This window comes from Arthrobacter sp. UYP4 (assembly GCF_057291175.1).
In genome coordinates this window covers 1418155-1528978 of sequence record NZ_JBXAVU010000001.1, presented here as the reverse complement: position 1 = coordinate 1528978, position 110824 = coordinate 1418155, and the positions used below count along the sequence as shown (strand labels likewise).

Annotated in this window: 112 protein-coding genes and 4 tRNA genes (2 of these 116 running past the window's edge); 72 read left to right on the top strand and 44 right to left on the bottom strand. The window is 69.7% G+C overall.

Annotated elements, in window-relative coordinates; genetic code table 11:
- Positions 1-94, top strand: partial view of a 4-aminobutyrate--2-oxoglutarate transaminase gene (gene gabT / locus AC0Z9V_RS07185; RefSeq protein ID WP_133081075.1) — the 3' end only. It extends 1292 nt beyond the left edge of the window; 94 of the gene's 1386 nt are visible here — the last part of the coding sequence; its start codon lies off the left edge, out of view; its stop codon occupies positions 92-94.
- 70 nt (positions 95-164) lie between these two features.
- On the opposite strand, the gene AC0Z9V_RS07180 is transcribed toward gabT, so the two are convergent.
- Positions 165-767: a GNAT family N-acetyltransferase gene (locus AC0Z9V_RS07180; protein ID WP_133081074.1), complete on the bottom strand. Its 603-nt coding sequence runs from the start codon at positions 765-767 to the stop codon at positions 165-167.
- 254 nt (positions 768-1021) lie between these two features.
- Between AC0Z9V_RS07180 and AC0Z9V_RS07175 the strand changes: the two genes are divergently transcribed.
- Positions 1022-1600 (top strand): TetR/AcrR family transcriptional regulator, encoded by a 579-nt coding sequence (locus AC0Z9V_RS07175; protein ID WP_485141108.1) that lies wholly within the window; start codon positions 1022-1024, stop codon positions 1598-1600.
- On the opposite strand, the gene AC0Z9V_RS07170 is transcribed toward AC0Z9V_RS07175, so the two are convergent.
- Positions 1588-2259 (bottom strand): TetR/AcrR family transcriptional regulator, encoded by a 672-nt coding sequence (locus AC0Z9V_RS07170; protein WP_208739104.1) that lies wholly within the window; start codon positions 2257-2259, stop codon positions 1588-1590. The genes AC0Z9V_RS07175 and AC0Z9V_RS07170 overlap by 13 nt on opposite strands.
- Before the next feature lie 117 nt (positions 2260-2376).
- On the opposite strand from AC0Z9V_RS07170, the gene AC0Z9V_RS07165 reads away from it, so the two are divergent.
- The 5 genes from AC0Z9V_RS07165 to AC0Z9V_RS07145 all read left to right on the top strand — a co-directional run bounded on the left by AC0Z9V_RS07165 (position 2377) and on the right by AC0Z9V_RS07145 (position 7911).
- A complete protein-coding gene (locus AC0Z9V_RS07165) occupies positions 2377-3801 on the top strand; it encodes a flavin monoamine oxidase family protein (RefSeq protein ID WP_208741769.1) in 1425 nt (474 codons plus the stop codon).
- A 2-nt stretch (positions 3802-3803) separates the two neighbouring features.
- Positions 3804-4697, top strand: a complete 894-nt coding sequence (locus AC0Z9V_RS07160) for a universal stress protein (protein ID WP_208739103.1) — start codon at positions 3804-3806, stop codon at positions 4695-4697.
- Positions 4694-6214, top strand: a complete 1521-nt coding sequence (locus tag AC0Z9V_RS07155) for an APC family permease (protein WP_133081070.1) — start codon at positions 4694-4696, stop codon at positions 6212-6214. The genes AC0Z9V_RS07160 and AC0Z9V_RS07155 overlap by 4 nt, the downstream gene beginning before the upstream one ends.
- Before the next feature lie 94 nt (positions 6215-6308).
- Positions 6309-7151 carry a universal stress protein gene (locus AC0Z9V_RS07150; RefSeq protein WP_485141107.1) on the top strand — a complete coding sequence of 281 codons (843 nt, stop codon included), beginning with the start codon at positions 6309-6311 and terminating at the stop codon, positions 7149-7151.
- 130 nt (positions 7152-7281) lie between these two features.
- Positions 7282-7911, top strand: a complete 630-nt coding sequence (locus AC0Z9V_RS07145; RefSeq protein WP_485141106.1) for a MarR family winged helix-turn-helix transcriptional regulator — start codon at positions 7282-7284, stop codon at positions 7909-7911.
- On the opposite strand, the gene rarD is transcribed toward AC0Z9V_RS07145, so the two are convergent.
- The gene (rarD, locus tag AC0Z9V_RS07140; RefSeq protein ID WP_133081067.1) at positions 7832-8794 is read right to left on the bottom strand and encodes an EamA family transporter RarD; all 963 of its coding nucleotides are present in this window, start codon (positions 8792-8794) and stop codon (positions 7832-7834) included. The two genes, AC0Z9V_RS07145 and rarD, sit on opposite strands and share 80 nt — an antisense overlap.
- Positions 8795-8986: 192 nt before the next feature.
- Here rarD and AC0Z9V_RS07135 point away from each other — a divergent pair, with 192 nt between their 5' ends.
- The 6 genes from AC0Z9V_RS07135 to AC0Z9V_RS07110 all read left to right on the top strand — a co-directional run bounded on the left by AC0Z9V_RS07135 (position 8987) and on the right by AC0Z9V_RS07110 (position 16574).
- Positions 8987-10408 carry an FAD-dependent oxidoreductase gene (locus AC0Z9V_RS07135; protein WP_133081066.1) on the top strand — a complete coding sequence of 474 codons (1422 nt, stop codon included), beginning with the start codon at positions 8987-8989 and terminating at the stop codon, positions 10406-10408.
- Between the two features lie 62 nt (positions 10409-10470).
- Positions 10471-11823, top strand: a complete 1353-nt coding sequence (locus tag AC0Z9V_RS07130) for a GAF domain-containing protein (protein ID WP_485141105.1) — start codon at positions 10471-10473, stop codon at positions 11821-11823.
- A gap of 198 nt (positions 11824-12021) precedes the next feature.
- Positions 12022-13608 (top strand): M23 family metallopeptidase, encoded by a 1587-nt coding sequence (locus AC0Z9V_RS07125; protein ID WP_485141104.1) that lies wholly within the window; start codon positions 12022-12024, stop codon positions 13606-13608.
- A 130-nt stretch (positions 13609-13738) separates the two neighbouring features.
- Complete coding sequence (exaC, locus tag AC0Z9V_RS07120; protein WP_133081064.1) at positions 13739-15262, top strand: acetaldehyde dehydrogenase ExaC; 1524 nt, start codon at positions 13739-13741, stop codon at positions 15260-15262.
- An 8-nt stretch (positions 15263-15270) separates the two neighbouring features.
- A complete protein-coding gene (locus AC0Z9V_RS07115) occupies positions 15271-15669 on the top strand; it encodes a DUF779 domain-containing protein (RefSeq protein WP_485141103.1) in 399 nt (132 codons plus the stop codon).
- A gap of 158 nt (positions 15670-15827) precedes the next feature.
- Entirely contained in the window at positions 15828-16574 is a 747-nt protein-coding gene (locus AC0Z9V_RS07110) for a GAF and ANTAR domain-containing protein (RefSeq protein WP_133081062.1), read from the top strand.
- Positions 16575-16592: 18 nt separating this feature from the next.
- Here AC0Z9V_RS07110 and AC0Z9V_RS07105 read toward each other — a convergent pair whose 3' ends face one another.
- On the bottom strand, positions 16593-18377 hold the full coding sequence (locus AC0Z9V_RS07105; protein ID WP_485141102.1) for an N-acetylglutaminylglutamine amidotransferase: 1785 nt from the start codon (positions 18375-18377) through the stop codon (positions 16593-16595).
- A gap of 258 nt (positions 18378-18635) precedes the next feature.
- Positions 18636-19610 carry an aldo/keto reductase gene (locus AC0Z9V_RS07100; protein WP_208739096.1) on the bottom strand — a complete coding sequence of 325 codons (975 nt, stop codon included), beginning with the start codon at positions 19608-19610 and terminating at the stop codon, positions 18636-18638.
- 125 nt (positions 19611-19735) lie between these two features.
- Between AC0Z9V_RS07100 and AC0Z9V_RS07095 the strand changes: the two genes are divergently transcribed.
- Together AC0Z9V_RS07095 and AC0Z9V_RS07090 are read left to right on the top strand one after the other, a co-directional pair.
- Entirely contained in the window at positions 19736-20449 is a 714-nt protein-coding gene (locus AC0Z9V_RS07095; protein ID WP_485141101.1) for a TetR/AcrR family transcriptional regulator, read from the top strand.
- Between the two features lie 48 nt (positions 20450-20497).
- Positions 20498-23050 (top strand): MMPL family transporter, encoded by a 2553-nt coding sequence (locus AC0Z9V_RS07090; protein WP_459287223.1) that lies wholly within the window; start codon positions 20498-20500, stop codon positions 23048-23050.
- 69 nt (positions 23051-23119) lie between these two features.
- Here AC0Z9V_RS07090 and AC0Z9V_RS07085 read toward each other — a convergent pair whose 3' ends face one another.
- The 5 genes from AC0Z9V_RS07085 to AC0Z9V_RS07065 form a co-directional block, all read right to left on the bottom strand.
- On the bottom strand, positions 23120-23758 hold the full coding sequence (locus tag AC0Z9V_RS07085; RefSeq protein WP_459287221.1) for a YitT family protein: 639 nt from the start codon (positions 23756-23758) through the stop codon (positions 23120-23122).
- A gap of 103 nt (positions 23759-23861) precedes the next feature.
- Positions 23862-24245: a DUF7793 family protein gene (locus AC0Z9V_RS07080; RefSeq protein WP_485141100.1), complete on the bottom strand. Its 384-nt coding sequence runs from the start codon at positions 24243-24245 to the stop codon at positions 23862-23864.
- Positions 24246-24340: 95 nt separating this feature from the next.
- The gene (locus tag AC0Z9V_RS07075) at positions 24341-25351 is read right to left on the bottom strand and encodes an adenosine deaminase (RefSeq protein WP_485141099.1); all 1011 of its coding nucleotides are present in this window, start codon (positions 25349-25351) and stop codon (positions 24341-24343) included.
- 112 nt (positions 25352-25463) lie between these two features.
- Positions 25464-26951 (bottom strand): catalase, encoded by a 1488-nt coding sequence (locus AC0Z9V_RS07070; RefSeq protein WP_485141098.1) that lies wholly within the window; start codon positions 26949-26951, stop codon positions 25464-25466.
- Positions 26952-26978: 27 nt separating this feature from the next.
- Positions 26979-27449, bottom strand: a complete 471-nt coding sequence (locus tag AC0Z9V_RS07065; protein WP_432206091.1) for a Fur family transcriptional regulator — start codon at positions 27447-27449, stop codon at positions 26979-26981.
- 92 nt (positions 27450-27541) lie between these two features.
- Between AC0Z9V_RS07065 and AC0Z9V_RS07060 the strand changes: the two genes are divergently transcribed.
- The 3 genes from AC0Z9V_RS07060 (at position 27542) to htpX (ending at position 30583) form a co-directional block, all read left to right on the top strand.
- Positions 27542-28246 (top strand): esterase/lipase family protein, encoded by a 705-nt coding sequence (locus AC0Z9V_RS07060; RefSeq protein ID WP_485141097.1) that lies wholly within the window; start codon positions 27542-27544, stop codon positions 28244-28246.
- A 52-nt stretch (positions 28247-28298) separates the two neighbouring features.
- Positions 28299-29585, top strand: a complete 1287-nt coding sequence (locus AC0Z9V_RS07055; RefSeq protein WP_459287211.1) for an MFS transporter — start codon at positions 28299-28301, stop codon at positions 29583-29585.
- A 119-nt stretch (positions 29586-29704) separates the two neighbouring features.
- Complete coding sequence (htpX, locus tag AC0Z9V_RS07050) at positions 29705-30583, top strand: zinc metalloprotease HtpX (protein ID WP_133082308.1); 879 nt, start codon at positions 29705-29707, stop codon at positions 30581-30583.
- Positions 30584-30655: 72 nt separating this feature from the next.
- On the opposite strand, the gene AC0Z9V_RS07045 is transcribed toward htpX, so the two are convergent.
- Entirely contained in the window at positions 30656-31144 is a 489-nt protein-coding gene (locus AC0Z9V_RS07045; protein WP_104051037.1) for a YajQ family cyclic di-GMP-binding protein, read from the bottom strand.
- Between the two features lie 168 nt (positions 31145-31312).
- Between AC0Z9V_RS07045 and AC0Z9V_RS07040 the strand changes: the two genes are divergently transcribed.
- Both AC0Z9V_RS07040 and AC0Z9V_RS07035 read left to right on the top strand, forming a co-directional pair.
- Positions 31313-31690, top strand: coding sequence for a hypothetical protein (locus AC0Z9V_RS07040; RefSeq protein WP_459287209.1), 378 nt, complete (start codon positions 31313-31315; stop codon positions 31688-31690).
- 88 nt (positions 31691-31778) lie between these two features.
- A tRNA-Tyr gene (locus tag AC0Z9V_RS07035) sits at positions 31779-31860 on the top strand.
- A 130-nt stretch (positions 31861-31990) separates the two neighbouring features.
- Here AC0Z9V_RS07035 and AC0Z9V_RS07030 read toward each other — a convergent pair.
- On the bottom strand, positions 31991-34096 hold the full coding sequence (locus AC0Z9V_RS07030; protein ID WP_485141096.1) for an acyltransferase family protein: 2106 nt from the start codon (positions 34094-34096) through the stop codon (positions 31991-31993).
- A 182-nt stretch (positions 34097-34278) separates the two neighbouring features.
- Here AC0Z9V_RS07030 and AC0Z9V_RS07025 point away from each other — a divergent pair, with 182 nt between their 5' ends.
- On the top strand, positions 34279-35334 hold the full coding sequence (locus tag AC0Z9V_RS07025) for an acyltransferase family protein (protein WP_485141095.1): 1056 nt from the start codon (positions 34279-34281) through the stop codon (positions 35332-35334).
- On the opposite strand, the gene AC0Z9V_RS07020 is transcribed toward AC0Z9V_RS07025, so the two are convergent.
- Positions 35321-35836, bottom strand: a complete 516-nt coding sequence (locus AC0Z9V_RS07020; protein WP_485141094.1) for a DUF6314 family protein — start codon at positions 35834-35836, stop codon at positions 35321-35323. The genes AC0Z9V_RS07025 and AC0Z9V_RS07020 overlap by 14 nt on opposite strands.
- A gap of 93 nt (positions 35837-35929) precedes the next feature.
- Between AC0Z9V_RS07020 and AC0Z9V_RS07015 the strand changes: the two genes are divergently transcribed.
- Together AC0Z9V_RS07015 and AC0Z9V_RS07010 are read left to right on the top strand one after the other, a co-directional pair.
- Positions 35930-36370 (top strand): MarR family winged helix-turn-helix transcriptional regulator, encoded by a 441-nt coding sequence (locus AC0Z9V_RS07015; protein ID WP_459267226.1) that lies wholly within the window; start codon positions 35930-35932, stop codon positions 36368-36370.
- 10 nt (positions 36371-36380) lie between these two features.
- On the top strand, positions 36381-37601 hold the full coding sequence (locus tag AC0Z9V_RS07010; RefSeq protein WP_459287201.1) for an MFS transporter: 1221 nt from the start codon (positions 36381-36383) through the stop codon (positions 37599-37601).
- A gap of 30 nt (positions 37602-37631) precedes the next feature.
- Here the strand turns inward: AC0Z9V_RS07010 and AC0Z9V_RS07005 are convergent, their stop codons facing one another.
- Positions 37632-38063 carry a DUF1810 domain-containing protein gene (locus AC0Z9V_RS07005; protein ID WP_459287199.1) on the bottom strand — a complete coding sequence of 144 codons (432 nt, stop codon included), beginning with the start codon at positions 38061-38063 and terminating at the stop codon, positions 37632-37634.
- Positions 38064-38154: 91 nt separating this feature from the next.
- Here AC0Z9V_RS07005 and trxA point away from each other — a divergent pair, with 91 nt between their 5' ends.
- Complete coding sequence (gene trxA, locus AC0Z9V_RS07000; RefSeq protein WP_133082339.1) at positions 38155-38544, top strand: thioredoxin; 390 nt, start codon at positions 38155-38157, stop codon at positions 38542-38544.
- A gap of 59 nt (positions 38545-38603) precedes the next feature.
- On the opposite strand, the gene AC0Z9V_RS06995 is transcribed toward trxA, so the two are convergent.
- Together AC0Z9V_RS06995 and AC0Z9V_RS06990 are read right to left on the bottom strand one after the other, a co-directional pair.
- Entirely contained in the window at positions 38604-38894 is a 291-nt protein-coding gene (locus AC0Z9V_RS06995; RefSeq protein WP_485141093.1) for a putative quinol monooxygenase, read from the bottom strand.
- Between the two features lie 60 nt (positions 38895-38954).
- On the bottom strand, positions 38955-39929 hold the full coding sequence (locus AC0Z9V_RS06990) for a DNA-3-methyladenine glycosylase family protein (RefSeq protein ID WP_485141092.1): 975 nt from the start codon (positions 39927-39929) through the stop codon (positions 38955-38957).
- A gap of 111 nt (positions 39930-40040) precedes the next feature.
- Here AC0Z9V_RS06990 and AC0Z9V_RS06985 point away from each other — a divergent pair, with 111 nt between their 5' ends.
- Positions 40041-41282, top strand: a complete 1242-nt coding sequence (locus AC0Z9V_RS06985; protein ID WP_485141091.1) for a CapA family protein — start codon at positions 40041-40043, stop codon at positions 41280-41282.
- A 9-nt stretch (positions 41283-41291) separates the two neighbouring features.
- Here AC0Z9V_RS06985 and AC0Z9V_RS06980 read toward each other — a convergent pair whose 3' ends face one another.
- Positions 41292-42368, bottom strand: coding sequence for a tartrate dehydrogenase (locus AC0Z9V_RS06980; protein ID WP_133082343.1), 1077 nt, complete (start codon positions 42366-42368; stop codon positions 41292-41294).
- Between the two features lie 58 nt (positions 42369-42426).
- Complete coding sequence (locus tag AC0Z9V_RS06975; RefSeq protein WP_485141090.1) at positions 42427-43584, bottom strand: ArsB/NhaD family transporter; 1158 nt, start codon at positions 43582-43584, stop codon at positions 42427-42429.
- Positions 43585-43681: 97 nt separating this feature from the next.
- Here AC0Z9V_RS06975 and AC0Z9V_RS06970 point away from each other — a divergent pair, with 97 nt between their 5' ends.
- Positions 43682-45058, top strand: coding sequence for a cystathionine beta-synthase (locus tag AC0Z9V_RS06970; protein WP_459267220.1), 1377 nt, complete (start codon positions 43682-43684; stop codon positions 45056-45058).
- 30 nt (positions 45059-45088) lie between these two features.
- Positions 45089-46258, top strand: coding sequence for a cystathionine gamma-synthase (locus AC0Z9V_RS06965; RefSeq protein ID WP_485141089.1), 1170 nt, complete (start codon positions 45089-45091; stop codon positions 46256-46258).
- A 171-nt stretch (positions 46259-46429) separates the two neighbouring features.
- Here AC0Z9V_RS06965 and AC0Z9V_RS06960 read toward each other — a convergent pair whose 3' ends face one another.
- Both AC0Z9V_RS06960 and AC0Z9V_RS06955 read right to left on the bottom strand, forming a co-directional pair.
- Positions 46430-46855 carry a hypothetical protein gene (locus tag AC0Z9V_RS06960; RefSeq protein ID WP_485141088.1) on the bottom strand — a complete coding sequence of 142 codons (426 nt, stop codon included), beginning with the start codon at positions 46853-46855 and terminating at the stop codon, positions 46430-46432.
- A gap of 6 nt (positions 46856-46861) precedes the next feature.
- On the bottom strand, positions 46862-48067 hold the full coding sequence (locus AC0Z9V_RS06955) for an amidohydrolase (RefSeq protein ID WP_485141087.1): 1206 nt from the start codon (positions 48065-48067) through the stop codon (positions 46862-46864).
- Between the two features lie 146 nt (positions 48068-48213).
- Here AC0Z9V_RS06955 and AC0Z9V_RS06950 point away from each other — a divergent pair, with 146 nt between their 5' ends.
- The 16 genes from AC0Z9V_RS06950 to AC0Z9V_RS06875 all read left to right on the top strand — a co-directional run bounded on the left by AC0Z9V_RS06950 (position 48214) and on the right by AC0Z9V_RS06875 (position 61428).
- On the top strand, positions 48214-49560 hold the full coding sequence (locus AC0Z9V_RS06950) for a glycosyltransferase 87 family protein (RefSeq protein ID WP_485141086.1): 1347 nt from the start codon (positions 48214-48216) through the stop codon (positions 49558-49560).
- Positions 49560-51203: a sensor histidine kinase gene (locus AC0Z9V_RS06945; RefSeq protein WP_485141085.1), complete on the top strand. Its 1644-nt coding sequence runs from the start codon at positions 49560-49562 to the stop codon at positions 51201-51203. Before AC0Z9V_RS06950 ends, AC0Z9V_RS06945 begins: the two co-directional genes overlap by 1 nt.
- Complete coding sequence (locus AC0Z9V_RS06940) at positions 51200-51874, top strand: response regulator (RefSeq protein ID WP_485141084.1); 675 nt, start codon at positions 51200-51202, stop codon at positions 51872-51874. The genes AC0Z9V_RS06945 and AC0Z9V_RS06940 overlap by 4 nt, the downstream gene beginning before the upstream one ends.
- 39 nt (positions 51875-51913) lie before the next feature.
- The gene (locus AC0Z9V_RS06935) at positions 51914-52570 is read left to right on the top strand and encodes an MOSC domain-containing protein (protein ID WP_485141083.1); all 657 of its coding nucleotides are present in this window, start codon (positions 51914-51916) and stop codon (positions 52568-52570) included.
- A gap of 333 nt (positions 52571-52903) precedes the next feature.
- Positions 52904-54823 (top strand): DEAD/DEAH box helicase, encoded by a 1920-nt coding sequence (locus AC0Z9V_RS06930; protein WP_244185846.1) that lies wholly within the window; start codon positions 52904-52906, stop codon positions 54821-54823.
- A 128-nt stretch (positions 54824-54951) separates the two neighbouring features.
- A tRNA-Thr gene (locus AC0Z9V_RS06925) sits at positions 54952-55023 on the top strand.
- Between the two features lie 54 nt (positions 55024-55077).
- Positions 55078-55151, top strand: a tRNA-Met gene (locus AC0Z9V_RS06920).
- Between the two features lie 328 nt (positions 55152-55479).
- The gene (locus tag AC0Z9V_RS06915; protein WP_485141082.1) at positions 55480-55671 is read left to right on the top strand and encodes a hypothetical protein; all 192 of its coding nucleotides are present in this window, start codon (positions 55480-55482) and stop codon (positions 55669-55671) included.
- 59 nt (positions 55672-55730) lie between these two features.
- A complete protein-coding gene (locus AC0Z9V_RS06910; protein WP_485141081.1) occupies positions 55731-56291 on the top strand; it encodes a hypothetical protein in 561 nt (186 codons plus the stop codon).
- Positions 56292-56579: 288 nt separating this feature from the next.
- On the top strand, positions 56580-56774 hold the full coding sequence (locus tag AC0Z9V_RS06905; protein ID WP_133082355.1) for an excisionase family DNA-binding protein: 195 nt from the start codon (positions 56580-56582) through the stop codon (positions 56772-56774).
- 36 nt (positions 56775-56810) lie between these two features.
- Positions 56811-57182 (top strand): hypothetical protein, encoded by a 372-nt coding sequence (locus AC0Z9V_RS06900; RefSeq protein WP_485141080.1) that lies wholly within the window; start codon positions 56811-56813, stop codon positions 57180-57182.
- Positions 57183-57367: 185 nt separating this feature from the next.
- Positions 57368-57718 (top strand): VOC family protein, encoded by a 351-nt coding sequence (locus AC0Z9V_RS06895; RefSeq protein ID WP_133082357.1) that lies wholly within the window; start codon positions 57368-57370, stop codon positions 57716-57718.
- A gap of 315 nt (positions 57719-58033) precedes the next feature.
- Positions 58034-58375 carry a hypothetical protein gene (locus tag AC0Z9V_RS06890; protein WP_485141079.1) on the top strand — a complete coding sequence of 114 codons (342 nt, stop codon included), beginning with the start codon at positions 58034-58036 and terminating at the stop codon, positions 58373-58375.
- Between the two features lie 403 nt (positions 58376-58778).
- Positions 58779-59354 (top strand): dihydrofolate reductase family protein, encoded by a 576-nt coding sequence (locus AC0Z9V_RS06885; protein WP_133082359.1) that lies wholly within the window; start codon positions 58779-58781, stop codon positions 59352-59354.
- Positions 59355-59468: 114 nt separating this feature from the next.
- Complete coding sequence (locus AC0Z9V_RS06880; protein ID WP_485141078.1) at positions 59469-60308, top strand: helix-turn-helix transcriptional regulator; 840 nt, start codon at positions 59469-59471, stop codon at positions 60306-60308.
- Between the two features lie 178 nt (positions 60309-60486).
- Positions 60487-61428 (top strand): SDR family oxidoreductase, encoded by a 942-nt coding sequence (locus AC0Z9V_RS06875; RefSeq protein WP_485141077.1) that lies wholly within the window; start codon positions 60487-60489, stop codon positions 61426-61428.
- Between the two features lie 81 nt (positions 61429-61509).
- On the opposite strand, the gene AC0Z9V_RS06870 is transcribed toward AC0Z9V_RS06875, so the two are convergent.
- From AC0Z9V_RS06870 to AC0Z9V_RS06850, 5 genes are all read right to left on the bottom strand, one after another.
- Entirely contained in the window at positions 61510-61683 is a 174-nt protein-coding gene (locus tag AC0Z9V_RS06870; protein ID WP_459267206.1) for a hypothetical protein, read from the bottom strand.
- A 23-nt stretch (positions 61684-61706) separates the two neighbouring features.
- Positions 61707-62138 (bottom strand): hypothetical protein, encoded by a 432-nt coding sequence (locus AC0Z9V_RS06865; RefSeq protein ID WP_485141076.1) that lies wholly within the window; start codon positions 62136-62138, stop codon positions 61707-61709.
- Positions 62139-62188: 50 nt separating this feature from the next.
- The gene (locus AC0Z9V_RS06860) at positions 62189-63358 is read right to left on the bottom strand and encodes an RtcB family protein (RefSeq protein WP_485141075.1); all 1170 of its coding nucleotides are present in this window, start codon (positions 63356-63358) and stop codon (positions 62189-62191) included.
- 70 nt (positions 63359-63428) lie between these two features.
- On the bottom strand, positions 63429-64058 hold the full coding sequence (locus AC0Z9V_RS06855) for a methyltransferase domain-containing protein (RefSeq protein ID WP_133082363.1): 630 nt from the start codon (positions 64056-64058) through the stop codon (positions 63429-63431).
- A complete protein-coding gene (locus AC0Z9V_RS06850) occupies positions 64048-65157 on the bottom strand; it encodes an NAD(P)/FAD-dependent oxidoreductase (RefSeq protein WP_485141074.1) in 1110 nt (369 codons plus the stop codon). The genes AC0Z9V_RS06855 and AC0Z9V_RS06850 overlap by 11 nt, the downstream gene beginning before the upstream one ends.
- 92 nt (positions 65158-65249) lie before the next feature.
- On the opposite strand from AC0Z9V_RS06850, the gene AC0Z9V_RS06845 reads away from it, so the two are divergent.
- The 8 genes from AC0Z9V_RS06845 to AC0Z9V_RS06810 all read left to right on the top strand — a co-directional run bounded on the left by AC0Z9V_RS06845 (position 65250) and on the right by AC0Z9V_RS06810 (position 70957).
- Entirely contained in the window at positions 65250-65834 is a 585-nt protein-coding gene (locus tag AC0Z9V_RS06845) for a helix-turn-helix domain-containing protein (protein ID WP_133082365.1), read from the top strand.
- Between the two features lie 98 nt (positions 65835-65932).
- Entirely contained in the window at positions 65933-66499 is a 567-nt protein-coding gene (locus AC0Z9V_RS06840) for a type 1 glutamine amidotransferase domain-containing protein (RefSeq protein WP_485141073.1), read from the top strand.
- A 73-nt stretch (positions 66500-66572) separates the two neighbouring features.
- The gene (locus AC0Z9V_RS06835; RefSeq protein ID WP_485141072.1) at positions 66573-67622 is read left to right on the top strand and encodes an ATP-dependent DNA ligase; all 1050 of its coding nucleotides are present in this window, start codon (positions 66573-66575) and stop codon (positions 67620-67622) included.
- Between the two features lie 43 nt (positions 67623-67665).
- Positions 67666-68640, top strand: a complete 975-nt coding sequence (locus tag AC0Z9V_RS06830; RefSeq protein ID WP_485141071.1) for a DUF2797 domain-containing protein — start codon at positions 67666-67668, stop codon at positions 68638-68640.
- Between the two features lie 35 nt (positions 68641-68675).
- Entirely contained in the window at positions 68676-68906 is a 231-nt protein-coding gene (locus AC0Z9V_RS06825; RefSeq protein WP_133082369.1) for a hypothetical protein, read from the top strand.
- A gap of 70 nt (positions 68907-68976) precedes the next feature.
- Complete coding sequence (locus tag AC0Z9V_RS06820) at positions 68977-69426, top strand: FAS1-like dehydratase domain-containing protein (RefSeq protein WP_133082370.1); 450 nt, start codon at positions 68977-68979, stop codon at positions 69424-69426.
- A gap of 2 nt (positions 69427-69428) precedes the next feature.
- Positions 69429-69869: a MaoC family dehydratase gene (locus tag AC0Z9V_RS06815; RefSeq protein WP_485141070.1), complete on the top strand. Its 441-nt coding sequence runs from the start codon at positions 69429-69431 to the stop codon at positions 69867-69869.
- An 8-nt stretch (positions 69870-69877) separates the two neighbouring features.
- The gene (locus AC0Z9V_RS06810; RefSeq protein WP_133082571.1) at positions 69878-70957 is read left to right on the top strand and encodes a UDP-N-acetylmuramate dehydrogenase; all 1080 of its coding nucleotides are present in this window, start codon (positions 69878-69880) and stop codon (positions 70955-70957) included.
- Between the two features lie 37 nt (positions 70958-70994).
- Here AC0Z9V_RS06810 and AC0Z9V_RS06805 read toward each other — a convergent pair whose 3' ends face one another.
- Positions 70995-71423: a hypothetical protein gene (locus AC0Z9V_RS06805; RefSeq protein ID WP_133082372.1), complete on the bottom strand. Its 429-nt coding sequence runs from the start codon at positions 71421-71423 to the stop codon at positions 70995-70997.
- Between the two features lie 167 nt (positions 71424-71590).
- Here AC0Z9V_RS06805 and AC0Z9V_RS06800 point away from each other — a divergent pair, with 167 nt between their 5' ends.
- Positions 71591-72388, top strand: coding sequence for an ANTAR domain-containing protein (locus AC0Z9V_RS06800; RefSeq protein WP_133082373.1), 798 nt, complete (start codon positions 71591-71593; stop codon positions 72386-72388).
- Here the strand turns inward: AC0Z9V_RS06800 and asd are convergent.
- The 3 genes from asd to AC0Z9V_RS06785 form a co-directional block, all read right to left on the bottom strand.
- Positions 72385-73524 carry an aspartate-semialdehyde dehydrogenase gene (gene asd / locus AC0Z9V_RS06795; RefSeq protein WP_208739046.1) on the bottom strand — a complete coding sequence of 380 codons (1140 nt, stop codon included), beginning with the start codon at positions 73522-73524 and terminating at the stop codon, positions 72385-72387. The genes AC0Z9V_RS06800 and asd overlap by 4 nt on opposite strands.
- Positions 73525-73603: 79 nt before the next feature.
- The gene (locus AC0Z9V_RS06790; RefSeq protein WP_133082375.1) at positions 73604-74167 is read right to left on the bottom strand and encodes a dihydrofolate reductase; all 564 of its coding nucleotides are present in this window, start codon (positions 74165-74167) and stop codon (positions 73604-73606) included.
- Positions 74164-74943 (bottom strand): thymidylate synthase, encoded by a 780-nt coding sequence (locus AC0Z9V_RS06785; protein WP_244186319.1) that lies wholly within the window; start codon positions 74941-74943, stop codon positions 74164-74166. The genes AC0Z9V_RS06790 and AC0Z9V_RS06785 overlap by 4 nt, the downstream gene beginning before the upstream one ends.
- A 143-nt stretch (positions 74944-75086) precedes the next feature.
- Between AC0Z9V_RS06785 and AC0Z9V_RS06780 the strand changes: the two genes are divergently transcribed.
- Both AC0Z9V_RS06780 and AC0Z9V_RS06775 read left to right on the top strand, forming a co-directional pair.
- Entirely contained in the window at positions 75087-79019 is a 3933-nt protein-coding gene (locus AC0Z9V_RS06780; RefSeq protein ID WP_485141069.1) for a Pls/PosA family non-ribosomal peptide synthetase, read from the top strand.
- Complete coding sequence (locus AC0Z9V_RS06775) at positions 79016-80383, top strand: M1 family metallopeptidase (RefSeq protein WP_485141068.1); 1368 nt, start codon at positions 79016-79018, stop codon at positions 80381-80383. The genes AC0Z9V_RS06780 and AC0Z9V_RS06775 overlap by 4 nt, the downstream gene beginning before the upstream one ends.
- 80 nt (positions 80384-80463) lie before the next feature.
- Here AC0Z9V_RS06775 and AC0Z9V_RS06770 read toward each other — a convergent pair whose 3' ends face one another.
- From AC0Z9V_RS06770 to AC0Z9V_RS06745, 6 genes are all read right to left on the bottom strand, one after another.
- Entirely contained in the window at positions 80464-81252 is a 789-nt protein-coding gene (locus AC0Z9V_RS06770) for a 4'-phosphopantetheinyl transferase family protein (protein WP_485141067.1), read from the bottom strand.
- 69 nt (positions 81253-81321) lie between these two features.
- Positions 81322-81561, bottom strand: a complete 240-nt coding sequence (locus AC0Z9V_RS06765) for a hypothetical protein (RefSeq protein ID WP_133082380.1) — start codon at positions 81559-81561, stop codon at positions 81322-81324.
- Positions 81562-81753: 192 nt separating this feature from the next.
- A complete protein-coding gene (locus tag AC0Z9V_RS06760) occupies positions 81754-82722 on the bottom strand; it encodes an NUDIX hydrolase (RefSeq protein ID WP_459267190.1) in 969 nt (322 codons plus the stop codon).
- On the bottom strand, positions 82722-84944 hold the full coding sequence (locus tag AC0Z9V_RS06755) for an RNA degradosome polyphosphate kinase (protein WP_208739754.1): 2223 nt from the start codon (positions 84942-84944) through the stop codon (positions 82722-82724). Before AC0Z9V_RS06755 ends, AC0Z9V_RS06760 begins: the two co-directional genes overlap by 1 nt.
- Before the next feature lie 79 nt (positions 84945-85023).
- The gene (mshD, locus tag AC0Z9V_RS06750) at positions 85024-85995 is read right to left on the bottom strand and encodes a mycothiol synthase (RefSeq protein WP_485141066.1); all 972 of its coding nucleotides are present in this window, start codon (positions 85993-85995) and stop codon (positions 85024-85026) included.
- Between the two features lie 210 nt (positions 85996-86205).
- On the bottom strand, positions 86206-86913 hold the full coding sequence (locus AC0Z9V_RS06745; protein WP_485141065.1) for a winged helix-turn-helix transcriptional regulator: 708 nt from the start codon (positions 86911-86913) through the stop codon (positions 86206-86208).
- A 185-nt stretch (positions 86914-87098) separates the two neighbouring features.
- Here AC0Z9V_RS06745 and AC0Z9V_RS06740 point away from each other — a divergent pair, with 185 nt between their 5' ends.
- From AC0Z9V_RS06740 to AC0Z9V_RS06725, 4 genes are all read left to right on the top strand, one after another.
- Positions 87099-87851: a hypothetical protein gene (locus tag AC0Z9V_RS06740; protein ID WP_485141064.1), complete on the top strand. Its 753-nt coding sequence runs from the start codon at positions 87099-87101 to the stop codon at positions 87849-87851.
- Positions 87852-88047: 196 nt separating this feature from the next.
- On the top strand, positions 88048-88647 hold the full coding sequence (locus AC0Z9V_RS06735) for a heme-binding beta-barrel domain-containing protein (protein ID WP_087076961.1): 600 nt from the start codon (positions 88048-88050) through the stop codon (positions 88645-88647).
- A 91-nt stretch (positions 88648-88738) separates the two neighbouring features.
- A complete protein-coding gene (ygfZ, locus tag AC0Z9V_RS06730; RefSeq protein WP_459267188.1) occupies positions 88739-89827 on the top strand; it encodes a CAF17-like 4Fe-4S cluster assembly/insertion protein YgfZ in 1089 nt (362 codons plus the stop codon).
- The gene (locus AC0Z9V_RS06725; protein ID WP_133082386.1) at positions 89824-90252 is read left to right on the top strand and encodes an ankyrin repeat domain-containing protein; all 429 of its coding nucleotides are present in this window, start codon (positions 89824-89826) and stop codon (positions 90250-90252) included. Before ygfZ ends, AC0Z9V_RS06725 begins: the two co-directional genes overlap by 4 nt.
- 59 nt (positions 90253-90311) lie before the next feature.
- On the opposite strand, the gene AC0Z9V_RS06720 is transcribed toward AC0Z9V_RS06725, so the two are convergent.
- The gene (locus AC0Z9V_RS06720) at positions 90312-91034 is read right to left on the bottom strand and encodes a GNAT family N-acetyltransferase (RefSeq protein WP_485141063.1); all 723 of its coding nucleotides are present in this window, start codon (positions 91032-91034) and stop codon (positions 90312-90314) included.
- Between the two features lie 4 nt (positions 91035-91038).
- The gene (locus AC0Z9V_RS06715) at positions 91039-92064 is read right to left on the bottom strand and encodes a 6-phosphofructokinase (RefSeq protein ID WP_133082388.1); all 1026 of its coding nucleotides are present in this window, start codon (positions 92062-92064) and stop codon (positions 91039-91041) included.
- 228 nt (positions 92065-92292) lie between these two features.
- On the opposite strand from AC0Z9V_RS06715, the gene AC0Z9V_RS06710 reads away from it, so the two are divergent.
- Positions 92293-93159 (top strand): UbiA family prenyltransferase, encoded by an 867-nt coding sequence (locus AC0Z9V_RS06710; RefSeq protein ID WP_244185841.1) that lies wholly within the window; start codon positions 92293-92295, stop codon positions 93157-93159.
- Positions 93156-94583, top strand: a complete 1428-nt coding sequence (locus AC0Z9V_RS06705; protein ID WP_485141062.1) for a phytoene desaturase family protein — start codon at positions 93156-93158, stop codon at positions 94581-94583. The genes AC0Z9V_RS06710 and AC0Z9V_RS06705 overlap by 4 nt, the downstream gene beginning before the upstream one ends.
- A gap of 32 nt (positions 94584-94615) precedes the next feature.
- Here the strand turns inward: AC0Z9V_RS06705 and AC0Z9V_RS06700 are convergent, their stop codons facing one another.
- From AC0Z9V_RS06700 to AC0Z9V_RS06685, 4 genes are all read right to left on the bottom strand, one after another.
- Complete coding sequence (locus AC0Z9V_RS06700) at positions 94616-95410, bottom strand: carotenoid biosynthesis protein (RefSeq protein ID WP_459267185.1); 795 nt, start codon at positions 95408-95410, stop codon at positions 94616-94618.
- 80 nt (positions 95411-95490) lie between these two features.
- A complete protein-coding gene (locus AC0Z9V_RS06695) occupies positions 95491-95733 on the bottom strand; it encodes a PspC domain-containing protein (protein WP_133082391.1) in 243 nt (80 codons plus the stop codon).
- Positions 95734-95776: 43 nt separating this feature from the next.
- Entirely contained in the window at positions 95777-96025 is a 249-nt protein-coding gene (locus tag AC0Z9V_RS06690; RefSeq protein WP_133082392.1) for a hypothetical protein, read from the bottom strand.
- Positions 96022-97716, bottom strand: a complete 1695-nt coding sequence (locus tag AC0Z9V_RS06685; protein ID WP_485141061.1) for a PspC domain-containing protein — start codon at positions 97714-97716, stop codon at positions 96022-96024. The genes AC0Z9V_RS06690 and AC0Z9V_RS06685 overlap by 4 nt, the downstream gene beginning before the upstream one ends.
- A gap of 124 nt (positions 97717-97840) precedes the next feature.
- Between AC0Z9V_RS06685 and AC0Z9V_RS06680 the strand changes: the two genes are divergently transcribed.
- Positions 97841-99172 (top strand): ATP-binding protein, encoded by a 1332-nt coding sequence (locus tag AC0Z9V_RS06680; RefSeq protein WP_208739027.1) that lies wholly within the window; start codon positions 97841-97843, stop codon positions 99170-99172.
- 164 nt (positions 99173-99336) lie between these two features.
- Positions 99337-100017 (top strand): LuxR C-terminal-related transcriptional regulator, encoded by a 681-nt coding sequence (locus AC0Z9V_RS06675; RefSeq protein WP_133082395.1) that lies wholly within the window; start codon positions 99337-99339, stop codon positions 100015-100017.
- A 25-nt stretch (positions 100018-100042) separates the two neighbouring features.
- Here AC0Z9V_RS06675 and AC0Z9V_RS06670 read toward each other — a convergent pair whose 3' ends face one another.
- Positions 100043-101278, bottom strand: coding sequence for a pyridoxal phosphate-dependent aminotransferase (locus tag AC0Z9V_RS06670; protein ID WP_485141060.1), 1236 nt, complete (start codon positions 101276-101278; stop codon positions 100043-100045).
- A 257-nt stretch (positions 101279-101535) separates the two neighbouring features.
- Between AC0Z9V_RS06670 and AC0Z9V_RS06665 the strand changes: the two genes are divergently transcribed.
- The 8 genes from AC0Z9V_RS06665 to rplL all read left to right on the top strand — a co-directional run bounded on the left by AC0Z9V_RS06665 (position 101536) and on the right by rplL (position 106921).
- Positions 101536-101608, top strand: a tRNA-Trp gene (locus AC0Z9V_RS06665).
- A gap of 153 nt (positions 101609-101761) precedes the next feature.
- Positions 101762-102019 (top strand): preprotein translocase subunit SecE, encoded by a 258-nt coding sequence (gene secE / locus AC0Z9V_RS06660; protein ID WP_244185840.1) that lies wholly within the window; start codon positions 101762-101764, stop codon positions 102017-102019.
- A 107-nt stretch (positions 102020-102126) separates the two neighbouring features.
- Positions 102127-103023 (top strand): transcription termination/antitermination protein NusG, encoded by an 897-nt coding sequence (gene nusG / locus AC0Z9V_RS06655; RefSeq protein ID WP_208739024.1) that lies wholly within the window; start codon positions 102127-102129, stop codon positions 103021-103023.
- Positions 103024-103145: 122 nt separating this feature from the next.
- Entirely contained in the window at positions 103146-103577 is a 432-nt protein-coding gene (gene rplK, locus AC0Z9V_RS06650; protein WP_087030133.1) for a 50S ribosomal protein L11, read from the top strand.
- A 147-nt stretch (positions 103578-103724) separates the two neighbouring features.
- The gene (gene rplA / locus AC0Z9V_RS06645; protein ID WP_133082398.1) at positions 103725-104429 is read left to right on the top strand and encodes a 50S ribosomal protein L1; all 705 of its coding nucleotides are present in this window, start codon (positions 103725-103727) and stop codon (positions 104427-104429) included.
- A gap of 102 nt (positions 104430-104531) precedes the next feature.
- Entirely contained in the window at positions 104532-105617 is a 1086-nt protein-coding gene (locus tag AC0Z9V_RS06640) for a GNAT family N-acetyltransferase (RefSeq protein WP_485141059.1), read from the top strand.
- 266 nt (positions 105618-105883) lie between these two features.
- Entirely contained in the window at positions 105884-106483 is a 600-nt protein-coding gene (rplJ, locus tag AC0Z9V_RS06635) for a 50S ribosomal protein L10 (RefSeq protein ID WP_133082400.1), read from the top strand.
- Between the two features lie 57 nt (positions 106484-106540).
- Positions 106541-106921: a 50S ribosomal protein L7/L12 gene (rplL, locus tag AC0Z9V_RS06630; RefSeq protein ID WP_133082401.1), complete on the top strand. Its 381-nt coding sequence runs from the start codon at positions 106541-106543 to the stop codon at positions 106919-106921.
- Positions 106922-107035: 114 nt separating this feature from the next.
- Here rplL and AC0Z9V_RS06625 read toward each other — a convergent pair whose 3' ends face one another.
- On the bottom strand, positions 107036-108235 hold the full coding sequence (locus AC0Z9V_RS06625; protein WP_485141058.1) for an acetyl-CoA C-acetyltransferase: 1200 nt from the start codon (positions 108233-108235) through the stop codon (positions 107036-107038).
- Positions 108236-108314: 79 nt separating this feature from the next.
- Positions 108315-108911, bottom strand: a complete 597-nt coding sequence (idi, locus tag AC0Z9V_RS06620; protein WP_244185839.1) for an isopentenyl-diphosphate Delta-isomerase — start codon at positions 108909-108911, stop codon at positions 108315-108317.
- 121 nt (positions 108912-109032) lie between these two features.
- Here idi and AC0Z9V_RS06615 point away from each other — a divergent pair, with 121 nt between their 5' ends.
- Both AC0Z9V_RS06615 and AC0Z9V_RS06610 read left to right on the top strand, forming a co-directional pair.
- Positions 109033-110100, top strand: a complete 1068-nt coding sequence (locus tag AC0Z9V_RS06615; protein WP_133082403.1) for a polyprenyl synthetase family protein — start codon at positions 109033-109035, stop codon at positions 110098-110100.
- A protein-coding gene (locus AC0Z9V_RS06610) for a phytoene/squalene synthase family protein (protein ID WP_485141057.1) crosses the window boundary here: on the top strand, positions 110101-110824 show its 5' portion. The gene runs 176 nt beyond the window's last position; the window shows 724 of its 900 coding nt (coding positions 1-724); the start codon lies at positions 110101-110103; the stop codon falls past the right edge of the window.

Sequence of the window (110824 nt, the reverse complement as noted above, 5' to 3'; positions counted from 1 at the left end):
CCGCCTCCTGCCGCCGCTCGTCATGCCGGACGAGCTGCTCGCGGACGGCCTAGACGTGCTGGAGAACGCCATCCGCACGGCGAACGCCGGCTGATCACCGACGCACCACGAGAAGGGCCCCGCAGCACGAGCTGCGGGGCCCTTCTCGTGGAACGGGTGGAGCGTCAGCCGACGGGGATGAGTGCCCGGAACTGCGGGTTCTCGGCGAGGAACGTCTGCGCGTGCCGGCAGTAGGGGATGGGGGCGAGGCGACGGCGGTGTGCCTCGAGCAGTGCCTGGCGCACGAGGACCGGTTCCAGGCCCGCCTGGCGGTATGCGGGGCCGACCACCGTCTCCAGCAGGCGGATGCGCCCGGCCCGCATGTCGTACTTCACGTAGCCGACCATCGTGCCGTCGTGGAAGAGCTCGAAGCGCGAGCTCACGGGGTTGTCGCGGAACTTCTCGCGCAGCTTCTGGCTCTCCGTACGCTCGGCTGCCCGCGCCACGCGATCCGTGAGGGCTTCCACCACTGCCTCGTAGTCCTCCTGCGCGCCGAACGGCGGGTAGTCCGAGTCCAGTACGCGGTACAGCTGGTTGCAGAGGATGCGGAGTTCACGCGTGGAGACCGTCGACAGGTCGTGGGGCACATCCGGCGCTGCCGGGCCCAGCGCCGCAGCGGAGTCCGGGACTGCGGCGAAGTCGAGCGCGGCCAGATCCGGCCACGTGCTCCGGGAGTCGTTGTCGTCCTGGCGGACGGAGTGGGCCGGGGACAAAGGGGCAACAGACATGACGAACCTCGGGTGATCAGAAGAAGGGTGGGCCGTTGCTTGACCGTCCTCAGAACCTAACAGCTAACTCACGATCCGTAAAGCTAGTCCGTCTAACAATCAGCAGGCTCATCGGCGATCCGCTCACCAGGGGCGCCGGCACTCCGTACAGGCGCTGATGCTGACGCCCATGGCCCAGGAGTATCGCCTGATGTCATGCGGTGTCATCGGCTCTCTTTCACGACATTGTGTGTCATCAGCGGTACGATAGGCGCATGGGTCGATGGGCACCGGACGCAGCGCTGAGGCTCGAGCGCGCGGCGCTCGAACTCTTCGCCGAGCAGGGCTTTGCGGCCACCGCAGTACCCGAGATCGCCGCTCGAGCGGGTCTCACCACCCGTACGTTCTTCCGCCACTTCCCGGACAAGCGCGAGGTGCTCTTCCTGCATGAACGGGAGCTCCCCGCCGTCGTGGCGTCCCTCGTGGCCGGGGCTCCGGCGTTCCTGTCACCGCTGGGGCTCGTGATGCACGGGTTCGAGGCAATGGCCGCCGGTCCGTTCGAGGGCCGGAGGGCCGAGCTGCAGGCTCGACGCGCCATCATCGGCTCCGACGAGGGGCTGCGCGAGCGCGAACTGCTGAAGAACGTCCTCCTCGCGGGGGGCATCACCGAGGCGCTTTCCGGGCAGGGCGTGGGCAAGGAAGAAGCACGCCTCGTGGCACGGTACGGGGTCCTGGTGTTCGAGATCGCCCTGAACGACTGGCTCGACGGCGACAGCGACACGTTCTCGGACGTGCTGCACTCCACCGCGTACCGGATGGGACAGCTCGTCCGGCCCGCGCGTCAGGAGGAGTAGGCCGCCAGCTGGAGGCGGAGACCCGCGATCATGCCGTCCAGTCCTGCCCGGAACGCGGCATCGGCCGCCTGCTCCGCTCCCGTCGCATCGGTGGCACTCCTCACCGCGGAGGTGAAGACGGGGAACTGGTGCGCCAGCGTGCCGGAGTCGAAGATGTCCCCGGGGGCGGCGACGTCGAGCGCGGATCCGTAGATGAAGGACTCCAGCGCCACGATCGCGGGCACGATCCGGTCCTCCGGCCAGCCGGCCCGCAGGAAGCCGCGCGCCACCGCCTCGTACATGCGCAGCGTCTCCGCGGCATCGGTCACGGGCATCACGGCGATCACGGGTACGAGAGGAGCGTGTCGCGCGAAGACCTCGCGGTAGGACCACGCCCACCGCCGGACGGCCTCGTCCCACGGCTCCTCGTCGAAGGCGCTGAAGTCCACCATCGTCATGACGTGGTCCTGCACCCAGCTGAGCACTTCATGCTTCGACGCGGCGTGGTTGTACAGCGCGGACGGCGCCACCCGGAGCCGCCGGGCGAGGGCGGACATGGTCAGGCCCTCGTAGCCGTCCGAGGCGATCAGGTCCAGGGCGGCCCTGGTGATGCCGTCCCGGGACAGGACGCTGCGCGGGGGGCGGCCCGCACGCCGGGGTGCAGGTGTTGCTGCGGTCATCGATCCTGCTCCTGGGTTGCGGTGGCGTTAACTCTACGGGCGTTCCCTTCCCTCGAGGGGCGCCCATGGCTATAGTAGGGCGAAATAATGAATGCCGTTCATTTTGTGGCCCGCGTCATGCGGGTCCGGGAGGATCACGTGAATACCATCGAGCGCGACGTCGTCATCATCGGAGCAGGTCCTTCGGGCCTCACCGCCGCACGGGAACTGGCCAGGGCGGGACATTCCGTCGCGGTCGTCGAGGCACGGGACCGCGTCGGCGGGCGGACCCACACCGACGTCGTCGACGGCGCGGTGTACGAGGTCGGGGGCCAGTGGGTGTCGCCGGACCAGACCGCCCTCATCGGGCTCCTCGACGAACTGGGCCTGCAGACCTTCTCCCGGTACCGCGAGGGCGACTCGGTCTACATCGGCCCCGACGGAAGGCCCGTCCGCTACACGGGAGAGATGTTCCCCGTGAATGACTACACGCGCGAGGAGATGGAGCGGCTCATCGCCCTGCTCGACCGGCTGGTGGCGGAGGCGGGGCCGGAGGCGCCCTGGAACCACCCCGACGCCCGCGCCCTCGATACCGTCTCCTTCCACCACTGGCTGCGGCAGCAGTCCGACGACGAGGAGGCCTGCGACAACATCGGCCTCTTCATCGCCGGCGGGATGCTGACCAAGCCGGCCCATTCCTTCTCCGCCCTCCAGGCCATCCTCATGGCCGCGACCGCCGGTTCCTTCTCGAACCTCGTGGACGAGGACTTCATCCTCGACAAGCGCGTGGTCGGCGGCATGCAGTCGGTCTCGGAGCGCATGGCGGCGGAGCTCGGGGAGGACGTGATCCTCTCGAGTCCCGTGCGCACGCTGCGCTGGAGCGGGATGGACGGGCGCGACGGCGTGACGGTCGTCTCCGACACGACCACCGTGCACGCACGCTACGCCGTCGTCGCCGTCCCGCCGAACCTCTACTCGCGCATCAGCTACGAGCCGCCCCTGCCACGCCGCCAGCACCAGATGCACCAGCACCAGTCGCTGGGCCTGGTCATCAAGGTGCACGCCACGTACTCCACACCGTTCTGGCGGGAGGAGGGCCTCTCCGGGACGGGCTTCGGCGCGGACTCGATCGTGCAGGAGGTCTACGACAACACCAACCACGAGGACCCGCGGGGCACGCTGGTCGGTTTCGTCTCCGACGAGAAGGCCGATGCGATGTTCGAGCTCCCGCCGCACGAACGCCGCGAGCGGATCCTCGCCTCGATCGCGGGGTTCCTCGGCCCGCTGGCGCTCGAGCCGGAGGTGTACTACGAATCGGACTGGGCCTCGGAGGAGTGGACCCGCGGCGCGTACGCGTCCAGCTACGACCTCGGCGGACTGCACCGGTACGGTCGCGACCAGCGCACGCCGGTGGGGCCCATCTACTGGTCCTGCTCGGACATCGCGGCCGAGGGCTACCAGCACGTCGACGGCGCCATCCGGATGGGGCAGCGAACCGCCGCCGCGATCCATCGCGCCCTGGCGTCGGGGCTGCAGTCCGCCGGCACGACCGCGGGGGCCTGACCGTGCGCTACATCGTCGGTTACACCGCGGACGAGCGCGGGCACGACGCCGTCTGCCTCGCCGTCGCGCTCGCGCGGCGCCAGGATGCCTCCCTCGACCTCGTCCTCGTCACCCCCGAGCACTCGCTCTATGCGGGCACCTATCCGCCGGACAAGGGCTTCGACACCCTCCTCTCCGAGCAGATGCGGGAATGGATGGACCAGGGCCTCGCACTCGTGCCCGACGACGTCGCCGCGCGCGGCGTGGTGGTCCGGGCCGAGTCCAACGCAGAGGGCCTCATCCAGGCGGCCGAGGACACGGAGGCCTCGCTGATCGTCATCGGGGCCAGCTCCCGGGGCCTCGCCAACAGGTTCAACGTCGGCAACGTGGCCCGCAGCCTCCTCCACGCCTCGCCCGTCCCGGTGGCACTCGCGCCCAAGTCCTACCGGCGCACCGAACCCGTCACGCGCCTCACCTGCGCGGTCGGCCGGCGTGCCGGGGCCGACGACGTCATCTCCGTCGCGGTGTCGTCGGCGCAGCGTCGCGGCCTGCCCCTGCGGCTCGTGTCCCTCGTCGCGCTCGACGGCGGCCGGACCGACCCGGATGGAGCGGAGGACGAGGCGAACCGGCGACTCGCGGAAGCGGCGTCGTCGCTCGCCGCGGGAGGACGCGTGAGCGTCGAGACCGCGCGTGGCAGCTCCATCGAGGAGGCCATCGACACCATGGCCTGGGACGAGGGGGAGGTGCTGCTGGTCGGCTCCAGCCGCCTCGCGCAGCACATGCGCATCTTCCTCGGATCCACGGCCAACAAGATCCTGCGTACGCTGACCATCCCCATGGTCGTCGTCCCGCGTACGTACGCAACGCCCGGCACCACTTCCGGCCCGGGCGCCTTACCCACAGAGGCGGACGCATGAGTATCGACGAGACAACACAAAGGGGATCAGGGCTGAGCAGGAAGGGCCTGGACGCCGGGACGGTGGGCCTGCTCGGCGCCGTCGTGATCGGGGTGTCCTCCGTGGCACCCGCCTACACCCTGACAGCGGCCCTCGGGCCCACGGTCGCGGAGGTCGGAGTGAACCTGCCGGCCATCTTCCTCGTGGGCTTCGTCCCCATGCTGCTCGTGGCCCTCGGCTACCGCGAGCTGAACAACGCGATGCCGGACTCCGGGACGTCCTTCACCTGGGCCACGCGGGCCTTCGGGCCCTGGGTCGGCTGGATGGGCGGGTGGGGGCTGATCGCCGCCACCGTGATCGTGCTGTCCAACCTCGCCGCCGTGGCCGTGGACTTCTTCTACCTGATGCTCTCGCAACTGCTGAACGATCCCGCCATCGCGGACCTGACGCTGAACCTGCCGGTGAACATCGCCACGACGCTCGTCTTCATCACGCTCGCCTGCTACGTGTCCTACCGCGGCATGGAGGCGACCAAGACCGTCCAGTACGTGCTGGTCTCCTTCCAGCTCGTGGTCCTCGCCTGGTTCGCGATCGCGGCCTTCATCCACGTCGCGAACGGCACCGCCTTCGACGCGACGAGCATCAGCGCGGAGTGGTTCAACCCGTTCGCCGTCGGCTCCTTCTCCGCCTTCGCCGCCGGCGTCTCGCTCTCCATCTTCATCTACTGGGGCTGGGACGTGACCCTCACCATGAGCGAGGAGGCCGTCAACCCGAAGAAGACGCCGGGCCGTGCGGGCATGCTGACCGTCGTCGTCATCGTGGTCATCTACCTCACGGTCGCGCTCGCGACCCTCGCCTTTTCGGGCGTGGGCGACGGTGAACTCGGTGCCGGCAACCCCGACAACCAGGAGAGCATCTTCGCGACGCTCGCCGGCCCTGTCATGGGACCCTTCGCCATCCTGATGTCCATGGCCGTCCTCAGCTCCTCGGCCGCATCCCTGCAGTCCACCTTCGTCTCCCCGGCCCGCACGCTTCTCGCCATGGGCCACTACAAGGCGCTGCCCAAGGGCTACGGCCGCATCAGCCCGCAGCACAAGTCGCCGAGCTACGCGACGGTCGCAGCGGCGGTCGCGGCCGCAGGCTTCTACGTGTTCATGCGGCTGGTCTCGGAGAACGCCCTCTGGGACACCATCACGGCGCTCGGCCTGATGATCTGCTTCTACTACGGCATCACCGCGCTGGCCTGTGTCTGGTACTTCCGCGCACAGGCCTTCTCGTCCGCCCGGAACATGTTCTTCCGGTTCCTGGCGCCCCTGCTCGGCGGGGTCATCCTGCTGGTCATGTTCGTCAAGACGGCCGTCGATTCGATGGATCCCGAGTACGGCTCCGGCTCGGAGCTGTTCGGCGTCGGCATGGTCTTCATCCTGGGGATCGGGGTGATCCTGCTGGGGGCCGTGCTGATGCTGGTGTGGTCGCGCATCAACCCGGCGTTCTTCCGGCAGGAAGTGCTCACGCAGGGGTCGGCTCCGCAGGAGTAGCACGCGGGCACGGCCGGAAGCGCTGCGTTAGAGTGGACCGACTCCGCGGCGCTTCCGTCCGCGCCGCCCCGCATCCCACCGAGGAGGAGCCCCCGTGCGCTACGTCGTCGGCTACACCGAGAACGACCGTGGGCAGGACGCCCTCGAACTCGCCACCTCGCTCGCGCTCACGCAGTCGGCGGGGATCGACCTGGTCACCGTTCTCGACTGGCCCCAGGACGGCAGTGCGGCCCCCGGGAGCCGGCGTGCCCAGGAGGCACTCGACCGTGCGAGGGACAGTGTGCCCGACGGCGTCGAGGTCACCACGCACGTCCGCCTCGCGGACTCCTTCGCGCAGGGCCTGCTGGAGACGGCGCACGACGTCGATGCCGGCCTGATCGTGATCGGCGCCTCGACCAACGGCCTGCTGCGCCGCTACACCGTGGGCAGCGTCGCCAACGGCGTCCTGCACAGTTCGCACGTCCCCGTCGCGCTCGCGCCGCGTGGCTACCGGCACCGCGCCGAATTCACCCGGATGACCTGCGCCGTCGGGACGAGGGCAGGTGCCGAGGGCGTGCTCGACGTCGCCGTCGAGTCCGCTGCCCGGCGTGGCCTGCCCCTGCGCCTCGTGTCACTCGTCGCACTGGACGTGCACGAGCCCTCCGATTCGGGGGAGGCGATCAACAAGGCGCATCAGCATGCGCATTCGGTGCTGGCGCGCGCCGTCGAGCGGTTGCCGGGAGGCTCCGAGGCATCGATCATCGTGGCGCACGGCCGGACGATCGAAGAGGCCATCGACGACATCGAATGGGACGCGGGCGAGCTCGTCATCGTGGGGTCGAGCCGCCTCGCGCAGCACCGCCAGATCTTCCTCGGCGCGACGGCGAACAAGATGCTCCGCGCGCTGCCGGTGCCCATGGTCGTGGTGCCCCGCGACTGGGTCCGTACCCCGAGCTGACCCGCGCGATCCCTCCGTCCCGTGGAGGGCGCGACAGGCGCGTGCACGGCGGAGCGATCGCGCGGAGTAATGATGGGTAATGCTGCGGGATTCCTGTCCCGGCGCTGCTCCGCGTGCCTAGGATTCGGCCATGGACGGACATCGCACGCCCGCAGGAAGCGCTGCGCGCCGCGCCGCGCTCGACGTCGTCGAGGAGAAGGCCGCGGCGATGTGCCGCAGCGAGCAGCAGGTGTGCTGGGCGCTGGCTCGTGGCATCGATGCCGCGATGGAGCCGGCCGCCTACAGCGTGCTGGCCGCGGTGCGCATGCTCGGCCCCTGCCGGGTGACCGACCTGGCGGCATCCCTGGGCATGGGGAAGCCGGCGGTCAGCGGACACGTGGCGGCGCTGCACAGGCTCGGCCTCCTCGAGCGCAGGATGACGGACGACGACGAACGATCCCGACCGGTGGTGCTGACGGACGAGGGACTCCGGCGCGTGGACGCTGCACGTGCGCGCCGACGGCGCGACTTCCGGCGGCAGCTCGAGGGCTGGGAGCAGGCCGACGTCGTCGACCTGGTGGCCCTGCTGTCCCGCTTCAACGCGGCCTATCTCGCTGCGGAAATCCCGGAGCGGCTCGACCGACCGGCCTCCGGATCCGCCGATGCCGGTTCCCGGGGTGGAATCCGGGAGCAGGGCGCCGTCAGGCCACCGTCACCGCCGGTTCGGGTGCTCCCGCCCGCCGCGGCTGGCGGCGCACGGTCCTCAGCATGTCCACGGTGAGGAGGACGAGGCCCACCCAGACGAGGCCGAAGCCGATCCATCGTTCGAAGGGCATGTCCTCACCGAGGACCAGCAGTGCGAGCAGGAACTGGAGCACGGGGGCGAGGTACTGCAGGAGCCCGATCGTGGTCAGCGGCAGGCGGCGGGCAGCGGCGCCGAAGAAGATCAGAGGCACCGCGGTGATGACGCCCGAGGCGACCATGATCCAGAAGTGGGCGGTGCCCTCGGTCGTGAGGGTAGCCGCGCCCGTCACGTCGAGCCAGATCATGACACCCGCGGCGATCGGCGCGAGGACCACCGTCTCGATGCTGAGGCTGGTCACGGCGTCGACGCGCGAGCCGACCTTCTTCTTGACGAATCCGTACAGGCCGAACGAGAAGGCCAGGGTGAGGGCGATCCACGGGACGGCGCCGTACCCGACGGCCAGGACGATCACGGCGAGGATGCCCATGCCGATCGCGGTCCACTGCAGGGGCCGGAGCTTCTCGCGGAGCACGATCACGCCCAGCAGGACGGAGACGATGGGATTGATGAAGTAGCCGAGGGAGGCCTCGATGGCCTGTCCCGTGGTGACCCCGTAGGTGTAGACCAGCCAGTTGACGGCGATGAGCAGCGCTGCGACGGCCAGTGTGCCGACGATGCGCGGCGTGCGAAGGGCCGTGAGCACCGGCCGCCAGGACCGCAGGGCCGTCAGCAGGAGCGCACAGAAGATCAGGGACCAGACCACGCGGTTGGCCACGATCTCGACCGGGCCCGCCGGCGCCAGGACGAGGAAGTACAGCGGAAGCAGACCCCACAAACCGTAGGCGCCGATGCCGAAGAGCACGCCCACGGAGTTCTCGCTCCTCGCCGGACGTCTGGTCTGTACACCTGTTCCGCTCACGAGGTCGTGAACCGGCCGGTTCCGGGCTTTATTCCCACCCACCGACAGCGGGGAGGGGACGACGGCGGCCGGACGAGATCCCGGCCACGAAGTTAGTCCGCGCCGTGGTGCGGCATTTAGAATAGGGAAGTGTGCGCTTATTCGCGCCACGCTGTCCACCAGGAGCTTTTCCACCGGGAAGAAGGCAAATCAGTGTCTACCTCAGCTGCGGCGCGACCGCTGCGGGTCGCGATCATCGGCGCCGGTCCGGCAGGCGTCTACGCCGCCGACATCCTGACGAAGTCGAACGAGGTCCAGGGCGGCGATTTCGCCGTCAGCATCGACCTCTTCGACCAGTACCCGGCACCCTACGGCCTGATCCGCTACGGGGTTGCTCCTGACCACCCACGCATCAAGGGGATCGTGAACGCCCTCCACAAGGTGCTGGACCGCGGCGACATCCGCTTCCTCGGCAACATCAACTACGGGCGTGACCTGACCCTGTCGGACTTCCGCCGTTTCTACGACGCCGTGATCTTCGCGACCGGTGCCATCCGCGACGCGGACCTGGACATCCCGGGGATCGACCTCGAGGGCTCCTTCGGCGGAGCGGACTTCGTGTCCTGGTACGACGGACACCCGGACGTCAGCCGCGACTGGCCGCTGGACGCGAAGGAGATCGCCGTGATCGGCAACGGCAACGTCGCCCTCGACGTCGCCCGTATCCTGTCCAAGCACGCCGACGACCTCCTCTCCACCGAGATCCCGGAGAACGTCTACCAGGGCCTGAAGGCCTCACCCGTGACCGATGTCCACGTCTTCGGCCGTCGCGGGCCCGCCCAGGTGAAATTCACGCCGCTGGAACTGCGGGAGCTCTCCCACTCGCGCGACGTCGACATCGTCCTCTACCCCGAGGACTTCGACTTCGACGCGGGCTCCGAGGAGCAGATCGCCTCGAACAACCAGACCAAGACGATGGTCAAGACCCTCACCAACTGGCTGGTGGAGGACGAGCCGACGGGCGCGTCGCGGCGCCTGCACCTGCACTTCCTGCACTCGCCCGTCGAGGTCTACGACGCACCGGAGACGCCCGGCAAGGTCGCGGGCATGAAGTTCGAGCGCACGGAGCTGACCGGGGACGGCAACGTCCGCGGAACCGGTGAGTTCCTCGATTACCCCGTACAGGCCGTCTACCGCGCCATCGGCTACTTCGGTTCCGAACTGCCCGAGGTCGGCTTCGACGACAAGCGCGGGGTCATCCCCAACGAGGGCGGCCGCGTCATCGACGAGGACGGCCACCCCGTGCCGGGCATCTACGCCACCGGCTGGATCAAGCGCGGGCCCGTGGGCCTGATCGGCCACACGAAGGGCGACGCCCTGGAGACCATCGGGTTCCTCCTCGAGGACCGGCTCAACCTGCCCCCGGCGGAGGACCCGTCCGAGGACGCCATCATCAACCTGCTCGAGGAACGCGGCGTCCACTACACCACCTGGGACGGCTGGCTGAAGCTGGACGCGCACGAGATGAAGCTGGGGGCGAATTTCGTCAACACCTCGGGCAACGCCGAGCTCGTGCGCGAGCGGGTGAAGCTCGTCCCCCGCGAGGACATGGTGGCCATTTCCCGCGGTCAGTAGGCCCGCTACACTGTGACCTGTCCTGCGCTGCCCCGCAGGACAGGTCACGAAGCGGAGTGCCGATGTCGCCGTCCCGTTCGATCTCCTCAGCGGAGCTACCTGCCGACGTCGTGCAGCGGAACGCCGTCGCGGCGCACGAAGCCCTCGGACGGGGTGCGGGTGTCGAGGACAACCTCCGCGGCATCGTGCACGACTCCTGGCTGAGGTCCCTCACCTTCCTGCCGAACCCCGCCACGGCAGGTGCCCGGCTGTTCTGCTCCGAGGAGGAGCTCGAGGCGTACCGCCAGGCCCATCCGCTCGCCGCGGTCATGCCCGTTCTCGACCGCCTCCTGGTACGGCCGAGCCTCGACGCGGGGATGCTCGTCGCGGTCGGGGACGAGAACGGCAGGCTCCTCTGGGTCGACGGCGACCGCGAACTCCGGCGCCGCGCCGAAGGCATGCTGTTCATGGCGGGCGCCGACTGGTCCGAGGCGGCGGTCGGCACGAGTGCGCCCGGGACCGCCCTGGCCCTGGAGCGGAGCGTGCAGATCGCGGGAGCCGAACATTTCAACGTCCAGGCCCACCCCTGGAGCTGCACGGCGGTGCCCCTGCACGACCCCGACTCCGGGACCGTCCTGGGCGTCATCGACATCACCGGCACGGCCGAGGCGGTCGCCGCGCACACCCTGTCCCTCGTGGAGGCCGCGGTCGCCGCGGCCGAGGCCCACCTGAGCATCCACCGGCTGCAGAGCCGGCTGACCGGGACGAAGCGGCACCGGCCGGCCCGGACGCCGGCGGCCCTGTACCGCAACAGCCTCCAGATCCTGGGCACTGACCACGGCATCGTCCACGCCGGTGGGGCCCCGCTGGACCTCAGTCTGCGCCACGCCGAACTGCTGACGCTGCTCGCGTTGCATCCGGAGGGCCTCACGGCGGACCAGATCGCGACGATGGCCTATCCGGAGGATGCGTCCGGCACCACGGTTCGCGCCGAGATGCTGCGACTGCGCCGGGTGCTGGCGAATCACGGTGGTGCGATCGTGCCGCAGTCCAGGCCCTACCGGCTGGCCGCGGAACTGGTGGTGGATGCCGTGCAGGTGCTGAACTACCTGCACCGGGGAGCGCACCGCATGGCACTCGGGATCTACCGCGGAGCCGTCCTTCCGCGGTCGCAGGCGCCGGCGGTCATGCGCCTGCGCGGCGAGGTGTCGACGCTCCTGCGGGACGCCGTCCTCAACGACGGCGCCCCCGACACCGTGCTGCAGTACCTGGCGCTCGCCGAGGCCGAGTACGACATCGAGGCGTGGCAATGCGCGCTGCGCGTCCTGCCCCGGCGTTCGCCGAGGCGGGCAGCGGTCGTCGCGCACGTGGAGTGGCTCGAGGCGGAGTTGTCCGCCCCGCTGTCCGTTGGCTCAAGTTCTCCCAAATTTTGTTAGCGAATCGCAACGAATCGTCGCGGACCCGGGACCGTCCGGCTACCGTTGTCCTTGGTGGTCGGGACTGCGGGCAGTGACGCCCGACGGATCCGCCACCGGAAGGACCGCTTCTACCAGAGGATTCTCGTGACGCAGGCTGGAAAGCACCGTGGGACACCGCGTGTGCCGGGGCGGATTACTCGCTCCTCCCGGACGAAGATGAAGGCAAGCCTGGCCATGGTCGTGTGCTTCGTCGGATTCCAGGGCGTCGTCCCGCAGTCCTGGGAAGCGGCGTCGGCCGTGTCCGCCACGGCGGCCCACCGGTCCAGCGCTGCGCTGCACGATGATGCACTACCGACGGGAGTCGTCGGGCCCTACCTGTTGTCGCCCTTCGGCGGCCTCGACGCCCTCGATCCGGCCATGCCCCTCCCCGAGGCCGCGGACGGCGCCGAGGTCAGCGCGGACGAGGAGGTCGTCGTCTCGACGACCTCCAGTGCGAAGCGCCCGATGGTCGGTGCCCTCTTCTCGCCCCTCGACGCGCTGACCCCGAGCTCCTCCTTCGGCTTCCGCACGAGCCCCATCACCGGGGAGCACGGAGAGTTCCACACCGGCCAGGACTTCTCCGCGCCGTGCGGCACGCCGGTCTACGCAGCCGATGCCGGCACGGTCCGGGCCGTCGGCTGGCACCAGTGGGGAGGCGGCAACCGGGTCGAGGTCGACCACGGCAACGGCCTCATCACCACCTACAACCACCTGCAGGGCATCTCGGTCGCCCTGGGCGACGCCGTCGACGGCGGTGACCCGATCGCCGCGATCGGGACGACGGGATCCTCGACCGGCTGCCACCTGCACTTCGAGACGATCCTGGACGGCGAGCATGTGGACCCCGTGCGGTGGCAGCTCGTCCCCATCGGGCACGGAGCACCCCGAGGTGAACTGACGGACTACACGCCGGGCACCAGCGCTGCCGCCCCGATGCCGGCATGGGCGCAATCCTTCACCCGCTCCGGCGAGCCCGTGCCGACGGCCGGCGCCTACCCGCGACCAGCGGCATCCGCCCCGTCGGGAGGGACCGACGGCCTGGAGCCGGGTACCCCGACGGGCTCCGGTGCGCCGGCGGATCCGTCCGGCACGGCGCCCTCCACTCCCGGGAACGGAGTCTCCAGGCCCGGCACCACGCCGAAGCCGGTGCCCACTCCCGGTTCCACCGCGCCCCAGAAGCCCGCGCCCGGATCGACGCCGGGGGCCACGCCGTCTCCGGGCGGGACGTCCACGCCGTCGCCCAGTGCCACGCCCTCTCCCAGCGCGACGCCGTCACCGAGTGCTACGCCGTCCCCGGGTCCGAGCGGGAAGCCGAACCCGGGTGCCACGCCGAGCCCGACACCCGATCCGACGCCGAGTGCGACCCCGAGTGCGACTCCGACACCTGTTTCGACGCCGAGTGCGACCCCGAGTGCGACTCCGACGCCTGTCCCGACGCCGAGTGCGACCCCGAGTGCGACTCCGACGCCTGTCCCGACGCCGAGTGCGACTCCGACGCCGACCCCGACACCGACGCCGGACCCTTCGTGCGACACCGATCCGACGGAACCGGGTGAGCCTGCGCCCGGCTCGGACCCCGCTCCCGTGACGGAACCCACCGGCACCGCGCCCGCGCTGCTGCCGTCCGTCCCCGCCCAGGGAACCGACGCCGACGCTCAACCCGAGGCGACGACGTGCGAGGACACCGATCCGGTGACGCCTGCCGATCCGGCGCATGGACCCGTGCCTGGGATCGCGGCGGTACCGACGCGCGAACAGGGCTAGGCGGACGGGCCACCCGGACGCTGCCCGGGCGACCCCGGGGGATATGCAACGTTGATGCAACCACCGGGCTCCTAGTGTGTGCAGCAGGGACGACGACGTCCTGCACACACGGAGTTCAAGGAGTTGGACAATGACTGTTTACGCCCAGCCTGGCCAGGACGGATCGAAGGTCAGTTTCAAGCCGAGGTACGAGAACTGGATCGGCGGCGAGTGGGCTCCACCCATCAAGGGCCAGTACTTCGAGAACATCTCGCCGGTCACCGGCAAGGCCTTCTGCGAGGTGGCACGCGGCACGGCGGAAGACATCGAACTGGCCCTCGACGCAGCGCACAAGGCCGCTCCCGCCTGGGGCAAGACCTCCGTCGCCGAGCGTGCCTCGGTCCTCAACCGCATCGCGGACCGCATGGAGGAGAACCTCGAGATGCTCGCGGTGGCAGAGACGTGGGACAACGGCAAGCCCGTCCGTGAGACGCTCGCTGCTGACATGCCCCTCGCCATCGACCACTTCCGCTACTTCGCCAGCGCCATCCGCGCGCAGGAAGGCCACCTGTCCCAGCTGGACGAGGACATGACGGCGTACCACTACCACGAGCCGCTCGGCGTCGTCGGGCAGATCATCCCCTGGAACTTCCCGATCCTCATGGCGACCTGGAAGCTCGCACCCGCGATCGCCGCCGGCAACGCCGTCGTGCTCAAGCCTGCCGAGCAGACGCCGTCGTCCATCCTCGTCCTGATGGAGCTGATCAGCGACATCCTCCCCGCGGGCGTCGTGAACGTGGTCAACGGATTCGGCGTCGAGGCCGGGAAGCCGCTCGCCTCGAGCAAGCGCATCCGCAAGATCGCGTTCACCGGCGAGACGACGACGGGCCGGCTGATCAGCCAGTACGCGAGCCAGAACCTGATCCCGGTCACACTGGAACTCGGGGGCAAGAGCCCCAACATCTTCTTCTCGGACGTCGCGGACAGCAACGACTCGTTCTACGACAAGGCGCTCGAGGGCTTCGCGCTCTTCGCGCTGAACCAGGGCGAGGTCTGCACGTGCCCGTCCCGCGCGCTCGTGCAGGGCTCCATCTACGACTCGTTCATGGCCGACGCGATCGCCCGCGTGGAGAAGATGGTCCAGGGCAATCCGCTCGACACCGACACGCAGGTCGGCGCGCAGGCCTCCAACGACCAGCTCGAGAAGATCCTGTCCTACATGGACATCGGCACGCAGGAGGGCGCGAAGGTCCTGATCGGCGGCGAGCGGAACATCCTCGACGGCGACCTCGCCGAGGGCTACTACGTGAAGCCCACCGTGTTCGAGGGCACCAACAGCATGCGGGTGTTCCAGGAGGAGATCTTCGGCCCCGTGGTGTCGGTGACGCGCTTCGAGGACTACGCGGAGGCCATGGAGATCGCCAACGACACCCTGTACGGACTCGGCGCCGGCGTGTGGTCCCGGAACGGGAATGTCGCCTACCGTGCCGGGAGGGAGATCCAGGCGGGTCGCGTGTGGGTGAACAACTACCACGCCTATCCGGCAGGAGCTGCGTTCGGCGGCTACAAGTCCTCGGGCATCGGACGTGAGAACCACGCCATGATGCTCGATCACTACCAGCAGACCAAGAACCTGCTGGTAAGCTACTCGGAATCCAAGCTCGGCTTCTTCTAGGAGATGCGATGACCGTCGAAGCCTCGGTGACCCTCCCGGGGGAGACCTCCTCCCGGGTGGCGCTGACGGACAGCGCCGTCAAGCTGCTGGAGAAGCTGTGGCTCATCCACGGGCCGTTGATGTTCCACCAGTCCGGCGGGTGCTGCGACGGCTCGTCGCCGATGTGCTACCCGGCCGGGGAGTTCATCACGGCGGAGGCGGACGTGCTGCTCGGCGTCCTGGACATCTCGACCGTCGGCGACGAGCCTCGCCTCATCGAGTTCTGGATGTCCCGTGAGCAGTTCGAGTACTGGCGCCACACGCACCTGACGGTCGACGTGGTGCCCGGACGGGGGAGCGGCTTCTCGGTCGAGGCACCGGAGGGCAAACGGTTCCTCATCCGCTCGAGGCTGATGGCCCAGCCGTGACGGACAGGGGCCCGGGAACCCGGGCCCCTGTCCGTACCCCTCAGGCATCGACACCCGCTGCCACGACGCAGGTCACTGGTACGGTGGGGTTCCGCGGGCCACCGCCGGGCAGCCCGTCCGGCCCGGACGCGGTCCCGCTGCAGGCAGGGGAGACTTCCATGATCACGGACGACGGGCAAGGGGAGCATCGCGGGCCCTGGGTCGCCCCGCACGACGACGTCGCCGGTCGGCTGAGCGACCTGGCGCGGTCCCTGCAGCAGGAGGACTCCGAGGATGCCGTGCTCGAGCACCTGGTGCGCGCCGCGATCAGCCTCGTACCCGGCGCCGACGAAGGATCGATCACGCTCGTCATGGCGCGCCGCCGGGTCGAGTCCCGCGCACCGTCGGGAGACCTCGCGCGGGCGATCGATGAACTCCAGGAACGGACCGGCGAAGGACCGTGCATGAGCGCGGTGTACGACGAGCAGACCGTCCGGGTGCCCGACCTGCGCACCGAGAGCCGGTGGCCGGAGTTCTCCACGAAGGCGGTCCGGGCGGGCGCGGGCAGCATGCTGTCCTTCCAGCTCTTCGTCGAGGGCGACAACCTCGGGGCGCTCAACCTCATCGGCCGCGCCCCGCACGCCTTCACGGAGGAATCGGACTACGTGGGCCGGCTGGTGGCGTCCCATGCCGCGGTCGCCTTCGCCGACGCGCAGAAGCTCCACCAGTTCAAGGACGCCATCGCCACCCGTGACCTGATCGGCCAGGCCAAGGGCATCCTCATGGAGAGGTACGGCATCACCGCGGGGCAGGCGTTCATCATGCTGGTGAGGGTGTCCACCGAGATGAACCTCAAACTGCTGTCCGTGGCCGACGAGCTGGCGAACACGGGCAATTTCCCGGCACGCCGGAAGGGCAGGAGCTGACGGGCCGCCTCCGCGCCGTCACCCCGTGATGCGGTGCCGCTGGAGCCAGAGCTCCAGCACGCCGAGCTGCCACAGCATGTTGTTGCCGCCCGGGCTGTAGTGTCCGTTCGGCTCGTCCAGCAGGAGGTCGACGTAGTCGGCGCGGAAGAGCCCGCGGTCCTTCGCCTCGGGGGCCCGGAGGGCCTCGCGCACGGTCGTGAGGAGCGGTTCGGCCAGATACTTGACGGGTGGGACGGGGAAGTAGCCCTTGGGCCTGTCGATCACCTCGGGTGGGATGACCTTCCGGGCGATGTCCTTGAGGATGCCCTTCCCGCCCTGCGTGGCCTTGAACTCGGGCGGGCATTGCGCGGCGAGGGTGACGAGGTCCTGGTCGAGGAAGGGGACGCGGGCCTCGAGCCCCCACGCCATCGTCATGCTGTCCACGCGCTTCACGGGGTCGTCGACCAGCAACAGGTGGGTGTCGAGCCGCAGGACGGCGTCGAGTGCGGTGTCGGCGCCGGGAGCGTCGAGGTGTGCCTCCAGCAGCGCACGGCTCACGTCGGTGTCCGTGTACCACTCAGGTTCGACGACGTCGGCGATCTGTTCGTGCGTGCGGTCGAGGAATGCGCCGCGGAAGGCATCGAGCGCCTCCCTGCGGGATGCCGTCCCGGCGGGCTGGTGGTAGGCGTACCCGGCGAACACCTCGTCCGCGCCCTGCCCGGACTGCACCACCTTGATGTGCTCCGAGACCGTCTTCGAGAGGAGATAGAACCCCGTCACGTCCTGGGTGCCCATGGGCTCGGTCATCGCGCCGATCGTGTCCTCGATGGCCGGCACGAGCTCCGAGCCTGCGATGGAGATGCGGTGGTGACGCGTCCCGTACTTCTCGGCGATGAGGTCCGAGTACCGGAACTCGTCGCCCTCCTCCCCGCCCGCGCCGTCGAAGCCGATGCTGAAGGTACTCAGGCCCTTCTGCCCGAGTTCGGCGAGCAGCGCCACGATGAGGCTCGAGTCGACGCCGCCGGACAGCAGCACGCCCACGGGCACGTCCGAGACGAGCCGGCGCCGGACGGCGGTGGTCAGGGACTCGTGCAGCGCGTCCTGCCAGTCGTCGACGCTCCAGTCCGCCTTGCCGGGGTCACGCACGTAGTCGGGCTTCCAGTACACGCGGTCGCGGCGGCCGCCATCGGCGTCGATCACCCGGACGGTCGCGGGGGGCAGCTTGCGGACACCCCGCAGGATGGTCCGCGGGGCGGGGACGATGGAGTGCCAGCTCAGGTAGTGGTGGAGCGCCACCTCGTCGATGGAGGTGTCCACACCGCCGCCGGCCACGAGGGCTGGGAGGGTGGAGGCGAAGCGCAGCCGTCCCGGCAGTTCCGCGATGTAGAGGGGTTTGATGCCGAGGCGGTCCCGCGCCATCACGACGCGCTCGCGGCGCTCGTCCACGACGGCGACGGCGAACATCCCCACGAGGTGGTCCACGAAGTCCTCGTCCCAGCGCTGGTACGCGCGCAGGATGACTTCGGTGTCGCTCGTGGAGGAGAAGACAGTGTCGCCGCCGAGTTCGGCCCTGAGCTCCGGGTAGTTGTAGATGCAGCCGTTGAAGACGATGGTCAGGCCCGAGCCGGGGTCGTGCATGGGCTGGGCACCCGCCTCGGAGAGGTCGATGACGGTGAGGCGCCGGTGTCCCAGGGCGACCCGGCCGTTGGTCCAGCTCCCGTGCCCGTCCGGGCCCCGCGACGCCATCGCGGCCGTCATGCGCGCCACGGGTTCCTGCTCCGCACGAGCACCCCGGAAGGCTATCTCACCGGCGATCCCACACATTCGTCCTCCACGTCTTCCGCGTCCTGTACTCGGGCTCCACGGGGTGCGGAGCTGATCCGGGAACCGGTCATCGTCGGAAGCGCGGTGCTCACCCTCCGGCTCGTCGGAGGGTGGCGGCTCCCGCTGCGCCGCCGCCTCCCGCAGAGGGTTGCCGCGCGCCTCGACCGGATTGCGAAGCATGCCTACGGTCTACCATCCGGGGGATGGTGGACGGTCGGAAAGATTGCGGTTGCCAACCGCCCGTCGTGCCGACCGCGGCTAGCGGTCGACGCCGGACATGTCCTCGTAGCGGTCGCCGACGGGTGCGGCGACGGCGTCCAGTTGCTCCAGCTGGCCGGCCGTGAGGGTGAGGCCGTCCGCGGCGACGTTCTCCTCGAGGTAGTGCACCTGCTTGGTCCCGGGGATGGGAGCGATGTCGTCCCCCTGCGCGAGGAGCCAGGCCAGGGCCACCTGGCCCGGCGTGGCTCCGACCTGCTGGGCGACGTCGTCCACCTGTTCGACGATCCGGATGTTCGCCTGCAGGTTCTCTCCTGCGAAGCGGGGATTCCGGCGGCGGAAGTCCGACTCGTCGAGCGCGTCCACCGAGCGGATGGTGCCGGTCAGGAATCCCCTGCCCAGCGGCGAATAGGGTACGAACCCGATACCGAGTTCGCGGACCAGGGGGAGGAGCTCGCGTTCTGGATCCCTGCTCCACAGGGAGTACTCGGTCTGCAGCGCCGTCACAGGATGGACGGCGTGCGCCCGGCGGATCGTCTCCGGTGCCGCTTCCGAGAGCCCGATGTGCAGGATCTTGCCCTCCCGGACGAGGTCCGCCAGGGCGCCCATGGTCTCCTCCACGGGGACCGAGGGGTCCATCCGGTGCTGGTAGTAGAGGTCGACGTGGTCGGTGCCGAGCCGCCGGAGCGATCCGTCGATCGAGAGGCGCACGTTCTCCGGGCTCCCATCGATGCCTCCGGCGTCTCCCGCGGTATGGCGGATGGTGCCGAACTTCGTGGCGATCACGACGTCGTCCCGCCGGTCCTTCAGGGCCCGGCCGAGCAGTTCCTCGTTCGTGTACGGGCCGTACATCTCGGCGGTGTCGAAGAAGGTGACACCGAGATCGAGGGCGCGGTGGAGGGTCCTCGTCGCACCCGCGTCGTCGGTGCCGCTGCCGGTGTAGAACGCGGACATCCCCATGCAGCCGAGGCCGAGCCGGGAGACGTCGAGGCTGGAACCGAGTCGGATGGTCTTCATGGAGCCGCCTTGTGTCGAGGGAAGGGGTGCCCGGCCAGCGTACGCCCGGGGGGCGGAACGCGTGCGGTGAGATTCGGCTGTCCCGTTGTTTGCACGGTGTGCAACTTTGCCCCTACGCTTGACCCGTGCTGAGTACTACCGAGAACGCCGGCCCCCTGGGCCGCCGTGAACAGAACAAGGTCGACACGCGCCGCGCGATCGCGGACGCGGCCTTCGACCTCGCCCGCTCCGTCGGTCCGGGAGCCTTCACCGTGGACCAGATCGCCGCGCGGGCCGGAGTGTCGCGCCGGACGTTCTTCAACTACTTCCACAGTGCGGAGGACGCCCTGACCGTGCGGACGGACGGGTTCCTCGAACTCGCGCTCGCCGTGTTCGGGCAGCTACCTCAGGACGAGCCGTTGTTCGACTCCATCGTCCGGGCGTTCTCCGAGACCACACGGATGGAGGGGCTGTCCCAGCACGGCGAGCTCTTCCGGATGGCGGACTCGAATCCCGATCTCCTGCGCGCACAGCTGCACTCGTGGGAGCGGGCGGAGGCCCTGATCGTCGAGGCCCTGCGTCGGCGCCTCGGACCTGCCGCATCCACCCTCTACCTCACCGCGCTGGTGGGGTGCGTGCTGTCCTGCACGAAGGCGGCCATGCGGGACTGGGCCGCCAGCACGCCCGAGTCCGGCGACGACTCGGGCACACAGCTCGAGGCGCGCATCCTCGCATCGCTGACCATGCTGCGGAACGGTTTCGCCGATCCCACGACCGATTCCGCGGCGGACATCGCCGCGGACACGACGGCGACGGCGCAGGGCACGAGCCCTGTGCCGTCCGTAACTGCCGGTCCCTGACACCACCCCTTCCCCGGCCTCCGCCCCTCACCCCGCAAGGACCACTCCATGGCTTTTCTGCTCTACCGGCTCGGCTCGTTCGCGTTCCGGAGGAGGTGGTGGGTCATCTCCGCATGGCTGGCGATCATGCTCGCGGTGGCGGGGGCCGCCGTCGCCTTCTCGGGAACCCTCACGAACAACTTCACGATCCCCGGGACGGAGTCGCAGCGCATCTCCGACCGGTTGCGGGAGGAACTGCCCGAGGCCGTCGGCGGGACCGGCACCGTGGTCTTCACCACCGAGGACGGGACCGCCTTCTCGCCCGAGCAACGCGACGGGGTCGAGTCCGCTCTGGCAGCGATCGCGGACCTGGACGGTGTGCGCGGTGTCGTCGACCCGTTCGACGTCGCGGACCAGGTCGCCGCCGGTGGTCAGGAGATCGAAGCGGGCCGCGCCGAGCTCACGGCGAGCGAGCAGCAGCTGAGCGCGGGCGAGGCGCAGCTCGTGCAGGGCCAGGCCCAGCTCGACCAGCAGCGTGCGCAGCTCGAACAGGCCCGCGGAACGCTCCCGCCGGCGCAGGTGACCACCACCGAACAGCAGCTCGCGCAGGGACAGGCGCAGCTCGACGCGAGCCGGACCGAGCTTGCATCCGGCCGCGAGCAGCTCGAGTCCGGCAGGGCCGAGCTGGAGCTCGCCCAGCGTCAGCTCGAGGCGACGTCCGGCGTGAGCCTCGTCTCCGAGGACGGCACGACGGCGGTCGCCAGCGTGCAGTTCGAGCAGCAGATCAACGGCGTGTCGCCCGAACTGCGGGAAGCGGTCCAGGAGACGGCCGCCGACGCCGAGACAGCCGGCGTGGCCGTCGACTACAGCAAGGAGATCGTCGAGGACGTATCGGGGATCGTCGGTGCCACGGAGGCCGTCGGCCTGGCCGTCGCCGCCGTCGTGCTGATCGTGATGCTGGGCACGCTGATCGCCGCGGGGCTCCCGCTCCTGATGGCCATCGTCGGCGTCGGGGTGGGCGTGGGCATCACGTTCGCGCTCTCCGGCGTGATCGAGATGAACAGCATCTCTCCCGTCCTCGCCCTGATGCTCGGGCTCGCCGTCGGCATCGACTATTCGCTGTTCATCGTGAACAGGCACCGCACGCAGCTGCTGCACGGGATGGACCTGCAGGAGTCGCTCGCCCGGGCCACGGGCACGGCGGGTAACGCGGTCCTCTTCGCCGGTATCACCGTGATCGTGGCCCTCGCCGCGCTGGCAGTACCGGGATTGCCGTTCCTGACGGTGATGGGACTGTCGGCCGCCGGGACCGTCGCGGTGTCCGTGCTCGTGGCCCTGACCCTCACGCCGGCCCTGCTCGCGGTGATCGGACGGCGGGTCGTCTCGAAGCGCCGCTGGGCCCGGACCCACGGTGGTAGGCACTCGGCCGCCGCACCGCTCGATACGGACAGCGGAACGTCCCTCGCCGACCAACGCGCGGCGCGGGGTGCGGGATGGGGTGGCATCGTCACGCGGCGGCCCGTCCTGACGGTCCTCGCCGGGATCCTCCTCCTCGGCGTCATCGCGATCCCTGCGGCACAGCTCCGCGTGGGCCTGCCCGACGGCGGCACCGAACCCGCCGACTCGACGGCGTTCCAGGCCTACAGCACGATCGGGGACAAGTTCGGCGCGGGCACCAACGGCCCGCTGATCGTCGTGGGGTCCCTGCCCGAGACCGCCGACGACGCCGAGCTGACCGCGTTGCGGCTGGACGTCAACGACCGCCTGCTCGAGGTGCCGGACGTCGCCGCATCCGTGCCCGCGGCGGTCAGCGAGGACGGTCGTACCGCGATCTTCCAGGTCCTCCCGGAGGAGGGCCCGGCGAGCGAGACCACCGAGAACCTCGTCCGGGATCTCCGCGCTCTGACCGACGACTTCGAGGAGGAGACGGGTGTCCCGATCGCCGTGACCGGGCAGACCGCTGCGAATATCGACGTGTCCGCGAAGCTGATGGAGGCGCTGCCGGTCTACCTGGGCATCGTGGTCGGCCTGTCACTGATCCTGCTCCTGCTGGTCTTCCGCTCGATCCTCGTGCCGGTCATCGCGACGGCCGGATTCCTGCTGTCCCTCCTGGCGAGTTTCGGCGCGACGGTTGCCATCTACCAGTGGGGTTGGCTCGGGGACTTCTTCGGGGTCACCAATCCGGGGCCCATCCTGAGCTTCCTGCCGATCATCCTGATCGGCGTCCTGTTCGGCCTCGCGATGGACTACCAGATGTTCCTGGTGTCGGGCATGCGTGAGGCGTACGTCCACGGTGACGACCCGAAGGCCGCGGTGCGCATCGGCTTCAGCCACGGCGCGCGCGTGGTCACCGCGGCGGCGATCATCATGGTGTCGGTGTTCGCGGGCTTCGTCTTCTCGCACCTCGCCATGGTGCGCCCGATCGGGTTCGGACTCGCCTTCGGCGTGCTGCTGGACGCGTTCGTGGTCCGCATGACGCTGGTTCCGGCCGCGATGTACCTGCTGGGACGGCACGCGTGGTGGCTTCCCGCCTGGCTCGAGCGGATCCTGCCGGACGTCGACGTCGAGGGTGCGAAGCTGCTCCGCGAGGAGAATGAGGAGCGCGTACCGGTCTCCGTCTAGTCCTGCTCGTGCCGGGCGGCGCCGTCGTCGGGGCGCCGTCCGGCCGGTGCGTCCGGCCGGCGGGAGCCGCTATGTGCCGAGGTAGCGGCCGGGCCTGTGGTTGAGGGCCAGGACCAGGTTGAGCAGAACGGCCCCGACGGCGGACAGCAGGACGCCGGCCGGCTCGACCACGGTGAGGGCCGTGAGGATGACGGCTGTGTCCAGACCCATCTGGACGTACCCGGCCCGCCAGCCCAGGCGTTCCTGGAGGATCAGCGCGAGGATGTTGAACCCGCCGAGGCTCGCCTTGTGGCGGAAGAGGATCAGGAGCCCCACGCCTGCCAGCAGGTTCCCACCGAGGGCTGCATAGAGCGGATCCAGCATCACGTTCCCGAGCGCGAGGGGATGCAGGTAGGACAGGGCGGAGACCAGTGCGACCGCCGCCATGGTGCGCAGGGTGAAATCCCATCCCTTCTTCCACACGGCCAGTGCGAAGAACGGCACGTTCACGGTGAAGAACAGGACGCTGAAGGGGAGTCCGCCCAGATAGCTCAGGAGCAGTGCCAGACCGGCGGTGCCACCGGTCACGGCGCCACTCGTCTTGAGGAGGAACAGGCCGAGCGACACCGTGAAGGTTCCCGTGACGATCCCGAGGACGTCCTCGAAGGCCGAATGCCGGACGATCAGGTCCGGTTCGTCGGTCTCGGGTGGGGGTGCCGTGGTGTCCATGGCCGCAACGTACCATCGGGCGTTTCCGCGGATCCAACGGATCGGCATGGATGTGAAGGAGAGCACAGGGACAGGGCCCGGTGGTGGGTCCGCCGACGGTGGTTCAGTGCAGCGGGACGCGGAGGTCCACCGGCGACGGCAGGTCCCGCCGGACGGCGGTCAACCAGTCCCGCGCGTCGTCCGCTTCCGCGAAGTACCGTGTCCGGCTGCGGGACTGGGCGATGAAGGCGGCGAGGACCCTGTCCACGGGGTCGCTCCCGATCAGCGCGATGGGCCCGAGGTGGCGGTAGGCCACGAGCATCTGGCGTGCAGGCGGCGTGATGTGCCTGACCAGGGTCAGGTGCACCAGCATCGGGGCGGAGTGCCAGTGCGGGAAATGCGTGATCGTGTTCGCGAGCACGTCGAGCTCGGCGGGCCCGATCACGGCTCCGGGCCGCCACATGACCTCGAGGATCCCGGCCGCATGCAGGATCCTGAAGTCGTCCACGGTCGGTCCTCCTCCGTCGGTGCGCCGATGTGCAGCCGTTGCCTGCAGTCTCGCACCGCGGCGCCCGGGAGCCTAAACGGTCTCGGCCGGGAAGCCTAGACGACGCCGGCCGCGCCCGGCGCGGACCTCCAGGCCTCGACCTCGGCCAGGAGGGCGGCGCGCCGTTCCCCGCTGATGAACGCGGAGCGGAACGAGTTGGCGGCGAGGGTCGCGAGGTCGTCCACGCCCAGTCCGAAGGATTGCCGCAGCGCGGAGAAGTTGTCGTCGACGTACCCGCCGAAGTAGGCGGGATCGTCCGAGTTCACGGATACGTTCAGCCCGCGGGCCAGCATCGCCGGCAGTGGGTGGTCCCGGAGGGTGGCGACGGCGCGGAGCCGGACGTTCGAGAGCGGACAGACCGTCAGCGGCACCTGGTCGGCGACGAGCCGCTGCACGAGCGCCTCGTCCTCGAGGCACCGGATGCCGTGGTCCAGCCGGTCCACCCGGAGGATGTCGAGCGCCTCCCGGACGTAGCCGGGCGGGCCCTCCTCGCCCGCGTGCGCGATGCACTTCAGGCCGGCGGCGCGTGCGACGTCGTACACCTCGGCGAAGAGCGACGGCGGATAGCCCACCTCGGCGGAGTCGAGGCCGATCCCGATGATCGGGGCCTCCATGGCGAGGAGGTCCCGCAGGACCGCGAGCGCCTCCGCGGCGGGGCGGTCGCGCAGGAAGGCGGCGATCAGCGAGGTGCTGATGCCGTAGTCGGCCTCGCTCGTGGACAGTGCTGCAGCCACTCCGCCGACACAGGTCTCGAGGGCGATGCCGCGGGCGAGGTGCGCCTGCGGGTCCATCATGATCTCCGCGTGCCGCACTCCGGCCGCGGCTGCGCGGCGGAGGTAGGCCCGGGTCATGTCGGTGAAGTCCGCCTCGGTGCGCAGCACGTCCATGTTGGCGTAGTACAGGTCGAGGAACGACTGCAGGTCGGTGAACGCGTAACGATCCGCCAGGTCGGCCGTGTCGGCGTAGGGCAGGCGGATCCCGTTGCGGGCGGCCAGGGTGAAGATGAGCTCCGGCTCCAGGGTCCCCTCGATGTGCAGGTGCAGTTCGGCGCAGGGCAGGGAAGGCATGGTTCCAGCCTAGGGGCCCGCGCCGCTCCGCCGGAGCGCCGCACCTCGGACGGGCGGCGCGGGACACGGGAAAGGGCGGACCCGACCGGGCCCGCCCTTGTCCGTGCATCCCCTAGTAGAGGGCGGCCTCCGACTCGGTGGCCGGCGTGATGCCGTGGCCGAGGTTCGCGGCCAGCTTCGCCCCGAGCTCGGCGTCCACGTTCGCCCAGTACTGGACGGCGCGGGCGCGGATGTCGTCACTCTTCACGCCGCCGACCGCGCCGGTGATCGTCTCCAGGAAGCGCGCACGCTGCGCGTCGTCGAACACCTCGCGGTACAGCGTGCTGGCCTGGCCGAAGTCGTCGTCCTCCGCGTGCAGCGAGTGCGCTGCCCGGACGAGGTCGCCGTCGTTCTCCCAGCCGCCGTGCGCACCGTACTGCGCCGGATCCGCGGCGGGCCCGCCGACGGAGTTCGGCGCGTACACCGGGGTGGAGGAGGAGTTGAAGTAGTAGCGCGCCGCGCCGTCCTTCGAGTAGTTCCGCACCTCGTTCTTCGGCATGTTCACGGGCAGCTGCGCGTGGTTGGTGCCCACGCGGTAGCGGTGCGCGTCCGCGTAGGAGAAGATGCGGGCCTGCAGCATGCGGTCGGGGCTCGCGGCGATACCGGGCACGAAGTTCGACGGCGCGAACGTCGCCTGCTCGATCTGCGCGAAGTAGTTCTCCGGGTTGCGGTTCAGCGTGAGCCTGCCGACCGGGATGAGGGGGTAGTCGCCCTGCGGCCAGACCTTCGTGAGATCGAACGGGTTGAAGCGGTACGTCTTCGCATCGTCGTAGGGCATGATCTGGACCTTGAGGTCCCAGCTCGGGTGGTTGCCCTTCGCGATGTTCTCCGAGAGGTCGCGCAGGTGGTGGTCGGCGTCCGAGCCGGCCAGCGCCTCGGCCTCGTCGACCGTCAGCACCTCGTGGCCCTGGTTGGACTTGAAGTGGTACTTGACCCAGAACTTCTCGTTGGACTCGTTGATCCACATGTAGGTGTGCGAGCCGTAGCCGTTCATGGTGCGCCACGAGTTCGGCAGGCCGCGGTCACCCATCAGCCAGGTCACCTGGTGCGCCGACTCGGGGCTGAGCGTCCAGAAGTCCCACTGCATGTCGGCGTCGCGCAGGTTGGTGCCGGGAAGGCGCTTCTGCGAGTGGATGAAGTCGGGGAACTTGATGCCGTCGCGGATGAAGAACACCGGGGTGTTGTTGCCCACGAGGTCGTAGTTGCCCTCGGAGGTGTAGAACTTCAGGGCAAAGCCTCGGGGGTCGCGCCACGTATCCGGTGAACCCTGCTCGCCGGCCACGGAGGAGAAGCGGAGGAGGGTCTCCGTCGTCGTGCCCTTCTGGAAGAGCGCCGCGCGGGTGTACATGCTGACGTCCTCGGTGGTCTCGAAGACACCGAACGCTCCGCCGCCCTTGGCGTGGACCACGCGCTCGGGGACGCGCTCGCGGTTGAACTGGGCCAGCTTCTCGATGAGGTAGTGGTCGGTCAGCGGGATGGCGCCGTCGCGGCCGAGGACGGACGAGTTGCTGTCATCGATGACGGGGGCGCCGGACTGCGTGGTGCTGAAGTTCGCGGACATAGTGCTCCTGTTCCTAGGGGTTGGGGATCAGTGGTGGCTGGGGGCTGCCGAGCGGCAGTCGTCGCAGAGGCCCTGGTAGAGGACCTCCGCGATCTGGATGGTCATGCGGCGTGCACCGGGCGACCACTCGGGGGTCAGGCAGGGCGCGTGTCCCACGGCGCAGTCGACGTCCTCGATCCGGCCGCAGCCGGTGCAGATCGCGTGGTGGTGGTTGTCGCCCACGCGGGTCTCGTAGCGGGCGGGGGAGTGCGGCGTGTCGATGCGGCGCAGCAGGCCGATGTCGGTGAGGTCGGCCAGGATCACGTAGACGGACTGCACCGTGATGTGCGGCAGGTCCGCGCGGACCGCGGTCGCGGCGTCGTCGGCCGTGGCGTGGGGGTACTGCTCGACGGCGGCGAGGACCGCGAGGCGCTGGCGCGTCACGCGGCGGCCATGGACGTGCAGGGCTGCGGACCAGCGGGCCTCGCGGGCCTCCGGTGTCATCGCTGCCTGCATCATGGCTTCAGTGAACCAGTAAATCTGAGTTAGTCATAATAAGGTCCGACTAACTTGCGCACCACGGGTGGCTCGCGATGGGTACCGTGGAAAGGGTGAACCTTCTCAAGCGTGGCCGGGCCTGGCTGCTGGACTACGCCTACGTGGGCTTCTGGCAGGTTCAGGGTTTCCTCTTCCGGGCCGATCCCGCCCAGTACCTCACTCCCGCCGCCGATGCTCCCCGAGGCAAGGCACCGGTGCTCCTCATCCCGGGCATCTACGAGACCTGGCAGTTCCTGCGGCCCGTCGCCGACCACCTGCACCGGGCAGGTCATCCCGTGCATGTCGTGCAGAAACTCGGGTACAACCGCGGCACCGTGGAGGCGATGGCCCAGCTCGCCGCCGGCTACCTCGAGGAGCACGACCTCACCGACGTCGTGATCGTGGCGCACAGCAAGGGTGGGCTGATCGGCAAGTTCCTCATGACCATGTCCAGCGTGGCACCGCGGATCACCCGCCTCGTCGCCGTCAACACGCCGTTCTCCGGTTCCGTCTACGCCGAATTCTTCTTCCTGCCGAGCATCCGCGCGTTCTCGCCGCGCAACCCGACGCTCCGGACGCTCCTGGCCAATCTCGCGCTCAACAGCCGCATCACCTCGATCTACGGGCGGTTCGATCCCCACATCCCGGGCGGGAGCTTCGTGGAGGGGGCACGGAACGTCCAACTGGACACCATGGGCCATTTCCGGCCCATCGCGGACAGGCGGGTCCTGCAGGAGATCGACCGCGCCATCGGGGCAGGGGAACGCGACTCCGCCTGAGGCGTGCCAGGTTCGTTGCTGCAGCGAATCAATGCCCGGCTAGACTTTCCCCGTGCCACGACTCCTCGCCGACATCACCCCGCTGAAGGAATCGCCGGCATTCCGGCGGCTCTACATCGGGTCGGCACTCTCGGCCATCGGCACGCAGCTCACCATCGTCGCCGTCAGCCTCCAGATCTACTCGCTCACCCAGTCCACGTTCAGCGTGGGCCTGCTCAGCCTGTTCGCACTCGTGCCCCTGGTCGTCGCAGGCCTCTACGGCGGGGCGATCGCCGACGCGCAGGACCGGCGGACCGTCGCCCTCTACTCCGGCTTCGCTCTGTGGGGCACCACCATGGCCGTCGCCGCGCAGGCCTGGATCGGCGTCGACAGCGTCTGGCTGCTGTATCTCCTGGTCGCCATCCAGTCGGGCGCCGCGGGCATCAACCAGCCCACCAGGAGCTCCATCATCCCGCGCCTCGTCCGCCCGGAACTGCTGCCGGCCGCCAATGCGCTGAGCATGATCACCTTCGGCCTCGCCTTCACCGTCGGGCCGCTGCTCGCCGGCCTCCTGGTGGCGCAGGTCGGCTACGCCTGGACGTACACGGTCGACGTCGTCACCTTCACCTTCGCGCTGTGGGCCGTCTTCCGGCTCCCGTCCCTGCCCCCTGAGGGTCCCACCCGACGCGCCGGGCTCGCGACGGTCCTCGAGGGCTTCCGCTTCCTCGGTACACGGCCGAACATCCGCATGACGTTCATCCTCGACCTGATCGCCATGATCACCTCCCAGCCGCGGGCGCTGCTGCCCGCCGTCGGGGCTGTGCTCATCGGCGGAGGTGAACAGACCGTCGGCATCCTGCTCGCCTCGGCCGCGTTCGGTTCGGTGCTGGCCGGCCTGTTCTCCGGACCCCTCGGCCGGATCCACAAGCACGGCCGGGCCGTGATCTGGTCGATCGTCGGGTGGGGTGCGTCCGTGGCGGGCTTCGGGCTCGTGGTCGTCATGGCGGGTTCGTCGGCCCTGCCGGTTCCCGGTGAGGGGGAACTGTCGGTGTGGGTGCTTCCTGCAGCAGCCTGCCTGGTGCTGGCAGGCATCGCCGATTCGGTCAGCAGCGTGTTCCGCAACACCATCCTGCAGTCCGCCACGCCGGACGCCATGCGCGGGCGCCTGCAGGGCGTGTTCATCGTCGTCGTCGCCGGTGGTCCCCGCCTCGGGGACATGGTGGCCGGCGGCCAGGCCGCCTGGCTGGGGGAGGGCTGGACCGCCGTCGTCGGGGGTGTCGCCTGTATCGTGCTGGTACTCGCCGTGGCCCGTTGGCAGCCCCGGTTCGCGCGGTACGACTCCCGCCGGCCGGAGGCCTGACCGCCGCCCCGGCCCGTCCTCGGTGACGCCCCTCGCCGTACGATGAATGGAACACCGCGCTCCGACCCGCCGTTGTACCGGTGGGCGGCGCCCGGCCGTCGTCGTCGCAAGGAGTGACAGTGCACAACCATTTCAACGGTGCCAAGACGGCGTTGTTGTTCGGCGCCCTCATGGGGATCTTCCTCGTCTTCGGCGCGGTCGTCGCCGGAGCCACGCGCAGCTCGGCGTTCCTCTGGATCTTCGCACTGCTCGGCGTCGGATCGATCGCCTACAGCTACTGGAACAGCGACAAGATCGCCATCCGCAGCATGCGCGCCGTCGAGGTCACCGAGCAGCAGGCGCCCGCCATGTACCGGATCGTCCGGGAGCTGAGCGCGCGCGCCGGCAAGCCCATGCCCCGGCTCTACGTCTCGCCGACCCCGGCCCCGAACGCCTTCGCCACGGGCCGCAACCCGGAGAACGCCGCCGTGTGCTGCACGCAGGGGATCCTGCAGCTGCTGAACGAGCGCGAGCTCCGCGGCGTACTCGGGCACGAACTCATGCACGTCTACAACCGTGACATCCTGACGGGCTCCATCGCGGCGGCCGTCGCCGGCGTGATCACGTCCGTGGCCCAGATGTTCGCGTTCGCCGGCATGATGGGAGGCAACCGCAACCAGGGCGGCAACCCGATCGGAGCACTGCTGCTCGCCTTTCTCGCGCCCCTCGCCGCAGGCCTCATCCAGACCGCCATCGGCCGCACCCGGGAATTCGACGCCGACGAGGACGGTGCGGCACTGACGGACGACCCGCTGGCGCTCGCATCGGCGCTCCGCAAGCTCGAAATCGGGACGCAGCGCGCACCGCTCCCTCAGGACCAGCGCCTCGTGAACACCTCACACCTCATGATCGCCAATCCGTTCAAGGGCGCCGGCATGAGCCGCCTGTTCGCCACGCATCCGCCGATGGACCAGCGCATCGCACGCCTCGAGGGCATGGCCGGCCGACCGCTCGGCTGATCAGCCCGGAACGACGACGGCGGCCCCACCTCCTGCAGGTGGGGCCGCCGTCGTCTGTGCCTCATGCCCGGGTCAGCGCATGTTCACGAACTGCAGGTCCGCTTCGTCGAAGTTCTTGAGCAGGGCCATCGTGGCCTGCAGATCATCGCGCGACTTGGAGCTGACGCGCAGCTCGTCGCCCTGGATCTGCGACTTGACGCCCTTGGGTCCCTCGTCGCGGATCAGCTTGTTGATCTTCTTCGCGATGTCCTGGGCGATGCCCTCCTTGATGGAGGTCTCCAAGCGGAACTCCTTGCCCGAGGGAAAGGGTTCCCCGGTGTCGAGGGACTTCAGGGAGATGCCCCGCTTGATCATCTTGGACTGCAGCACGTCGAGGACGGCCAGCACACGCTCCTCCGAGTTGGCCTTCATGAGGATCTTCTCGCCGCTGAAGTCCACCTCCGCACCGACCCCCTTGAAGTCGTACCGCTGCGCGATCTCCTTCTGCGCCTGGTTGAGCGCGTTGGCGACCTCCTGCTTGTCCACTTTGCTGACGACGTCGAACGTGGATTCGCTTGCCACGATTCCTCCTCGGGGTGATGGGATTTCCTGCCCTCAAGACTATCCGCAACCCTCCCGGCCCGCTGCGGCCCCGTTCACAGGCAACGGTCAGGAGTCGTAGGGGGCAGACACCGGGTCCGGTGGCACGGTGGGATCACCCGTACCGCTTCCGCCACAGAGAGAACCGAGATGCCTGAACCACGACGCCGGCGCTACCAGATCCGCCTCCGCAAGGCGGTGGCGGGATCGTTCCTCGCCGCCGCGACGGCGGCGTCGCTGACGGGCTTCACGGCGGTACCGGCACTCGCCGTCCCGCCGAGGGCGGTGGCCGCGAGCTCCGAGTCCGTGGACGACGCCGCGAGCGACATCATCCTCGGACTCGATACCGCCTCGCAGGTGAGCGTCGCGTCGCCCGTCACTGCGACGGACGGTGCCACGACCCCGGGGGAGCGCCTCGCGGGTGTCCGGGCCGACCTCGACCAGGCCGTCCTGTTCCGCCTGGTGACGCCCCGGCAGGCAGACGCCTTCTACGCCCAGATCGAGCGCAGGGTGGCCGCAGGCCTGTGACGATCCACCCGATTCGTCACCGGGGCCGTTTGTCTGTAAAGTTGTCTTGCCCGCGCTTGCTGCGGGCGGTCTTCCTGTGAAGACGTTCGGCAGATTACCCGAGCGGCCAAAGGGGGCTGACTGTAAATCAGCTGGCAACGCCTACGGGGGTTCGAATCCCTCATCTGCCACAGCAAGGAGAGGCCGGTACTTCCGCTAGGAATAGTGGGAGTACCGGCCTTTCGCGTTGAAGCCCCCGGGCTCATGCCGGAGCGTCGCGACGAGGGCGTCCTTCCCCTCGGCGCCACCCTACGAGCCCTGCTACGGGACGTCGAGCAGCGCGTCGAGCGGTGGCGCGAGGCGGGAGGAGAGGGACCGGACATACGTGGCGGTCAGGTGGTCGCCGTCCCGGTACACGAGGACGTCACCGATGACGGGCGGGCACTCGTCGGCAGGGCAGATGAAGTCGTTCAGGTCGATCAGGGTGGCTCCGGGGAGGCCCCGCACCCCCGCCACCTGCGCCAGCCCCTTGTCGTCAGCTGCTTCGCCCCGGGGCGCGGAGCATTCGCCCAGTGCGGCGGTATTGGCCGCGACGCACTCCGGGACGTCGAACCCGGGCGCGGGGGTGTCCCTGATGACGGCCACCGGGATGTCGTTCCGAGTGAAGGTGCTCCAGGACCTCCGGAACGCCTCCGACATGGCAGCGACGTCGTCGGTCGCTCCGGAGATCCCGGCGCTGACGGTGTAGCTGCTGGTGATGACCATGCTGAGGAGGGGGTCCTCCTGCAGCAGGTCCTGCATCCGGCCGTTCCAGTCCATGCAGGTCGTGTACACCCTGCCCTTCCGCTCGAGCTCGCCCGTCGCGAAGGGGCAGGCGTCATGGATGTATGCCGTGAGCCTCCAGCCTCGCTCCTGGGCGATCTTCTCGAGGGCGGGGATCCATTGCTTCGCGTGCGAGTCACCCACGAGGGCCACGTGGATGTCCGATGCCCTCTCCCCGTACTCGCAGGAGACGATCTCGGTCTCACTGATCTTGGCCGAGTCGCAGGTGGGGAAGTCCTTCGCTGCGACGACAGGCATCGGCGCGATGTCCTCCGCCGTCGCCTGCGGTTCGAACCCGGCTGATCGCGGGTTCGCCGGGAGAGTTCTGGCGCCGTGGAGGACCGTCTGCACCTGCACACGAACGGCTTCCGCCCTGTCCACTTCCGTGCGGACCGCTGTGACGAGGAGCCCGCCGGCGATGCCGCCGACCACCATGAGGACGAGTCCGGTACAGACGCCGCGGAGGGAGGCGTCCCTGAACGCACTCCACCCGCTGACGGGTTTCTCGACGACGGTGTACGTGAGGTACGCGAGGCCGATCGAGAGCCCGGCGATGACGGTCCCCGTCACGGCGTCGGGTTCTCCGACCACCGCCGTCGCCAGGACGATGAGCGGCCAGTGCCAGAGGTACAGGGAGTAGGAGATGTCCCCCAGGAAGGTCATGGGTCGGGTGCCGAGGACGAGGCCGGGCCCGAGCGGAGCCCGGCCGACGCCCGCGGCGATGACCAGGGCGGAGGACACCGTAGGGATCAGCGCAGCGCTTCCCGGGTACGGGACCGAGCCGTCGATCAGGACCGCGGAGGCGATGATGCCGCCCATTCCGGCCCACCCTGCAATCGTCGCGACAGCGTGGGGGAGCCTCTCGAGCTGCGCGACGGCCACGGCGAGAAGGGCGCCGAGCGCAAGCTGCCAGAACCGCGTCGTCGAGGCGAAGTAGGCGGGCCCGGGAGCTGTCGCGGTGTAGTGGATGGACCAGGCCAGCGACGGCAGAAGCACCAGGGTGAGGGCGACGAGGAGCAGCGGGCGCAGACGTTCCATCGGGATCGGCCCGCGCCGGCGCCTCTTCCCCGTCAGGAGCCCCCCGGCGGCGATGAGGAGCAGGGGCCAGACCAGGTAGAACTGCTCCTCCACGGCAAGGGACCAGTAATGCTGGAGGGGCCCGGGGGCCGCGTCACTCGTGAGGTAGTCCACGGAGTCGGCGGCAAGCCGCCAGTTCTGGACGTAGGACGCCGAGGCGATGAGGTCCCACCCGATCGAGGCCCAGCGCGTGACGGGCAGGAGCACAGCGGTCAGCGCGGCCGTGACGACGAGGACGAGCGTCGCCGCCGGCAGCAGCCGGCTGGCCCTTCGCGCGTAGAACCCGACCAGCGAGACCCGTCCGTCCTCGACGAGCTGCCGGAGGAGGAGCCCGGTGATCAGGAAACCGGAGATGACGAAGAAGACATCGACTCCCACGAATCCGCCCGGCACGAACGGCACCCCGAGGTGATACAGCAGCACCGCGATCACCGCCACACTGCGCAGGCCCTGGATGTCCGGCCGGAAAGCCGACCTCCCCGCGGTGGGTGCTGCGCGCTCGGCCGCGCCGAGCAGACTGACTGCCAACAGGAAACCTCCAGAGAAACCGTGCGACCCCCGAGCGCTGTCGATCCCAGCGTAGCGCCGGGGCTTTCCCGCCCCGCCGTGCCGCCATCGGCTCGACCTGCCCGGGGAAAGCTGATAGGTCCGCTACCACAGGGACGTCCGAGCCATCCGCGGGTGGCCTGCCCTACGAAGAGTACCTAGGCATGCATACAGTGGAATTCGACGGCAGGGGAGGCGTGATCAGCGATATTCCGGGCGCTCGGATCGCCTGGCTCGACAGCCTGCGCGGTACGGCCATCCTCCTCGTCGTCCTGCTGCACGCAGCGGAGTCCCTCCGGCTGGCCGCCGGGCCGACGCCGGGCGTCGATACCCTGAACCTCTTCCTCGAGCCCTTCCGCATGCCCGTGCTGATGTTCCTCTCGGGGCTCCTGCTGCCACAGTCACTGGCCAAGCCCGGACGGAAGTACGTCGCCGGCAAGGTCTCCCGGGTGGCGTGGCCGTACGTCCTCTGGTCGCTGATCATCCTGGCGGCGAGTGGGGACCTCAGCCCGGGTGGAGTCGCCGAGATCCTCTACCGCTCGCCGACCTACCTCTGGTATCTCTGGTTCATCCTCGTCTTCTATGCGCTCGCCTATCCGCTGCGCCGCATCCCGCAACTCGTCCCCGCAGGTGCAGCGCTCCTGGTCTCGTTCGTGCTGCCGCACGGCAGCCGCCCCGAGACCATGGCCTTCCTGGCGGCCTTCTTCTTCCTCGGGGCGTGGTGTGCCCGGCACGCCCCGCTCCTGGTGAGGATCACCAGCCGGCCCTGGCTGCTGGCACCGGCCCTGGCCGCAGCCGTCACCGTGGGTGTCCTCAACGTGATCGGCCGGGACGTCCTGTACCGGGGGGAGTTCGCCTGGGGAATAGCAGGAGCCCTGGGCGTCGTGTGCTGGCTGTTCCCGCGGCTCGGTACCAACCGGGCCACCGCGTTCCTCGCATTCGTGGGCCGCTACTCGATCGTGTTCTACGTCGCGCACCTGGGGCCGATCATGGTCACGCTCGCCCTGGCCGACGCCGTCGGCCTCGCCGGCGGATGGTTCCTGCTGCCACTGCTGCTCCTGCTGGGGATCGGGCTGCCGCTCGGTCTCGCCTGGGTGTACTCGACGAGGGAGCATGCGTCGGTGAACCTCCTCTTCGAGCTGCCGGCACCGGGGCGGCGCCTCCGCGACCTCGGGTCCCGGCTCCGGTGGGCGAGGATCCGGGGCTCTACTCCCGCGTGAGGACGGTCGTCAGCAGGAGATCCTTCGCGGGCCCCGTGACGTCCCACGAGTACTCGACCGTGGTGGCCGAGGTGGCGGTGAAACGGACCCGGTAGGTGTCGGGCGCACATGCGTGCTCGTCGTAGGCCCGGCCCGAGGTGAGGTCGAGCCGGCACAGGAGCCGGCCATCGGGGAAGTGCACGAGTGCTGATCCGTCCCGGCCCCTCCGTACCAGATAGGTGCGGACCGCCGGACCCTGGAACTGCGGCCAGGCGACGATCCCCTCCTCCTCCCAGCGGAGGCCGTCGTCGTCGGGCGTGAAGGTGGTGGTCCCCATGAAGGTGCCCGTCAGACCACCGGCCCTGTCGAGGAGACGGCGCTCGGTGTGCCAGGAGCCCGCCAAAAAGGCCAGCGGGTCGCCGACCGCAGAGGGGGTGGAGTCGTGCCGGTGTGCTACCGCAGCATCCCCGCCATCGGGCAGGGCCCGCGCCGGGTGGACAGCCGGTGCTGTCTCGTCCTGCATCGTCCCTCCTGGTGTCGGCTGCGTCCCACGCTAGCGGGGCTCGGCACCGCCGTCGATTGAGAACACCGCCCGAAAATGTTAGGCTACCTAACTATGAGCCTTCCTCCGACGGATACGCAGCTGCTGGCCCTCGCGCAGTCCTTCCGCACCACCCTGCGCCACGCCGTCTACCTCAGCCGGTCCATGGACAGCGACGGGGAACTGACCACCATGCAGATGAGCACCCTGAGCATGGCCGCGGACGAACCGCTCCGCGTGAGCCGGGTCGCCGCGAACCTCGGCATCCGCGTCCCGTCGGCGACCGAGCAGATCATCAAGCTGGAGCAGGCGGGGCTCGTCCTCCGGCAGCCCGATCCGACCGATTCCCGTGCCGTCCTCGTCCAGCTGACGGAGACCGGCCGCGAGGCCTGGGAGGCGGCCGGCAGGCGCCGCAACGAACGCGTCGCGGCACTGCTGGAACAACTCGACGATGACGACCGCGCGACACTGGCCGCCGCCCTGCCGATCATCGAAAAACTGAACCACACAGCCTAGGAGTACCCGAGTGACCACCCACGCACAGGCCGCGCAGCCCGCAACGGTCCTTGCCGAGGAGAAGCGGTCCTTCTTCCGGCAGCCCAGAGCCGTCTGGGCCACAGCCCTGGCGGCCGTCTTCGCCTTCATGGGAATCGGCCTCGTCGACCCGATCCTCCCGGCCATCGCCGAGAACCTCCAGGCCTCACCGAGCCAGGTGTCCCTGCTGTTCACGAGCTACTTCCTCGTGACGGCCGTCGCGATGCTCGTGACCGGCGTCATCTCCTCACGCATCGGTGGCAAGCGGACACTCCTGCTCGGGCTGGGCCTGATCGTGGTGTTCGCCTCGCTCGCCGGCCTGTCCGGCGACGTCGCCACCCTGGTCGGCTTCCGCGCCGGCTGGGGCCTCGGCAACGCGCTCTTCGTGGCCACCGCGCTCGCCGTGATCGTCGGCGTGGCCAGTGGCGGTACCGCGACGGCGATCATCCTCTACGAGGCCGCCCTCGGCCTCGGGATCTCCCTCGGCCCGTTGCTCGGTGCGCTCCTCGGCGGCTGGCAGTGGCGCGCGCCCTTCTTCGGCACCGCCGTCCTCATGGCCGCGGCATTTCTCGCCCTGATCATCCTGCTGCCCGCCACGCCCCGGCCCGCGACCACGACGTCGCTCACGGCACCGCTCGTCGCGCTCGGACACAAGGGCCTGCGCACCACCGCATCCAGCGCCCTGTTCTACAACTACGGGTTTTTCACGATCCTGGCGTTCACTCCCTTCGTCCTCGGCATGGACGCGTACGGGATCGGTGCGGTGTTCTTCGGCTGGGGCCTCATGGTGGCCATCTTCTCGGTCCTCGTGGCACCCGTGCTGCAGCGCGTGCTCGGCACCACCCGCGTGCTGCTCCTGACCCTCGCGGCCCTGGCCCTCGTGCTCGTCGGCCTCACCCTGGCCGCCGAGCGTTCGGTGACCGCCGTCGTCGTCTTGGTGGTCGTCTCCGGCGCTCTGCTGGGCATCAACAACACCCTGTACACGGAACTCGCCATGGGTGTCTCGACCGCGCCGCGGCCCGTCGCCTCGGCCGGCTACAACTTCGTCCGGTGGATGGGCGGGGCGCTCGCACCCTTCGCCGCGACGAAGCTGGCCGAGGTCTTCGATCCCCGCGCCACCTACGCCGTCGCCGCGGTCATGGTGCTCGTCGCGGCGGGCGTGATCCTCGCCGGTCGCGCCTCGCTCACGCACGCGACCGGGACGGGCGAATAGGGCCGGAGCGACAGGGCCGGAGCGACGGCGTCAGCCGTCGAGGATCGACGTCGTCGCCTCGTCCTCCGCCCCCGCGTAGTACCGGTCCAGCAGCGCCCTGAACCACGGCTCCTGCGGCCCGGCCCGGTCGAAGAGCGTCATGGAGGACTGCAGCTTGCGCGCATCGATCCCGCCGAGCACCGCCACCGGATCGCTGCCCTGCAGATTGAGGAGGGCGTGGACACTCTCCATGAGGCGGGGGCCCAGGACCCGATGCGCGAGGTAGGCACGTGCCTCCTCGAGGGTGCCGATGGCGTACCGGACCGACGTCGGGCTGCTGCCGAGTCCTGCCACCTGCGGGAAGACGAACCACATCCAATGCCCCGTCTTCCGGCCGTTCCGCAGCTCGGCGAGGGCCTGGTCGTAGGTGCCGTGGGCGTCCTGCGCGTCGACGAATCGTGCGAGGTCGTAGGGGTCGGTCATGCTGGCCTCCGGAGAAAAGGGTGGGTGGGCGGGCACTTCATCGGTAGCGAACAGGCCTGACAAGGGTCCAGGGGGTCGCTAGCGTTGAAGGATGTCGACAATCAATATCACTGAGGCAAGCTTCCCCGAGACCATCGAGGGCAACGACATCGTGTTCGTTGACTTCTGGGCCGACTGGTGCGGGCCGTGCAAGCAGTTCGCACCGGTGTACGACGCCGTCTCGCAGCAGCACGAGGACGTCACCTTCGCGAAGGTCGACACCGAGGCCGAGCAGTCGCTCGCCGCAGCCGCGGGGATCACCTCCATCCCTACGCTGATGGCGTTCCGCGAGAAGGTCCTCGTCTTCTCCCAGCCCGGCGCGCTCAACGCGACGCAGTTCGGTGAGCTGGTCGACGCCGTCAAGGGCCTGGACATGAAGGCCGTGCACGAGCAGATCGCGCAGCAACAGGCGCAGGGCGACACCGCCGGCGACGCGCAGTAGCCGTCCTTCCGAACGGAAGCCCCGCACTCCTCGAGTGCGGGGCTTCTCTCATTCCGGTGCTAGGCGGCCTGGTCCGACCGCACCATCTCCACGGGCCTGGCCAGCAGGGCGCTCAGCGATTCGCCGAGGTCCTGGACGGCGGGGCCGCGCAGGTGCGTGTCCAGCAGGTCGGTGGACTCCCACTGCTCGGTGAGGACGATGCGGTCCTCCTGCGCTTCGGTGATCTCGTACCGGATGCAGCCGGGCTCCTGCACCACCTGTTCGATGGCGATGTCCAGGGCGAGCTTCACGCGGAAGAACTCGCCGTCGAGCGGGGTGAATACTGCGGTGACGTCTACGGGTTGGCTCATGCCTCCACCCTAGCGGCGCCCGGATCGGCGGCCGCATCGTGTCACGCGCATAAGGCGGGCCTAGCGCCGGCGGTGGTCCTCGGGGGAGAGGCGGGGACCGAAGGTGGGCTTGCGGAAGCCGCTCGAGTACAGGGACCGCACCACGCGCTGGCGCTGCCCCTGCCACGGCGCGAGCAGCTCGATCATCCCGGCGTCGTCGGTCCGCCGCCCGGTGAGCGCAGCACCGACATAGGCCGCGAGGTGGTAGTCGCCGACGGAGATCGAGTCGGGACAGCCGTGCGTCCGCTGCACCACCTCGGCCGCCGTCCACACGCCGATGCCGGGCACCGACCGCAGGCCGGCACGGACCGCGTCACCGCCCGGCAGGGACGCGAGCCGTTCCAGCCCGGTCGCCACGAGGGCCGCCTTGAGGATGGTGGCCGAGCGTTTCGCGTCCACGCCGGCCTTGTGCCAGTCCCAGGACGGGACGCGGCGCCACTGCTCGGCGGTCGGGGGAAGGCGGAGTGCCGCGGGAGCGACGCCACCGGCACCCGGGGCGGGGTCGCCGTAGCGGACGAGCAGGTAGCGCCAGGCGCGCTTGGCCTCGATGCCGGTGACCTTCTGTTCGAGGATCGCCCGGGCCACCGTGTCGAGCATCCGCCCCGACGACGGAAGGCGCAGGCCGGGATTGAGGTACCTGCCCTTGCGGGCGAGGTCGGGCAGCGTGGCCCGGAACTCGGCGCAGTCGAAGGCGGTCCAGTCGTCGTCCGCTCCCAGCAGGCGGGGAAGGGATGCCAGCGCCCGGGCAGCCCCCGGCCCCCAGGCGTTCGCCTGGATGCGGCTGCTGGTCAGGGAGCCCCGCTGCCGCAGGGAGAGCGTGACGGGGCCGTCGACGGTACGGAAGGCGAGCCAGGAGTCGGGTCCCTGCACGAGAAAGGAGGGGTCGTGGGTGCCGCACTGCAGCGTGCCGATCGTCGCGGCGAGATTGTAGGGTCCGTCGGGGATCCACTCCGCGGCTTCCGCACCCGGGGGCACGACGGCGGGGGCGATGCTCATGCCTCAATCGTCCCACGGAGGCCGTGCTGTCCCGATGTCCGACGGCGTGTCACGCGGGGTCGCGCGGGAGTAGCATCAGGCATCCGGTGGAATCGTCCTGAGGAACAGCCGATGGTGGAGGCCCAGAGGAATCGGGGGTGGCGGTCCGTCGCGCCCGGGCTCCTCGTCCTCCTCGTCGTGATGGCCCTGCTGTGCGCAGGGTGCACGGTGGACGGTTCCGGGCGGGCGTCGCAGGATCCCGCACCGCAGGCAGCATCCCCTCGCACCTCGCCGAGCAGGTCGCCGCAACCGTCACCGTCCCCGCCGGCATGCGAGGACTGCGTGGGCATCATCCTCACGGGAGACCTCCTGGTGCACCCGCAGCTGTGGGAGCAGGCCGCGGCGGACGCGGCGGTGACGGGCCGACTTCCGCTGGACTTCGGGCCGTTGCTCGCGGGCCAGCGCCCCTATCTCGCGGCGGGCACGCTCGGCGTCTGCCACCTCGAGACACCCGTGGCCGACGCGGAAGGACCGTTCAGCGGCTATCCGCAGTTCAACGTCCCGCCGCAGATCCTCGCCGCGGCGAAGGACGTCGGATACGACGCGTGCACCACCGCGAGCAACCACACCATCGACTGGGGCACGCAGGGGGTGGAACGCACCCTCGCGGCGCTGGACGCGGTGGGCCTCGACCACACGGGGTCCTATGCGAGCGCCGCCGATGCGGAGGAGGTCCTGATCCTCGATCAGCCGCAGGCGAGGGTGGCGGTCATCGAGGCGACGTACGGGCTGAACGGACTGGTGCCCGACGAGCCGTGGCGCGTGGACCTGATCGATGCGCAGGACATGATCGCGAAGGCGACGGCGGCCCGGGGCCAGGGGGCGGACATCGTGATCGCTGCACTGCACGCCGGCGACGAATACGCCTCCGTCCCGAACGCCCAGCAGGTGGAGGTCGCCCACGCACTCGCGGACAGCGGCGAGATCGACGTCGTCTACGGCCACCACACCCACTCGGTCCTGCCGGTCGAGCGCTACAACGGCACGTGGATCGCGTACGGGCTGGGCAACGGGGTGACCGAGCTGTCACCCGTCCACGAGGTCAACAACGAAGGCCTGATGATCCGGGTCCGGCTGAGCCGGGCTGCCGGCGGCGGCTGGTCCGTCTCCGACTTCGACTGGGTGCCGTCCCTGATCGTCGCGGCACCCTACCGCTGGTGTTCCCTCGCCCCCGATCGGCCGGTCGGGGCCTGCTCGTCCCCGGAGCACGAGGCAGCGGTGCGCGAGCGGACCCGGCGCGTGGTCGAGTCGCGCGGCGCGGCCGGCGCGGGTGCCCGCCAGTGGGAGGTCTCCGCCGACGGGGCGGGGCGCTAGGGCCGCGGATCACCCACGGATCGTCGACGCGATCGCCTCGCCGAGCGACGCCGTCGTCCCGGTACCGCCGAGGTCCCGGGTGAGGGTGTCACCGCCGGCGGCCAGCACCGACTCGATGGCGCCGAGGATCGCGGCGGCCGCCTCCGGCTCGCCGAGGTGCTCCAGCATCATCGAGGCGCTCCAGATCTGGCCGACCGGATTGGCGATCCCCTTGCCCGCGATGTCCGGCGCCGACCCGTGCACCGGCTCGAAGAGGCTGGGGAAGGTCCGGTCGGGGTTGATGTTGCCGCTCGGTGCGACCCCGATCGTGCCCGTGCATGCCGGCCCGAGATCGGACAGGATGTCGCCGAAGAGGTTGCTGGCCACGACGACGTCGAACCAGTCGGGGTGGAGGACGAAGTTCGCGCAGAGGATGTCGATGTGGAACTTGTCCGTGCGCACGTCCTCGTAGCCGGCCGCCATCGCCTCCACGCGCTCGTCCCAGTACGGCATGGTGATCGAGATGCCGTTGCTCTTCGTGGCCGACGTCAGGTGCTTCTTCTCCCGCTTCCGGGCGAGCTCGAAGGCGTATTTCAGGATGCGGTCCACGCCGGTACGGGTCATGACGGTGTCCTGGATGACCGTCTCGCGGTCCGTGCCCTCGAACATCCTGCCGCCGACGCTCGAGTACTCGCCCTCGGTGTTCTCGCGGACCACGTAGAAGTCGACGTCGCCCGGCTTCCTGCCGGCCAGAGGACTGGTGATCCCCGGCAGCAACCGCACCGGACGCAGGTTCACGTACTGGTCGAAGTGGCGCCGGAACTGCAGCAGGCTGCCCCAGAGGGACACGTGGTCCGGCACGACGTCGGGCCAGCCGACGGCCCCGAAGAAGATCGCGTCGAAGCCGCGCAGTTCCTCGAACCAGCCGTCCGGCAGCATCTGCCCGTGCTCGAGGTAGTAGTCGGCGCTGGCGTAGTCGAACTCCGTGACCTCGACCCCGAAGCCGTACCTGTCCGCGGCCGTCCGGAGCGCGCGCAACCCCTCCGGCATGACCTCCTTGCCGATGCCGTCGCCGGCGATCGCAGCGATCCGGTAGGTGTTCGTCATGGTCTCCGTCATGGTCGGTTCCCTTCATCGGCAGGCTGCTTACCCACCCAGCCTAGGCTCAGGACCCCGTCCACCACAGCACGACGACGGCCGCGGGCAGCGTCAGCGCCGTCACCAGCAGTCCCGCCAGCGCGAACGGCACCCATCGGATGGACAGGCCGAGGGACTGCAGCCGTTCGGCCCACAGCAGGGTCGCGAGCGATCCCCAGGGGGTGACGAGTGGCCCGAGGTTCGCACCGATGAGCAGTGCTGCGAGGCGGAGGGGGGAGCCGGCCAGCGGTTCCAGGGCCAGGTAGGCGGGCAGGTTGTTGACGGCATTGGCGCCGGCGGCACCGACGGCCGCGAGCTGCAGGAGGTCCGCGAGTCCCGCCCCGGTCCCGGCCACGGGAGCGATCCCGGTGTCGAGGCCCTGCGCCTGGGCCGCGGTGACGAGCACGAAGAGGCTGAGGGCGAGGACGAGCGGATTCACCGGGATCAGCCGGAAGGTCAGCGTGCTGCGTCGCCGGACCGCGAAGAGGACCAGGAGGACGCCGGCGGCCACGCTCGCACTCGCCGCCACCGGGATCCCGCTGACCAGGGCGGGCACCAGGAGTGCGAGGACCGCGTAACCGCACAGCAGCAGGACGCGGTCCTCCGCTACGCGGGGTGCGGCGGGTGAGAAGCGGCCGGACAGCTGCCGGCGGAAGATCAGGAGCAGGACGGCGCACGGCACGACGATGCCCACCACCGCCGGGCCGTAGACGAGCCCCGCGAAGGCCGCCGGAGTGAGCTGCAGCCGCTCCTGCACCAGGAGGTTCGTCAGGTTGGACACCGGCAGGAGCAGGGACGCCGTATTGGCGAGCCAGACGATCGTCATGGCGAAGGGCAGGGGAGGGAGCCCGCTCCGCCGGGCGAGCAGCACCACCAGGGGCGTGAGCAGCACCGCCGTCGTATCCAGCGAGAAGAAGACGGTGCAGCCCACGGCGAGGACGACGGTCACGAGCCACAGCACGATCGTGCGGCCCCCGGCCAGGCGCGCCGACGCCGCGATGATCCGTTCGAAGACGCCCGCCGCGAAGAGCAGGTCCGTGACCACCGTCATGGCTGTCACGAAGAGCAGGATCGGCCAGATACGCTCCCACAGCCCGGCCAGGGCAGGGCCGGGCAGCAGGCCGGCGGCGATGCAGGCCAGGGCGAGGACCGGCAGGAGCGCCCGGGAGGCAGTGCGCAGGGTCACGGGCGGGCTCCGATCCAGGGGCAGTAGCAGGTCGGGTCGCGTCCCGCGGCGTAACGGCGGCATGGTCGTTCGGGCACCAGCCGGTAACTTTGTAGTCATGAAGTATGCCAATTCAATCGTCGACCTGATCGGCAACACCCCGCTGGTCAGGCTCAACTCCGTCACCGACGGTATCGCAGCCACCGTCCTCGCGAAGGTCGAATACCTCAACCCGGGCGGGTCGGTGAAGGACCGCATCGCGGCGAAGATCATCGACGCAGCCGAAGCCGAGGGGAAGATCAAGCCCGGCGGAACCATCGTCGAACCGACCTCCGGCAACACCGGTGTCGGACTCGCCCTCGTGGCGCAGCAGCGCGGCTACAAATGCGTCTTCGTGGTGCCCGACAAGGTGGGCGAGGACAAGCGCAACGTCCTCAAGGCCTACGGCGCAGAAGTCGTGGTCACGCCGACCGCCGTCGCCCCCGACAGCCCGCACTCCTACTACGGCGTCTCCGACCGCCTCGTCCGCGAGATCCCCGGCGCCTACAAGCCCGACCAGTTCTCCAACCAGAACGGGCCGCTGAGCCACTACGAGACCACGGGCCCCGAGATCTGGAACGACACCGACGGCAAGCTCACGCACTTCGTCACCGGCGTCGGCACCGGCGGCACCATCACCGGCACCGGCCGGTACCTGAAGGAGGTCTCGGCGGACCGCGACGGCGGGCCCGTACGCATCATCGGCGCCGACCCCGACGGCTCCATCTACTCGGGCGGCACCGGACGCCCCTACTTCGTCGAGGGCGTCGGCGAGGACATGTGGCCCGAGTCCTACGACCCCTCCATCCCGGACGAGATCCACGGCGTCACGGACGCCGAGAGCTTCGAGATGACCCGGCGCCTCGCCCGCGAGGAGGGGCTGCTGGTCGGCGGGTCCTGCGGTATGGCGGTCGTCGCCGCGTTGCGCGTCGCCAAGGACCTGACCGCCGACGACGTCGTCGTCGTCCTCCTGCCCGACGGCGGCCGCGGCTACCTCGGCAAGATCTTCAACGACGACTGGATGAAGTCCCACGGCTTTATGGCCGGCGGCGACGAGGCGAGCGTCGGCGAGGTGCTGCGCGCCAAGAACAGCTCGCTGCCGGACCTCGTGCACACGCACCCCACCGAGACCGTCCGCGACGTCATCGCGACCCTGGCCGAACACGGCGTCTCCAGCCTCCCGGTGCTGTCCCGGAAGCCTCCCGTCAGGGTGGGGGAGGTGCTGGGGTCCGTCGACGAGCGGTCGCTGACGGCGAAGATCTTCAGCGGCGAGGCGCAGCTGACGGACCAGATCTCGCAGCACATGGACGGGAAGCTCCCGCTCATCGGGTCGCTCGAATCCGTCGAGACGGCGCGGGAACGGCTCCAGGACGTCGACGCGCTGATGGTGACGAACGTCGGGTCCCCGGTGGGAATTCTGACGCGCCACGACTTGCTGACGTACATGAGCAGATAACTCACTCCCACCAGGATTCTCAGGAGCATCGTGACGCACTCGAACGCCCAGGGTTTCAACACCCGGGCCGTCCACGCAGGCCAGACCCCCGACCCCACGACGGGAGCGGTGATCCCGCCCCTGTACCAGACCACCACGTTCGCGCAGGACGGCATCGGCAAGCTGCGCAACGGCTACGAGTACGGGCGCGGCACCAACCCCACCCGTGATGGGCTGCAGGTCCAGATCGCGGCGCTCGAGGGCGGCGAGCACGCCTTCAGCTTCTCGTCGGGCCTCGCGGCGGAGGACGCGCTCATCCGGGCCGCCCTCCGTCCGGGCGACCACATCGTCCTCGGCAACGACGCGTACGGCGGCACCTACCGCCTGATCGACCGTGTGCTGTCCCAGTGGGGCATCACCAACACCGCCGTGGACATGGCGGACGCCGACGCGGTCCGGTCCGCCATCGCCGCGAACAACACCAGGATGGTGTGGGTCGAGACGCCGTCGAACCCGATGATGAAGATCACCGACATCGCCGCGACCGCCCAGCTCGCGCACGACGCCGGTGCCCTGCTCGTCGTCGACAACACGTTCGCCTCGCCCTACCTGCAGCAGCCGCTCACCTTCGGTGCCGACGTCGTCGTCCACTCGACGACCAAGTACATCGGCGGGCACTCGGACGCCAGCGGCGGGGCCGTCGTCGTGAACGACGGCGAGCTCGCCGAGAAGATCGGGTTCATCCAGTTCGCCGTCGGCGCCGTGTCGGCTCCCATGGAGGCCTGGCTCACCACCCGCGGGCTCAAGACCCTCGGAGTGCGCATGGACCGGCACTCCTCCAACGCGACCGCGATCGCTCGCTGGCTCCTCGAGCAGGACGAGGTGGAGCACGTGTACTACCCTGGGCTGCCCGAGCACCCGGGCCACGACCTCGCGGCTGCCCAGATGAAGGACTTCGGCGGGATGATCTCCGTGACCTTCAAGGGTGGGGCGGAGGCCGCGAAGAAGGTGGCGGAGTCGACGCACGTATTCCTGCTGGCGGAGTCCCTCGGCGGCATCGAGTCGCTGATGAACTACCCGTCCGACATGACGCACGCGTCCGTCAAGGGCACCGAGCTCGCCGTCCCCGAGAACCTGGTCCGGCTGTCCGTCGGCATCGAGGACCTCGAGGACCTGATCACCGATCTCGACCAGGCGATCGCCACACTGCGCCAGTCCTGATACGAAGGGCCCCTCCTGGTGGAGGGGCCCTTCGTGTGTCCGGAGTCGGCCGGGCCGCCGCGGCCTCGTGCACGTGTTTTCGGCGGGGACGGCGTCCTTCGCGGCGTGTCCTGGCCCGACACGCCCTTCCGAGGGCGAAAGCCGTGCACGACGCCGCGCCGGCAAGCCCCGCTAGCGGGAACCCGGCAGCCGGAAGCGCTTCTTCGCCTTCGGCTGGGTCAGCTGGAAGTAGTCGCTGCTCTGCGGCAGCCACAGCAGCAGCACCGCGACGAGCATCGCCCCCGCGACGAGGGACAGGCCGGGCGTCCCGCGGACGATGATCGGCACGCCCACGATGATGCCGATGGTGCTCAGCAGCTCGCGGGCGCTCCTCCTGCCCCGGCGCAGCGGGAGCAGGAGGATCAGCTGCAGGACGGCGAGCGCCCCGAAGAGCGCCCCGAGCCCGATGAAGCCTGCCCGGTCGAGGTCCTGCATCGCGGCCGACGTGATGAAGGTGCCCGCGGCGATCAGCAGCAGCACCGCGATCACGAGCCACAGCACGATCGCCGCGCGCAGCGTGAACGGCCGTGGCGGCAGTGCGTTCGGACGGGGACCCAAGATTGCCTATCCTCGCGGGGCGACGGTGCCGGTGGAGGTTTCGGTGTCGTAGGAGTAGACCTCCGTGCCGCCGATCCACACCTGCAGGGCACGCTGCATGACGTCGAGCGGGTCGCCGCTCCACAGCACCAGGTCCGCATCCTTGCCGACGGCGAGCGAGCCGAGGCGGTCCGCCAGGCCGAGGACCTTCGCGGGGTTGATCGTGATGGAGCGCAGCGCCGTCTCCCGGTCCAGGCCCTCCTTGACCGCCAGCGTGGCCTGATGCACCAGGAAGTTGATCGGGATCACGGGGTGGTCGGTGATGATCGAGATCTCGACGCCGGCCCTCGCGAGCTTGCCCGGGTTGGCGATGGAGCGGCCGCGCAGCTCCACCTTGGACTTCGTGGTGAACAGCGGCCCGATCAGCACGGGGGTCCCGCGTTCCGCCAGCACGTCGCCGAGCAGGTGCGCCTCGGTGCCGTGGTCCAGGACGAGGTCGTAGCCGAACTCGTCGGCGATGCGGAGGGCCGTGGCGATGTCGTCGGCACGGTGGGCGTGCTGGCGCCAGGGGATCTCGCGGCGCAGCACCATGGCGAGGGCCTCGAGGTGCGGGTCGCGCGCGTTCTCGTCGGCCTTGCCCATGTAGTTCTGGGCCTTCATGAACGCCTCGCGGATGACGAGCGCGGTGCCCAGGCGGGTCGACGGCGTCTTGTCCTTGCCGCCGTAGACGCGCTTGGGGTTCTCGCCGAGTGCGGACTTCAGGCCGCTGGGGGAGCGCAGCACCATCTCCTCGAGGTAGCGCCCGTGCGTGTGGAGGGCGACGGCGAGGCCCCCGATCGGGTTCCCGGAGCCGGGATTGACGTTCACCGTGGTGACGCCGCCGGCGAGGGCGTCGTCGAAGCCGGGGTCGAAGGGGTTGACGGCATCGATCGCGCGGACGCCGGCGGTGTTCGGGTTGGTCATCTCGTTGGTGTCGTCTCCTGCGGCGCCTTCACCCTCCTCGTGCGTCCCGAGGTGGACGTGGGCGTCGACGAAGCCCGGGAGCAGCCACTTCCCGCCCGCATCGACGACCGTGGCGCCGTCGGGCACCGGAACGGAGGCGCCGAGGGCCGTGATCCGGCCGTCCTCCACGACGACGGTGCCGTCGAAGGGCTCCCCGTCGATCGGGACGAGGTGGGCATTGGTGATGGCCGTGGTGGAAGCGGGCGTGGTGGTGCCGCTGGGGGAGGACATGGGTGCATCGACCTTTCGCGAGGGTGCGGGGTGATTTCCACCATATCGGCCCGCGGGCACCTGCCCGGGGCCGTGCCTACACTGGATGAGCCGTTCCGCAGGGTTTCCCGGGCCGGTGACAGCACCCTGTTGATCGGAAGGAAAGCATGAGCCAGCGCAGTATCCCGGCAGCGGTCCGGGCGCTGGGCGTCGTCGCCGCAGTGGCCGTCGCAGCCGCTCTGGGGGTCTGGGCGTTCGCCTGGGCGGACTTCATCGGCCTGGACTTCCGCGTCTACCGGATGGGCGGACAGTCCGTGGTCGACGGCGACGGCTCGCTCTACACGCGGTCCTTCGGCGAGGGCGAGGGGTCGCTCCTCTTCACCTACCCGCCCTTCGCGGCCCTGGCCTTCACCGTGCTGACGCTCGTCAGCGCCGAGACGGGCGCCCTCCTCTTCGTGGGGCTGTCGGTCCTCATCGCCGCTGCGACCTCCCTCCTCGTCACGCGGTACCTCGGCGGCTTCCGCGGTGTGCGGGAGGTGGTGCGGCACCCCGCAGCCCTGCCGCTGGCCATCGCGGGCACCGGTGTGGTCTGCCTGCTCGGCCCGTGGCGCGAGACCATGGCCTTCTCCCAGGTCAACATCCTGCTCTTCGCGATGATCGCCGCGGACCTGCTCTCCGGCCCGCACCGACGCATGCCGACCGGCCTGCTCACCGGCATCGCCGCGGGCATCAAGCTGACGCCCCTGGTCTTCGGCCTGTACTTCCTCGTGCGCGGCGAGTGGAAGCAGCTGTTCACGATGGCCGGCGGCTTCTTCGGGACGATCGCGCTCGGGTTCCTCCTGCTGCCCGCGGAATCGGCGACCTACTGGCTGCAGATGCTGCGTGACACTGGCCGCATCGGCGGCGAGGGCTACGTGGACAACCTGTCTCTCCGCGGTGCGATCCTGCATTTCCTCGGGCCCGACTTCCCCTCCACCATCCCGTGGCTGCTCGGCTCCCTCCTGCTGGTCGCCGCGACGGCCTTCGTCATCCGCACGGCCGGACGGCGCGGTGACCGTTTCCTGCCCATCGCCATGACGTCGCTGCTCATGCTCCTCATCTCGCCGATCTCCTGGTCCCACCACTGGGTGTGGATCGTGGTGGTCCTGGCCGTCCTCGCGGGCCAGGCCGCCGGACTCCCGGCGGAACTGCGGGCGTACCGCGCGGCAGCTGCGGCCCTCTTCGTCATCACCCTCGTGGTCTTCATCTACTCGCCCAAGAGCATCGGCCTGCTGTTCGGAGCCCAGGACCTCAATTCGCAGCTGACGACGGGCTGGCTCATGGCCTCGAGCGCCGGCGTCTTCTGCGCTCTCGCCACCACCGTCCTCTGGGTGCTCCTGTCCCGGCGCCTGGCGGTCCATGCTCCGAGCAGCATGGACGAGCAGGCGGCTGCGGGATCCGGGCGGACCCCGAGCGGGAGCAGCAGGGACACCGCGCTCGACGACGGCGTCGTGCCCAGTAGCCGGAACCCCTGATGTCCGTGGCGGCCCGGCGTACCCTCGCAGCTCCTGTCAGCCGTCTGCGGGTCGTCGGCGCCTGCGTCGTGGCGCTCGCCCTGCCGCCCCTCCTCGAGGCAGCCGTCTTCGCGGTGGGCAACTCGCTGCTCGTCGTCGACGTGCTGTTCCAGCTGGCAGGCGTCATCGCCGTCGCTTTGATCGGTGGCCTCTGGCCCGCCCTGCTCGCGGCCCTGTGGAGCAGCATCATCCTCAACTACACGTCGACCGAGCCGTTCGGTTCCCTCGAGATCGCCGACGCCGAGAACGTGGTCACCGTGTTCATCTTCATCGCCGTCGCGGTGGCGGTCTCGCTCGTCGTCGGCCTCTCCGCCCGCCGTTCCAGGGAGGCGGTGCTGGCGCAGCAGGAGGCGGCTCTGCTCGGTGAACTCGCACGTGGTGCGCTCGCGGAGGAGGACACGCTCCAGGGCTTCCTGCAGCACGTCCAGTCGCAGTTCGACGTCGACGCCGTCGCCCTGTTCGGTCCCGAGGACGGGAGCAGCGGGACCGGAAGGAGCGCGGCCGGGAGCGACGGGGCCGGGCAGGACGGCGCGTCGGCCGAAGACCGCCGGGAACGCAGGGCGCTGGCCGTCCGTCCGACACCTCGGCAGCAGGACGCGGCCGGCCCCGCCTCGAGCGCCCCACGCCGCGGGCAGGCAAGCGCCGCCGGTCGCGGGCCGGGTACCGGCGGGTCGGCCCAGGGAACGGACGCCCCCGCTCGCGTTAGTGAGGACCGCTGGACGCTGGAGACGGCGACCACCAGGGAAGCGGTCGACGGCGACTTCTCGCTCGCGCTGTACGGGCGTCCTCTGTCGGGGCGCGAGCGCGGCCTCCTGACGGCGTTCGCCGGGCAACTGCGCTCGATGCTGCAGCGGCAGGAACTCCTCGCGAGCACACGCACGAACCGCCGGCTCGTCGAGGGCAACGTCATGCGCACGGCGATCCTGCGCTCGGTGTCCCACGACCTCCGCACGCCCCTGGCCGGCATCAAGCTCGCGGTCAGCAGCCTGCGGCAGTCGGAGGTGACCTTCTCGCAGGAGGACGAGGACGAACTCCTCGAGACCATCGAGGACTACTCGGACAGGCTGGACGCGCTCGTCAACAACCTGCTGGACATGTCCCGCATCACCGGCGACGCCGTGAACGCGCACGTGCGGCCGCTCAAGTGGATCGACGTCGTCGGACCCGCCCTCGCGAACGTGTCCGAGGACCGCGTGCACGTGTCCATCCCGCCCAACCTCCCGGCCATCGAAGCGGACCCCGGACTGCTGGAGCGGGTCCTCGCGAACATCGTCGAGAACGCAGGGAAGTACGCCCCGGACTCGCTGATCGAGGTCACCGCGTCCATCGGCGGCACCGGCAGGGCGCTCATCAACGGCTTCCCCGCGAGCGAGCTGCGCGTCATCGACCACGGCCAGGGGGTGTCCCGCGACGACGTGGACACCATGTTCCGCCCGTTCCAGCGCCTCGACGACGCGCCGTCCGGAGCCGGCGTCGGACTGGGCCTGGCCGTGGCGAAGGGATTCACCGAGGTCATGGGCGGCGTGCTCGACGCCGAGCAGACCCCCGGCGGCGGGCTGACGCTCGTGATCCGCCTGCCGATCTCGACCGGGGCGGATCTGTGACGCGGGTGCTGGTGGTCGACGACGAACCGCAGCTCCTCCGCGCCCTCGAGATCAACCTCCGTGCCTACGGCTACCAGTGCGTCACAGCCGTCGACGGCGAGACCGCGCTCGCCGCCGCGGCAGAGCACCACCCGGACATCATCGTGCTGGATCTCGGCCTGCCGGACCTCGACGGGGTGGAGGTCATTCGTCGGATCCGCGGTTGGTCGCAGGTGCACATCATCGTGCTGTCCGCCCGCCATGGATCGCAGGACAAGGTCGATGCCCTCGACGCCGGGGCCGACGACTACGTGACGAAGCCCTTCGGCCTCGACGAACTGCTCGCGCGGCTCCGTGCGGCCGCCCGGCGTGCGGCCGTCGAGGCCGACGCACCCGTCCTCGAGACGCCCGATTTCCTGCTCGACGCCGGTGCGCGCCGGGTCGTGAAGGACGGGAAGGACGTCCGGCTGACGCCCACGGAGTGGAAGATCGTGGACCGGCTGATCGCGCACCCGGGCCGGCTCGTCTCCCAGCAGCGGCTCCTCCTCGACGTCTGGGGACCCGCCTACGCGAAGGACGTGCAGTACCTCCGCGTCTACATGGCACAGCTGCGCAAGAAGCTCGAGCCCGATCCGGGCTCGCCGCGGTACTTCGTGACCGAGAGTGGGATGGGCTACCGCTTCGAACCCTGACCGGGAGCGCGGATGCGGGCGCCGCATAGGATGGTCGCCATGACCACCGGTACCCTCCTCGCCGTCTGCCGCGTGCACGAACTCCTCCCCACGAAGGACTCGACCGGGGTCACTGCGATCGACAAGCGTGCGGTCGACGGGCCCGTGAACGTCCATCCGCTCGGACTCACCGGCGACATCCAGGCGAGCCGGAAGCACCACGGGGGACCGACGAAGGCCCTCTACGCCTACTCCCAGGACGACGCCGAGTTCTGGGCGCAGCAGCTGGGGCGCGAGGTGACGCCCGGCCTGTTCGGGGAGAACCTCCGCGTCGCGGGGATCGACGCCTCCAACGCCGTCATCGGTGAGCGGTGGAGCGTGGGGGAGCAGGTGGTGCTCGAGGTGACGATGCCGAGGACGCCCTGCGTGAACTTCGCCCGGTACCTCGGCGAGAGGTCCTGGGTGAAGCGCTTCGCCGAGGCCAACAGGGTGGGCACCTACCTGAGCGTCGTGACCAAGGGGAGCGTCTCCGCGGGTGACACCATCCGGGTGACCAGCGTCCCCGAGCACGGTGTCACCGCTGCGCAGGTCTACACGGGCCCCGACGAACGCCAGGCGCACGCACTGCTCGATGCCGCGGCGGCCGGACACCTCGCCCTCACCCCGCAGGTCCGCAAGGCCGCGCTCCAGGCCCTGAAGGTCGCCTCGCCGGCCTGACGTGCCGAACGTCACCTGCCGGATGGCCTCCTCGTGGAGCGCGACGGGGCGTACGTGCCGTAGACTGGAAACATCCCCCACACCGGTATTCCCTTTATTTCCGCCCCGTCCGGGCCGGATAGGTTGTGTTGGGGCTCGGAGCGAAGACTCGCGAGCAGATTCATCAGGGAGCGCCGGCTAGAAGAAACGTCACACATCACTGCTGAGAGAGCAGAGAACACGGTGTGACGAGGAGCTCGGCCTCGGGATTGAAACAGTGCCGGATCCATGTTCATTCGGCTCTGCGGGCTCCATCCTCAGGCCGTCCGGCACCTATCTGGAGGAATTCTTTCCGTGCCTGAAAACCTGTCCGAGCACATCACCGACACCACCCCCGTCACCGAGACCACCGCAGCGGTTCCCGCTCCGGAGTCCGACGACGACGGCGTGACCATCCGCTTCACCGAGCTCAATCTCGACGGCCGCATCCTCGCGGCACTGAACGACCTCGGCTACGAGAAGCCCTCACCCATCCAGGCAGCAACCATCCCCGCGCTGCTCGAAGGTCGCGACGTCGTCGGTCTGGCCCAGACCGGTACCGGCAAGACGGCCGCGTTCGCCGTACCCGCGCTGTCGAAGATGGCGGAACTCGCAGACGTCAACGGCGGACCCAGCAAGAACACGCAGGTCCTGGTGCTCGCACCGACCCGCGAGCTCGCGCTGCAGGTGGCCGACGCCTTCACCTCCTACGCCAAGCACATGGAGGGCTTCACCGTCCTTCCCGTCTACGGCGGATCGCCCTACGGCCCCCAGCTCAACGGCCTCCGCCGCGGCGCGCAGGTCGTCGTCGGTACCCCGGGTCGCGTCATCGACCACATCGAGAAGGGGTCGCTGGACCTCTCCAACCTCGAGTACGTCGTCCTCGACGAGGCCGACGAGATGCTGCGCATGGGCTTCGCCGAGGACGTCGAGAAGATCCTCGGCTCGACGCCCGCCGAGAAGCAGGTTGCACTGTTCTCCGCGACCATGCCGCCGGCCATCCGCCGGATCGCCAAGAAGTACCTGAACGATCCGGCCGAGATCTCGGTCAAGGGCAAGACGACGACGGGTACCAACACGCGTCAGCGCTACCTGCAGGTCATGGGCCCGCACAAGCTCGACGCGATGACCCGCATCCTCGAGGTGGAGGACTACGACGGCATCATCGCCTTCGTCCGCACCAAGGCGGCCACGGAAGACCTGGCGGACAAGTTGCGTTCACGGGGCTTCACAGCCGCAGCCATCAACGGAGACATCCCCCAGCAGCAGCGCGAGCGCACCGTCGAGGCGCTGCGCGAGGGCAAGATCGACATCCTCGTCGCCACGGACGTCGCCGCCCGCGGCCTCGACGTGGAGCGCATCTCGCTCGTCGTGAACTACGACATCCCCAACGACACGGAGTCCTACGTCCACCGCATCGGTCGTACCGGCCGCGCAGGACGTTCGGGTGACGCGATCCTCTTCATCACCCCGCGTGAGAAGTACCTGCTCCGCTCGATCGAGAAGGCCACGCGCCAGCCCGTCGAGCAGATGCAGCTGCCCTCCACGGCGAAGATCAACGAACTGCGCCTCAGCAAGTTCGCGGACAAGATCACCCAGACGCTGGCAGGCAAGGACGTGGCACTGTTCCGCGACCTCATCGCGAACTACGAGCGCGAGCACGACGTGCCCGCCACCGAGATCGCCGCTGCCCTCGCCGTCATGGCGCAGGGCGGACAGCCGATCCTCGTCCAGGACATCCCCGTCGCTCCCGCCGGCCAGCGCGAGCGGGCCGAGGGCCGCAAGGACGCCTTCGGCTCCCGTGGCCCGACGCGCACCCTCACCGAGGGCAACGCCACCTACCGCATCGCGGTGGGGCGTCGCCAGCGCGTGATGCCGGGCTCGATCGTCGGCGCCATCGCCAACGAGGGCGGCCTGTCCTCCTCGCAGATCGGCGGCATCGACATCCGCGCCGACCACAGCCTCGTGGAGCTGCCCGCGGACCTGTCCACGGACCAGCTGCGTGCGCTCTCCAAGACGCGCATCGGCGGTGAGCTCATCCACCTCGAGCTCGACAAGGGACGCAAGCCCTCGGGCAACCGCGGCGCTGGCGAGTTCAAGAAGCCCTTCAAGAAGGACTTTCCGAAGCGCGACGGCGACACCCGTTTCTCGGGCGACGCCACCCGCAAGCCCCGCTACACCAAGGGTGCGGGAGCCGGAGCAGGACGCTCCAGCGCCCAGTCCGAGCAGTGGTAGGAACTAGCTAGTCGAACCCCGTCGGACCCGCGCCCCGCGCGGGTCCGACGCGGAATCAGGGGTCGGCCCGTTCGGGCCGCTGTCGATTTCGCACCAGCGGCAGGGAACTGGTAAAGTTTCTTGCTGTTGCCCCCCTAGCTCAGTGGTAGAGCGCGTTCTTGGTAAGAACGAGGTCACCGGATCGATTCCGGTGGGGGGCTCATGAATGAGGGGCCCGTGACGATCATCCGATCGGTGCGGGCAGCCTCATTTAGGGCGGTGTAGCTCAGCTGGTTAGAGCGCACGACTCATAATCGTGAGGTCGTGGGATCGAGTCCCACCACCGCTACAGAAGAAGACCCCCGGAGTCCTCGAGACTCCGGGGGTCTTCTTCTGTCTGCTGACGGCGTTACTCGTACAGCACCGTCCCTGGGCGCCCTCATCCAGCCGGGGTGCGCCGACTCGTCCTTGTGAAGTGCGACGCCGGCGGCGGGACTCCGGAAGGTCATGGTCGGCCCGTATGCGACCAGGAGTCCGCGCTTGCCGCTCTCGGCGCCGTGCGCTGTCGCGCTCATGGGGAGCGGTCCTCGATGAACGCGAGGATGGCCTGTACCCCCGGTTCGAGCGGGACGTGATGCCCCGGAACCTCACTGCCGCATGTCGCGGCGGTGGGAGGAATGGAGAGCCTCGCTGTCCCGACCCTGGTGATCTATGCCGAGCACGGCAAGTCGACCACCGAGCAGAAGAACCAGTTCGTCGAGAGCGGCCGGAACGCCACGCGTGTCGACCTCGCAGGTGTCTCGCCTGATGCCAACCTGGACGCCTTCGACCAATGGATCCTCGCTTCCACAGGATGCATCATCCGCTGAGGGATTCCCGACAGGGCCTCCTTGATGAGGCTGCTCTGGCGCATCCATAGGATGAGGGCATGAGTACGAAGCGGGAAACGGTCGAGTCGGTCCAGAGTGATGCCATCGCCGCCATCGCTCATGTCCGTGTGGTCGCTCAGGCAGAGGGGGACGAGGCGCGAATCCATGCCGCTGATCGGCTCCTTCGGCTGTTCGAGGACATCCAGGGGGAACATCATCTTCGTGAAGCCGCCTCGGATTCCCTGACCCTGTACGGAGGCATGGCGTCGTTCTCCGATGCCGGGACCGCCGAGTCCTCGTTCGCCGTCACCCGATTGGGTACGGTATTGCGGCATGCCCGCACCTGGTCGACCCGCGATCAGGCGCCGATCGCTTTCCGGGTGACCGCGTACCCTCGCACCACCAGGTGGCTGCGTCGCGAGGTTCGAGGATTCCGCTATGACGCATTGTGGAGCGACGGTCGCGTCGATCGCGACATCGCCATGCTCAGCTCGACGTACGGGCTCCCCACGACTGATTACGACACCACGTCGAGGGCTCTGGACGCCACGTGCCCGGTGACCGGGACCGGCCCTTGGATCGAGCACGGGACGGGTAATCCTATCGAGGGGCCGGCTTAGGCCTCGGAGTCCATCGGTTGCCTCTGGTTCCTCATCGAGTGCCCGGCAGGTTCGGGTCACTTCGCCCATCCACCGCTTGAAGCGTCGGCGGTGATGTGGTGCCAGCGTCCGTTGCGGGTGCGCCTCAGCATCCATCGGATGCGGTGACACCAGGAGCCGGCGGCCTGCCTGGTACTTGGTCGACGGTGGTGCGGAACAGGTAGTCACTACTCGTGTGTAACCAGCAGGAACAGTTCAGTGTTAAGACTGTGGCCAACGTGGCACACGATACGGGGAGCTGGGGTAGTCATGGCACAGAACACATCGATGACGACAGACCTTCTGACGGTCGCAGAAATAGCTGCCAGTATGCGGGTGTCGAAGATGACGGTGTATCGGTTGATGCAGTCCGGGGCGATGGAGAGCATCCGCTTCGGTCGCTCCTACCGGGTGCCGAAGCTCGCGGTGCAGCGTTACCTCGAGTCAGTCAATCCCGGACACTGATGAATACCGCGGGTTACCAGCACTCGAAGGCACCCGATGATTCCTGTCTTTGACACGACCGCATTGGCGAAGCTCGTCGAAGATCTTGACCTGTACGTCGCAATGGACTTTCTGACCACCTTCAGCGCACTCCTGGCCGGTCGGATAGAGCGCATCGAACAGGCTTATCAAGACCATGACGAAGAAGAGATCACCACGGCGCTTCTGAGCCTGCAGGCCAGTGCGGCGATGGTGGGGGCAGCGCAACTAGAGGCATCAGCAACCCGCGCCCTCGGTCAGCAACCGACGAGAGCGAAGCACTCCGGCGCGTTGATCAGGAGGCTAGAGGGACAAGCCGACGTGTTCAGGGAGACCATCGCCACTCTCCCTATCGCGGCTGTACCGGCGACCTATGAGGCAACACGGTAGATCTCGCCTGTCGGACCGGGCAAGAATTTATGAGTTCGGCACGGCAGTTGTCGCCTCACGGGTTCCCATGATCGCCGTCATATTCTCGGTCAGGACCGGCTCAAGGGCATGAATAGTCATGTCCTCCAGCTCTGAAGCGCCCGATGGTCCTTCCCACTTCATGGGCGGGTTGCTAGGTTGCTCGGATGAGAGCGCAAGCAGTGACCATCGGGGTGCCAGTCCGTGATGTGGAATCAGCGGTTGCCTGGTATACATCAGCTTTCGAGCTTGGGGAGCCCGCGCAGATCCCTCTCGACGGTCTCGTGGAATTCGACCTCGGCCCTTTCTGGCTTCAGCTTGCGCTGGCTCCACAGCTCGCTGGGTGCGAGGGTTTGTCCGTCAACATCAGCGTCGAAGATGCCGCCGAAGAGCACATGAGGTTCAAGGAACTCGGGCTCCGGGTTAGCGAGCTGCGGCGGATTCAGGATGTCGTCGAGTTCTTCGAACTCACGGACATGGACGGCAATAAGATCGGCTTCGTCACGGAACTGAACTGATATGGAAGTCTTCTTTCAGCGCCGGATGTCGATCCTGATACGGACGTTGGTCGGCCATCGAACGCTGTGAAAGCCACGCCACCCACCGCTGTGATTCACAGCTACAGGTATCAGGGCTCCACGGGTGACTGGCGATGATCGGATGTGTAGCGGGTACATTCATTGCGACAGTCGGTGTGGCCGGCGTTCCGCTACCCCCGGCGGTCACCGCATCAAGGGTCTCGATGCTCCAATCCGGAGCCACGCGTCAGAAGCGCCTGTGCCCGTTGATAGCGTCATGACGAGGTAATGCTCTGGCGGCTGTCGAGGGGGACGATGATGCACTTCAAGCAGGCAGCAGCGGCAACAGCCCTGGCTTCGACACTGATCCTGATCGGCGGATGCAGTGGTGCTGAATACGGCATCACGGCCCTGGACCGGGAGGCCACCGCGGCGGACCGGTTACCGGACGTCGTCGTAGACGAGAGCGTGAACGCGGACTCGGTCAGGAAGGTGGCCGAGCAGAATCAGGTTGCCTACTTCGTAGGAGCGATGAACGACGACCAGGGCTACTGCGCGTACGCGGTCGACAACGACGACGTCATCGGAGGGTGTGGCCGCGGTCATGGTCAACTGGTCACCGTCTCGCCAGGGGAGGCTCGAGTCTGCCTCAGCTGACGCTGGTCTTGGACTCGTACGACACAGCTGATCTGAAGCGCGACAACTGGGTTGAGGTCCACACCAACATCTTCGTCCGGTGAAGCCGGAGGTGACTGCACCTGACGGGATCCCCCGTCGCGCGTCCTACCCTTCGCGTTACCGACGAAGGATTCGCCTGCGACACCGACGATCCCCTCGAGAACACCGCCGCCGATGTGGGCTACACCTTCGTCTACGCCTTCAGCCGAGCGTTCCACCGCGAACGCTCGCTCCCGCCCGGGCGATACCGGACGCGCTCCCGCGCGAATCAGGAGCCCACATGAGACTCAGAACCATTCACTAAGGCAACCGATGAATTCCTGCTGCGCGCTGCGTCTACCGTGTACATGTAGGCAACTGGATGAACCAATGGAGGTTTTTGATGTCACGGGAACTGGTGTGGACGGGATTCATGTCGCTGGATGGTGTGGTCGATTCCCCCGGTGGGGTCGAAGAGGGGCACCGCGGTGGCGGATGGGTTTTCAGCACCGAGTTCCTGCCTGAGGCTTTCGCCCTCAAAGAGGAGGAGTTGGCGGAGACGACAGCGCTCATGTTCGGGCGCCGCAGCTATGAAGCGTTCGCGCCCATCTGGGTCGGATCGGAGGACCATGCGGCCTACAAGGACCTTCCGAAGTACGTCGTCTCGACGAGTCTTGACGAGCACGCGCTCATCGACGGGTGGGGGCCGTCGGAGATCCTGCGATCCGTCGAGGACATAGCCGCACTCAAGCAGGGCGACGGCGGCGCGATCTTCGTCCACGGCAGTGCCGAACTCGCGCGGGCCCTCGCCGATGCGAATCTCGTCGACCGGTACAACCTCCTCGTGTTCCCAGTCCTGCTGGGTGCCGGGAAGAGACTCTTCAGCACCATGGACAGGGACCGGCAACAGCTGCGCCTTCGCGAGTCCGAGAACTACCCCAATGGTGTCGTGAAGGCCGTCTACGACGTCGTCCACTGAGGCGGGCTCGACGAACGCCTCGACCGGAAAGCGCTCCATGGGTGGATCGGCAGACCCTGGATGGTCGAGCGTCGACCTGCTGGACGGAAGACCTGCCACGAAGGGAAGGTCCGCATGATCGATCGTGACGGTCTGGGCTCGTTTCTGCGACTTCGTCGTGAATCGCTGCAGCCGGAGGACGTCGGCCTGATGAGGGGTCAGCGGCGGAGGACCAGTGGTCTGCGCCGCGAGGAAGTGGCCGGACTGTGCCACATGTCGACCGACTACTACGCCCGATTGGAGCGCGGCACAGGACCTCACCCCTCGGAGCAGATGATCACCGCCATCGCTCAGGGGCTGCATCTGACTCTCGGTGAACGGGATCATCTCTTTCGCCTCGCCGGACATACGCCCCCGCCACGGGGCTCGGCGAGCGAGTTCGTGAGCCCCGGGTTGATGAGGATCCTCGACCGGCTGACCGATACGCCGGCGGAGATCATCACCGAGGTGGGCGACACCCTCCGGCAGACCCCGCTCGGCCTGGCCGTACTCGGTGATGCCTCATCGCGTACGGGCCCAGGACGCAGTATCGGGTACCGCTGGTTCACCGACCCGTCAGTCAGGGAAGCATATCCACCTGAGGAACGTGAGCAGCTGTCCCGCGTCTACGCTTCGGGCCTGCGCGAGCTCATCGCGCTCCGCGGGCCGGGTTCAAGGGCCGCTGAACTCGCGGCACTCCTGCAGGACGATGCGGACTTCCGCCGGGTGTGGGACGCGCAGGACGTGGGCGTGCTGCCACCCGAGTTCAAACGGTTCCTCCATCCCACCGTGGGGCGCCTGGACCTGAACTGCCAGACCCTGCTCGATCCGGACCAGTCCCATCGCCTGCTCGTCTACACGGCCGTGCCGGGCAGCGACAGCCACGAGAAACTGCAACTGCTGACCGTCATCGGCACGCAGACCATCAGCAACTGATCGTTCCTCTCCGCATCGTGCGTCGCAGCACGCGACACCAGGCGTCGCAGCATCGCCTCCTGTCCGCTGTTTCGTCATCCGTGGATCGACAGGTCCTGGCTGGGGTGTGGCAACCGGTACAGCATGAATTCAGGCACCGATTCCGGTGATCACCCGGCCTCTACCGAAGGACCCTCAGATGCCACAGAACCACGACCTTCCCATCCCTGACCTGACCGGACAGCTCGCCGTCGTCACCGGCGCCAGCGACGGCATCGGCGCCGTCATCGCCGCCCGCCTCGCACAGGCCGGAGCCGAGGTCATCATGCCCGTCCGCAACCCGGACAAGGGGGCCGCCGTAGCCGAACGCATCCGCACGACCATCGACGGCGCGAGCGTCAGCACCCGATCCCTGGACCTGTCCTCCCTGGCATCCGTCGCCACCCTCGTCACCACCCTCGCCGCCGAGGGACGGCCCATCAACATCCTGGTCAACAACGCCGGCGTGATGCGCCCACCCACTCGACAGGTCACCCGTGACGGGTTCGAGCTGCAATGGGGTACGAACCACCTCGCCCACTTCGCCCTCACCCTGGGCCTGTTGCCGCTCCTGAAGGAAGGCCGCGCACGGGTCACCCACCAGAGCAGCGTCGCCGCGAGGAAGGGCTTCCTGAACTGGGACGACCTGAACCACGAGCACAGCTACGACGTCATGACGGCCTACACCGGATCCAAGATCGCCGTCGGCCTGTTCGCCCGCGAACTCGACGCAAGGAGCCGCGTCGAAGGATGGGGTATCAGCAGCAACCTCTCACACCCCGGCATCTCACCGACGAACCTGTTGGCCGCACAGCCCGGGATGGGCCGCGACCGCATACCGCCGGAGCGCCGCCTCATCGGAGTCCTCTCCCGGGTCGGCTTGGCCGGCACCCCGCAGAGCGCGGCATTGCCGGCGCTCATGGCAGCCACTGCGCCCGACCCCAGCGGGGACCAGTTCTTCGGACCCAGGCGCACCACCGGCGGACGCCCCGTCGCCCGGGAACATTGGGCACCCATGACGGACATGAACGACGCGCGCCGCATCTGGGAGGTCTCCGAACACCTCGTCGGCATGAAGGCCCCTCACCGCTCATCGTCGTAGTTCACGGAGCACGACGCCCGGGTACGACGACGCCCGGCAGGCGAACCTGCCGGGCCCCGATCCGAGGATCGCGTGCAGCTGCTAGCGCTTGCCCGCCGCCGCATCCTTCACGGATTGGGGGGTCTTGCGACCCAGTTGCTGGTCGAGGGCCACCCGGAGACGGGCTTTCGCCGCCGTCACCCGCGGAGTATCGGCGGGTCGTCGATAGCCGCCCTGTCCGGACGGGGCTTGCCGTGCATGTGCTGAATCGGTCATCGGCGCTCTCCTTCGTCCTGGTCTCATTGTCCGGCACCGCCTTCGGGCAGTCCAGCGTCGGGATCCTCCGGATTCGCCACCGGATTGCTCACCCAGATCGCGTCCAGGATCAGGCGGTCCTCCTCGGTCGCCAGATCGCTGTAGGACAGCTGGAGCAGCGCCTCCACCCCTGCTTCCTGCCGGATCGGGTCGAGGGATGTGGCGGCGTCGATGGCCCACTGCGTCCTGCGCCACCATTCGGCCCGGTCGTCCGCACGCCTCTTCTGCTCCAGTGCGGCCCGGTCCGCCGTCGAGCGTTGCCGGAGGGCCGCGAACGCCGTGACAGCCGCGAGCACCGCAGCGAGCAGGACGGCGAGGGGTGCGAGGGCGCCGACGATCTCCCACCACCGCGGCACATCGGATGCGACGTCCACGACGATCGGTGCGGGCGGCTGCGTGCCGGTCAGGAGCGACATGGCGCCAGCCTAGCCGCCGCCACTCCCGTCCGCGGTGCCGTCAGGGGCCGTCAGTCGCCCTTCACGTTGATGATCTGGCGCAGGGTATGACGGATGTCCACGAGGTCCCGGGCATCCTGCATGACGACATCGATGTCCTTGTAGGCGGCGGGGATCTCGTCGAGGAACGCAGGGGTGTCCCGGAATTCGATACCCTGCATCGCGGCCCGGAGCTGGTCCTGCGTGAAGGTCCTCCGCGCGGCGTTGCGCGAGTACTCCCGCCCCGCGCCGTGGGGTGCCGAGTCCATCGCCTCCCTGTTGCCCCGGCCCGTCACCACGTAGGAGCGCGTGCCCATCGAGCCCGGGATGAGGCCGGGTCGCCCGGGATCCGCCGCGATGGCCCCCTTGCGGGAGAGCCACACGTCCTTCCCGAAGTGGTGCTCCCGGTGCGTGTAGTTGTGGTGGCAGTTGATGCGTTCGAGCTCCTGCACGGGCTTGCCCACCCAGTGCGTGAACTGGCCGACCACGCGGTCCATCATCTCCTCGCGGTTGAGCAGGGCGAACTTCTGCGCCCACAGCAGTTCGCTGATGTAGCGGTCGAACGCGGGCGTTCCCTCCTCGAGGTAGGCGAGGTCCCGGTGCGGCAGCGAGATGGACCGGCCCGCGCAATAGTCCTGCGCCGCTCGGATGTGGCGCTGCGCGATGCGATTCCCGATACCCCGCGAGCCCGAGTGCAGGAACAGCCAGACGTCGTCCGCCTCGTCGAGCGACACCTCGATGAAATGGTTGCCGGAGCCGAGGGTACCCAGTTGGAGCCGCCAGTTCTTCAGGTAGCCGGCAGGGTCGAACCCGGCACGCCGGGCGTCCTCGTCGAGCGCGTCGATGCGCGGCTGGGCGGAGGCGGACACCCGCTTGTTGTTGTTGCCCGCGGAGAGCGGAATGGCTCGTTCGATCGATTCACGCAGCCTCCGCCGGTCCAGGCGGGCGATGTCCCCCGCGGAGTGGTCCGTGCGCACGGCGACCATCCCGCAGCCGATGTCCACCCCGACGGCCGCGGGGATGATGGCGCCGAGGGTCGGCAGGACCGAGCCGACGGCACAGCCAAGGCCCAGATGGGCGTCGGGCATGGAGGCGAAGTGGGGGTACACGAACGGCATGGAGCTGGTTCTGCGGTTCTGTTCGAGGGTCGCGTCGTCGATGATGCTGGCGAAGTTGACGTATCTCTCCGTGATCCACTGCATGCGTCGAGGTTACCGACGGGCCCGGCGGGAAGCACGCGACGGAGAACGCCGCCGGGCCCTTGCGGACGGGTCAGCCGGTCCGTACCGCCTGCAGCACCGCGTCGCTGATGCTCACGTCCCGGCCGTCGGCGGTGCGCTCGACGCGTGGACGCGACTCGCACACCCGGATGTCCCAGCCGTCGTCGAGCAGCCCTGCCATCTCCTCCGGCGTGTAGAAGAGATCGGGTTGGGCAGGCCGTCCGACGCCGGAGTGGAGGTCCGAGGGATCGTGGGCGACGATCAGGAGCGTCCCTCCGACGCCGACCAGGGTCGCCAGGGAGCCGAAGATGCGCGAACGCTCCGGTTCCGGCAGATGCAGAAACTGGACGGAGACGAGGTCCAGGCCCGCGGGCAGGTCCGGAGATGCCAGCAGGTCCACCCGGCGCCACTCGAGGCGTTCGGCGACGGACGGTTCGAGACCCTCCGCGTGGGCCCGGGCACGGGAGAGCGCCACCTCGGAGACATCGATGCCGAGGACGGACCAGCCGCGGGAGGCGAGCCAGGCGGCGTCCGCTCCCTCTCCGCAGCCGACGTCGAGTGCCCTTCCCGCAGGGAGGCCCTCCACCACGGCCACGAGCTGGCGGTTCGGCCTGCCGCTCCAGATCCTCGGACGCTGCCGGTAGCGGTCGTCCCAGAACTCCTGCGTGTACTCAACCTGCATGGCGCACCCCTTCTCCGGCCCTGTCGCGGACCATCGACCCGACGGGTGCGGGAGCACCCGGGACCCCATCATCGAGCCCGTGCCGGCGCGTGCCGAGGACGCGCGCCGAGACCTCGCTCTCCGACGACGCGGAGAAGGGCCCGCGGTAGCCCTCCACGGCCCAGGCCGTCTCCTCCTCGACGAGGCTCGCGTTGATCGCAGCACCTGCCATGGTGCCTTCTGCCGCAGCCACGACGACCTGCGCGGCGAGATTGGAGACGTTCCCGGCGACATAGACGCCGGGCACCGCCGTCGTGCCCATGGGTCCGGGTTCGACGAACCGGCCCATCCCCGACGGATGCTGCTGCTCCGGCAGTCCGAGCGGCGCGAGCAGGCCGCCGTTGGCCTCCATCCGGGTGCCGACGGCGAGGGCGTCCAGCGCGAAAGCCGTGCCGCTGCGCGTCGTCACCCCTGACAGCACGCCGTCGATGGCGTCGACCGATGCGACGGCGCCGTCGACCACGCGGATGGAGCGCGCTGCCAGACGGTCCCATTCCTCGTCCGTCGGCCTCACCGCGTCGTTGAGGAAGAGCGTGATGTCGTCCGACCACTGCCGGAAGAGAAGGGTCTGGTGGACGGACAGGGGCCCGGTGCCCAGGATGCCGATGCGCAGCCCGCGGATCTCGTAGCCGTGGCAGTACGGGCAGTGGACCACGCCCGCACCCCACTGGTCGAGGAGCCCGGGGATGTCGGGCAGGCCGTCGGTGAGCCCGGTGGCGAGGAGCAGGCGGCGCCCCCGGACCACGCGGCCGTCGGACAGCTCCACGACGAATCCTCGGGTCTCGCGCCGCACCTGCACGGCCTCGGCTGCCAGGACCGTGGACCCGTAGGACTCCGCTTCGCCGCGGCCGGCGTCGAGCAGCGCGAGCGGATGCATGCCCTCACGTGTCAGGAATCCGTGGACGCCCTGCGCGGGTGCGTTGCGGGGACGGCCGGCGTCGAGCACGAGGACGGAGCGGAGTGCGCGGCCCAGGGTCACGGCGGCGCTGAGTCCCGCGGCTCCGCCTCCGACGACGACGACGTCGTACCTGTCCTGCAGGGGCCTGATAGTGGCTGGCATGGTGGTTCTCCTTCTGGTGCGCTGATGAATCCAGCATCGGCGCGATGAGGCAAGATGAGCAAACTTCTTTGCCGGTATGGCAAGATGGACCCATGGCAGCAGACCTCACCTCAGTGCTCGACGCCGTCGGACCCCGGCTCCGGGGCCTGCGCACCGAACGCAACCTGACCCTCGGCGAGGTGTCCGAGGCGTCCGGCGTGTCCGTCAGTACCCTGTCCCGGCTCGAATCCGGCCAGCGGCGCCCCAACCTGGAACTCCTGCTGCCCATCGCGCAGCTCTACAACGTCCCGCTCGACGACCTGGTCGGGGCGCCTCCCACCGGTGATCCCCGGATCCACCTGCGCCCGATCGAGCACCACGGCATCACGGCCATCCCCCTGACGAAGCGACCGGGTGGCGTACAGGCGTACAAGATGGTGCTGGCGGGGAACGCACGCGGCACGGAGCCCGATCTGCAGGTGCACGAGGGCTATGAGTGGCTGTACATCCTCAACGGCTCGCTGCGGCTCGTGCTCGGGAGCAACGACTTCGTGCTCGGGCCGGGCGAGGCTGCCGAGTTCGACACCCATACGCCGCACTGGTTCGCCAGCGCCGACGGGGAATCGGTCGAATTCATCAGCCTCTTCGGGCAGCAGGGCGAGCGCATGCACGTGCGCGCCCGCCCCAAGCGGTCCTAGTGAGGCCGATGGGGAAAATTGCTCAGCTTGCTTATCACTAGGGCGCTTCCTAGGCTGGACACCGTACGACAGCCACGCTCTACGCAAGGGAGAACAGCATGTCCGAACACGACATCTCAGGCAAGAAGGTCGCATTCCTGCTGACCGACGGGGTGGAGCAGATCGAGCTCACGAGCCCATGGAACGCGGTCAAGGAAGCGGGCGGCATCCCCACGCTGGTCTCGCCCAAGACCGGGTCGCTGCAGGGCTTCGACGGCATGGACAAGGGTGACACGTTCGAGGTGGACCTCGCCGTGTCCGATGCGACGGCGGACGACTACGACGCACTGGTGCTGCCGGGCGGCGTGGTCAATGCCGACTTCCTGCGGGTCGACAAGGACGCCCAGGCCTTCACCCGGGCGTTCTTCGAACAGCACAAGCCCGTCGCATCCATCTGCCATGGCCCGTGGCTGCTGATCGAGGCCGGAGTGGTCAGCGGTCGGGACCTGACGTCCTACCACACGCTCGCCACCGACCTGAAGAACGCCGGCGCCAACTGGAGCGACGAGGAAGTGGTGGTGGACCAGGGGCTGGTCACGAGCCGGAACCCCGGAGACCTCGACGCCTTCAACGACAAGCTCCTCGAGGAGATCGCCGAAGGCCCGCACGAGGGCCAGACCGCCTGACCGCGGGCGTCCCCGGAAGGACCCGCGCCTGCGCCCATAGCCAAGCGCGGGTCCTCTGCGACAGGATCAGGGTATGACTGACCTGCCGTTCCCCGTCCAGCCGATGCTCGCGAAAGCGGTGAACGCCGTGCCCGACCCGGACAGCGTGCCGGGCGGGCTCCTGTACGAGCCGAAGTGGGACGGCTTCCGTGCCGTCGTCAGGATCGAGGACGGCACCTGCGAGATCGGGAGCAGGGGCTCGAAGATGCTAACCCGGTACTTCCCGGAGCTCGTCGAAGCCCTGCTCGAGAACCTGCCCGATCGCTGCGTCGTCGACGGCGAGATCGTGGTGCGGCAGGGTGAACCGGGCGCGGAACGGCTCGACTGGGAGGCACTGTCCCAGCGCATCCATCCCGCGGAGAGCAGGGTGCGGCTCCTGGCGCACGAGACGCCGTCGTCCTTCGTGGCGTTCGACCTCCTCGCGATCGACGACCAGGACCTGACGGATGTCCCCTTCGGTGAGCGGCGGAAGGCGCTGGAGGGTGTGGGCGAGTCCTTCTCCGCACCGGTCCACCTGTCGCAGGTCACGCGCGACGTCGACCTGGCACGGCGCTGGCTCGTCGAGTTCGAGGGCGCGGGCCTCGACGGCGTCGTGGCCAAACCCCTCACGGCCGCGTACGGACCGAACAAGCGGCTGATGCTCAAGGTGAAGCACCACCGCAGCGCGGACGTGGTAGTACTCGGATACCGGGTGCACAAGTCCGGCTCGGGCGTCGGCTCCCTGCTGCTCGGCCTGTACGACGACGGCGGCGGACTCCGCAACGTCGGCGGCATCTCGGCGTTCTCGGACAGGCGGCGGCTCGAACTCGTCGAGGAGCTCGAACCCGAGGTGATGCGCGACGCGGCCGGGGAGATCGAACGGGGCGAGACCGAGCGCAGCCGCTTCGCCTCGGCCAGGGACGTCTCCTACATCCGGTTGCACCCCCGGCGCGTGGTCGAGGTGCGGTACGACCAGATGGAGGGCGACCGCTTCCGGCACACAGTCCAGTTCGAGCGGTGGCGGCCGGACCGCGAAGCACGCTCCTGCACCTTCGGGCAGCTCGACATCCCCGCCGCCTACGACCTCAGCGCAGTGCTCGCCTGACGCTCCCGGGCGACGGGGGAGCGGCCGCGTCTAGGCTGGAGGTATGGATCCCGTCTCCCTCTGCAGCGGCGTGGACTGGCGTTCCTCGGGGCCGGTCCTGTCACTCCGGACGGTGCCGGCGGTGGCGACGGTGGTGTCCGGCGAGGTGCCGGGAGCCGTGGCCGATGGCGGATCCGGCGACGACAGCGCCCAGGACATCCGCCTCACGCCCGGCACGAGGCTGGCCTACGAGGTCGCCGCGGAGGGGCGGTACTGCCTGGGGTTCCACCGGGTCCACGGCCGGGAGGACCGGACCTGGGTGCGGTGCGCGGACCAGGCGCCCGCCGAACGGGGCTACCAGTGCGCGCGGTGCTTCGCGCAGGACGACGTCCGGTTCATGCACGACATCCACCGCTCCGGCATCGCTCCGGCGGGGCTCAAGCGCTACCTCGACCAGCCCCACTGGCTGTACGTCGCGACCTTCGCGGACGGCTCGAGCAAGGTCGGCACGGCATCCCACCAGAGGAAGCGGGCCAGACTCGTGGAGCAGGGCGCGGTGGTCGCACAGTTCGTGGCCCACGCCGCCGACGGTCGGATCGTCCGGATCCTCGAGGACGAGGTGACCCGTAGCACCGGGCTCCAGCAGGCGGTCCGCTCCGGGACGAAGGCCGTGTCGCTGTGCGCACCCCTGCCTCCTGTGCAGCTCCAGCACGTGAACGACGGTCTCGCCCTGGCGGCCCGCGGACTGCTCGAGAGCGGCCTGGGACTGGACGGCTTCGAGGTGGTGCACGAGGAGTTCGAACCGCCGGCGGGGTGGTCCGCCGTCCTCGGACGGAGCGGGCTGCAGCCGTACCCGGCGTTCCTGGGCAGCGGCCGGCACGGCTTCACCGTCGGAGAGGTGCTCGGCCCGTCGGCGCTGGTCTCGATCGACGGGACCGACCTCCTCTTCGTCGCGGACCTCTCGCAGCTCAAGGGCCGGCGCATCAGGCCCGGGGCCTTCAGCACGCCGGTGCCCGCTGTCCAGGAAGCACTGTTCTGAGCAGCGGCCGGTGGAGTCGGCAGTAGAATCGGATCATGCTGAATACGCCCTGGGAGACCGGCTCGGACCTGTACCGCAAGCTGGTGGTCTCCGCGCTGGTGACCACGGCGATCGGCATCCTCGTCGCGGTCGTCGGAGCCGCGACGGACCAGCGCGCCCTCGTCCTCACCGGCATCCCGGTCATCGTGGTCGGCATGGTGTGCCACCTCGCCGGCATGGTGGTCCGGTCCCGCGACGTCCGACGCCGCATGAAGGACCTGCGCTGACCGTTCCACTCCCGCGCGGTGCGACGCCGCTCGCTTCGCCACTGCCCACGCCGCTTCCACCGGAGGACCCATGACCATCGACCCGAACCTGCAGGGGCGCAGCTACCCCGCGGGAGAGACCTACTCCGTAGGACGTGAGGCGATCCGCGACTTCGCGCGGGCCGTCAAGGCCACGCACCCGGCACACTACGACGTCGACGCCGCGGCGGCGCTCGGGCACGCGGACCTCGTGGCTCCGCCGACGTTCGCCATCATCGTGGCGCAGCGCGCCGATGCGCAGCTCATCGGCGATCCGTCCGCGGGTATCGACTTCACGCGCGTCGTGCACGCCGACCAGCGCTTCGTCCACCATCGCCCCATCCTCGCCGGGGACCAGCTCGTCGCCGCACTGCACGTGGACTCCGTGCGGGCCATGGGCGGGGGAGCGATGATCACGACCCGCGCCGAGATCTCGACCGTCGACGGTGAGCCGACGGCCACGACGACGTCCTCCATCCTCGTGCGCGGAGAGGACCAGTAGCCATGACGGTATCCATCTCCACACTCGAGGTCGGGCAGCAGATCGGCTCCGCCACCATCGCCCTCACGCGCCAGGACCTCGTGCGGTACGCCGGGGCCTCGGGCGACCTCAACCCCATCCACTGGAACCAGGCCTTCGCCGAGGGCGTCGGGCTTCCCGGCGTCATCGCCCACGGCATGTTCACGATGGGCGCCGCGGTGCAGCTCGTCACCGACTGGGTCGGGGATCCGGCCGCCGTCGTCGACTACCAGACGCGCTTCACCAAGCCGGTCGTCGTCGAGGACACGACGGCGCAGCCGGGGGAGCCGGGGGCCGTCGTCGAGGTGACCGGCGTCGTGGGCGCGATCGACGCGGAGAAATCGACGGCACGGGTCGACCTCACGGTGATGTCCGCCGGGCAGAAGGTCCTCGTGAAGGCACAGGCCGTGGTGAGGCTGCCGTGACGGCGCCACTGACGGGCACGCGTCTCGCCGACCTCACCACCGCCCGCGTCGGAGGCCCGGCCCGCACACTCGTAGAGGCCTCGACCGAGCAGGAGATCGTCGAGGCCGTCCGCGCCGCCGATGCCGCGGGTGACCCGCTGCTCATTCTCAGCGGCGGGTCCAACCTGCTCATCGGAGATGACGGCTTCGACGGTACGGTCGTCCACATCACGTCCACGGGCTTCACGGTGAACGACGACGATGCCACGTGCGGCGGCGTCATGGTGCGCGTCCAGGCCGGCCAGGACTGGGACGAACTGGTCCGGTACACCGTGATGCACGCCTTCTCCGGGCTCGAGGCGCTCTCCGGCATCCCCGGCTCGACCGGAGCCACGCCCGTCCAGAACGTCGGGGCCTACGGCTCGGACGTGTCGCAGACCATCGCCACGGTCCGGACCTACGACCGCGGGACGGACAGTATCAAGAGCTTCACCAACTTCGAGCTGACGTTCGGCTATCGGGACTCCCTGCTCAAACGCAGCACCGTCAACGGTTCACCCCGCTACGTGGTGCTGGCTGTCGAGTTCCAGCTGGGGCTCGGGCGCATGAGCAAGCCGGTCCGCTATGCGGAGCTCGCCCGGGCGCTGGGCGTCGAAGTAGGGGCCCGCGCCTATGCCAACGACGTCCGCCGGGAGGTGCTCAGGCTCCGCGCCGGCAAGGGCATGGTGCTCGACGCCCCCGACCCGGACACGTGGAGCACCGGATCGTTCTTCACCAACCCGATCGTCCCCTCCGCCGTCGCGGACCGACTCCCGCAGGACGCTCCCCGGTATCCGTCCGGCGAGGAGGGCCGGGTCAAGCTCAGCGCGGCCTGGCTGATCGAGCACGCAGGCTTCGCCAAGGGCTTCGGCCTCGCCGACGACGACGGCCGCGCCGCCGCGGGTGGACGCGCCTCCCTGTCGACCAAGCACACCCTTGCCCTCACCAACCGGGGCGGCGCCGCGGCGTCGGACCTCCTGGCGGTCGCGCGCCTTGTGCGCGACGGCGTCGAACGGACGTTCGGCATCCGCCTGGAACCCGAGCCGCTGCTCATCAACTGCTCCCTCTAGCGGATCCCCCGCCCCAGCGGCGTGCGTTCCCGCAGTCCTACAGCGCGGGGGAGCGGCGGGCCTGCTCGGCGGCAGCGCGGGTCAGGACGAGGTCCCTCCGGCTGTCCTCGCGCGCCACGAGCCGCCGTGAGCACAGCCACTGCGCCAGGCGGGATGCGACGCTGATCTGGGCGAGGCGGTCGTGGAAATCCGGCAGGAGCTGGGGAGGCGACAGGAACTCCGGCAGTGCGTGCAGCAGTTGCTGCGCGCCCATGACCCGCACATAGGGTTCCGTGGTCCCGAACTGGCGCTCGAGGGCCAGCAACTCCTGGTCGACCCTCTCCAACCGGGTGGCCGCGACCGTCTCGAGGTAGTCCCGGAGGTGGCACTGGACCCGCTCGTACCGCAGCAGGCTCTCCGGATGGCGCGTGTGGCCGCTCGCGGCGAAGAAGCGCCGGAGGATGGTGTCTGCGTTCACGGGATCCATGCGCCCATCCTGCCGCGACCCTCCGACCTTTTCCCACCCGGGATGCAAGCACGGGATACCCGCCGGATGTGCCCGCAGGATGTCGGCGGCAGTGGATACGATTGTCCATCCGAACGATCGCAGCGTCATGGCCTGCTGCGGAACCGTTGTGAGCGACAAGGATACGAATGACGGAACAGCGACACGTCACGCGCCGAGGACCGGACGGTTCGGCGAGGTCCCTGCGGGAGAGTGCCTTCGAGGCGTCCACCTCGGGCTATTCCCTGATGGATCTCGACTTCGTCATCCTCGACGTCAACGCGGCGTTCACGGAATCGACGGGTATCAGCCGGGACCAGCTGGTCGGCCGCCAGGCCTTCGATGTCTTCCCCGAGAACCCGGGACAGACCGATGACGCCCCCGCCCGGACCATGCGCCAGTCCCTCGAGCGGGTGATCTCCACCGGGCAGCGGGACAGCCTGCACATCCACCGCTATGACATCCCCGACCCGACGCGGCCCGGCGCGTTCCTCGAACGCTACTGGAGCCCGGTCAACATCCCCGTCCTCGACGAGGACGGTGCGCTCGTCGCCGTCCTGCAACAGGTGGAGGACGTGACCGACTACCGGGACGACCTCGTCAGGATCCTCGGGTATCTGGAGCAGCCGCCGGCGGAGAGCTCTGCCGAGACCTCACGCCGGTTCGTGGAGTACGCCACCACGGCCATGGCGCATTCGAGCCTCTACCACTCGGCCCGCAGGGAGGTGGAGCAGCTCCAGGAGGCACTGACGTCCCGGGGTGTGATCGACCAGGCGAAGGGAATCCTCATGGGGCGTCACCGGTGTGGCAGCGAGGAGGCGTTCCTGCGCCTCAAACAGATGTCCAATGACAGCAACGTGCGGATCCGGGACGTGGCGAGGGCCCTGATCTACCAGGCGTCCGCGCCCGCTTCACCACCGGCAGCAGGGGCGGACGCCGAGGGCTAGAGGTTTCCGGTGGCGATCATCAGCATCCGGCGCAGCGGCTCGGCCGCACCCCACAGCAGCTGGTCGCCCACCGTGAAGGCGCTGATGTAGTCCGGGCCCATCTCGAGCTTGCGGATGCGGCCCACCGGGATGTCCAGCGACCCCGTCGCCGCGACCGGGGTCAGCCCCGCGAGGGTGTCCGTCTTCGTGTTCGGGATGACCCGCACCCACTCGTTGTCCGCAGCGATGATCGACTCGATCTCGCTCACGGGCAGGTCCTGCGTCAGCTTCAGGGTGAGGGCCTGCGAGTGCGAGCGCATGGCGCCCACGCGGACGCACAGGCCGTCGAAGGGGATGCGGGCGTCGGTGCCGAGGATCTTGTTGGTCTCCGCGCCGGCCTTCCACTCCTCCTTGGACTGGCCGTTGCCGAGGTCGCTGTCGATCCAGGGGATGACCGATCCGGCCAGGGGCACGCCGAACTGCGTGGCCTCGAGGCTCGGGTGCCGCTGCTTGGCGAGGATCGCCCGGTCGATGTCGAGGATCGCCGAGGCGGGATCGTCGAGGTTCAGGGCGACGGTGCCATGGAGGGCCCCGAACTGGTTGAGGAGTTCGCGCATGTGGCGGGCGCCGCCGCCGGAGGCCGCCTGGTACGTCATCGAGGTGCCCCACTCCACGAGGCCGTTGCGGAAGAGTCCGCCCAGCCCCATGAGCATGCAGGAGACCGTGCAGTTGCCGCCGATGAAGTCGCGGACACCGTTCGCGAGTCCGGCGTCGATGGCCGACCGGTTGACGGGGTCGAGGACGATCACGCTGTCCTGCTCCATGCGCAGGGTGGACGCGGCGTCGAGCCACAGCCCGGACCACCCGGCGTCCCGCAGCTTCGGGTAGACCTCGGACGTGTAGTCGCCGCCCTGTGCCGTCACGATGATGGGCAGCTTGGCGAGCGTCCCGACGTCGTATGCGTCCTGCAGGGTGCCGGAGCCGTCGGCGAACGACGGTGCGGCTCCGCCCGCGGCCGATGTCGAGAAGAACACAGGATTGATGCGGGCGAAGTCGCCCTCGTCCTGGAGCCGCTGCATGAGGACCGAGCCCACCATGCCGCGCCAGCCCACGAATCCGACGGAGGGCAGGGCTGGGCTGTCGGGTGCTGAAGTCATGCCCTCCAGTTTAGCCGCGGAGGTCCTGCGGACCGCGCTTTGTGACCGGCACCTCCCTGATGCGGGCCGGGCCGCGGGTTCAGCCCTGCTTCGTCCAGAGACTGATGCGGTACCGGGTCCCGCCCGAGGACTCGAACCAGCCGGCCTCGGGGCTCAGCGCCGCGAGGGTCCAGTCGGCACCGAGGGCCGGAGCGACGGTGTCACCCTCCGCGGTGGACTCGACGACGGTGACGAGGGCGGCGTTCGCCCGGTCCATGGCCTCTGCGTAGACCCGCCCGCCGCCGATGATCCAGATCTCCTCGGCGCCCGGTCCGGCCTGTGCCGCTTCGAGGGCGGCGTCCAGCGAATCGACGACGACGGCGCCCGGAAGATCCGTGCCGGAGCGGGAGAGGACGATGTTCGTGCGGTCCGGCAGGGGCCGGAACTTCTCGGGGAAGGACTCCCACGTGCGGCGGCCCATGATGACCGGATGACCCGTGGTGGTCGCCCTGAAGTGGGCCATGTCCTCCGGCACGTGCCAGGGGATGCCGCCGTCCCTGCCGATCACGCCGTTCTCGGTCTGCGCCCAGATCATGCCGATCACGGGGTGCGACCCGACGGCGTCGCGCACGCCGAGGGTGGACGGCGAGGGGGTGCCGCTCATACCGCCACCGGGGCCTTGATGGTGGGGTGGTGCTGGTAGCCGACCACGTCGAAGTCCTCCAGGGTGTAGTCGAAGATGCTGGCCGGCGTGCGTTTCAGCTCGATCCGCGGGTACGGGTACGGCTCCCGGGACAGCTGCTCGGCGACCTGTTCGACGTGGTTGTCGTACACGTGCACGTCGCCGCCGGTCCAGATGAACTCCCCGGGCTCGAGGCCGGTCTGCTGCGCCATCATCAGGGTGAGCAGCGCGTAGGAGGCGATGTTGAACGGCACGCCGAGGAAGGTGTCGGCGGACCGCTGGTACAGCTGGCAGGAGAGCTTCCCCGGGCCGCCGTCCGTGCCGGGGCTCACGTAGAACTGGAAGAACACGTGGCACGGCGGCAGCGCCATGTCGGCGATCTCGGAGACGTTCCACGCGGACACGAGATGGCGGCGGGAATCCGGGTTGCTCTTCAGGGCCTCGACCACCTGGGCGATCTGGTCGATGTGTCCACCGTCCGGGGTGGGCCACGAGCGCCACTGGACGCCGTAGACCGGTCCCAGCTCGCCGTCGTCGTCCGCCCACTCGTTCCAGATCGAGACGCCGCGTTCCTGGAGCCAGCGGACGTTCGAATCGCCGCGCAGGAACCAGAGCAGTTCGAGTGCCACCGACTTGAAATGCACGCGCTTGGTGGTGATGAGCGGGAAGGACTCGCTCAGGTCGAAGCGGAGCTGCCGGCCGAAGACGCTGCGTGTCCCGGTGCCCGTCCGGTCACTCTTCGCCGCGCCGTTGGCCATCACGTCGCGCAGCAGATCCTCGTAGGGGGTGGGGATGGGGGTGCTCACCCGATCAAGTCTAGGCGCCGGTAGAGTTCGCCGGAACAATGGAGGGGCACCATGCACGACACCTTCCGTTCACCTTCCGACGGAAGACTCCACCCGTGACCATACCCGCGCCCGGAGCCACCGCCGCGCCCTACCCCGCACAGTTCGCGGCGTCGGCGCTCGCGCCGGCACCCCGTACCCTCCTCGACATCCTGCGTTCGACGGCCGCACAGCACCCCGATGCGTCGGCGCTCGACGACGGGACCTCGGATCTCAGCTATGCGGAGCTCGTCGGTGCCGCGGAAGGATTCGCGGCGACGCTGCACGACGCCGGGGTGAAGCGGGGCGACACCGTGGGGGTGCGCATCCCGTCGGGGACCAACGAGCTCTACATCGCGATCCTCGGCATCCTCGTCGCGGGTGCGGCCTATGTGCCGGTCGACGCCGACGACCCCGACGAGCGCGCCCGCGTGGTCTTCGCGGAGTCACGTGCGGCCGTCGTCGTCGGGCAGGGGCTGTCCCTGACCGGAGGGCCGGTCGGGCGAGGAGCGGCGACCGGCGGGCGCCCGGCGGGGACGGGGGCTCCGACGCCGGACGACGACGCCTGGATCATCTTCACGTCCGGCTCCACGGGGACGCCGAAGGGCGTGGCTGTCACGCACCGCTCGGCGGCCGCCTTCGTCGACGCGGAAGCACGCCTCTTCCTGCAGCGCGAACCGATCGGTCCCGCGGACCGGGTGCTCGCGGGCCTGTCCGTGGCCTTCGATGCCTCGTGCGAGGAGATGTGGCTGGCGTGGCGGCACGGCGCGTGCCTCGTGCCCGCGCCCCGAGCGCTCGTCCGGACCGGCGTCGACCTCGGTCCCTGGCTGATAGCGCGCGGCATCACCGTCGTGTCTACGGTGCCCACGCTCGCCGCCCTGTGGCCATCGGAATCCCTCGAGAACGTGCGGCTCCTGATCTTCGGCGGCGAGGCCTGCCCGCCGGAACTCGCGCAGCGCCTCGCCGTGCACGACCGTGAGGTGTGGAACACCTACGGACCCACCGAGGCGACCGTCGTCGCGTGTGCAGCACGCCTGGGCGGGGACGGGCCGGTGCGCATCGGCCTGCCACTGGACGGCTGGGACCTCGCCGTCGTGGACGAGTCCGGCGTGCCGGTGCGGGAGGACGGCACGGGCGAGCTCATCATCGGGGGAGTGGGCCTGGCCCGTTACCTGGACCCCGGGAAGGACGCCGAGAAGTACGCGCCGATGCCCACGCTCGGCTGGGATCGCGCCTACCGCTCCGGAGACCTCGTCCGGCTGCAGGCCGCCGGGCTCGTCTTCGTGGGGCGCGCGGACGACCAGGTCAAGCTCGGGGGCCGACGCATCGAGCTCGGGGAGGTGGACGCTGCGCTCCAGTCCCTCCCCGGGATCTCCGCGGCCGCCGCCGCGGTGCAGTCGACGCCATCGGGCAACCAGCTGCTGGTCGGCTATCTGGTGGCGGCCGGGCCCGAGCCCGATCTCCCTGAGCTGCGGGACCTCCTCGCGGAGCGCCTTCCCGCGGCGCTGGTACCGCTGCTGACCCTCGCCGGCTCGCTGCCGACCAAGACGAGCGGCAAGGTGGACCGGAACGCCCTGCCGTGGCCCCTCCCCGGTGTCGGGGAACCCGGGGATCCGCGGGGTCTCGACCCGCGCGTGCAGTGGATAGCCGACCAGTGGGCGGCAGTCCTCGGCTCGGTGCCGGCGGACGAGGACGCCGACTTCTTCCTGCACGGCGGTGGGTCCCTCGCGGCTGCGCGGCTCGTGTCGCTCATCCGCTCGAGGTACCCGGTCATCACCGTGGCGGACATCTACGCCCACCCACGGCTCGGCGCGCTCGCCGCCTTCGCCGCGGGGACGGGCGACGGCGGCGAGCGGTCTCCCGCACCACCGCGGACCGTGCGGCGCACCACGACCAGGTCGCAGGTCTTCCAGACCGTCATGGGCATCCCCCTGCAATTCCTCGCCGGGATGCGCTGGCTGACCTACGCGATGATCGCGGCCAACGTGCTCGGGGGCACGGGCCTCCTGACGGCGGCTCCCACCCTGTCCTGGTGGTGGGTGGGACTGTCCTGGCTCGTCTTCGTCAGTCCCCTCGGCCGCATGGCGCTGTCCGCGGCGGCCGCCCGTATCCTCCTCGGCGGCGTTCAGCCCGGGGTGTACCCGCGCTCCGGCAAGGTCCACCTCCGGCTCTGGCTGGCCGAGCAGATCTCGGACAGCGTGGGCGCGGTCGGCCTCGCGAGCGCACCCTGGGTGCCGGTGTACGCGCGGGCCCTCGGAGCGCGGATCGGCCCGGACGTCAGCCTCCACTCCGTCCCGCCGGTCACAGGTTTCCTGACCCTCGGCGCCGGCGCATCGGTGGAACCCGAGGTCGATCTCTCGGGCTGGTGGATCGACGGCGACCGCGTCCACATCGGGGCCGTCTCCGTCGGAGCCGGGGCCGTGGTGGGTGCGCGCAGCACCCTGATGCCGGGCGCGAGGATCGGCGCCGGCGCCGAGGTGGCGCCCGGTTCCGCCGTCCAGGGCGCCGTCGGGCCCGGACAGTTCGTCTCCGGCTCGCCCGCGACGCGGGCGGGCAGGGCGAAGCACGGGTGGCCGGATGCTCCGCCGCCGCGGTCTCGGCTGCGGACCGGCCTGTCGTTCCTCGTGTTCGCCGCGGCATCCGGAGCCCTCGCCCTCATCCCGTACGTCGCCGCCGTCATCGCCGCCCTCCCGGTCGTGGCCGCCCTGCGGGGAGCGCCGTCGCTCTCGGCGGTCTGGCCGTCCCTCGTGGGGTCCGTGGTCCTCGCGGCGGTCCTCTGGCTCATCGGGAACGCCGTCCTCGTGCTCGGAACCGTCCGGTTGCTCGGAATCGGCCTGCGGGAGGGTTTCTACCCGGCGCGCAGCCGGATCGGGTGGCAGATCTGGGCCACCGAGCGCACGCTCGACCTGGCGCGGGACCTCCTCTTCCCCCTCTACGCCAGCCTCTTCACCCCGGTGTGGCTCCGGCTGCTCGGGGCACGTGTGGGTCGGAACGTCGAGGCCTCCACCGTGCTGCTGATCCCCAGGATGACCACGATCAACGAGGGTGCCTTCCTCGCGGACGACACGATGGTGGCCTCGTACGAACTCGGCGGCGGCTACCTCAGGATCGCTCCCGCGAAGATCGGGCGGCGCGCGTTCCTCGGCAACTCGGGCATGACGTCCGCGGGGCGGCGGGTGCCCAAGAACTCGCTCGTCGCCGTGCTCTCGGCCACGCCCGCAAAGGCCAAGGCCGGCAGTTCCTGGCTGGGCAGTCCGCCGTCGCGCCTGCGCCGGCTCGCCGTGACGGGCGATCAGAGCCGCACCTTCCAGCCTCCGCGGAGGCTCAAGGCTGCCCGGGCCTTCTGGGAACTGTGCCGCGTGGTGCCGGTCATCCTCACCGTGATGATCGCCGCGGGCGCGCTCGTCATCTTCGACGCACTCGCCCTCCGGGGCGGGTATCCGGTGGCGGCGCTGCTGAGCGGCGTGGTCTTCATGATGCTCGGCGCCGTCGCGGCCGGCAGCGCCGTCGCCGCGAAGTGGCTGCTGGTCGGGCGGATCCAGGCGGCCGAGCATCCCCTGTGGAGTTCCTTCATCTGGCGCAACGAGGTCGTGGACACCTTCGTCGAGAGCGTGAGCGCGCCATGGTTCGCCCGTGCCGCCAGCGGTACCCCGGCGCTGGTCTGGTGGTTGCGGGCGCTCGGCGCGCGGATCGGACGCGGTGTCTGGTGCGAGAGCTACTGGCTGCCGGAGGCGGACCTCGTGACGCTCGGCGACGGTTCGACGGTCAACCGTGGCTGCGTCGTGCAGACGCATCTCTTCCATGACAGGATCATGAGCATGGACACCGTCGAGCTCGCCGCAGGCGCGACCCTCGGCCCGCACAGTGTGATCCTTCCCGCTGCGGACATCGCCGCGGGCGGCACGGTCGGCCCCGCGTCGCTCGTGATGCGCGGCGAGACCGTCCCCGCGGGGAGCTACTGGATGGGTAATCCCGTCAGCTCGTGGTCGGGTCCGGGGGACGGTGCGTGAGCGGTGACGCAGAGGCCTGCTCACCGGACCCGTACACGCCGGCCAACGGCAGCACCTCCTACCGGGTGGGACACTACGACCTGACCCTCGACTACAGGCTCGCCAGCAACCGGTTGTCCGGCCGTGCCGTCCTGACGATGACCGCCCAGCACGAGTTGCGGGAGCTCGAGCTGGACCTCAGCGGACTGCGCACCACGAAGGTCACGTCCGACACCGTGCGGGTGCGCTCCTTCAAGGATCGCGCCGGCAAGCTCGTGATCGGGTTCCGCGACCCGGTGCCCGACGACGCCGAGTTCAGGCTCGACATCCGCTACGAAGGCAACCCCGAGCCGATCTCCGGTACCTGGGGCGAGGTCGGGTGGGAGGAACTGACCGACGGCGTCCTCGTGGCCGGGCAGCCCACCGGAGCGCCGTCCTGGTTCCCGTGCAACGACCACCCGTCCCGGAAGGCCCGCTACCGGTTCACGGTGACCACCGACGCCGGCTACCGCGCCGTCTGCAACGGTGTGCTCGTCTCGCGGATCGCCAAGTCCAGTCGGACCACGTGGGTCTACGAGCAGGCGGAGCCGATGGCCACCTACCTCGCGACCGTCCAGATCGGGCGCTACGAGCTCGTGGCGCTGAACGACCCGGCACGACCCGCCGTCGGGCTTCCCGCACACGCAGTGCCGCGCGATCCTGCACAGCCGGTGCCGCAGTACGCCGCCGTCCCGCCGTCGCTCGTGCCCGCCGCCAGGGCCTCGCTGGCCCGCCATCATGAGATGATGACGGCCTTCGAGCGGCACTTCGGGCCGTACCCCTTTCCCCAGTACCTCGTGGTCGTCGCGGACGACGAGCTGGAGATCCCCCTCGAGGCGCAGACGCTCTCCATCATCGGACGCAACCACCTCGACCAGGACTGGGAGGCGCAGCGGCTGATCGCCCACGAACTGGCGCACCAGTGGTTCGGCAACGCCGTCACGGCCGCCCGGTGGCAGGACATCTGGCTGCACGAGGGCTTCGCCTGCTATGCCGAGTGGCTGTGGTCCGAGGCCGGCGGATCGACGACGGCGGACGCCCGCGCGCTGTCCACGCACCAGCGCCTCACCCGGGAACCGCAGGACCTCACCATCGGTGATCCGGGTGCCTCCGACATGTTCGACGACCGCGTGTACAAGCGAGGCGCGCTGGCATTGCACGCGCTGAGGAGGGCCGCCGGTGACGACGCGTTCTTCGGACTCCTGCGCGCGTGGTCGGAGGAGTACCGGTTCGGGTCCGTGACCACGCCGGACTTCCTCGCCTTCGCCACCGGCACCCTGCAGGGCATCGACGTCGGAGCGCTGCTGGCACCCTGGCTGTTCGCCGAGGACCTCCCCGCCCTGTGACGCCTGCGGGCCGGACCCGGCGCTGCCCGGCGCGTGCGGGGACCAACCGGTAGGGAGGGGACCACCCGGTAGGGAGGGGACTAACCGGTAGGGAGGGGACTAACGGCGACGGCGGCCGCGAGGCCCAGGATTCCGAGCAGCACCCCGCCGACCTCCAGGACGTCGGTGATCCTGTCGTCCATCAGCACGTCCACCTCGTCAGGACCCCGGTCGGCGAACCCCGTCCCCAGGGCTTTGACCAGGGCTTCCTTCCGCGACCACAGGCGAGCCCGTGCCGCAGGCCGGCGCGGCACGGACAACCCCCGGAGGGAGCGCCGTTCCGCAGGCGTGAGGGCGACGTCGTCGAACCCGTCGAACCCCACATCCGCGACCCGCTCCAGGTCCACGCCGATGCCGGCACTCGGGTCGCGGACGGAGCCACGCAGGTCCAGGCCCGCGAGCAGGATCACCTGACCGGCGCGGGACAGGCTGAGCGCCACGGGCAGGCGTTCGCCGTCGAGCAGGTACCCCGGCCGGCCGTGATCGGACCCGCCCGCCGGGGTGCACCGGGGGCAGGTGAAGCTCGAGGTGAGACGGCGGGCCTCCACGCCGAGCAGCTCGGCGGCCAGAGCGCGCAGCAGGTACCGTCCGGCGACGAAGAGCCCGGAGACATCCGTGTCGACCACTCGCGCAGCGCGTGCACGTTCGGTGTCGTCGAGGAGGCCCGCCATGACGTCGACCGGAGGGAGCCCGGATCCCGGACCGTGGCTCCCCGGGCCGTGGCTCCCCGGGCCGTGGCTTAGCGGGCCGACCTGCAGCCGGAGCAGGACGCCGGCCATCGGTCCGCCTGGTGCGGCTCCTGTATCCAGCGGCTCGTGGGGGGACGTCATCCCGCTATCCTCTCCCGGGGGATGCACGTCCCGCAGGACCGCCGGAGGGTCGTACGCCGCAGGTCGTGCCTAGTGGCGGACGCCGAACAGTTCGGCGCACACGTCCTCGCGCAGCACGAACGGTCGGGGTCGATCCGTGCCCGCGGAGCTGCCGTACACGTAGTAGCCGCGGCCCTCACCCGGACCGCCGGCGGCCCGGTCGATGGCGTGCAGGAGCTTCGGAGTCAGGCGCCCGGCAGGCCCGATCCTGTGGATCTGATCGATCTCGTGCGGTGCGAGCCCCCGTATGAGCCCCTTCACATCAGCCATGTCCGTCCCGTCCTCGGTGCTGGATCCTGCAGGAGCACCTCACGGTAGACCCTGGGGGTGAACGCGGCATGAACGGCGGCGCCGGAAGTGGTGAATCGACGCCGACCGGTCGTCCTCCGGTCGTCCTCCGGTCCCGAGGACGGTGCGAGGGGCAGGGGACGTCCGTGGAGGCCCTGTCCGCTCGGGCACCGATCAGTCGTCGTAGGCGCGGAACTGCTCCACGGAGACGATGCGACCCTGGTTGAGGGTGCTGACCTGGCAGATCACCGCTTCGCCGGGTGCCAGGTACGGGTCCTCGACGGGGAGCAGTGCTCGCAGCCTGCTCGTCATGTGGTTGCCCAGGACCGAGAACACCAGGGGGAGCACGGGACGGTGCGTGCACAGGGCGACGGGGCGGCGCTTGTCGAACACGCGTTCCACGGCGTTCCGGGCGCGCCCCGGCTTCCGGGCGGCGTCGTGCTCGGTGAGGGCGTCGACGAGCTTGAGCTTCGCGCTGCGCTGGTTCACGTAGGGGGAGATGGTCTGGACGCAGCGCACCCAGGGACTGCTGACCACGCGTTCGGGGTTCCAGGCCTGCAGGAGGCGGCTGACCGCGATCGCCTGGCGCCGGCCCGTGGCGGCGAGGGGTCGCTCGCCCTCGGCCCTGCTCCACGAGGACCGAGGTTTGGCCTTGGCATGCCGCACCACGATGAGGGGCCACGTCTGCAGGTCCTTCGCCGCATGGGCGGCGATGAGGGACTCGAGGGGCTCGATGTCCGAGGCGCTGGTCAGCATGTCGCGTGCCTCCTCGGGCGATACCCACTGGACGCGGTCCACCTCCTTGCCGTCCGGCTCAGGGCTCAGCCGTTCGGTCTTCGCGGCCCAGTAGTGCACCACCTTGTCGCCGGAGGACACCGGGTAGGTGATCGTCGCCAGCGGGATGCCGAGCTTCACGCTCAGGCCCACCTCCTCGAAGGTCTCCCGCACGGCACACTCGGGCGTCGTCTCGCCCGGATCGAGCTTGCCCTTCGGCCAGGACCAGTCCTTGTACCGGGGACGGTGGATGATCAGGACCTGGAGCCGGCCTTTCTCGATGCGCCAGCAGAGCGTCCCGGCCGCGACGACCGTCGCGCTGCCGCCCTGGGTCACGACGGCGGTGGCGTTCTTCGTGGTCGCGGCCATCAGCGGCGTGACACCGCCCGCTGGCGTGCCCGCGACGCGAGCAGCCAGGACTGGATGTCCTCGAGGGGCGCGCCGTCGTCGTCCTTGTGGTGGCGCGTCCAGCAGCCGGTCTCGTCGAGGTGCCAGCTGGAGACGGCCGGGTTCATGTAGCGGTCCATGAGGTTCATCAGGTAGGAGATGTCCTCGGGCGCATTGAGCTGCACGAGGGCCTCGACGCGACGGTCCAGGTTGCGGTGCATCATGTCCGCGGATCCGATGAAGACCGCCGGTTCGCCGCCGTTCGCGAAGGCGAACACGCGCGAGTGCTCCAGGAAGCGGCCGAGCACGGAACGCACGGTCACGTTCTCGCTGAGGCCCGGGACGCCGGGACGCACCGAGCAGATGCCGCGCACGATCACGTCCACCGTCACGCCTGCCTGCGACGCCCGGTACAGGGAGTCGATGATCGCCTCGTCCACCATCGAGTTGACCTTGATGACCACGCGCGCCGCGAGACCCGCCTGCTTGTTCGCGATCTCCCGCTCGATGCGGTCGATCAGCCCCGAGCGGACCGAACGCGGAGCCACCAGGAGGCGCTTGAACGTGGACTTCGGGGCGTAGCCCGAGAGCTGGTTGAACAGGCGCGACAGGTCCTGTCCCACCTGGTCGTTGGCTGTGAGGAGCCCGAGGTCCTCGTAGTAGCGGGCCGTGCGGGGATGGTAGTTTCCCGTGCCGATGTGGCAGTAGCGCCGCAGCCCGTCGATCTCCTGCCGCACCACGAGCGAGAGCTTGCAGTGCGTCTTGAGGCCTACGATCCCGTAGACCACGTGCACGCCGGCCTGCTCGAGCTTCCGCGCCCAGGAGATGTTGGCCTGCTCGTCGAAGCGGGCCTTGATCTCCACGAGCGCGAGGACCTGCTTGCCCGCCTCCGCGGCGTCGATCAGGGCGTCGACGATGGGGGAGTCGCCCGACGTGCGGTACAGGGTCTGCTTGATCGCCTGCACCTTCGGGTCGGCGGCCGCCTGCTCCAGGAAGGCCTGCACCGAGGTCGAGAACGAGTCGTACGGGTGGTGCAGCAGGATGTCCCGGCGGCGCATCGCGGCGAACACGTTCGCCGCCTTCGACGTCTCGCTCTCGTTCAGGTAGCGGCTCGTGTGCGGGACGTGCTTGGGGTAGTGGAGGTCCCCGCGGTCGATCCCGGCGATCACGCTGAGCCCGCGCAGGTCCAGGGGAGCGGGGAGGTTGTAGACCTCGTCCTCCTCCACGCCGAGCTCACGGGACAGGAGCGCCCTGATGCTCGGGTTGATGTCCGTGGTCACCTCCAGGCGCACGGGAGGCCCGAAGCGGCGGCGCAGCAGCTCCTTCTCGAGGGCCTGCAGGAGGTTCTCGGCGTCGTCCTCCTCCACCTCGAGGTCCTCGTTCCGGGTGACACGGAACAGGTGGTGCTCCAGGACCTCCATGCCCGGGAAGAGCTGATCCAGGTGGACGGCGATGACTTCCTCGAGCGGGATGAAGCGCGCGATCCGGCCGGCGACATTGCCGGCGCGGGGGCCGTCGACCGACATCAGGCGCGGCAGCTGGTCGGGCACCTTCACACGCGCGAAGAGCTCCTTCTCGCTGATGGGGTTGCGTACCACCACGGCGAGGTTCAGGGAGAGGCCGGAGATGTACGGGAAGGGGTGCGCAGGGTCCACGGCGAGCGGAGTGAGGATCGGGAAGACCTTCTCGGCGAAGATCTTGTGGAGCTCGGCCCGCGCGGCGTCGTCGAGCTCGCCCCACGTGGTGAGGTGGATCTGCTCCTGCGCGAGGGCGGGCCGGATCTGCTCGGCGAAGACGGCCGCGTGGCGCTGCTGCAGCTGGTAGCCGTCCTGCATGATCTTCTCGAGCTGCTCGATCGGGCTGAGCCCGGCGGCCGACGGCACCGCGAGGCCCGTCGCGATGCGCCGTTTCAGGCCGGCGACGCGCACCATGAAGAACTCGTCCAGGTTGGACGCGAAGATGGACAGGAAGTTGACGCGCTCGAGGAGGAAGAGTTCGGGATCCTCCGCGAGTTCGAGGACACGCGCGTTGAAGTCGAGCCAGCTGATCTCCCGGTCCAGGAAGCGGTCCGGGCGGATGTCGCCCGACGGGAGGAGGCTGGGGGCGAAGTCCGGGATGTCGATGCGGTCCTGTGTTGCCCGGGCCGGAGCCGTCTCGGAAGACCCGTACAGCGACGCTCCCCGGCGTTTGATCTCTGAATCCATTGCGTCTCCTGCAGCGTGGGCGGGCGTGGTGCGGCTGGTGCCCCGTCCTGACCGGCCGGGGCACGCCTCGAAAATAACCTTACAAGGTGGGTTGCGGCGTCTTCCCCGCGTACATGACGTCCACGTCCCAGCGCGTGAAACCGAGTTTCCGGTAGAGCGCGACGGCCGCGGCATTGTCGCCGTCGACGTACAGCATGATGGCCTGCAGGCCCTTGCCGTGGAGGTGCTCGATGCCCGCGATCGTGAGCGCCTTGCCGAGGCCCATGCCCTGGGCCTCCGGCGTCACCCCCACCACGTACACCTCGCCCATGGGCGGGTGCGCACCGATGCCCGGATGCACCTTCGTCCAGTGGAAGCCGAGCAGGGCGCCGTCCGCCTCGCGCACCGCGAGCAGGAAGCCCTCCGCGTCGAACCAGTCCTCGGCCATCCGCGCCTCGAGGTCGGCCCGGGTCATCGATCCCTGCTCGGGGTGGTGGGCGAACGCCCCGGCGTTGGCGGCGAGCCAGGCCTCCTCGTCCTGCCCTCGGACGAAGGATCGCAGTACGACCCCCTCGGGGAGTACCAGGGTGGGGACCGATTCCTCGACCGCGGCACGCGTCAGGCGCATGCGCCACAGTTCCCGCACGGGTGCGAAGCCGAAGCGGTCCGCGAGGTCTGCTGCTGCCGAGTGGTTGCCGTGCGACCAGCCGCGGAGGTCGTCGAGTCCCTCCGCGAGGACCGCCTCGATGAGGGCGGTCCCCGCGCCCTCGCCACGGCAGTCGGGCCCGACGACGAGTTCGAGGACCGCGCCGTCCTCCGTGCTGCGGTGGACGACGGCGACACCGGCGAGCTCGCTGTCGTCCGGCCCGGGCGTCCGGGCCGTGAACACGAGCAGCCGGTCCCCGACGTCCTGCGCGCGGAGGGTCACCAGGGTCTGCTCGGACAAGGGCGGATTGCCGTCGGCCTCGACGGCGGCGGCCGCGAGGCGGCGTATCTCCTCGAGGACCGGGGCCGCCGGGGCGCCGGCGATCCTGTCGATGGACCAGGTGGGGGCGTGCTGCGCGGCGGTCATGCGCCCAGCCTAGTCCCCGCTCCCTGCACGCGTTTTGGCCTACCGGGCGCAGGTGCGGTAGTGTCGGGAACTGCTCGAGGGGGATGCACCAGTGGGGTGCCCGCGATACGTTCGACCCGTATGTCCTCCACCACGATCCGGTCCTGTCCCGGATATGCGACAAGCCCCCTCCACCCGCGGTGGAGGGGGCTTTTCGCGTATCCTGCCGTCTCAGGCGTCCTGGTTGACCGCGCTGCGGTCCTCCGGGAGCCGGGTCAGCGTGAAGCGGTATCCGACGTTCCGGACGGTCCCGATCAGCTGCTCGTGATCCGATCCCAGCTTCGCCCGCAGGCGCCGCACGTGGACGTCGACGGTGCGCGTGCCCCCGTAGTAGTCGTAACCCCACACCTCGTGGAGGAGCTGGTCCCGGGTGAACACCCGGCCCGGGTGCTGCGCCAGGTACTTCAGGAGCTCGAACTCCTTGTACGTCAGGTTCAGCGGCTCGCCGCCGACCCGCGCCGTGTAGCTCGCCTCGTCGATCACGACACCGGACGCATGGATCTCGGTGCTGGTCTCCTCGCTCGCCGCCGTCGACCGCGCGATCACGAGGCGCAGGCGCGCTTCCACCTCCGCGGGGCCGGCCGAGTCCAGGACGACGTCGTCCGCCAGCCAGTTCACAGCCACCGCCGCCATGCCACCCTCCGTGAGGACGAGGACGAGGGGCGCGCTCAGGCCCGTGGCCTTCAGGAGCTGGGTGAGCGAGCGGGCTCCCACCAGGTCCTTGCGCGCATCGACCAGGACGACGTCGCACGGCTCGGTCTCCAGGAGCGCCGTGGGCTCGGCCGCGAGGATGTGCACCTTGTGGTTGAGCAGTTCGAGCGCCGGCAGGATGTCGACGGACGAGCCGGTGGTGTTCGTGAGCATCAGGATGTGCGGCATAGGTCCTCCACGGGTCGGGAATGCGCATCATCGGGCAACGGCGCCACCGGTGCAGGGATCCGGAACCGGGGCGGTAGAGATTTCGACAAGTATAGCCGCCGCCCTGTGATCGGGCGCACGTGGGCTCCTGCCCCGCGTCGTCCCGGTTTTCCCACGGGTAGGACCGGTAGGGCAGTATTGCTGGGGTGAAGAGGACGAGTGTGGCCGCAGCGGCCGGTACCGCAGCCGCGGCCGCGGGCATCATCGTCGCCTCCTCGTACATCGCCCTTCCGGTCCTCGCGATCGCCGTCGCAGCAGTCTGCGTCCTGGCTGCGATCGGCTGGCCGTACGTGCTCCGCGTCCCGGCCAGGAAGAGCCAGTCCGCCGCCATCGGGCTGAGCGCCCTGCTCGCGGTGATCCTCGCGGCCACGGTGCCGGGGCCGTCCTTCCTGGCCTGGTTCCCCGCCGCGGTGGCCCTCGGGGTCGGTGCGGTCTTCATGATCCAGCTGGTCCGCGGGACCGGCCAGAGCCTTCGCCTGGAATCCACGCTCGGTGCGAGCTCGGGCGTCATCGCCGTGGCGATGGGCGCCGGATGGGTGGCGGCCGACCGCCTCACGGCCAACGCGGCCGACTCCGGCATGACGCTGGTGACCGGGGTCAGCATCCTCGTCGCGATCGCCGTCGCCCTCCTGCCCCTGCCGGACCGGCTCGTGGCGCCCGCCGCCGTCGTCCTCGCTGCGCTCGCGGGACCCCTCGGCGCCCTCCTGTTCACCGATGTCCCCGCGCTCGCCGCGGGCGTGGTGGGGCTCGCCTGCGGAGCCGTCATCGCCGCCACACGCAGGTTGCTGGTGGCCCGCGACGCGCCCCTCGACGTCCTCGCGGCCGTCGCTGCGGGCGTCACCCCCGTTCTCGCCATCGGTTCCGTGGTCTATTTCCTCGACAAACTCTTCCTGTCCTGAGGAAGGCGGGCACGCACATCCGCCCGTCCCGTCCCGTGCGGAGCGGGCGTTAGGATGGGAGCATGTCCATTCTTGCCCTTGAAATCTTCTTCATCTCGCTGCTGGTCGTCGCCGGTCTCGGCATGGCCGGTTTCGCGGCCCTCGTCATCACGCGCCTGTACAAGGGCCAGAAGTAGCCGACCGTCCCGGAGACCCCATGTCGATTGATCTGCCCACCGACCTGACGCCCGAGCTGGTCCCACTGTCGTGGCTCCTCGGAACCTGGGAGGGGACGGGGATGCTCGGCGAGGGCACCGCGGATTCGGAGCGCTTCTCGCAGCGCGTCGTGTTCTCGCAGAACGGCCTGCCCTACCTCCAGTACAGTGCGGAATCGTGGCTCATCGACGAGCAGGGCTCGCAGCTCCGCCCACTGTCCGTGGAGACCGGGTTCTGGGCCCTCGACCGCAAGCTGAACGACGCCGACGTCGGGCCCGGCCTGAGCCCCGCGGACATCGTCCCGGCCCTGAAGACGGCCGACGAGGTGGAGCAGTTCCGCAACGACGCCGGCGGGTTCGACATCACGGCGACGATCGTGCATCCGGGCGGTATCGCCGAGCTGTACTACGGCAGCATCAAGGGACCCCAGATCCAGCTCAGCACCGACCTCGTGATGCGAGGGCAGCACTCCAAGGAGTACACCGCCGCCACCCGCCTGTTCGGCCTGGTGGAGGGGAACCTCTACTGGCGATGGGATGTCGCGGCGGACGGCAACTCCCTGGAGGCGCACGCCTCGGCCATCCTCAAGAAAGCCTCCTGACAGCACGAACCCGGTAGGGCCGGAGCAGCACTGCGTCGAGCCCTCGGGGCGCCCATCAGGAATAGTCCCGCCCGGAAGGCGTTATACCGTCATGACACCCAGCCCCCTCCTGAGCCGTCCCGGCGCCGTCGACGGCGGCGGTGCGGACGCCGGCGTCGCAGCCCACTACGGTGACCCCTTCCGCGAGCAGCGGTCCCTCGCCGACGGCCGGGCCGTCGTCGACCTCTCCCAGCGGGGCGTGGTCACGGTCTCCGGTCCGGACCGGCTCAGCTGGCTCAACACGCTGTCCTCCCAGTTGCTCCTCGGCCTCCAGCCGGGCCGGAGTTCCGAGACCCTGCTCCTGACCGTGCAGGGGCGTATCGAGTACTCGGCGCACGTGGTGGACGACGGCGCCACCACCTGGCTCATCACCGAAGGCGGAGAAGCCGCACCGCTGGCAGCCTGGCTGGAGCGCATGAAGTTCATGCTCCGCGTCGAGGTCGGCGACGCCACCGACGACTGGGCTGTCCTCGGGGCGAGCCGGGCGCTGCCCGAACTGGGGGACGGCGTCGTCGTGTGGGAGGATCCCTGGCCCGCGATCGGCATCGGCGGCTATGCCTACTCGGCCATCGCCGACACCGAGCACCCCGGACGGGAACGGCCCTGGTTCGAATACCTGGTGCCGCGCGAGCGCCTGGAGGAGGTCGTGGCCGCCACGGGTCTCGATCTCGCGGGGTCGCTGGCGGCCGAAGCGCTGCGTATCGCGGCGTGGCGGCCCCGGCCGGGCTTCGAGACGGACGAGAAGACGATCCCGCACGAACTCGACCTCATGCGCACGGCCGTGCACCTCGCGAAGGGCTGCTACAAGGGCCAGGAGACCGTGGCGCGTGTCCACAACCTCGGGCACCCGCCGCGCCGCCTGACGTTCCTCCACCTCGACGGCAGCCAGCACACGCTCCCGGCTCCCGGCAGTGCCGTGCTGAGCGAGGGCCGCACGGTCGGCCGGGTGACCTCCGTGGGCCACCACTACGAGATGGGCCCGATCGCCCTGGCCGTGCTCAAGCGATCGGTCGATGCCTCGGCGGACCTCCTCGTGCAGGACGGCGAGGAGGCCTATGCCGCCGCGCAGGAGGTCATCGTCGCACCGGACGCCGGCCAGGTGGTCGGGCGCGCGACCGGTTTCCTGAGGGCGCCGCGATGAGCGCCGGGGACGACGGGGTTCCGGCGGGTACAGCCACGAACGACGACGACGGCGCAGCCGCTGCGATCGCCCTTGCCCATGCACTGTTCGAGGCCGCCCGCTCCGGCGACAGCGCCACCCTGGTGAGGTACCTGGATGCCGGCGTGCCCTTCACCCTGACCAACACCGCGGGCGACAGCCTCCTCATGCTCGCCGCCTACAGCGGGCACCCGGCCATCGTGCGCGACCTCCTCGGTCGGGGCGCCGACGCCGACCAGGCCAACGACCGCGGACAGACACCCCTGGCGGGCGCGGTCTTCAAGGGGCATACCGAGGTGGTCCGGCTCCTCGTCGCGGCGGGCGCGGATCCCGACGCCGGGACGCCCTCCGCCCGTGCCGCCGCGGAGATGTTCGGGCGGACGGACGTCGTCGAACTGTTCGGCTGATTCCTGCTCCCGTCACGCAGGGATGCCGGCATGCCGGGTCCACCCCGCAGCGCCGGTCCTCAGCCCTCGAGGAGCACCGACGTCTGCGTACCGGCGAAGACGAAGCCCGCACGGCGAGCGGTCCGCTGCGAGGCCGTGTTGTCCGTCCTCGCGCGCCACTGGGGCACCAGGCCCGCGGCCATGGCTTCCTCGATCGCGACGGCGGCGATGCGCCCGCCGTAGCCTCTGCGCCGCTCCTCGGGCGGCGTGAGGACCGCGAGGTGCGCGAGGATGCCCTCCCAGATGTCGTAGCCGGCGCCGGACAGGGGAGTGGGCCGGTCCTCCCCGGTCCCGTCCCCCTCAGCGACCAGCACGAACGGATGGTCGACGCCGCCGAGATCGGCCTCCGCGACGTCGTCGGGCGGACACCGCTGCTCGAGCGCACGGACGAGGTCGCGCTCGTCGGAGACGACGGCCGGTGGCCCGTCCAGCTGCGGCAGGGCGTCACAGAAGTAGAGCTGGGCCTCGCCGAGCCCGCGGCCGCCGCGCCCATGGCTGAGGGAGAGCAGGGCCGAGGAGCTGCGCAGCTCCGGGGCAGGCAGACCCCGGCCGGCGTCGACCGCCGATCGCGGCCCCCGGAGGACCTCCCGGCCGAACAGCGTCACGAACGAGAGGACGGCGGCATCGTCGTCCACGCTGTACAGGCGGTCGGATCCGCCGTCGCCCAGGGCCCCGTCGTCGAGCCCCAGGAGCCGCGACCAGGCGAGCTGGACGATCGCGATGGTCCCCGGATCGAGTTCCATGGGATCAGCCGAACAGGATGGCGGCTTCTTCGTAGCGGTGCTGCGGAACCCGCTTGAGGTTGCCGAGCGCCGCCTCGAAGCCCACGTGGGCGATCTCCGTGCCGTTGAGCGAGACCATGGTCCCCCAGAGTTCGTCCTTCACGGAGTCCACGGCAGCCATGCCGAGACGGGTGGCGAGGACACGGTCGAACGACGTCGGGACGCCGCCGCGCTGGATGTGGCCGAGGATGGTGGCGCGGGTCTCGATGCCCGTGCGCGACTCGAGCTCGGGTGCGAGCTGGTCGGCGATGCCGCCGAGGCGGGGGCGGCCGAAGGTGTCCAGTCCGCGTTCGGAGTGGGCCTGCTCCATGTGCGAGGGCACGAAGCCCTCCGCAACGACCACGAGGGGCGCGCGGCCTCGGGCGTTGGCGTCGGAGACCCATTCGGCAATCTGCTCGATGCTCGTCTGCTGTTCGGGGATGAGGATGGCGTGGGCACCGGAGGCCATGCCGGCGTGCAGGGCGATCCACCCGACGTGGCGGCCCATGACCTCGGCGATCATGCAGCGGCTGTGGGACTCACCCGTGGTGCGCAGGCGGTCGATCGCCTCGGTGGCGATCTGCACGGCGGTGTCGAAGCCGAAGGTGTAGTCGGTGGCGTCGAGGTCGTTGTCGACCGTCTTGGGAACGCCCACGATCTTGAGGCCGAGGTCCGTCAGCCGCTTCGCGGCGGCCAGCGTGCCCTCGCCGCCGATCGCGATCACCGCGTCGATGCCGAGGCGATCCAGGTTCTCCTTGATGGCCTCCGCGCCGCCCTTGCCCTCGAAGGGGTTGGTGCGCGACGTGCCCAGGATGGTGCCGCCCTGCTTGGAGATGCCCCTCACCGCATGGCGGGGGAGGTCGATGACATCGCCCTCGACGACGCCACGCCACCCGTCGCGGAATCCGACGAACTCCTGCTCGTGCACCTTGATGCCCTTGAGCACCGCGCCGCGGATGACGGCGTTCAGTCCGGGGCAGTCGCCGCCGCTGGTGAGGATTCCGATCTTCATGGGGGGTGGGGTTCCTTCGACGAGGTGGATGGTGCATCAGGAGCACGCCATCGGGCCCGCCTATGATTCTAGACACACCAGTGTTGCCGCACCCGACTGCGTCCTCGAGGTCCGTCGCGGCGGCAGACCGAGGGCCGCCGCGCACCCCGTAGGCTGGGACCATCCGGCGCACGACGGGCTCGAGTCCCGTCGGGTGCGCGCCCAGCCGGTCCGAGGAGGATCCCAGCAGTGCCACAGGCAGGATTTGCGCCAGCGGCGCTGCGCATGGTCTCGATCTCCCGGCCGGTGCTCTGGATCAACACGCTCGGCACCGGTGTCGTCGGCATGTGGCTCACCGGGGTGTTCTGGCAGGAGGAGGCCCTCGCGCTCCTCCTCTGGCTCACGCTGCCGTTCAACCTGCTGATCTACGGCGTCAACGACATCTTCGACCAGGACACCGACGCCCTCAATCCCCGCAAGGGATCGCTCGAGGGAGCCCGGATCCGGGCCTCCGAGGTCCGGGCGATCTGGCTCTCCGTCCTGATCACGAACGTGCCCTTCCTTGCCTGGTTCGCCGTCACCCTGCCGCCTCCGGCGCTCGCGTGGATAGCCGCCTACGCCCTGGTCTTCGTGTTCTACTCCGCACCGCCGCTGCGCTTCAAGGCCCGCCCGTACGTGGACTCGCTCAGCAATGCCGCCTACGCCTTCCCCCTCGTGTTCGTGCCCTACGCCCTGGGCGACGACCCGGTATGGGCCGCCGCCCTCGGCCTCATGGCCTGGAGCGCGGCCAAGCACACCTACGACGCCGTCCAGGACATCGACGAGGACCGCAGCGTGGGCATCACGACGACGGCGGTGCGGCTCGGTGCGCGCGGCGTCGTGGCATGGAGCGGGGCATGGTGGGCGGCATCGACCGTGTGCTTCGCGCTCGTCAACATCCCGGTGGCCGTCGTCAATGCGCTGATCGCCGGCTGGCTGCTGGTCGGTCTCTCCCGGGATCCGCGGCCCGCGACGGGCCACCGGCTGTACCGGTACTCGATCGCCTTCCCCTACGTGGCCGGGACCGTCGCGGGCGTGCAGCTCGTCGTCGCACTGACCCTGGGGCTGTACCCGTGAGCCGCGTCGTCGTCGTCGGCGCGGGGATCGGCGGGCTGGCATCGGCAGCGCTGCTCGGACGCGCAGGGCACAGCGTGACCCTGCTCGAGGCCTCCGACTCCGTGGGCGGCAAGAGCCGCCGCATGGAGGTCGCGGGGCAACGCATGGACACCGGGCCGTCGCTCCTCACGTTCCCGGGTGTCTGGCAGGAACTCCTGCACAGGCTCGACGACGTCGCGCCGCCCGGGTCCGCCCGGGCGGAGGACGTCGCGGCGCTCCGCCTGGAGCGCCTGCCGGACGTCGGCACGTACTACTACCGGGGCGTCGAAAGCGCCCTGCCCGTCCCCGAGGGGCACCCCTGGCACGAGGCCTGGACGCGTTTCGCCGCGGAGCACGGCATCCTCGGCGGGGACGTCTCACAGCTGCTCACGACGGGGCCGATGGACAAGGCGGCCTACCCGGCCCTGACCCGGCTGGCCGGACTGTACGGCCGCCGCCTCACCACGCGCAGCTACCTCGACAGCCTGCCGTGGCTGCCCGACGGACTGCGCGAGGTCATCGCGATCCACACGCTCAATGCGGGGGTGAGCCCCACCCGTACGCCCGCGCTGTACGCGAGCATGCCTGCCATCATGGCGCACGACGGCGTCTGGATCCCGGAGGGCGGCATCTACGAACTGGTGCTGGCTCTGGAGCGGCTCGCCCTCGACACGGGCGTCGAGATCCGCACGGGGGAGCCCGCGCAGCGCATCGCCCGACGGCGGGTCGTCACGTCCACGGGCACCTACCCGGCCGACGCCGTCGTCAGCGGCCTCGATGCCCACCGGCTGGCCGGCCTGCTGGCAGGCCGGGCACCGCGCACGCCGCGGAAGCTCACCTGTTCCGCCGTGGGGATCTACGCCGTGCTGTCCCGGCCGCTGCCGGAGGGCACGGCACGTCACGGTGTCCTCATGCCGGATGACCCGGCGGCGCTCTACGCGAGCCTCGAGGCCGGGGACGAGCCCGAGCAGACCATGGCGTTCGCCAACTACTATCCCGCGCACGGCGTGTATCCCAACGAGTCGGCGACCCTCGCCCTGCTCCTCACCGCGCCGGCCAACGGCAGGAGATATTCGCTCCAGGATCCCTTCGTGCAGCGTGAACTGGACCGGGCCACGCGCGTGCTGGGCCTTCCGGAGCCGCTCGAGGACTACTTCGACGCGTACGAGATCCTGGATCCGGGCTACTTCGGCGAGCGCGGCTCGGCCGGTGGTGCTCTGTACGGTGCGGTGCACCCGGCGTGGCTGAGCGGACCGTTCCACCTGCCGCCCTACACGGACCCGCTGCGGCCGTGGTTGTGGCGCGTGGGCGCCTCGGTCCATCCGGGCGGTGGACTGCCCGCCGTGCTCGGGGGTGCGATGATGTCCACCCAGAAGCTGCTGAGCCGGCTGGCCGCCACGGCCTGAACGGCGCTTCGGGCCCGTTCGGGTGACACCGTTCAGGAGTGCGGGGCGGCGACCGCGTCCTGCGCGGGAGTGGTGGCGGGTACGAGCTGCAGCCGGCGCCGGACCACCAGGACGATCAGGGCCGCGGCGAGCACTGCGGGGAACATCAGGCCGGAGAAGACGCACACGCCCAGCCACAGGAACATCGAGACGAGCAGGCTGTCGAGCAGCCCCGGCCGCAGGGCGGTCGCGGTCAGGCGGCGCCCGCCGATCCAGGTGACCAGCGCCGAGGCGATCAGCCCGGAGATGAGCCAGCCGCCGTAGTTGGAGAGCGGGACGCCGTAGTACGGGCCGCCGCCGGGCCAGATCCAGAAGCCGAGCGCCACCGCGCCGGGGTCGAGGACGCCGTCGATCACGACGAGCAGGAGGCCTCCGAGGACCGTCCGGCGCAGGGCGCTCCCGCCGGTGGACACGACCGCCACCGCGCCGATCACCAGCGGTACGTAGGAGAGCGGCAGCAGGTACGGGACCAGGCCGAGGATCGTGGGTCCCAGCGGCTCCCCGTAGTAGAACTCGCCGTAGGGGACGCCCGTGGCGACGCCGAACCCCTCGATCAGGTACCCGAAGAGGGACACGGCCACCAGGGCCGCGGTGCCGCGCGCAGCGCCGAACTGCCGCACGAGGGCGATGAACGCAGGCAGCGCGATCAGCAGGTTGAAGCCGTAGGACGCGTAGCTCGCGCCCTCCACGTCGGGGAAGCGCACCACGAAGTAGCCGGAGACGAAGAGGAAGGCACAGGAGGCTGCGAGCAGGCGGGGGAAGCGGCGGGCGGTGGGAGTCTTCGGCACGCCAACCATCCTTGCAGGTCCGCAGCAGCGAAGGGGCATCCGCTGCTGCGGATGCCCCTTCCGGTCGTGCTGTCGGATCCCTAGCCGCGCGGGAGGAGCTGCTCCAGGGCGATGGTGCCGTCGGTCTTCGGCAGCAGCAGCCAGAGCACCCCGTAGAGGGGGAGGCCGATGAACGGGAGCAGGAAGCTCAGGAGCATCGCGATCCGGACGTAGCTCACGCGCCAGCCGTACTGCCGGGCGATGCCGGCGGCGATGCCGCCGAGGATGCCGCCGGGTGCGCGTTTGATGGGGGAGGAGCGGAGGAAGCGGTAGAACGACTGCATGGTGTGCCTTTCGGTTCCGGGAGTGTGGCGTGGGGAGGGCTGGTCAGTAGTCGATGGCATCGGGGTGATCCTGCTCATCGGTCGTCGGCCGGGAGCGCAGCGACAGGATCCCGCCGGCCACGAGGGCGAGGCCGACACCGACGAGCAGGCCGAGGGCCACGACCACCGGGTCGATCGACAGGGCGACGAACTGGCCGACCAGGACGAGCCCGGCGACGACGAGGATCACCGCCCCCCACACGATCGTGGCGACGCGTGGCCGGCGTTTCCGCTCGGTGATCGAGGTGCTCATGGTGTCTCTCCTGTCGGGGTGGTGTCGGTCCGGGGGTCGCTGCCGACGGTGTCGGAGGTGGTGCGGATGGTGACGTCGCTCATCGCGCCCCTCACGTCGAGGATCAGGGCGGCGCCGGTGGCGTCGGGGTTCAGCTCGCCGTCGCTCAACCTGAGGACGCCGCCGTCGCTCCGGAACTCGGGCGACGGGGTACCGATGTCCTCGGCGGTGCCCCGGGCATCGGCGCTGCCCAGGGCCATCCGCGTGCGGACCTCGACGGGCACGTCCTCGGGGACGATCACCGTGACGTCGCTGACCAGCGAGTTCACCGGTACCACGACGTCCCGTGTGGGAGCGGGCAGCCCGGTGAGGTCGATCGTGGTCTCCGCTGCCAGGATGCTGAAGCCGTCCGACGCCGCCTGGAGCGACGCCGGGGTGGTCCTGTTCTCCTGTGCCACGACCCAGGCACCGCCGACGACGGTGAAGGAGGACGCGAGCGCGCCGATCGTCGCCAGGGTTGCGACGAGGCCCACGAGGCCTGAACTCCGGCCCCGTGTACCGAGGGCCACGATGCCGAGGGCCAGGACGATCGCGGCAGCTGCCAGTGCCACCACGGCGGAGTTGACGAGGCCGAGGACCCCCACGTAGTCGAGCGCGAGGAGCACCGCCGCGACGGTGATCGCGCCGCCGATGAGGAGTGCGGTGGCGGAGCCGGAGGGCCGCGTGGAGCAGCGTTGCGGCACGGTCGGCGCGGCTCCGCGGAGCAGGTCCGGCTCGAGCGGACGCGATCCGAGGTAGGCGGTCGGGGAGCCCGACCATGCCGCCTGTCCTGGCTGGTAGGGCAGCGGATAGGACAGGGTGGACCCCACCCGGGCATCGGGCTGGTACGGCAGGGGGACGGTGTGGTGGACGTCCTCCCCGAACGGTGCGTCGCCGTGCATCCGCCCGGCGCCCGGTCCGTCGTCGCCCTGCCGTCCCGTGGGAGTGTCGTGCGCTCCGACGGAACCGCCGGCAGCGCGGTCGGCGGGCCCGTCGGCGGAGCTGTCCGACGGCGCATCGGACGGGCCCTGGGAGAGGCCGGTGCCGCCGGGTGCGGGGCCGGTGGACGAGGGTCCGAAGGGCGCCGGTCCGAAGGGCGCCGGTCCGAAGGGCGCCGGCCCGGACGGGTGCGTGGGTCCGTTCCCGGGTGCGGCAGGGCCTCCGCCCGGCAGGTCCGGACGTGCCCGTCCGCCGCCCGACCGGTTCACGATCCAGTAGACGAAGAGGACGACGGCGCCGATCCAGAACAGCGTCCAGAGCAGTCCGCCGCCACCACCGTCACCGAGGAAGGGGAGGTTCGGCCGCCACAGGCCGATCGCCACGAGGGCGGCGGCACCGCTCAGCCCGGACGTCCAGGAGCCCCGACCGGCCTGCTCCACGTGGATCCGCCCGTCGGGCTCGGGGAGCAGGGCCCACGCGAGTCCGTAGAGCAGCACCCCGATCCCCCCAAAGACCGAGAGGATCACGATCAGTCCCCGGACGAGCGCCAGGTCCAGGCCCGTACGGCGTGCCACGCCGCCTGCCACCCCTCCGACCCAGCGGTCGGGTGCCCGGGTGATGTCGAGGCCGCGGAGCCAGCGGAAGAACGACGACGAGGCGGGACGATCCGCCGGATGCGGTGTGGCCGGATTCTGCTTCCAGGACGGCCCGCCTGGTGATGGTGCTGAGGTCATGCCTCCATCCTTCCGCCGGCCGTCGCAGCCGACCATTGGGACCTACCCTGATTGAACCCTGAGTGGGCCCTGATTGTGCTCCGGGAGCACCCCCGAGAGCCCGGCCGCGTGCTTTCATGAGGGTATGAGACCCCCGCTGCTGCGCAGATCCGACGGCGTGATCGCGGGCGTCTGCGCCGGCCTCGCCGTCCATCTCGGGATACCCCGCTCCTGGGTGCGTATCGGCATGGCGGTGCTGACCCTCGCCTCGGGCGCCGGCGTCCTCCTCTATGCCTGGCTCTGGATCTTCGTGCCGACGGCGGCGGACAAGGCCGCCGAGGCGGGGCGGCAGACGGGGCCCGCCGCCTTCATGCACGGGGTCGACACGAAGATCCTGCACGACGGCGGCGCGCAGGCCGGCCGCGGGGACCAGCGGAACGGCTTCGCGGATCCGGCAGGAGCCGGGACGGGTGGCATCCTCGAACCCGACTCCTGGCGGGAACGGACGGTGCGGGCCGGGCGTCGGGAAGTCCTGTTCGGCACGGCACTGCTGCTCGCCGCGGCCGTCTTCGTGGTGCAGCTGCTCGGGGTGCAGGTCAACTGGGGCTTCCTCGTGCCGATCGCCGTCGTCGCCACGGGCGCCGCCCTGGCGTGGTCGCAGCTGGACGACGTGCGGCGGGCCCGGGTCATGAACCGCGCCGGTGCCGGCCGGGCGGGCGGGGCCCTGCGCCTGCTCGCGGGCATCGTGCTGGTGGTCGCCGGCGTCCTCGTCGCGCTGTCCAGCAGCGGCTCGTGGACCCTGACCATGGCGACCCTCGTGGCGGTCCTCGCCGTCCTCGCGGGTGTCGGCCTGGTCCTCGCTCCCTGGGGGCTGAAGTTCTGGCGCGACCTCGAGACGGAGCGCGCGGCGCGTGCACGCGAGACCGAGCGCGCGGAGATCGCCGCCCACCTGCACGACTCGGTCCTGCAGACGCTCGCCCTCATCCAGAACCGGGCGGATTCCGAGACCGACGTGCTGCGCCTTGCACGGGCCCAGGAACGCGAACTGCGCCAGTGGCTCTTCGCCGATCCGGCGAGGGACCCGGGCAGTCTCGCGGAGCGACTGCGCGCGATGGCCGGCGAGATCGAGGACCTCTACGGTCACCCGGTCGCCGTCGTCGCCGTCGGGGACGCCGCCCTGGGACCCGCAGAGGACGCCCTGGCGCAGGCCGCGCGGGAAGCCATGCTGAACGCGGCGAAGCACGCGGCGGTGGCGGTCTCGGTCTACCTCGAGGCCGGTGCGGATACCGTGGAGGTGTTCGTCCGTGACAGGGGCGACGGATTCGACCCGTCGGCAGTGCCGTCGGACCGCCTCGGTATCCGTGAATCGATCCACAGCAGGATGCTGCGCCACGGCGGCTCGTCGGAACTGCGCAGCGACGGCGATGGCACCGAGGTGCGGCTCCGCCTGCCCAGGACCACGGGGAGCGCCGCCTAGGCCCGGGGCGACCCACCGGTACCGGCCGGAGCGGGACGGCGGCGACGCCGGACGGTGAGGGGCGGGGACGCGAAGGGACGCGAAGGGACGCGAAGGGACGCGCAGGAACGCGACGGAACGCGAAGGACAGGACCCCGGCAGGACGGCCGGCGAAAGGGACACACGTGGACAGCGAGAACCTCCCCGCGGACGGCGCGGTACCCGGGACAGTGTCCGTGGTCATCGTCGACGACCACGGCATCTTCCGTTCCGGCCTCCGGGCCGCGCTGGGTCCCGTGATCCGCGTCCTCGGCGAGGCTGCGACGGTCGAGGAGGCGGAGTCGGTGATCACCGCGACGGGGCCCGACGTCGTCCTCCTGGACGTGCACCTGCCCGGCGGCCGCGGTGGCGGCGGCGCCGAGGTCATCCACCGCTGTGTCACACGCGGGACGGCCTCGCGGTTCCTCGCCCTGAGCGTCTCGGACTCGGCGGAGGACGTCGTCGCGGTCATCCGCGCGGGTGCCCGCGGCTATGTCACGAAGACCATCTCGGGCCCGGAGATCACCGACGCCGTGCAGCGCATCGCCTCCGGCGACGCCGTGTTCTCCCCGCGCCTGGCCGGCTTCGTCCTCGACGCCTTCGGGACGGCGTCCGTCGCCGTCGACGACGAGCTCGACCGCCTGTCGGCGCGCGAGCTGGAGGTCATGCGGCTCATCGCGCGGGGCTACAGCTACAAGGAGACCGCGAAGGAGCTCTTCATCTCCGTCAAGACCGTCGAGACGCACGTGTCCGCGGTCCTGCGGAAGCTGCAGCTGTCCTCACGGCACGAGCTGACCCGCTGGGCCACGGAGCGCAGGCTGCTCTGAGCCCGGCCGCGGACGGCCGGGACAGCTAGCGTGCGGAGCCGAGGAACTCCTGGAGGCGTCCCACGCCCGTCGCGAGGTCCTCGTCGCCGAGGGCGTAGGACAGGCGCAGGTACCCACTGGGGCCGAAGGCCTCACCCGGCACGACGGCGACCTCCACCTTCTCCAGGATCAGCGCCGCGAGCTCGGCGGAGGTCGCCGGCGTGACGCCGTCGAAGCTCCGGCCGAGCAGCGCCCGCACATCGGCGTAGGCGTAGAAGGCGCCGTGCGGCGTCGGGCACTCGACGCCGTCGATCCCGTTGAGCGCCGACACCATGGCCCGACGGCGGCGGTCGAACGCCACCTTCATCGCGTCGACAGCCGTCAACGGACCCGACACCGCGGCCAGCGCCGCCATCTGGGGGACGTTCGACACGTTCGACGTCGCGTGCGACTGCAGGTTCGTCGCCGCCTTCACGAGGTCCTTCGGCCCGACCATCCAGCCCACACGCCACCCGGTCATCGCATACGTCTTGGCCACGCCGTTGAGGATGACCACCCGGTCGCCGAGGGAGGGGGCTGCCGTGGCGATCGAGGTGAACGGTACGCCGTCGTACGTCAGGTGCTCGTAGATCTCGTCGGTCACCACCCAGAGTCCACGTGCAGCGGCCCATTCGCCGATCTCGCGGACGGCATCGGCGGCGTAGACGGCTCCCGTGGGGTTGGACGGCGAGACGAACAGCAGCACCTTCGTGCGCGGCGTGAGCGCGGCCTCGAGCTGGTCGACGGTCACGAGGTAGCCCTGCTCGGGGCCCGCGAACACCTCGACCGGCACGCCGCCCGCCAGCCGGATGGCCTCGGGGTAGGTGGTCCAGAACGGCGTGGGCACGAGGACCTCGTCCCCGGGATCGAGGAGGGACGCGAAGGATTCGTAGACGGCCTGCTTGCCGCCGTTGGTGACGAGCACCTGCGCGGGGTCCACGGCGTACCCGGAATCGCGCAGGGTCTTCTCGGCGATCGCCTGCTTGAGATCGGGGAGCCCACCGGCGGGGGAGTAGCGGTGGAACCTCGGCTGGCGGGCTGCTGCGATCGCGGCCTCGACGATGTAGTCCGGCGTCGGGAAGTCCGGTTCGCCCGCACCGAAACCGATGACGGGCCGGCCGGCCGCCTTGAGGGCCTTCGCCTTCGCATCCACGGCGAGCGTCGCGGACTCCGCGATGGAATCGATGCGCCGGGAGATCCGGGGGAGGGCTGCGCGGATGGAGTCGTCGGTCGTCGCGTTCATCGGGTCCCGTTCGGTGAGGGTCTTGTGTCGGTTTCCAGCTTAGGCGGTGGCCCCTGTCCGGGTCCGCATCGGGTTCCGGGACGGAGGAGTCGCGGGGCCGCCGAGCGACCGTGGCCACCCGGCGGCGGGGCCGTCGGGACGCCCCGGTTCGACGTTCCGCCGGTGAATGCGTAGACTTGTTCCTCGGTGTTGAAACACCATGATGGTTCGTGCCCTCACCGGGCCGTCCGGAGTGGTAGCTGAACGTTTCGAACCGAAGGGTAGTGGCGCAATTGGTAGCGCAGCGGTCTCCAAAACCGCAGGTTGCAGGTTCGAGTCCTGTCTGCCCTGCGCGTGGCCTTCGCGGAAAGACGGCGAAGGCACGGCAGAAAAAGATCACGAAGCCCCGGCGCAGGCACAGGCCCCGCGCGGCGGTACACATGATCAGCTGGGGGCGCCACTGGTGGTCCTGCTGGAACACCACACAGATTGATGAGGTTGAAGGTGACCGATACGGCTGCGAGCAGCTCCAAGGGAAGCCCCTCCGAGAAGAAGGCTCCCCGGCGCGGCTTCTTCGGACGCATCATGCTGTTCATCCGCCAGGTCCTCGCGGAGCTCGGGAAGGTCGTCACGCCCACCCGTCGGGAGCTGGTTCGATTCACCATCACCGTCCTCGCCTTCGTGGTCATCATGATGCTCCTCGTGACCGCCCTGGACCTCCTGTTCGGGGCCGGCGCGGTGTGGGTCTTCGGCGACAGCTGACGCTGACCCTCCCGGGAATGCACGTTCCGGCGCGGCTGTTGTCGTGTCGGGTTGAGTACAGGCAAGCAAGACAGACTTGCGAAGAATGTCAGAAAGCAGGCGGCTAGGTGTCCGAGCAAGAACTCGAACGGCAGATCACTCCCGAAGATGGTCTGGAGAACGAGGAGTACGGGACGGAGGCGGAGGTCGACGCCTCCGACGTCGACGTGCCTGCTGAGGACTCCGACGAGTACCCCGCCGACACCGACGTCGCGGCCGAGGACGGACTCCTCGCGGACGACGCCGAACTCGATGCCGCCGACGGCGAGATCGACGCGACGGCCACCGACGCCGTGGACGAGGCTGCAGCCTCCGAAGCGGACGAGCCCGGCGACGACGCTCCGGCCGAGGACGTCCCGGCCGAGGATCCCGTCGCGGCCTTCAAGGCCCGGCTCCGCCGCCAGGAGGGTGACTGGTACGTCATCCACTCCTACGCCGGCTACGAGAACCGCGTGAAGGCCAACCTCGAGACCCGCATCCAGACCCTGGACATGGAAGATTACATCTTCGAGATCCAGGTGCCGATGGAAGAGGTCGTGGAGATCAAGAACACCACGCGGAAGATCGTCAACCGCGTGCGCATCCCCGGCTACGTGCTGGTCCGCATGGAACTCACCGACGAGTCCTGGGGTGCCGTCCGCCACACCCCCGGTGTCACCGGCTTCGTGGGCAATGCCCACAACCCGGTTCCGCTGAGCCTGTCCGAGGTGTTCTCGATGCTCGAGCACACCATCGTCCACACGGACGCCGAGTCGGGCAAGCCCGTGCAGCCGCAGTTCACCCCCGCCACCGTCAACTTCGAGGTCGGCGAGTCCGTCACCGTCAACGAGGGCCCCTTCGAGACGCTCCCGGCGACGATCTCCGAGATCAAGCACGAGTCGCAGCAGCTCGTCGTGCTCGTGTCGATCTTCGAGCGCGAGACTCCGGTCACGCTCTCCTACAACCAGGTCACCAAGATCCAGTAAAGCTTCGGCGACTCCCCGTCTGCTCGGCGGGGAAGCACCGTTCGGCCGTCACGCCATGATGGCCACCACCCCGCAGGACGCTCCTGTCCCGCGGGAACGCAATGCAAGAGAAGGACCCTTTCATGGCCCCCAAGAAAAAGGTCACCGGCCTCATCAAGCTGCAGATCAATGCAGGCGCCGCCAACCCGGCTCCTCCGATTGGTCCCGCGCTTGGCCAGCACGGTGTCAACATCATGGAATTCTGCAAGGCGTACAACGCCGCGACGGAATCCCAGCGCGGAAACGTCATCCCCGTGGAGATCACGGTGTACGAGGACCGCTCGTTCACCTTCATCACCAAGACCCCGCCGGCAGCCGAACTGATCAAGAAGGCAGCAGGAGTCGCCAAGGGCTCGGGCACGCCTCACACGGTCAAGGTCGCGAAGCTGACCAACGCCCAGGTCGAAGAGATCGCCACCATGAAGATGGAAGACCTCAACGCCAACGACGTCCAGGCCGCCGCGAAGATCATCGCCGGCACCGCCCGCTCCATGGGCATCACGGTCGAGGGCTGACCACCTTCACCACCGCCCCGTCCCGCACCGTCGGACGGGCACACCACCATTTTCACAGCACGACGACGACGCACCCCGCGGACGCCGGCGTGAGTGGCAGGGCCCAGCGCGGTCCGCAGACCACGACTGCATAAGGAGAACAAGCAGATGGCACAGCGCAGCAAAGCATACAAGGGAGCTGCCGCGAAGATCGAGGCGGACAAGCAGTACGCCCCCCTCGAAGCGGTAGTCCTCGCGAAGGAGACCAATCCTTCCAAGTTCGACGCCACGGTCGAGGTGTCCTTCCGTCTCGGAGTGGACCCCCGCAAGGCGGACCAGATGGTCCGTGGCACCGTGAACCTCCCTCACGGCACGGGCAAGACCGCCCGCGTCCTGGTCTTCGCCACCGGTGAGAAGGCAGAGGCTGCGATCGCGGCCGGCGCCGACTTCGTCGGTTCCGACGACATGATCGAGAAGGTCTCGGGCGGCTGGACCGACTTCGACGCCGCGGTCGCGACCCCCGACCTCATGGGCAAGGTGGGACGCCTCGGAAAGATCCTCGGCCCCCGCAACCTGATGCCGAACCCGAAGACCGGGACGGTCACGGCGGACGTCGCCAAGGCCGTCACCGACATCAAGGGTGGCAAGATCGATTTCCGCGTCGACAAGCACTCGAACCTCCACTTCATCATCGGCAAGGTCTCCTTCGACGAGCAGAAGCTGGGCGAGAACTACGCCGCAGCGCTCGAGGAGATCCTCCGCCTGAAGCCGTCGGCTTCGAAGGGCCGCTACATCCAGAAGGCGACGGTCTCGACCACCTTCGGTCCCGGCATCTCCGTCGATCCGAGTGTCACGAAGGTCTTCACCGTCTAGGTGGACCTCCGGACAAGCCCCGCGGCCTGCGCCGCGGGGCTTTTTCGTGTCCGAGGGCAACAGTGGTTGAGTTATCCCAATCACTGACCCTATGCTGGACCGATGTCGACGATCGCCATCCGGCAACTCCCGATCCCCGCGACGCTCGACGCGGACGGGGGCGAGGACTTCGCGCAGAGTGCCGCGGTGAGCAACGCCGTGGAGCGCGCCATCTGGGGGCACGACGACCACGGCGTGGACGCGGAGGAGCGGCTCGTGATGCTCCAGGCGACACCCGACCGCGAGTACGTGCTCGGCGTCGCGCGGGACGGCTCGGAGATCGTCGCGAACGCGCGGCTCAGCATCCCCCTGCGGGACAACCCGCAGACCGCCTTCGTACAGATCGAGGTGGCGCCCTCCCACCGCCGCCGCGGCATCGCCACCTCCCTCCTGTCCTTCGTGGAACAGGAGATGGCATACCGCGGCCGGACCATCATGATGTCCTGGAGCGACTCCAGCGCCGGGGACGAGCCGGCGGCGGATGCGCGGCTCGTCCCGCCCGCCGGCGCCGGCTTCTTCCCCGCGTCCGACGCCTCCGCAATCTTCGCGCGGCGGTCCGGCTTCGACCTGGTGCAGGTGGACCGCCAGAGCGTCCTCGCCCTCGACGACGTCGAGGACGCCCTGCGGCTCGAGCATGCCGCCCGGATCATCGGCTCAGGGCACTACGACCTCGTGGAGTGGGTGGACCGGTGTCCCGACGATCTCGTCGAGGACTACGCCCTCCTGCGCCAGAAGATGAGCACGGATCCGCCCCTCGGTGGGTTCGCGCAGGAGGAGGAGGCGTGGGACGCCGACCGCATCCGACGGGAGGAGCAGCGGACGCTGGCCGGCGGTACCTCGAGCCTCGTGTGCGCCGTGCGGCACGCTGCGAGCGGGCAGCTGGTGGGCCACACCATCCTCGAGCGTTCGGAGGCCCGTCCGGCCGTCGTCTACCAGGAGGACACCCTGGTGCTCGACGAGCACCGGGGGCACCGCCTGGGGACATGGCTCAAGGCGGCCAATCTCCGGCGCGCGCGCGACGCCTGGCCCACTGCGGAGCGCATCTACACCTGGAACGCCGAGGAGAACACGTTCATGCTCGACGTCAATGTGGCCCTCGGATTCAGGGCCTCGGGCCGGACCGCGGGCTGGCAGAAGGTGCTCGCCTGACGCCGATTTGGTCGCGCCGGGTGCGTCACGTAGGCTTGAAGCACCAAAGACCGTCGGTCGATCCACCTCCACTTCCCGCCAGCGCACCCGTGCGCGACCAGGAAGAAGGACTCGGATCCGAAAGTTCCCGTGAGGGACGGCCTACGCAGGTGAACGAAGCTCCTCTCCACCGGCCTCCGCCCGTGTCGAGCACAGCCCCGTGCATCTGCGCGGGGCGTTTTTTATTGGGGCTGGAAAGCCGGCGCATATTCCCCGGAAGGAGGGTTATGGCAACGCCAACAAAGGTTTCTGCAGTGGACGAGATCACCACCGATTTCAAGGACTCCACCGCCGCTGTCCTGACCGAATACCGCGGGCTCACTGTTGCTCAGCTCAAGGAACTGCGCCGTGCCCTTGGCGCGGACACCAAGTTCTCCGTCGTCAAGAACACCCTGACCGGCATCGCGGCGAAGGAAGCAGGCATCGACGCGTTCGAAGGCCAGCTGTCCGGACCCACCGCGATCGCTTTCATCAAGGGTGACGCCGTAGCTGCCGCCAAGAGCCTCACGGATTTCGCGAAAGCCAACCCGAAGCTCGTCATCAAGACTGGAATCTTCGAGGGCAAGGCCCTCGACGCATCCGAGGTCGTCGCCCTGGCGGCCCTCGAGTCGCGTGAACTCCAGCTCGCCCGGGTCGCAGGCGTGCTCAAGGCGCCGATGTCCGCCCTGGCCCGCACCGTCGATGCCCTGCGCATCAAGCTCGAGGAGGGAAGCGGCGCTGCACCTGCAGCCGACGCCGACGCTCCTGCTGCCGAGGAAGCCGCTGCTCCTGCAGAAGCTGCCACGGAGGCTCCCGCCGAGGAAGCCGCAGCAACCGAAGCGAACTAGTTTCGCCTCGATCCATACACTCCGGTGCCGTGCACCACTAAAGGAAGGACGCCTCCCATGGCGAAGCTCACCAACGAAGAGCTCATCGAAGCTTTCAAGGAACTGTCCATCATCGAACTCTCGGACTTCGTAAAGCTGTTCGAGGAGACCTTCGATGTCACCGCTGCTGCCGTTGCAGTCGCAGGCCCCGCCGGTGGCGGAGCCGGCGAAGCCGCCGAAGAGGAGCAGACCTCGTTCGACGTCGTCCTCGAGGCTGCAGGCGACAAGAAGATCGCAGTGATCAAGGAAGTTCGCGCGCTCACCTCGCTGGGCCTGAAGGAAGCCAAGGACGTTGTCGACAGCGCCCCCAAGGCCGTCCTCGAGGGCGTCACCAAGGAAGCCGCAGACAAGGCCAAGGAGGCCCTCGAGGCCGCCGGCGCCACCGTCACCCTCAAGTAACACCCGCTGCTCCCGGGTCCGGCACACGCCGGGCCCGTCGCAGACGCGAAAAAGCCCCGCTTCCGGTGAAGCGGGGCTTTTTCGTGTCTGCACCCGGATGGCCCGAACGGACCCTCAACGCCAGAGGAGCAGGGCCTCTCCCTGACCGCCGCCGCCACAGAGGCTCACGGCGGATCTCCCCGACCCGCGCCGGGCGAGCTCCATGGCTGCATGCAGCGCCAGGCGCGTCCCCGAAGCGCCGATCGGGTGACCCAGGGCGATGGCTCCGCCGTGGATGTTGCACTGCTCCAGCGGGTAGTCGAGGTCCCTGAGGGACTGGACGGCCACGGACCCGAAGGCCTCGTTGATCTCGATGAAGTCGAGGTCCGACGCCGTCCACCCGGCCCGGTCGAGCGCCTGCTTGATGGCCTCGGACGGCTGGGAGTGCAGGGTGTTGTCCGGGCCCGCGACCTGGCCCGGACGTCCGACGACGGCGAGGACTCCCAAGCCCTTCTCCTCGGCATAGGCGCGCGTGGTGACCACGAGGGCCGCCGCGCCGTCGGACAGGGGCGACGAGTTGCCGGCCGTGATCGCCCCGTCCGGGTTGAACGCCGGCCGGAGCTTCGCAAGCGACTCGACGGTCGTCGCGGGCCGGATGCCCTCGTCCGTGGTGAGGACGACGTCGTCGCCCTTCCGCTGCCGGACGGTGACGGGGACGATCTCCTCGGCGAGGACACCGCTGTCGGTAGCGGCCGCCGCGCGCTGGTGCGAGGCCGCGGCCACCGCATCCTGGGCCGTGCGGTCGATCTCGAGGCGTACGTTGCCGCGTTCCGTCGAGGCACCCATCGAGTCGTGGTCGAAGGCATCGGTCAGTCCGTCGTGGGCCACCGAGTCCAGGGCGGAGATGGAGCCGTAGTTCCAGCCCTGGCGGGAGCCGGGCAGCAGGTGGGGTCCACGCGTCATCGACTCCTGGCCGCCGGCCACCACGACACGCGCCTCACTGCTGCGGATCAGGCGGGCCGCGTCGATCACGGCCGTGAGCCCGGAGAGGCAGACCTTGTTGAGGGTGACGGCCGGGACGTTCCAGGGGATGCCCGCCTTCACCGCGGACTGCCGGGCCGGGTTCTGGCCGCAGCCCGCCTGCACCACGTGACCCATGATGACGGCGTCCACGGCGGCGGGTTCGACACCGGCCCGGTCCAGTGCGCCGGCAATGGCGAGCGCGCCGAGCTCGACGGCGGTGAAGGATGCGAGTTGTCCGTTGAGGCGTCCGAGGGGTGTGCGGGCGCCGCCGACGAGAACGACGTCGTCGGGGGATGGCGTGGGTGTCGCCATGGCGATACTCTCTTTCGTCGTTGAAATGGTGCCGCTACAAGACTATGGCTCCGAGCTGCGGACCCCGGAGCCGGCCTCGTCAGGGGAGGTCGCGGGGGCCGGGGCCCTCGGCGCCCTGCGGGTAGAGCAGGGGGAGCTGGAGGGTGAGCCAGGGGCTGAACGCCCACGGCGTCGCGGTGACGGCCCGCACGAGTCCGGCGGCGTCGGCCCACTGGTAGTCCATGACCTCGTCGGGCAGCGGATCCACGGCGCTGTCCGCGACCGCCGTGTAGACGGGGCAGATCTCGTTCTCGACGATGCCGGACGCATCGACGGCGCGATACCTGAAGTCGGGGAGCGCGGGCCTGATGTCCCTCACGGCGAAGCCGAGCTCCTGGGCCGCACGCCGGTGGACGGCTGCCTCGAAGGTCTCCCCCGGGGCGGGGTGCCCGCAGAAGGAATTGGTCCAGACCCCGGGCCAGGCCTTCTTCGACAGGGCACGGCGCGTCACGAGGATGCGCCCGGCGTCGTCGAACACGTGCGTGGAGAAGGCGAGGTGGAGCGGGGTGTCGGGTGTGTGGACGGTCGCCTTGTCGTGCGTGCCGAGCGCGGTGCCGTCCTCGGCGAGCAGCACCACCACCTCGTGGCCCGTGCCGTCCGCCGCCGATTGCTGCATGGTGCCCGTCTCGCTGGCCATCGTGGCTCTCCTCCGCTGATCGTCCGCACACTGGGCGGAGTCCGCTGCCCCCGGCCGACCGGCCGGGCAGCCTACGCCCTGTGTTTCGTCAGCGGCGCACTATCCGTTGTTTACTTTACCTATGGACATGGACACTCTGCTGGTCGCGCCCGCCGGGCTCGAGCAGGTGGAGGGCGCCCTCGCCCGGTTCTTCGACGAGTCCAAGGTCCGCGCCGCGAAGATCGGACCCGGGTACCACGCCCTGTGGGAGACCCTCGAGCGGTGCACGGCAGGGGGGAAGCGCTTCCGGCCCCGGCTGGTGATGTCCGCCTACCAGATGCTCGGAGGCACCGACCTCGACAACGCGGCCGAGGTCGGCGCGGCCTTCGAGATGCTGCACACCGCGCTGATCGTGCACGACGACGTGATCGACCGCGACTTCATCCGCCGCGGCATCCCCAACGTCTCCGGCCGGTACCGGGCCATCGCGGAGGACGCGGGACTGTCGCCCGACGGCGCGCGCCACATCGGCTTCTCCGCGGGGGTCATCGCCGGTGACCTCGCGCTGTCCAACGCGTACCGCCTGCTCGAGCGGGCCGACGCGCCGGCTGCGACCAGGCGCCGCCTCGGCGAGATCCTCGACGAAGCGGTCTTCGCATCCGCGGCGGGGGAGTTCCTCGACATCGAGACCTCCCTGACCAGCGCGATGCCGCCGCTCGAGGACATCGTGCAGATGGCGCGACTGAAGACCTCCGTCTACTCCTTCGAGGGGCCGCTGCAGGCCGGCGCCGTGCTGGCGGGCGCGGACGAGGAGGTCATCGGCCGCCTCGGCGACTTCGGGCGCGACGCCGGAATCGCCTACCAGATCGCCGACGACCTGCTCGGTGTGTTCGGCAACGAGACGCGCACCGGGAAGACGAACTGGGGCGACCTGCGCGAGGGCAAGCGGACCGCCCTGATGTCCTATGTCGCGGCCCGTCCCGAGTGGGAGAGCATCTCGTCGCTCGTCGGGGACTCGGGGATGTCCGCATCGGACGCCGACCACGTGCGGCGCGTCCTCGTGGACAGCGGGGCGCGGGACTACTCCGTGGACCTCGCCGCTCAGTACGCCGCCCGGGCCCGCGCCCACCTCGAGTCCGACGCCGTGCCCGCCACCCTGCGCTCCGCCCTCCACCCCGTGGTGACGGCCGTCGTGGACCGGGTGCACTGAGTGGGCATCGACGACTCCCTCGCACGCTACGACGCGGCCGCGCTGAAGACCTCCGCCGAGGTGATCCGCTGCTACTCGACCTCCTTCGGGATGGCCTCGCGCATCCTGGACCGGCCGACCCGCAGAGCCATCGAGGCGGTGTACGCGCTCGTCCGGGTCGCCGACGAGATCGTCGACGGAGCCGCCGCGGGCGCCGGGCTGGCGGCGGCCGACGTCGAGAACCTCCTCGACGACCTGGAACGCGAGACCGAGAACGCGATGGGCACCGGCTACAGCGCCAACCTCGTGGTGCACGCCTTCGCCATCACCGCCCGCGCGACAGGCATCGGGGTGGACCTCACCAGGCCCTTCTTCGCCTCGATGCGGGCCGACCTCACCCAGCGCGAGCACACCCCGGAATCCTTCGCGCTGTACGTCTACGGGTCCGCCGAGGTGGTCGGGCTGATGTGCCTGCGGGCCTTCCTCGTCGACCGCCCGGTGACGGCGGCGGAGGACGCCGTGCTCGTCGACGGGGCCAGGCACCTCGGCGCCGCATTCCAGAAGATCAACTTCCTGAGGGACCTCGCCGAGGACTTCTCGACCCTCGGGCGCAGCTACTTCCCGGGGATCCGCCCCGGCAGCTTCTCGGAGGCCGACAAGATCAGGCTCCTCGACGACATCGACGAGGACCTGCGCATCTCGGCTGCAGCGCTCCCCGGGCTGCCCCCCACCCCCCGACGGGCCG

What these genes read in the sequence shown, in the direction of transcription:
- AC0Z9V_RS07180 (WP_133081074.1), bottom strand. Translation starts at nt 767, where the DNA reads ATGTCTGTTGCCCCTTTGTCCCCGGCCCACTCCGTCCGCCAGGACGAC.
- AC0Z9V_RS07175 (WP_485141108.1), top strand. Translation starts at nt 1,022, where the DNA reads ATGGGTCGATGGGCACCGGACGCAGCGCTGAGGCTCGAGCGCGCGGCG.
- AC0Z9V_RS07170 (WP_208739104.1), bottom strand. Translation starts at nt 2,259, where the DNA reads ATGACCGCAGCAACACCTGCACCCCGGCGTGCGGGCCGCCCCCCGCGC.
- AC0Z9V_RS07165 (WP_208741769.1), top strand. Translation starts at nt 2,377, where the DNA reads ATGCGGGTCCGGGAGGATCACGTGAATACCATCGAGCGCGACGTCGTC.
- AC0Z9V_RS07155 (WP_133081070.1), top strand. Translation starts at nt 4,694, where the DNA reads ATGAGTATCGACGAGACAACACAAAGGGGATCAGGGCTGAGCAGGAAG.
- AC0Z9V_RS07145 (WP_485141106.1), top strand. Translation starts at nt 7,282, where the DNA reads ATGGACGGACATCGCACGCCCGCAGGAAGCGCTGCGCGCCGCGCCGCG.
- AC0Z9V_RS07130 (WP_485141105.1), top strand. Translation starts at nt 10,471, where the DNA reads ATGTCGCCGTCCCGTTCGATCTCCTCAGCGGAGCTACCTGCCGACGTC.
- AC0Z9V_RS07125 (WP_485141104.1), top strand. Translation starts at nt 12,022, where the DNA reads ATGAAGGCAAGCCTGGCCATGGTCGTGTGCTTCGTCGGATTCCAGGGC.
- exaC (WP_133081064.1), top strand. Translation starts at nt 13,739, where the DNA reads ATGACTGTTTACGCCCAGCCTGGCCAGGACGGATCGAAGGTCAGTTTC.
- AC0Z9V_RS07115 (WP_485141103.1), top strand. Translation starts at nt 15,271, where the DNA reads ATGACCGTCGAAGCCTCGGTGACCCTCCCGGGGGAGACCTCCTCCCGG.
- AC0Z9V_RS07110 (WP_133081062.1), top strand. Translation starts at nt 15,828, where the DNA reads ATGATCACGGACGACGGGCAAGGGGAGCATCGCGGGCCCTGGGTCGCC.
- AC0Z9V_RS07105 (WP_485141102.1), bottom strand. Translation starts at nt 18,377, where the DNA reads ATGTGTGGGATCGCCGGTGAGATAGCCTTCCGGGGTGCTCGTGCGGAG.
- AC0Z9V_RS07100 (WP_208739096.1), bottom strand. Translation starts at nt 19,610, where the DNA reads ATGAAGACCATCCGACTCGGTTCCAGCCTCGACGTCTCCCGGCTCGGC.
- AC0Z9V_RS07090 (WP_459287223.1), top strand. Translation starts at nt 20,498, where the DNA reads ATGGCTTTTCTGCTCTACCGGCTCGGCTCGTTCGCGTTCCGGAGGAGG.
- AC0Z9V_RS07085 (WP_459287221.1), bottom strand. Translation starts at nt 23,758, where the DNA reads ATGGACACCACGGCACCCCCACCCGAGACCGACGAACCGGACCTGATC.
- AC0Z9V_RS07075 (WP_485141099.1), bottom strand. Translation starts at nt 25,351, where the DNA reads ATGCCTTCCCTGCCCTGCGCCGAACTGCACCTGCACATCGAGGGGACC.
- AC0Z9V_RS07070 (WP_485141098.1), bottom strand. Translation starts at nt 26,951, where the DNA reads ATGTCCGCGAACTTCAGCACCACGCAGTCCGGCGCCCCCGTCATCGAT.
- AC0Z9V_RS07065 (WP_432206091.1), bottom strand. Translation starts at nt 27,449, where the DNA reads ATGATGCAGGCAGCGATGACACCGGAGGCCCGCGAGGCCCGCTGGTCC.
- AC0Z9V_RS07040 (WP_459287209.1), top strand. Translation starts at nt 31,313, where the DNA reads ATGCCTGAACCACGACGCCGGCGCTACCAGATCCGCCTCCGCAAGGCG.
- AC0Z9V_RS07025 (WP_485141095.1), top strand. Translation starts at nt 34,279, where the DNA reads ATGCATACAGTGGAATTCGACGGCAGGGGAGGCGTGATCAGCGATATT.
- AC0Z9V_RS07020 (WP_485141094.1), bottom strand. Translation starts at nt 35,836, where the DNA reads ATGCAGGACGAGACAGCACCGGCTGTCCACCCGGCGCGGGCCCTGCCC.
- AC0Z9V_RS07015 (WP_459267226.1), top strand. Translation starts at nt 35,930, where the DNA reads ATGAGCCTTCCTCCGACGGATACGCAGCTGCTGGCCCTCGCGCAGTCC.
- AC0Z9V_RS07005 (WP_459287199.1), bottom strand. Translation starts at nt 38,063, where the DNA reads ATGACCGACCCCTACGACCTCGCACGATTCGTCGACGCGCAGGACGCC.
- trxA (WP_133082339.1), top strand. Translation starts at nt 38,155, where the DNA reads ATGTCGACAATCAATATCACTGAGGCAAGCTTCCCCGAGACCATCGAG.
- AC0Z9V_RS06995 (WP_485141093.1), bottom strand. Translation starts at nt 38,894, where the DNA reads ATGAGCCAACCCGTAGACGTCACCGCAGTATTCACCCCGCTCGACGGC.
- AC0Z9V_RS06990 (WP_485141092.1), bottom strand. Translation starts at nt 39,929, where the DNA reads ATGAGCATCGCCCCCGCCGTCGTGCCCCCGGGTGCGGAAGCCGCGGAG.
- AC0Z9V_RS06985 (WP_485141091.1), top strand. Translation starts at nt 40,041, where the DNA reads ATGGTGGAGGCCCAGAGGAATCGGGGGTGGCGGTCCGTCGCGCCCGGG.
- AC0Z9V_RS06980 (WP_133082343.1), bottom strand. Translation starts at nt 42,368, where the DNA reads ATGACGAACACCTACCGGATCGCTGCGATCGCCGGCGACGGCATCGGC.
- AC0Z9V_RS06970 (WP_459267220.1), top strand. Translation starts at nt 43,682, where the DNA reads ATGAAGTATGCCAATTCAATCGTCGACCTGATCGGCAACACCCCGCTG.
- AC0Z9V_RS06955 (WP_485141087.1), bottom strand. Translation starts at nt 48,067, where the DNA reads ATGTCCTCCCCCAGCGGCACCACCACGCCCGCTTCCACCACGGCCATC.
- AC0Z9V_RS06950 (WP_485141086.1), top strand. Translation starts at nt 48,214, where the DNA reads ATGAGCCAGCGCAGTATCCCGGCAGCGGTCCGGGCGCTGGGCGTCGTC.
- AC0Z9V_RS06945 (WP_485141085.1), top strand. Translation starts at nt 49,560, where the DNA reads ATGTCCGTGGCGGCCCGGCGTACCCTCGCAGCTCCTGTCAGCCGTCTG.
- AC0Z9V_RS06935 (WP_485141083.1), top strand. Translation starts at nt 51,914, where the DNA reads ATGACCACCGGTACCCTCCTCGCCGTCTGCCGCGTGCACGAACTCCTC.
- AC0Z9V_RS06915 (WP_485141082.1), top strand. Translation starts at nt 55,480, where the DNA reads ATGGAGAGCCTCGCTGTCCCGACCCTGGTGATCTATGCCGAGCACGGC.
- AC0Z9V_RS06910 (WP_485141081.1), top strand. Translation starts at nt 55,731, where the DNA reads ATGAGTACGAAGCGGGAAACGGTCGAGTCGGTCCAGAGTGATGCCATC.
- AC0Z9V_RS06905 (WP_133082355.1), top strand. Translation starts at nt 56,580, where the DNA reads ATGGCACAGAACACATCGATGACGACAGACCTTCTGACGGTCGCAGAA.
- AC0Z9V_RS06900 (WP_485141080.1), top strand. Translation starts at nt 56,811, where the DNA reads ATGATTCCTGTCTTTGACACGACCGCATTGGCGAAGCTCGTCGAAGAT.
- AC0Z9V_RS06895 (WP_133082357.1), top strand. Translation starts at nt 57,368, where the DNA reads ATGAGAGCGCAAGCAGTGACCATCGGGGTGCCAGTCCGTGATGTGGAA.
- AC0Z9V_RS06890 (WP_485141079.1), top strand. Translation starts at nt 58,034, where the DNA reads ATGATGCACTTCAAGCAGGCAGCAGCGGCAACAGCCCTGGCTTCGACA.
- AC0Z9V_RS06885 (WP_133082359.1), top strand. Translation starts at nt 58,779, where the DNA reads ATGTCACGGGAACTGGTGTGGACGGGATTCATGTCGCTGGATGGTGTG.
- AC0Z9V_RS06880 (WP_485141078.1), top strand. Translation starts at nt 59,469, where the DNA reads ATGATCGATCGTGACGGTCTGGGCTCGTTTCTGCGACTTCGTCGTGAA.
- AC0Z9V_RS06875 (WP_485141077.1), top strand. Translation starts at nt 60,487, where the DNA reads ATGCCACAGAACCACGACCTTCCCATCCCTGACCTGACCGGACAGCTC.
- AC0Z9V_RS06870 (WP_459267206.1), bottom strand. Translation starts at nt 61,683, where the DNA reads ATGACCGATTCAGCACATGCACGGCAAGCCCCGTCCGGACAGGGCGGC.
- AC0Z9V_RS06865 (WP_485141076.1), bottom strand. Translation starts at nt 62,138, where the DNA reads ATGTCGCTCCTGACCGGCACGCAGCCGCCCGCACCGATCGTCGTGGAC.
- AC0Z9V_RS06860 (WP_485141075.1), bottom strand. Translation starts at nt 63,358, where the DNA reads ATGCAGTGGATCACGGAGAGATACGTCAACTTCGCCAGCATCATCGAC.
- AC0Z9V_RS06855 (WP_133082363.1), bottom strand. Translation starts at nt 64,058, where the DNA reads ATGCAGGTTGAGTACACGCAGGAGTTCTGGGACGACCGCTACCGGCAG.
- AC0Z9V_RS06850 (WP_485141074.1), bottom strand. Translation starts at nt 65,157, where the DNA reads ATGCCAGCCACTATCAGGCCCCTGCAGGACAGGTACGACGTCGTCGTC.
- AC0Z9V_RS06845 (WP_133082365.1), top strand. Translation starts at nt 65,250, where the DNA reads ATGGCAGCAGACCTCACCTCAGTGCTCGACGCCGTCGGACCCCGGCTC.
- AC0Z9V_RS06840 (WP_485141073.1), top strand. Translation starts at nt 65,933, where the DNA reads ATGTCCGAACACGACATCTCAGGCAAGAAGGTCGCATTCCTGCTGACC.
- AC0Z9V_RS06835 (WP_485141072.1), top strand. Translation starts at nt 66,573, where the DNA reads ATGACTGACCTGCCGTTCCCCGTCCAGCCGATGCTCGCGAAAGCGGTG.
- AC0Z9V_RS06830 (WP_485141071.1), top strand. Translation starts at nt 67,666, where the DNA reads ATGGATCCCGTCTCCCTCTGCAGCGGCGTGGACTGGCGTTCCTCGGGG.
- AC0Z9V_RS06825 (WP_133082369.1), top strand. Translation starts at nt 68,676, where the DNA reads ATGCTGAATACGCCCTGGGAGACCGGCTCGGACCTGTACCGCAAGCTG.
- AC0Z9V_RS06820 (WP_133082370.1), top strand. Translation starts at nt 68,977, where the DNA reads ATGACCATCGACCCGAACCTGCAGGGGCGCAGCTACCCCGCGGGAGAG.
- AC0Z9V_RS06815 (WP_485141070.1), top strand. Translation starts at nt 69,429, where the DNA reads ATGACGGTATCCATCTCCACACTCGAGGTCGGGCAGCAGATCGGCTCC.
- AC0Z9V_RS06805 (WP_133082372.1), bottom strand. Translation starts at nt 71,423, where the DNA reads ATGGATCCCGTGAACGCAGACACCATCCTCCGGCGCTTCTTCGCCGCG.
- AC0Z9V_RS06800 (WP_133082373.1), top strand. Translation starts at nt 71,591, where the DNA reads ATGACGGAACAGCGACACGTCACGCGCCGAGGACCGGACGGTTCGGCG.
- asd (WP_208739046.1), bottom strand. Translation starts at nt 73,524, where the DNA reads ATGACTTCAGCACCCGACAGCCCAGCCCTGCCCTCCGTCGGATTCGTG.
- AC0Z9V_RS06790 (WP_133082375.1), bottom strand. Translation starts at nt 74,167, where the DNA reads ATGAGCGGCACCCCCTCGCCGTCCACCCTCGGCGTGCGCGACGCCGTC.
- AC0Z9V_RS06785 (WP_244186319.1), bottom strand. Translation starts at nt 74,943, where the DNA reads ATGGCCAACGGCGCGGCGAAGAGTGACCGGACGGGCACCGGGACACGC.
- AC0Z9V_RS06770 (WP_485141067.1), bottom strand. Translation starts at nt 81,252, where the DNA reads ATGACGTCCCCCCACGAGCCGCTGGATACAGGAGCCGCACCAGGCGGA.
- AC0Z9V_RS06765 (WP_133082380.1), bottom strand. Translation starts at nt 81,561, where the DNA reads ATGGCTGATGTGAAGGGGCTCATACGGGGGCTCGCACCGCACGAGATC.
- AC0Z9V_RS06760 (WP_459267190.1), bottom strand. Translation starts at nt 82,722, where the DNA reads ATGGCCGCGACCACGAAGAACGCCACCGCCGTCGTGACCCAGGGCGGC.
- AC0Z9V_RS06755 (WP_208739754.1), bottom strand. Translation starts at nt 84,944, where the DNA reads ATGGATTCAGAGATCAAACGCCGGGGAGCGTCGCTGTACGGGTCTTCC.
- mshD (WP_485141066.1), bottom strand. Translation starts at nt 85,995, where the DNA reads ATGACCGCCGCGCAGCACGCCCCCACCTGGTCCATCGACAGGATCGCC.
- AC0Z9V_RS06745 (WP_485141065.1), bottom strand. Translation starts at nt 86,913, where the DNA reads ATGCCGCACATCCTGATGCTCACGAACACCACCGGCTCGTCCGTCGAC.
- AC0Z9V_RS06735 (WP_087076961.1), top strand. Translation starts at nt 88,048, where the DNA reads ATGTCGATTGATCTGCCCACCGACCTGACGCCCGAGCTGGTCCCACTG.
- ygfZ (WP_459267188.1), top strand. Translation starts at nt 88,739, where the DNA reads ATGACACCCAGCCCCCTCCTGAGCCGTCCCGGCGCCGTCGACGGCGGC.
- AC0Z9V_RS06725 (WP_133082386.1), top strand. Translation starts at nt 89,824, where the DNA reads ATGAGCGCCGGGGACGACGGGGTTCCGGCGGGTACAGCCACGAACGAC.
- AC0Z9V_RS06720 (WP_485141063.1), bottom strand. Translation starts at nt 91,034, where the DNA reads ATGGAACTCGATCCGGGGACCATCGCGATCGTCCAGCTCGCCTGGTCG.
- AC0Z9V_RS06715 (WP_133082388.1), bottom strand. Translation starts at nt 92,064, where the DNA reads ATGAAGATCGGAATCCTCACCAGCGGCGGCGACTGCCCCGGACTGAAC.
- AC0Z9V_RS06695 (WP_133082391.1), bottom strand. Translation starts at nt 95,733, where the DNA reads ATGCAGTCGTTCTACCGCTTCCTCCGCTCCTCCCCCATCAAACGCGCA.
- AC0Z9V_RS06690 (WP_133082392.1), bottom strand. Translation starts at nt 96,025, where the DNA reads ATGAGCACCTCGATCACCGAGCGGAAACGCCGGCCACGCGTCGCCACG.
- AC0Z9V_RS06685 (WP_485141061.1), bottom strand. Translation starts at nt 97,716, where the DNA reads ATGACCTCAGCACCATCACCAGGCGGGCCGTCCTGGAAGCAGAATCCG.
- AC0Z9V_RS06680 (WP_208739027.1), top strand. Translation starts at nt 97,841, where the DNA reads ATGAGACCCCCGCTGCTGCGCAGATCCGACGGCGTGATCGCGGGCGTC.
- AC0Z9V_RS06670 (WP_485141060.1), bottom strand. Translation starts at nt 101,278, where the DNA reads ATGAACGCGACGACCGACGACTCCATCCGCGCAGCCCTCCCCCGGATC.
- rplK (WP_087030133.1), top strand. Translation starts at nt 103,146, where the DNA reads ATGGCCCCCAAGAAAAAGGTCACCGGCCTCATCAAGCTGCAGATCAAT.
- rplA (WP_133082398.1), top strand. Translation starts at nt 103,725, where the DNA reads ATGGCACAGCGCAGCAAAGCATACAAGGGAGCTGCCGCGAAGATCGAG.
- AC0Z9V_RS06640 (WP_485141059.1), top strand. Translation starts at nt 104,532, where the DNA reads ATGTCGACGATCGCCATCCGGCAACTCCCGATCCCCGCGACGCTCGAC.
- rplJ (WP_133082400.1), top strand. Translation starts at nt 105,884, where the DNA reads ATGGCAACGCCAACAAAGGTTTCTGCAGTGGACGAGATCACCACCGAT.
- rplL (WP_133082401.1), top strand. Translation starts at nt 106,541, where the DNA reads ATGGCGAAGCTCACCAACGAAGAGCTCATCGAAGCTTTCAAGGAACTG.
- AC0Z9V_RS06625 (WP_485141058.1), bottom strand. Translation starts at nt 108,235, where the DNA reads ATGGCGACACCCACGCCATCCCCCGACGACGTCGTTCTCGTCGGCGGC.
- idi (WP_244185839.1), bottom strand. Translation starts at nt 108,911, where the DNA reads ATGGCCAGCGAGACGGGCACCATGCAGCAATCGGCGGCGGACGGCACG.
- AC0Z9V_RS06615 (WP_133082403.1), top strand. Translation starts at nt 109,033, where the DNA reads ATGGACATGGACACTCTGCTGGTCGCGCCCGCCGGGCTCGAGCAGGTG.